Below are 82,132 nucleotides of genomic sequence, written 5' to 3' on the forward strand. Positions count from 1 at the left end.
GTGACCGCGGTGGTGATGGACACGGTGATGGCCCAGGTCGAGATGCAGTGCGGGCCTTTCCGCGTCGTCTCCCTGATGAGCAGTGAAGCCGTGCGCGACCTCGGGCTCGAGCCCGGCAAGGTCGCGGTAGCCGTCGTCAAGTCGACCACGGTGATCGTCGAAACACCTGGAGAAGTTTCATGAAGTCGTCCTGGCGGCGGGCCACGACGGGGGTTGCTGCGGCCGCACTCGGTCTCGGCCTTCTCACCGGCTGCGGTTCGAACGACGACGGCGGCGCCTCGGGTTCCGCCGAGGCGACGTCCGCGTCCGCAGCGGGTGGCGACATCACGGTGTTCGCCGCGGCGTCGCTGAAGAGTACGTTCACGGAACTCGGCCAGATGTACGAGACCGCGAACCCCGGATCCCACGTGGAGTTCAGCTTCGCGGGTTCCTCCGACCTCGCCGCTCAACTCGACCAGGGCGCCTCGGCCGACGTGTTCGCGTCCGCCGATACCACCAACATGACGAAGGTGGTCGACGCCGGGCTCGTCGAGGGCAGTCCCGTCGACTTCGCCACCAACACGCTGACCATCGTGACGGCACCCGGAAACCCCAAGGGCATCACGTCCTTCGCGGATCTGAACCGTGAGGGGACGCTGGTGGTCACGTGTGCCCCGCAGGTTCCGTGCGGTTCCGCGACGCAGAAGGTCGAGACCGCGTCGGGTGTCGACCTCAGCCCGGTCAGCGAGGAGTCGTCGGTGACCGACGTGCTGAACAAGGTGACAGCCGGTCAGGCCGACGCCGGCGTCGCGTATGTCACGGACGCGGCGAGCGCCGGCGACAAGGTGACGGCCGTGGCATTCCCCGAGGCCGCGCAGGCAGTGAACACCTATCCCATTGCGACGCTGTCCGCTTCGAAGGCACCGGACGCGGCGCAGGGCTTCGTCGACCTCGTCACGGGACCCGACGGTCAGGCAGTGCTCGCGAAGGCCGGATTCGCCCAGCCGTGATCCGGGGCGCGCGCGTCAGAGTCCCGTCCGGGCTTCCGGGCTGGATCTTCGTCCCGGCGGCACTGGGCGGACTGTTCGTCGTCCTGCCGCTGTTCGCGATGCTGGCGAGCGTCGACTGGTCGCGGTTCTTCCAGCTGGTCACGTCGGAATCCTCACTCGCGGCGCTGGAACTGAGCCTGCGGACCGCAGCCCTGAGCACCGTGCTGTGCGTCCTGCTGGGGGTTCCGATGGCGGCAGTGCTGTCGCGCAGCAGTTTTCGCGGACTGCACGTGCTGCGGTCACTGGTGCTCCTGCCGCTGGTGCTTCCACCGGTGGTCGGGGGTATCGCCCTGCTGTACACGTTCGGCCGCAAGGGCCTGATCGGGCAGCACCTCGAGGTTGCCGGCATCCACATCGCGTTCACCACCACGGCCGTGGTGCTCGCGCAGACGTTCGTCGCGCTGCCGTTCCTCGTGGTGAGCCTCGAGGGTTCACTCCGGACCGCAGGCAGCCGGTACGAGCACGCCGCCGCGACACTCGGTGCGAGCCCCACCACAGTCTTCCGGCGGGTGACACTGCCGCTGGTGCTGCCCGGGCTGGTGTCCGGGGCGGTGTTGTCGTTCGCGCGGGCGCTCGGCGAGTTCGGGGCCACGCTGACATTCGCGGGCAGCCTGCAGGGTGTCACGCGAACGCTGCCGCTCGAGATCTACCTGCAGCGGGAGACCGACGCCGATGCGGCCGTGGCGTTGTCGCTGGTGCTGGTCGTGGTCGCGGTGCTCATCGTGGTGGGTTCGCGGGGCTGGGCGTCGAGGGCCGCGCTGTGACCGGCCTGAGCGTCGAGGCGCGGGTGGATGCGCGTGGCGTCGACGTGGGGTTCGACCTCGGCGAGGGTGAGGTGCTGGCGGTGCTCGGACCGAACGGTGCCGGCAAATCGACGGCGCTCTCGGTGGTCGCCGGCCTGGTGCGCCCCGACGTCGGACGCGTCGAACTGAACGGTCGCGTGCTCACCGACACCACCCGGGGCGTCGCAGTGCCCCCGCACCGGCGCGGGGTCGCGCTGCTCGCACAGCAGGCGCTGTTGTTCCCGCATCTGACAGTGGCCGCCAACGTGGCGTTCGCCCCGCGCAGTGCCGGCCGGGGACGTCGGGAGGCGCGCGCGATCGCCGAGAAATGGCTGGACGCCGTGGATGCGACGCAGTTCGCCGACCGCCGCCCGCACGAGCTGTCCGGGGGGCAGGCTCAGCGGGTCGCGGTGGCCCGAGCGCTCGCGGCCGCGCCCCAGGCCCTCCTGCTCGACGAACCCATGGCGGCGCTCGACGTGGCCGCGGCGCCCGCCCTGCGCGTACTGCTCCGGCGGGTGCTGCGGGAAGGGAACCGGACCGCGGTCGTGGTCACCCACGACATCCTCGACGCGCTGGCGCTGGCCGACCGGGTGATCGTCGTCGAGGGCGGTCAGGTGGTCGAATTCGGCTCCGTGCGAGACGTGCTGACGCGGCCCCGCAGCGCGTTTGCCGCGCGAATCGCCGGGCTCAACCTGGTTCCGGTGTTCGGGGCGCAGGACGGCTTCGAGACCGAGACCGGTGTTCGGCTGCACGGTCTGCCCGACGCGGATTTCGTGCCGGGCGCGCCGGCGGTCGCGGTGTTCGCTCCCGCGTCGGTGGCCGTCCACCGACGCTCTCCGGAAGGCAGTCCGCGCAACGTCTTCCGGGTGTCCATCTCGGAGATCGAGGTGCGTGGGCCGACGGTCCGGGTGCGGGCCGCCGAAGCCGGAAGCCGGTTCGAACTCAGCGCCGACGTGACGGCGGCGTCCGTCGCGGAACTCGATCTGGTGCCGGGCCTGGACGTGTTCTTCGTCGTCAAGGCCACCGAGGTCGCCCTCCATGCCGTGCGTACTTGTTAACCGCGGGCGGTTAATAAGCGCGTGTCTCATGTGAATGAAGTGATATGTGCGACATAATGTGACGCGTGGTAGATGAGTTGTCACTGAGGTTGGTTCAGAGATCCCACCAACAGCTCGCTCGAAAATCAACCATGGCTCAATGCAGTTCGAGAGTGCCAGGATCGCAGAGGAACACTCTGTTCCGACGAGGCCGCCTTGCGCCGGCTTGCACGATCAGAGGATGTTCCGGCCTTCGGAACGCTCGCCGTACTCACTGAACTCGCGTCCTCAGGCGAAATCACCGAGTCCGACTACCGCGAGGCGCTCACCACGTTGGTCCGAAACTATGCGATTGGGATTCCATTTGACATGGAAGTGCTGCGTTCTGCTGCGACCTCCGATTCATGGGAGCCTCGAGGTGCCGCATTCACCCTGTCCGACCCGGCTCAATGGGCCGTAAACACAGCTGGATTCCTGACACTCCTCAGAGAGGCCGTACACCGCACAAACAGTAAACCGGATCTTTTCGCCGGGTGGGTTCAACTCGCAATACGCGGCATAGTCGGAGTTACACAGGGATCATCGACCTTCAGCGATATTCTCCCGGAGCTGATCGCTGACCTCACAACCAGATCAAACTTCGGTTCGGGTTGCACCAAGGCATTGCTAGACGGGGTGCGTTCGGCTCGCCAGGAACATGATTTTCCCGATCCATGGCCTGCCGGAGCGAGATTGATCCACCAGCAACTCCTCGACACCTGCGACGAAGACCGAGCGGCGCGAATCCTCCTCGATGCGATATCACAACTCGTCGATCAAGACAGATTGGCGGCAGTCCAGGTCCTCACCGATCCACGGCGATAGACCATCCACCCAGACCGTCGATGCCCTCCTCGGTGGACCTCACCCACACCATCGTGTCTATTAGGGCTCGTTGAATTTCGCAAGACCTCCGCCATGCGAGGTTGCGTGGCAACTATCCGTCGACGAAGTGGCCGTACTCCGCCCAGGCGGTGAATTGCCATTCCCAGGCGCGGCAGACCCGTTCCCGTGGAAGTGCGCGGTCTTTCGGGTCGAGGAGCATCAGCCGGGCGTATCTGCCGTCACCGATGACGATCGCGAGCAAATACTGGCCGGGCTCGGCCTCGATCGCGCCCATCTCGTTGTTGGTCATCGAGAACCTGGCATCGGGTCGGTCGACCTTCTTCACCTCGAGCATGACGGCGATTCCGGTGTTGTCGACGCCAACCAGGTCGTAGCCGAGGTTCTGTTTGCTGACATCCTTCAGGTCCCAGCCGCGGGCGTTGAGCCAGTCCATCACCGCGACCTCGGCGGTGCGCCACCTCTGCATGACATCGGCAAATCCTTCGCGCGGCGCGACCTGCCGAGATCGCGCCGATTCGGTTCTCTCGGTGGGGCGGTGCCCGAGTTCGGCTGGGGCAGAGTTCTGGATAGTGTCGAGCACCATCTGTTCGACCGGAGTTGCGGACCGTCCGAGTGCTCGAAGGTGCTCGGCGACGTACTGCGCAGCAGCAGACTGGGTGGCCGGGGACAGTGAAGTCACCACCTGCCCGAGGGTGGGTCCAACGTCGAGATTCGGTAACCTGAACGCGACACGCAGTGCGCGGGCGGTGCCGATGTTGGTGCGGTCGTACAGTGCGCGTGGCGCTCCGGCCGGAAAGATGATGGTCAGGTCTTGGTCCGAAACTGCGAAGGGTGCGACCGCGAACGGGATGGCAGCGTGGCGCAGTTGCTCGCGCAGTGCGATCAGGAAGCTCTGTTCTGCGGAGATGCCGTGACCAGACCCGCGCGGACCTCGAAACCCTCGGCGCCCAGGTAGGAATTACCGCCGACTTCTGATCACCAGGCACTGCACCCGACCTAAAGGGACACACGCATTACTCGTTTGTCTACCGTGCCGGGCGCGACGCAAACACAGGGTTGCCAGCACGACTGGACGATCACCTGACTGGGCCTCTGCCGAGTTCGCCAGGTTCGAGGGTGCCAGCCTCGTCGAGATCCTCGAAGCGTCAGGGATGACGAAGGGGCGCCTTGTACTTCCATCTCCGTTCCAAGGAGGTGTTGGCCCGGCACATCATCGCCGAGCAACACCGGATCTCCATCGCCGCGATCGAAGCCATCGCGGCGCAGGAGGCGTCGGCGCTCGAGCGGAAGGTCTTGCGCCGGTCCAGCCGGTCCATGTTACGAAGCGCGAGGATCCCGCCGATCGCGGCGACCACGTGTGGATGTGGGCTGGCGGAGATCTTCCCGCTGCACATGCGCGGCCTCGGGATCGGGATCTCGGTCTTCTTCGGCTGGACCACCAACGAAATCCTGGCGCTGTTCTTCCGTCACGCGTCAAGGAAATCGGCATCACCGGGTCGTTCTTCATGTCGCCGTCGGCGTGGCGGCGCTTGTGTTCGTGTGCAGGGCGCCCGAAACGCGGGGCGTTCCCTCGATGCGCTCGAAGAGGGCGTCACGACCGGCGAGATCTACATCGGGATGCGCTGAGAGCGCCCTCGCCCAACACCAACCAGTTGTGCGTGCTGTGGGGTGGCGGCCGCCCCGCCGACCGCATCCCGTTCCGGGCCAACAGTTTCACGCGCACGCCTGACGATTTTGGGCAGACAGTCGCGCCCCCGCAGACTCCGCCCCTCCAGACGGCGCGCGCCCGGAACTCCGACTCTCACCGGTGCGGAGGTGATCGCACTGCAGGCCGCCGACCACTTCGGCGTGTTGTTTTGACCTGCTCATTGGTGCCCGACTGTGTGTGTTTAGGCCCGTATCTGTTGACATGAGAGCCACGTCACAGCTATAACTATCCGCAGGCTCATCGATACAGCGACGCAGGATCAGGCAGGTCAGCCTCGATCGGTCGTCGCCTCGGCTGCGACAGCGAACCGCTAGGAAAGGCGCGTGACATGAAGTTCGTGGCCGCAACCTCGTGCCCTACGGGCATCGCACACACATACCTGGCGGCGGAATCGCTGGAGCAGGGTGCCGCCCGCAGCGGTCACGAGATCCAGGTCGAGACGCAGGGCGCTTCTGGCTCCGAGCCCTCGACCCCGCGGTGATCGCCGCGGCCGACGGGCGATGGCGTGGGTGCCCAACCCATCGCGCTGTGCGCGGAAATCCTTCTTTTCCATGATATTTCAACCGCAAGAGGAAGTAGACATCTCGTGAAACCCATAGTTGTCCGCAGCGCCATAGTCGCCGCGACCGGCGGGCTGCTCTTCGGATTCGACACCGCCGTCATCTCCGGTGCGGAGGAACAGATCCAGCAGGTGTTCGCGCTCAGCGATGCCAAGCTGGGCTTCACCGTCACCACCGCACTCATCGGGACGATCCTCGGCGCTCTGGTCGCCGGCCGGCCGGCAGACCGGTACGGCCGCAAGAAGGCGCTCTACGTGATCGGCGTCCTCTTCGTTCTTGGCGCCGTCGGGTCTGCCCTGGCCCCGAACGTCGAAATTCTGATGCTGTTCCGGTTCATCGGTGGCATCGGCGTGGGTGGTGCCAGCGTCTGTGCACCGATCTACACCGCCGAGATCGCCCCCGCGGCCAACCGAGGACGCCTGGTCGGGTTGGTGCAATTCAACATCGTGCTCGGCATCCTCATCGCCTATGCATCCAACGCCGTCATCCGCGCGGCGGTCCCCGGCGACAATGCTTGGCGCTGGATGCTCGGCGTCATGATCGTTCCGGCACTGGTGTTCGTCCTCATGCTGCCGACCGTTCCCGAAACGCCGCGCTGGCTGGCTGCCATCGGTCGATGGGACGACGCGACCGCAACGAGCAAGCGCCTGTGCGCCACCCAAGCCGCCGTCGACTTCCAGATGAGTGAGATCCGGGAGTCGCTGGCGGCCACCGCGAACATGACGAAGGTGCCGTTCTTCACGCGCGGGCACCGCAAGGTGATCCTGCTCGCCGTCGCGATCGCCGTCTTCAACCAGTTGTCGGGCATCAACGCGGTCCTGTACTACGCGCCACGGGTCATGCAGGAGGCCGGCGCCAGCACGAACGCCGCGTTCCTGATGAGCGTCGGGGTGGGCGCGATGAACTTGGTCGCCACCATGGTCGGGCTGAGCCTGATCGACCGGCTCGGCCGGCGCAAGCTGATGATCGTCGGCTCGATCGGCTACCTGATGTCCCTGGGATTCCTTGCCGCCGTGATGTTCTACTACGAAAATGCGCGCGATGGCGAGTTCACCTCTACGTCGTCGATACTGGTGCTGATCGGGCTGATGGGATTCATCGCCGCCCACGCCGTCGGCCAGGGCTCGGTGATATGGGTATTCCTTTCGGAGATCTTCCCGAATCGGATCCGTGGTCAGGGGCAGTCGCTGGGCAGCCTGACCCATTGGGTGTTCGCCGCGATCACCTCGTTCGCCTTCCCGCCGATCATCGGTGCCCTCGGTGCCGGCGCCGCGTTCAGCATCTTCTTCCTCGCCATGGTCGGTCAGCTGATCTGGGTGCTGAAGGTGATGCCCGAGACCAAGGGTGTGCCGCTCGAGGAGATGGAGGCCAAGCTCGGCGTCGCACTCGACCACGGCCCGGACCAGCCGACCGCGGTACGGGCTCACTGATGACCAGCCGCGTACTCAGCCTCGGTGAAGCACTGATCGACGTCGTCACCAGGACCGGGTCCACTCAGGAACACGTTGGCGGCAGCCTGCTCAACGTCGCGGTCGGACTCGGCGCACTCGGCCACCCGGCCAGCATCTGCTCGCACTGGGGCAAAGACCCCCGGGGAAATCTGCTCAGAGAGTGGGCGGAGTCCGCCGGCGTGCAGATCACGCCCGGAACCGACTCCGCACACAGGACGTCGGTCGCGTTCGCCCGGATCGACGCGGACGGACGCGCAAACTACGAGTTCGACGTGAACTGGGCGGTCCCGCAACTGCCGGACCTGGAACCGTTCGGGCATCTGCACACCGGCAGCATCGCCGCCGCCGTCGAACCAGGCGGCTCGACGGTGGTCGTTGCCGCCGAACGGATGCGGCTCCTCGGTACCGTGTCATACGACCCGAACATCCGTCCCGCACTGATGCATTCGCCCGACACCGTCGTCGACCGGGTCGAGCACCTGGTCTCACTGTCCGACGTGGTGAAGACCAGCGATGAGGACCTCGACTGGCTCTACCCGGGCGTGCCGGTCGAGAACATCATGCGGCGGTGGGTGAAGACAGGACCAGCGATGGTGGTCGTCACCCGCGGATCCTGGGGCGCCTACGCGCGACTGGCTCACAACCGGGACATGCTCCACATCGACCAGACACCGGTCACCGTGGGCGACACCGTCGGTGCCGGAGACTCCTTCATGGCCGGACTACTCTCCGGACTACTCGACGCGGGCCTGCTCGGCTCACCCCAAGCACGGGATCGACTCGCGGCTGTGGACTGGCCCGATGTCCAACCCGCACTGCTCCGCGCGATACACACGAGTGCGTTGACGGTCAGCCGATCCGGCGCGTACGCGCCCTCCCGGGCGGAAGTGCACGCCCTTCATGCGCTCGACCCGGCCCTCACCTGAACGATCGTCGCGGTCACCGAGGACGCCATGCGCGGTTACCGGCGTTGATGCACAACCCCATTCACGAGAGGAATCACCTGATGTGCAACGGTTGTTCATCCGGCACGGCCACACCCCCGCCACCGTCCGCGGTGAACTCGGCACCCGCGTTCCCGGCCTGTGGCCGCAGTCAAGGCGAAGCTCGGCTTCGACTCCGAGCTGACCTTCCAGGTCGAACCTGAGGTGATCGCCCACACCCGCAACGCGCACGAGCGCGGCGCCGCCGCACGGGCGTAGTGGCAACTCGCATTCGACTCGTGGGCAGCGGCCCAACCCGCAACGCAAGGCCCTCTACGACGGGTCACCGCCCGCGAACCGCCGCCCGGGTGGAGCGACGTCCTCCCATCCTGGAACACCGACGCCAAGGGCCCGGCGACCCGCGCGGCGCCGGGCAAGGTGCTCAACGCCCTCGCCCCGGTGCTGCCCGAACTGTGGTGTGGCTCGGCCGACCTGGCCGAGTCGAACAACACCACGATGGACGGCATGGCCACCGGGAGCGAGCTGCAACTGGTCGTCTCCGCACGAGACACCCTCCGTGAACAGGGAATCGACGCGCGCGTGGTTTCCGTGCCGTGCCTGGACTGGTTCGAACAACAAGATCCCGACTACCTCGAATCGGTCCTGCTCGAATTGGTGCGGGCCCGCGTCTCGATCGAGCCCGGCATCGAGCAACCATGGTGGCGGTGGCTCGGCCGACCCGTCCCCATCGAGCACTACAGCGCCTCGGCCGACCACCAGACCCTCTACCGGAGTTCGAATTCACCACCGACGCCGTGGTCGCAGCCGCGACCGCATCGGTCACCGCCGCGCGAGAAACCGCGCAGCCGCGTACGCCCCGTGGCCGTTCCTGCAGATGACCGGTGTCGTCCTGCTCATCAACGTTGGAACGATGCTGCTGCTGGTGGGCGCTTTCGGCTCGGGTGGAATGCTCGGCGTCGCCGGCGTGCTCTGGTTCGGCTGGCTCTACCGCGCCAGCGCACGCTGACCGGATAAGCGGACCCGCGCGGAATCCGATGCGGCAATACTTCTCGGGTTGCCCCCGCGGCCTGCCGTGCTGCCGCAGCGCGGCTCTACGCCAAAGCTGCCCGGTCGGCGCCCAACCTCCCCGAACGCGACCACCTCACACGACAGGCCGCGCGGCTCAACACCCAACTGCGCAGGGTCACCGTCGCGCTCGTGTAGGTACGCTGCGGCCGCGGAGTACCGGGGAAGGGTGGGGTCGAGCCCCTCGAGGGCGGCCAGGCCTGCTCTCGGGGCGGGCAACAGCGGCTCGACGATCGCCCACTCTGCGTCTGTCACCGACGACGGGTACACCGCACAACCATGTCCGTCCACCGCGTGGGGCGGGCACGACGGGCATGGCGAGATCGGCGATGATGGCATTGTGGGCTCCTGCTGTGGGCTAGGACATGGTTATCACCGACCAACCCGGAGCCCACTTCTTCGGTTCTCAGTCAGGCACCTGCGCGCCCATCGCGAGTTCTCAAACACGGAGTTCGGCCGAAATATCGGCGAGCGAAGCGAAGACTGTGATCGACCGCACCACAGGGCCGCTCATGTTCAGCTTGCCGCGGATAGTTCGTCAAGGGTCGGTGGCTGTGCGCCGGGAGACATCACGGCGAGGGACGCACAGGTATTCGCAATATGTAGGACGTGGCGAAGGTCATCCAGGCTGATTGCACGCAGCGCGTGGCCAGCATCTCCTGCGAGCAGTTTGCGGTCGCACAGTGCATGAAGTAGCCCGGCCATGAATGCATCCCCCGCGCCGATGGTGTCGACTACATTGACCCGGCGTCCGCCGACGAGCACCGAGCCGTCCCGGGCATACCCAATTACTCCTGCTGCCCCGTGCGTAACTGCAACAAGCGACGGCCCGTGCGACATCAGCCAACGGACCGCATCGGCGTGTCGCTCGCCTGGACGCAACCACGCCAGATCCTCCTCACTCAGCTTGACAATATCGCTCCTGGTCAACATCTCGTCGATTCGAACGATCGCCTCGGCTCGTGGACTCATCAAAGTAGGTCTGATGTTCACGTCGTAGCTGACTGTGGTGGAGCGGTCCCGATGTGACACCAGGCGTGCTACCTCGCTGGCACCAGGTTCCTGCACGACGGCTATGGACCCGACGTGGAGGTGGTCACATGATGGTGGTTCGGTGGTGTCGAGTTCCCAACTGATATCGAAGGTGTAACCGGCGCTGCCGTTTTGATCGAGACGAGCGGTGGCCGTCGACGTCTGCGTTTCCGGTCGGCCGGCCTGGATCACGTGAAGTCCGGCACCTCTCAGGTCGCGCTCGATGACGCGGCCGCGGGCGTCTTCTCCGAAGGTGGTCAGCAGGCTGACGTCGTTGCCGAGTCGACTGAGTCCCCGGGCGAGGTTTGCGGGACTTCCACCGACGTGTTCGCTGCGCATACCGGTAGCATCGACCACGATGTCGACGAGAGATTCTCCGACGACAAGGATTCGGCGCCGGCCAAGGTTGTTTTGCGAGGATGAAGTCATTTTCTGGGTGCGATCCATCTGTGGTCAGGGCCCACCAGGTGGGCCGGGGTATCGAGATGTTCTGCCGTGGCGCGTCACCGAGCTCAGATGCGTTCCCTAAATGAGTCGACCTTTGCAGGACTCCGCTTCCAGCAGCTCATCAGTACCCCATTTCAAGCGGACGCACACTAACCTCGCCGCTCGCGGAGCGAACCGAGTACCGCTCGCCCCGAGGTGATACTCCCAACCCGAGAATCCCGGATTGCGAGGAGATCTCGATGGCCGGCCCATCTAGAATCACTCGCACTCCATCGGCGATCGGCATGGTCCAGGCACCGCTTGCTGTGGTCGCGCGCACCTGGCTGTCGAAGACAGATAGCGTGACAACCGCTTCGCCTGCCGCCTCGATGATGAGCTCGTCGGTCTCGGCCGGTAACCAGGACACGTCGCCTGCCAGTGCGGGGAGATTGCCGTCCTCGATTGGCTCTCCGTGGAAGTTGTCGAGATCCGGATGTGGTGTTGCAACCAGCAATCCGTCGTGGACTGTCAGAACGTGGGGAATGCTGTGTGCGCCGGCCCATCCTGCGGCCTGGTCCTCTACGCCGCGCATCCAGAAGGTCAGACATGGTTCCCCGTTCGCATCGAGGAAGAACGATGGTGCGTAGTAGCTCGGTCCGTAGGTCAACCGCGCCCAGTTCGCGCCGTCGAATCGGCCGTCGGCATAGTGGCCGACGGCGTAGCCTGCGTAGTGAAGCACATCGTCGTCCCACACCGACGTGACCAACAGATGGTGCCCACCGTGTTCGATGATCTGGGGACATTCCCAGAGCGATCCCATCCACACGGGATCCTGCTCGTGCATGGAGCGTTGCGCGGCGATCCCCTCGTACGACCACGATTTGAGGTCGTTCGAGGAGTACGACAGAGCTGCGGCGCTACCATCCGCCAGCGCTGCGCCGACGAGCATCCGCCAGCACGCCCCGTCCTTCAGAACGAAAGGATCGCGGTACGCCGTGACCTCGAGGCTCGGGGGAGCTGATGCAACAATGTCGCCCTTGTGCCAGGCGATCCATCCTTCGTCGCTGGGCGTGGCGATGCGAATGCGGCCGATGGCGATGTTTGGGTCGGCTGTGGAGGTGAAGAAGGCGTGTGCGGAGCCGTCATCTGAGATGGCGAGGGATCCTGTCCAAATGCCCTTGTCGCCGTCACCTGGAGCGATGGCGACGGGGAGTTCCTCGAGTGTGAATAGGCTGCTACCACTGGCGTGGCCCCAGCGACAGTCGGGGGCCCAACTCGTCACACCGGGGATGTATTGGTAGAAGACGTGGTACTTGCCATCACGGAAGGTGATCCCGCATGGATCGTTGATCCAACCCGTAGAGGCAGTGAAGTGGAACTGTGGCCGCTGCACGGCCCCGGAGCTCGCCGGCATCACAGGAGACATTTCGTCAGGGCTTGTCTCGAACATGGCGCGCCTTTCTCATTTCTCGGGGCAACGAAGAGGATCGTCGGCTGTCAGATCGATGAGCGCACGACGGGAGGACAGTCGATGCGCTCGACTCCGGTGAGGCTGTCGCCTTGCTCCACTCGCTTGAGGAGGGCCTGAACTCCTCGCACACCCAGTTCGTAGTGGGGCAGGGCTATCGAGGTCAGACGCGGCCGTAGATGCGCAGCGATGACTTCCTGGTCATCGAAGCCGACGATGGCGATGTCGCCGGGGATGCTGAGCCCGTGCTCCTTGAGGGCGTCGTACATTCCCATCGCGACGCGGTCGTTGTAGCAGAAGACCGCGGTGGGCGCATTTCCGCGGGAAAGGAGTTCGTGTCCGGCCGCGTAGCCGGCCTCTTGGAAGCCGCCGGCAGCATCCGGGTCGATCGAGACCTGCAACGCCGGGTCGACGCCGACGCCGACCTCCGCGAGCGCCTCACGATAGCCCTCGAACCGCCCGGATGTCGATGGCGCGATCTCGGTGGAATTCACGAAGGCGATGCGCCGGTGACCTTGTGAGGTCAGCAACTGCGTGGCCGCGAAACCGCCTTGCACTTCGTTCGGCACCACGGCATACCCGGTCGGATCACTCGTAAAGCAGTTGACGAAGACGCTCGGCACTGACGCGAGGAGTGAGGGTGGCTGCACTTCCGTGTGGTACCAGGTGGAGTAGAGCACGCCGACGGCTTTGTGGTCGATCATCATCCGGAGAGCGTCGTCGGTCAGCTCGGCTACGTCATCGGTGTCGACCACCAGCAGCACATAACCGTTGCGCCATGCCTCCTCCTGCGCCCCTCGCAGGATCTGGCCGGCGTATGGGAGTGTGGCGATGGCGTCCGCGATCATGCCGATGAATCGCGATTGACCGGTGCCCAGGCTCTGGGCAAGGACGTTGGGGCGGTATCCCAGTTCGGCGACCGCCTTCTTTACCCGAGTTCGGGTTGCCTCGCCGATGCGGTCGCGTTTCTTGTTGTTGATGACGAGTGACACCGTCGCAACGGATACGCCCGCGTGTTCGGCGACATCCCGCATGGTCACCGCAGCCGCTCGCGCCGGTGTTGAGACACCGGAACCGTTGCCGGGCGGATCAATGTCTTTGGCCATGATGCTGATACTCATCTCGAATCGGTGTTCACATAGTGGTTTCTACATACTGGGCGTGCTCAACCCTTGTTCGCGCCGGCTTCGAGGCCATAGATCATCGCCTTGTTCAGCACCAGGAACACGAGGAGCAGAGGTGTGATGGTGACGCAGACGGCGGCGAATGTGGCGGTCCAGTCGACGTTTCCCATCGCACCGATGTAGTTCTGCAGGCCAAGCGGAATGGTCTTGAGTTCATCGCTGAGTAAGAAGGTGTTTCCGAAGATGAAGTCGTTCCAGATGAAGATGCTGTTCACCAGCACCACGGTGACGATCGTGTTCGTTGACAGAGGCAGCGTGATGCTCCAGAAGATTCGGTACGGTCCGGCGCCGTCGATTGTCGCGGCTTCGTAGGTTTCCCGCGGAATGTATTCGAAGAATGAGCTGAAGAGGTAGACGGATAAAGGGAAGGCAAATCCGGCAAGCGGGATGATCATCGACAGATGGGTGTCGAGCAGTCCCACCGACGCGTAGTCCATGAAGAGCGGAACCAGCGCGATCTGAACGGGCACGATGATGCCGAGCAGGAAGAGTCCGCGGACGAGGCCGCTTCCCCGGAATCCGAGGACCTGCAGCGCGTACGCGGCCATCATTCCGAAGATGACGATTGCGGCGCTGGCGCCGAACGTGACGATGAAGCTGTTGACGATGTTCAGTCCAAGGTTGCCGACGCCGAAGGCGCGCGCATAGTTGTCGAGCGTGACTGAACTGGGGAGCGCGAAGGGGTTGCCGTTGACGAAATCGCTCTCGGTGCGCAAGCTCGTCATAAAAAGCCAGGCGAGCGGGTAGACCTGGACGACGACGAGGGCAGCCACGATGACCGAGGTCGCGAGCCGGAAGGGTGGGATCTGTCGGCGACGGCGAGTGGGCTTGTGCGCCGCGGTGGGCTTGTGCGCCCCGGGGCGTGCCGAGGTAATGGTGGTCATGCGTCTGCCTTTCGTCTGGACAAGCCGTAGATGAGTGCCACAGCAACGAGGCATTCGACAACGATGAACATGGAGATCGTGCTCGCGTACCCGTAATCGGTGCCGGTGAACGCCGTCTTGTACATGTACGTCGTCACTAGCTCCGAGGCCTGGCCGGGGCCGCCGTTGGTGAGCAAGTACGGAATGTCGAATCCGCGGAGGGTGTAGGTCGCCGCCATGAGCGTCGTCGTGATCCAGACCGGACGGATGTGTGGAAAACGTATCTTGGTGAAGATCTTCCACCGTGAAGCGCCGTCGATCTTTGCGGCCTCTTCGAGTTCCTTCGGCACGGCGATGAGTGCCGCGTAGAGAATGACCATGTACAGGCCGGTGAAACGCCAGCCTTCAGGCACCGACACGGCGACGAGCGCGGTATTGATGTCGGACAGCCACGGGCGGGCAAGCCCATGCAGACCCAGGAAATCCAGGATCTGGTTGAGAAGTCCCTCAGGGTTTTCCGAGTAGATGCGCTGGAAGAGGAACGAGATCGCAACCGTGGAGATGACGGCAGGCAACAAGTAGAGGGTCTTCACCAGCTCGCGACCTTTGTTGAGTTCGGTCAGGAGGTTGGCAACGACGAGGCCGCCGCCGAGCTGCATGACCAGACAGACCACGAGGTATATGAGACTGTTGCGGAACGCCGTCCAGAACACGTCGTCGGTGAGCATGCGGGTGTAGTTGTCGATCCCGGCGAACTGCAGGTCCGAGATTCCATTCCATCTGAAGAAACTCAGCACGAGCGACTGCACGATCGGCAGGAGCACGGCGACGCCGTAGACGACGAGCGGCGGTAGCAGAAAGATCAGGACTGACAGTCGCGATCGAGTGGGAAGCATAGGAAGCACCTTCCGGGTGAGGACGCCACGCGTCGACCACCCTGATTGAGGGTCTCAGCCGAAGAACTTCGGCGCGTTCTCAGCGATCGTCGAGTCGACCCTGTCGATGAAGTTCTCGGCCGTGCTGTTCCCCTGCATGAGCAGCACAAGCTCCTGCTGCAGCCGGGTGTTCGACGTCGGGTCGAGTTGCGTATCCCACGGCACGGCGAGGTTGGTGCCGAGGTCATCAGCCGCGTCCAGCGCCTTCTGATACAGCGGAGTGGCGTTCCCAGGCACCGTAGTTTGCACGTTCGTGGTCGGTGACAGTGCGCCGGTAGCGGCGTACGCTGCCGGGTACTTGGAGAGCGCGAACTTCAGGAAGTCACGCACGAGCGGATCGTACTTCTGCGCGTTCACAGCCATACCGATCCCCGAACTCACGGAATACTCGTTCGCGGCCGTCTTCGCGCCGTCCACGGTGGGAAGTGTGAAGAAGTCCACGTCCTGCCGGACGCCCGCATCAAGCTCGTTCGTCGCCAGGTTCGCGAGTTCCCAGGTTCCGATGTTGTACACGGCCGCCTTGCCGGAGGTGAAGAGGGCCTGCGCATCGGAATACCCGGTCGACGAGAAGCCGTCGTCGAAGCACCTCGCGTTCGCCAGGCCGCTCAACCAATCGACGGACCTCTGCCCCGTCTCGTCAGAGATCTTGGACATACCGGTCCTGACGCCCTGGACATAGTCGGGTCCCGCCAAGCGGAACGGCTGGAACGCCATATACCGTTCGAGCGGCCACTGGTCCTGACCATCGACAGCGATGGGGGTCACCCCGGCGGCGCGAAGCCCGGCGCACAGTTGAGGGAAGTCATCGAGCGACGCGGGGACGGATACGCCAGCCTTGTCGAACAGCGCCGTGTTGTACCAGAAGAATTCGAGTTCGAATTGGAGCGGGATCATGTACAGCGAACCATCACCGAAGCGCTGATAGTCCAATGCATTCGCGCGGTAGTCGTCATATACACCGATATCCTTCAGCAAGGCCTCGGCGTCCATCATCTGACCCGTCTTGGCCAATTCTTGAGCGAACGGCGTTGCGTCGGTGTCGAACAACTCGGGCAGCTTGTTGGCCGCCGCAAGCGTTTGATACTTCTGAATGTACGAGGGCCGATCAGGTGTCGTAATCAGATTCAGCGAGAAGCCCGGGTGGTCGGCCGCATATTCGTCTGCCAGCTGCTTGAAGATGGCGATCGTTGCGCCATCGGCGGGGCGGGAAAGCAGCCACGAGATCTCGTGTGGCGTGATCTCGCCATCGGGATTGACATCTGTTGGTTTGACACCGCCGCCGCTGGCCGAGCAGCCAGCAAGAAGGGTCATAATGGCCACCACCGCGAGAGCGGTATGGACTCGCTTCATTGGTTTTCCATTTCTGTAATGCGGTGTTACCGAATCCTGGTGGCGATGCGTAGGTCGCGGAACGTGGCCGTTCCCTCACCTGCGAACAATCCGAAGCCGCCGGCGGTGCGGTCGTAGATTCTGGCGCTGACCGCCACCTGCTGGTCGATAACCGCGACCATGAGGGATCCGTCCATGACGATGTCGATGGTGTGCTCGCCCGGTTCGAGGGTGCACGGCCGTTCGAGTTCCACCTGGAACGGAACATCGCCGGAGATCTCCCACTGCATCTCGCCGGTCACGCGGCGCGGCCACCGGTCTACGACGGCGCGGGAGCGACGTGGCTCCAGGCGCAGAATGTAGCAATTGTCTCCGTCGGCGCTGCTGCGGAACACGATCCCGCATTCGGTCGTATTCGCCGCGATATCGACAGTGACGCTCGCGTACGCGGTCGCAGGGATCGGCGCCTCGGACACGACGCATGCGTAGCCGTCAGGAGCGGAGAGCGTCACCTCGGCATCGGTCGTATACCTTGTGCCCGTGGCAGTGTCGACGAGTGCACTTGCGTGCGGGATGTCGAAGCTCGCCCGTAGCTCGGAAGGGATGTCGAACGCGAGGCTGCCGTCCGGGCGTTGCGTTGACTCGAGAACTGACATGGTTCCAGCCCATTGGTAGGGCCCGTCGTCGCATGATCCTTCTTTCGACGCGATCCATCCGCAGAAGAACCGTCGATCGCCATGCCCGACGCTCTTGGACGCGTAGAAAGCTCGACCATCGATCGTGTCGTGTTCGGGTGTAATCCACGGACCGTCGACCGTTCTTGCCATCCTGTATCGGGTGGTAAACGACTCCGAGAATTCGGAGTACACCAGATACCACCAGTCCCCCCAAGGGAACACGTCCGGACACTCGTGCGTGACGTATCTCCGCGGATCCCAGAAGGCTTCGACCGGTCGCCACGTCATCAGGTCGTCGGACTGCATCTGCGCGATGACCCCGCGGCGACGCCGTGGGCCTGCCGCGTGGCGCGCCGCGAGGAGCATCCTCCAGGGCTGCCCTTCTGCCGCCTTGAAGACGAAAGGATCTCTCCAGTCGCCGGCCTCGTAACCCTCCGTCGCCCCGAACGACAATTCGGGATGCTTGACCCAGGAGGTCAAGCCATCGCGACTCGTCGCGTGCATGACGATCTGGAGAGGCGTCTCACCGTCTGGCCCGACAATCCGCGGGTTGTGGCCGGTGTAGAAAAGGTGGTCCGTTCCATCCGGACCGGTAACAACCGAGCCCGTGTATGCGTTGAAGTCGGGCGCATCCGGTTCTCCCGCAGGAATCGCGGTTCCCCGGTCGGTGAACGTGACGAAGTCTCTGGTGGTCACTACGTCCCATGCCGACCCCGCCTCGGGGTCATCCCGAACCTCGCGAAGGTAGAAGAGCCAGAACTCGCCATCGCGCTCGAAGGGAATGACATCGCCCACCCAGGCGTTGTCCGGCTGGAAGAACACAGGTTGTGAAGTCTCCACTGATTACCTTCCTGGTTAAACGGTTGAACAGTGACTCTAGTCACAGGCACCAGAATGTTCAAGCGGTTAATCAGCCGATCATGATCGCGCGCTGGCAGTCGGCCAAGTGCCACATGGGGGCGGAGCGTGTCCGCATCTCGGGCTCTTCAGACGAAGTTGCTGACCGCACGAGAATGACCGAGCTGTACCGCCACGGCCATGCCGCATCCGATCGATGCGCCGTCAACGGGGGATTGTCGACGGCGCACGAGTTGTCACTGAGGTTGGTTCCGGATGCGCTGTGGGAGATGGTCGAACCGTTGACTCCGCCTTTTGTCGCCCGGCCGCAGGGAGGTGGCAGTGCGCCGGCCGATGACCGGGCGGTGTTCACCGAGATCGTGTACGTGCTCACCAGCGGATGTGCGTGGCGGCACCTGCCGCCCTCCTTCGGGGTGACCGTGCCGACCGCGCATCGACGGTTCAGTGCCTGGGTGCGGGATGGGGGTTCGAGAAACTGCATCGCGAGGTGCTCGATCGGCTCGGTAGCGCGGGCGAACTCGACTGGACGGCAGCGATCCTGGATGCGGCAAGCATTCGGGCGAAAAAGGGGGATCACTGACCGGCCCCAGCCCGGTCGACCGCGGCAAGAAGGGATCGAAGATCCACGTCCTGTCCGAAACGAATGGAATCCCACTGGTCGTGGGTGTGACCGGGGCGAACACCCACGACAGCACGATGCTGCAACCGATGGTGGCAGCGATTCCGGCAACGAAGTCCAGGCGCGGACCACGGCGCCGCAAGCCGGGAAGGCTTCGCGCCGACAAGGGCTACGACTACGACATTCACCGACGGTGGCTGCGCGAACGAGGCCTGGCTCACCGGCTACCGGCGCATAACCATTCGCTACGAACGCCACGGCGAACACTTCGCCGGCTTCCTCCACCTCGCCGCGGCACTCACCTGCTTCAAGAAACTGCCCACATGAGACACGCTCTAAGTACTCACGGGTGCAGGGACGCGTGCATCAGGTAGACGTTGTAGCTGTCCCACTCGGAGATCGTGAAATACAGATCCTTGTCCGTCGACCACGGATGCATGAAGCCGCCGTAGGCCATCGGGTAGTCGGCCGTGTCGACGAGCGTCGCGCCGGCCGACCACGCACCCTGCGGGCTCGACGACCGCCGCAGGATGATCGAGCCGCCGACGGGCTCGAGGTAGCTCATCAGCCATTTTCCCGCGGCCGCGTCGTAGCGGACGGACAGTTCGCTGGCCACCCCACCGACGATGGGGGTCGCGAGGTGCTGGGACACCGGGGTCCACGTGCCGTCCGACCAGTACTGGTACGACGTGGTGTTGAGGACCTGATCGACCGGCACCCGGGCCAGGCCGATGGTGCCGATCCGCCCGTTGGGGGTGCCGAACATGTACACGTAGTCGCCCTGCGGCACCATCGCGGACACCTGGAATCGGGCGCCGAAGATGTTGTCCCACTTGGCGTGCTGGTCCTTCGTCCAGGTCTGCCCGTTGTCGTCGGAGTAGGCGATGCCGCCGTAGTTCGTGTACCACATGCCGGGGACCATGCTCCAGCGCTTCACCGACATGTAGCTGAGGTACTGACGGTCACCGATCGCGAACCCCGACGTGGGGATGGTGGTGGTCTCGAAGTTGTTGATGTGCCTGCTGTCGATGATCTCGGCGGCATGGCACCGGCTGTCCTGGACCATGCTGTCGATGGTCATGCCGTCCGACAGGTCGGTGTCGGTGCTGTGGCCGAGAACGTTGCTCCGCCAGTCCTCGCCGAACGCGCCGGGCGGAGCCCAGTCCTTGCCGAACGTGTCGCCGAACGCGACCGCGACCTCGCCCGGCTTCGTCTCCCAGGTGATGCCGAGGTCGGTGCCGTCGACCTGCCAGCGCTTGTCCGTGCGGTTTTCCGAACCGCGGCCCGTCAGTTGCGACACCAGCCGGACATCGCCGACCTCCGGCTTCGCCACGGGTGCGGTGAGGAAACCCCGTTCGGCCGGGTTGATCTGGACGGGCGGCGCCGGCTGCGGTTCGGGTCCGGGGCCGCCGGGAACGGGGATGGGAATGGTTTCGGGACGCGGATCGATGGAGATCTTGGGTATGGGCAGCGCACTCGAGCCGGACGAACCCGACGACCCCGCAGAGCCGGAAGAGCCTGCGGAACCGGAAGAGCCTGCGGAACCGGAAGAGCCGGGATCGGTCTCCGGTTCGTCGACCGGATCGGTGAGGTCGGGGCACGGGTCCGCGCACGGGTCGGCGGGAAGGTCCTGGGCGACACGCGTCTGGTCGGCGGTCGGTCCGGGGACCGGCACGGGCACGAAGTCGGGGTACGGGATCGGGATGCTCACGGCCGGGGGAATGGGCGGAAGCAGTGGGCCGCCGCCCGGACTCGGCGGTTCCTTCGCCGGGTTGAAACCGGTCTCGCCGCACGCGTTCACGGGCAGCCACGGAGTGGTTTCGGCCGCGGCGGGGGCAGCGGTGAAGCCGATCGTCGCGGCCACGACGGCGGCGACGCACAGCGGCACTCCGGCCACAGACCATGACTTCTCGACCACAGGACCCCTCCAGATCGGTGGTCGGAGTAATGGCGGACCGACCTGCACGTTCGGGTTGAAGATAACACCCGGCGGCGGCATCCTCAGCGCACGAGCCCGGCCCGTCCGGTCACAGTGCGGTCTCACTGTCGCGAGGGAAATTTCTTCGGGTGCGGGTGGAACCGGATCCGATTCCGCTGCGTCATACCTTCATATGGATCCTCTCGAGTATTCGTTCGGAACCGGTGCCGACGCCCCGACGGCGTGGACGTCACCCGCCGATCTCGACCTGGGGTCGTCCGGCGGTGTCGACGCCGTGCGCTTGGATTTCGACGGTGACGGCCTTCTCGACGACGCGATGTGGGATTCGGACGGCGACGGCGTGGCCGATCGGTCGGTGCTCGACTACGACGCCGACGACGAGGCCCGCTACTTCACCGACCCGTCCGGCAACGGGACGTGGAATGTCGAGATGACGATGGCCGAGCCACCGGTGATCGCGGCGGTACACACGTGGCGCCCCGATCCGATGATCGGCGCCGCCGGGACCATTGACGTCAGGGCCGACGCCGGGCAAGGTGGGTTGGGATTTCAAACTAACCGAGTGTCCGATGAGGGGAACACACCATGACCGATCTGACGCGGGAGGCGGCGAGCGCCTTCGTCGCCGCTGCCGGCCTGGAACTCGACGAGGTGTCCGGGACGAAGGTCGTCGGCCACATCGACCTGTCCACCGACCACCACACACCCTGGGGCGTGGTGCACGGCGGCGTCTACACGACGGCGGTCGAATCGGCCGCGAGCATCGGCGCGAGTACCGCGGTCGCCGACCGTGGTGAGTTCGCGGTGGGCGTGCACAACGGCACCGACTTCCTGCGGGCCCGCACCGAGGGGCGGGTCGACGTGGTCGCGGTGCCCATCCAGCAGGGCCGGGTGCAGCAGTTGTGGTCGGTGGTGATCACCGCGACCGACACCGGGAAGGAGGTGGCTCGCGGTCAGGTCCGATTGCAGAACGTGCCCATGCCGGGGTCGAAATAGCCCGGTTCTCAGGCAGGTTCGCGCCGGGAGTTGAGCAGGATGCCGAGCAGTCCGAGGCCGTAGGCCGCGCCACCCGCGAGTACCAGTCCGAGTGATCGGCCGTCGGGGGCGATCACGAGGGAGGCCGCGGCGATCGACGCGATGAAGGCCACGTTGAACACCGTGTCCTGCAGCGCGAACACCTGTCCCCGGCGGTCGTCCTCGATCTCGATCTGCATCGCCGCGTCTCCGGTGAGTTTGATGGACTGCCCGGCGAATCCGAGGAGGAGCGCGCCGCACAGCAGCGACGCCTGCGTGAGGATCGCGACGAGCGTGCACTGCACGAGGAGGGCGAGAATCAGGCCGCCGACGATGGTGCGGGACCGTCCGACGCGCGGGATCAGGAACGGTGTCGAGATCGCCGCCAGCAGCATGCCCGCGGCGGTGGCGCCGACCGCGACACCGAACCCGGCCAGACCGCCGGGCAGGGCGCTGACGGTGGCGGTGTCGCGGAGCACCAGAACCATGATCAGCGTGTTGACACCGAAAACGATCCGGTGCGTGCCTATTCCGATCATTGCGGTCGTCACGCCCGGTGACTGCCACACCGCGACCGCTCCGGTGCGTAGTCCGGCGGCGACGGCGCGGACCGCCCCATATGCGGGCTTCTCGTCGGCGTGCGGACCGAGGAGCCGATGGTGGAAGCGCGACGCCGCGAACGCGGCCACCGCGGAACCGCAGGCGGCTGCCGCGACGGCGATTCCCGAGCCGCGGTCGCCGGCGCCCACGAGGGAGATGATGGCGACCGATGTCGCGGCTCCGAGTGCGGCGAGGACAGAGCCCGTGGTGGCGAGCACCGAATTGGTGGCCACGAGCCAGGACCGGTGCACCACTCGCGGCAGCGCCGCCGAGACTCCCGCGAGAACGAACCGGCTCACACCGATGGCGGCGAGGGCGAGGAGGAGGAGCGCGGACTCACCGGTCCCGGTCTCCAGCAATACGGCCGTCACCAGAATCAGCAGTCCGCGCAGAACATTCGCCCACAGCAGCACGGCGCGGCGATCCCAGCGGTCGAGGAGCGCGCCCGCGTACGGTCCGATCACCGAGTACGGGAGCAGCAGTACCGCGAAACCGGCGGCGATCGTGACGGGATCCGTTGCGCGCTCCGGGTTGAACAGAATCGCGCCGCCGAGCGCGGTCTGGAACATGCCGTCGCCCAGCTGACTGGCGAATCGCACCGTCGCGAGACGGGCCAGCCCGGGCGACCGCCGGAGGGTGTACGCCGTTCTGCGCCACGCCTCGCGCCGGTCGCCGAGCTGTTTCGCCATTCACAGGAGCCTATCCGGCGGCCGCGACCGACCTGTCCTGCCACCACCGGACGGTCTCCTCGGCGGCCCGGTCCAGTGGCGTCGGGGTCAGTCCGAGCCGGGCCTCGCTCTCGGACGAGTCCATCACGAACGGCTCCTCGAACTGGTACAGCATCTCGGCCAGCTCGCGGCTGCCCTGGTGCACGAGCCCGCCGCCGCGGATCACCCAGCCGGGCAGGGTGCCCACCTTCGGGACGGGAACCCCGCCGGCCTTCGCGTAGGCCTCGACCATCTGCCGCTGGGTGACGGCCGGGACGGTCGGTGCGTGCAGCACCGAGTTCCACAGCGCACGGTCGTGGGCGGCGACGATCATCGCGGCCGCGAAGTCGGGAACGTACGTGAACGAGTGGGGCAGGTCGGCGGAACCGAGGACGCGCATCGTCTTGCCCGCGAGGACGACGGGCACCATGCGCTCGCCGGCGTGCGCGTTCAGCACCTGCGGTCCGAAGAAGTCGGACGCGACGACGCTCACGGTGGGGGTCGAGGACTCGGCGCGGGCCTTCAGCAGCCGGGTCCGGACGCCGCGCTTACCGGAGTCGGCCGACCGCGGGGTGTGCTCGGTCATCGGCTGCTGCGACGTGTCGTACGAGTAGAGGCTCTCGGGGAACACGACGACGGCGCCCACGTGGCCGGCGGCCTCGAGCACGGTCTGCTCGGCGGCGGGGAGTTCGCGCTCCCACGCGTCGGCGCTGTAGGCGGCGTGGATGCAGTGGTAGACGGCGACTGCTCCGTCGAATGCCTCACGCAGCGCGTGGGCGTCGGAGACGTCGACCTTCCGCCGCTCGATCAGGGGATGGTCCGGGCCGCTGCCCGAGCGGGTGAGGACCCGCACCTGCCGTCCCTGTTCGGCGAGCTGCAGGGCGACGGTCCAGCCGACGGGTCCCGCTCCGGTGACGATCTCGATGTTCGACATGTCCGCTCCTGCTGTGAGTCGATTTCGGCGATTCGAGAGCACTGCTCTCTGTCTGATTCGAGAATGCTCCCGTTCGACCGCATTGTCAAGAGCAGTGCTCTCGTTTGTTGACACCGCTCTCGGAAATTGCCACGCTGAACCCCATGCCAGGAACACCACGAGAACGCGCCCGCGAGCAGACGCTGCAGGACATCACGAGGATCGGACGCGAACAGCTGGCCGCGGTCGGCGCCGCTGCCCTGTCGCTGCGGGCCGTCGCACGGGACCTCGGCGTCGTGTCGTCCGCCGTCTACCGGTACGTCAAGAGCCGCGACGAACTGCTGACGCTGCTCGTCGTCGACGGATACAACGAACTCGGCGACGCCGCGGAGGCGGCCGTGGCCTCCGCAGCCGAACCGCGGGAACAGTTCCTGGCGCTCGGCCGTGCGGTGCGCGAGTGGGCGCTGCGCGAGCCCGCCCGCTACGGATTGCTGTTCGGCAGCCCGGTTCCCGGCTACCACGCGCCCGGCGAGCAGACCACGACTCCGGGGACGCGGGTGATCTACGCACTCGTCGGGATCTTCGACAACGCGTTCCGGGCGGGCAAGCTCGAGGCGGCCGCGGCGGCGCCCATCGACGACGAGCTCGCGGCAGACCTCGACCGCATCCGCGCCGAACTCGGACTCACCACCCCCGACCATCTGCTCGCCCGCGGCGTGCTGGTCTGGTCGGCGCTGTTCGGGGCGGTGAACTTCGAGGTGTTCGAGCAGTACGGCGCCGACACGTTCACCACACCGGGGGCACTGTTCGAGCACCACCTCGCGGTCCTGGCCGAGACGGCGGGGCTGCCGGCGGCGTAAAGCGGCGAACCGGACGCAGGTCGCGTCCTCCGTCACATCGCGTCCGCCGCGGTGGGATGATGTTCAGGTGGCGCACGCAGAAGAACCCGAAGATCGAACGGCGTCGACGGAACCGGTGGTCCGGCCCGGCAGCCTGTTGGTCTCGTCCACAGATCTCGTCGAACCCGCATTCCGTCGCACCGTGATCTACGTGATCGAGCACAACGACGCCGGCAGCCTCGGCGTGGTCATCAACCGTCCCAGCGAAACCGCGGTGCACGACGTGCTGCCACAGTGGGCGCCGCTCGCCGCGCGCCCGTCCGCGTTGTACGTCGGCGGTCCCGTCAAACGGGACGCCGCACTGTGCCTGGCGACACTGCGCACCGGCGCGCAGCCCGACGGTGTCGCGGGTCTGCGCCGGGTCCACGGCCGCGTGGTGATGGTGGATCTCGACTCCGACCCCGAGGTCATCGCCCCGCTGGTGGAGGGTGTCCGGATCTTCGCCGGTTACTCGGGATGGACGTACGGTCAGCTCGACTCGGAACTCCAGCGCGACGACTGGATCGTCATCTCGGCCCTCGCGTCGGACGTGGTCGCTCCCGCCCGGGTCGACGTGTGGGCGCAGGTGCTGCGCCGGCAGCCGCTCCCCCTCGCCCTGCTCGCCACCCACCCGATCGACGTCGAGCGCAACTAGACACACCCCGCGCACGTCCCTGGACTGTCGGGGACGGGTGGTATCAACAGAGGTGGGGAACGAAGTGAGGAGGACAGCACACGTGATCGACACCTGTCACGGAACATTGATCGTGCACACGCTCTACGGAGCAGAGTGCACGGACGAGTCGTGCGCCGAGTTGTCCGAGGCCCGGCACGCACTGATCATCGACTGCGACGAATTCGGCGACTGCGTGTGCTCGGCGGAGTTCGCCGAGCAGCTGCGTCACGCATCCTGAGAACCCACCTCGAGCGTCACCCCGACCTCCGACAGGCGTCGGCGCAGCTTCGGAAGATGGCTGCCCGGCCAGTACAGCTGCGCACAGTCCTGGCACCGGCTGAACTCGTGTTCGTTGCCCGCGACGCCCGGTGGTGCCTCGGCCAGCGCCTCGGCACGGGGAACCGGCGCGAGAAGCCCGTTGCAGCGCGCGCACCGGGTGAACGGCGAGATCCGCGACCGAAGGTCGAAGCGGTCCAGCACTTCCCGCAACTGCCGGCGTGGGTCCGTTTCGTGCAGGAACGCGCCGTGGGTGAGCGCCGACCTCTTGAGTAGGCCGGTGTCCCGGGTCAGGACGATGCGATGCTCGGACAGGGAGATGTCCACCAGTTCCGGGTCGGCGAAGTCGTTGCGGTAACGGGTGTCGAAGCCCAGCAGGCGGAGGTAGCGGGCGAGTCGGCCGAGATGCACGTCGAGCACGAACGTCGGGTCCCGCAGCGGTCGGGGACGCAGTTTCGTGACTCCGGTCAGATCGAGTCGCTCGAACATCGGGTACACCGCGACGCGTTCGCCGCCGCGCAGCAGGTGGGCGAAATCGACGGACACCTCGTCGACGAGGATCAGATCCACCTCGGTGTGCGGGACCCCCAGCGCCTCGATCCGGTCCTTCACCGACGGGGTGCCGTCGAACTCGTGCTCGAAAGTGTGCTTGCGCCGCACCGGCGGCAGAAAGTCGTTCAGCTCCTCGTAGAAGCGGAATTCGCAGTGACGAAGTGGCTCGGGCATCGGCATTTCACGTCCTCATGCCACAGTACTGGCCGACTCCTCGCGGCTGCGCTTCGAATACTGCTGCGCGAGCGCGGCGCAGACGATCAGCTGGATCTGGTGGAAGATCATCAGCGGCAGCACGATCAGCCCCACCGGCTGTCCCACGAACAGGACCGAGGCCATCGGCAGACCCGTCGCGAGACTCTTCTTCGATCCGCAGAAGACGATGACGATCCGGTCGGGAACGGAGAATCCCAGCTTCAGGCCGGCCAGGGCCGTGACGGCGAGCACGACCGCGAGGACGACGCAGCACACCAGCACGACACCGATCACCTGCCAGACCGTCACGGTGTGCCAGATTCCCTCGTTCATGCTCGCGCTGAACGCCGAGAAGACCACGAGGAAGATCGAGCCGCGATCCACGATCCGGGTGGGCTCGGAGTGCTTCTGCAACCAGTCGATGACGAGCGGCCGGATCAGCTGGCCGACGAAGAACGGCAGGAGAAGCTGCAGCACGATGTCGAGGATCGACGAGAAATCGACGTGGGCGTCGCCGGTGGTGTTCATCAGCAGGATCACCAGCGCCGGTGTCACGAACACACCGATGAGATTGGAGAACGACGCGCTCACGATCGCCCCGGCCACGTTGCCCTTGGCGATGGACGTGAACGCGATCGACGACTGGACCGTCGACGGAACCAGGCACAGGTACAGGATGCCGGTGTACAGGTCCTCGCTGAGCACCCCCGGCACGAGGATGCGCAGCGCGAGCCCGATCAGCGGGAAGAGCACGAACGTCGCGGCGAACACGACCGAATGCAGCCGCCAGTGTTTCAGCCCCTTCAGCGCCTCCTGCGGCGACAGCCGCGCGCCGTACAGCAGGAACAGGATGCCGATCGCGATCCGGGTGGCCCAGTCGAGCACCGTCTGACCGGTCCCCGACACCGGGAACACGCTCCCCAGGATCGCCACGGCGACGATGCCGAGGACGAACCCGTCGAGGTGGAACCGGCTGAGAAATTTCACTGCGTCGAGGGTAGAGCGGCGTCGTCACGACCCTTCGTGCGGACGCTCAGCACCGCGAGGACGCCGCACAGGGCGGCGCCGATGATCGCGAGTTCGATGATGGCCACGTGCATGCCCTGGACGGTGATGGCGATGCCCGCGCAGATGGACGGCACGGCGAGACCGACGTAGCCGACGGTGAAGAACGCGGCGAGCGTCCCGCCCTGGGCGTCGGGGGCGTGCTCCGCGGCGGCGGCACCCACGGCCCGCATCGCTCCGGCGAACGAGAGACCGTGTCCCACACCGACGATGACGGTCACGACGCACAGCAGGGCGAGGGACGGCACGAAGTCGACGACGAGCAACCCGATCATGCCTGCGCCGACGGCGCCGATGCCCAGGGTTCGGCAGAGTACGGTTCCGAGCCGATTGGCCACGAGCTGCGCTGTCACCGAGCAGATCATGACCAGTGCGGCGGCACCGCCGGCGACCACGAGGTTGCTCACGCCGAGCAGGCCGATGATCCACGTCGGGACCACCGACTGGAACAGGCCGACGGCGCCCCACGCCAGCGCGACGCCGAGGGAGGACAGCCAGAACACCTGACGGATGGGTGCGGGGACGTGCGGGACCTGGAACACCTGGGTGGGTCGTGACGGCCCGCCGGTGGGTGCGGGGAGCAGCAGCACCATGATCAGCGCGGGCAGGAGTGCCAGCGCGAACAGCACGTACGGCAGGACCAGGGCGTGCGGCAGGTACTGCGCGACGGCCCCGCCGAACAGCGGGCCCAGCGACGCACCGAGCGCGGTGGTGAGGGTGGCGGCGAGACCCGCCCGGCGCAGGTTCCGGGCCGGTTCGTGCTCGATGAGGGCGGCGGACCCGGCGGCCGAGCACGCGCCGACGGCGATGCCCTGGGCGATTCGGCCGAAGAACAGCCAGAGGGTCGAGTCGGCGAACGCGAGGACCACGGCGCCCAGCGCGCTGAAGGAGATGGCGGCCAGTAACACGAAGCGGCGTCCCAGTGCGTCGGACAGCGGGCCGAAGAACAGCAGCGAGGGAAGCAGTCCGGCGACGTAGACGGCGAAGATCAGCGTCTGGACCAGCGGGGTGAATCCGAACTCGTGGCGGTAGAGCGAGTACAGCGCCGTGGGGATGTTGGCGCCGAGGAGCAGCACGACGAGGAGGTAGTTCAGGCCGTGGAAGTGGCGGCTGGTGGTGCGGGCCGTGACGGTCGGGACGGTGTCGGCGTGAGCGGTTGACGTGGACGTGTGGGGTCGCCTCCTCAGGCTGTCCGAATACATGGGACGTCCTACGTAGTTTAGGCGGGCCGGTCGTCAGTCGCGAGCCGGCGAGGTGTGAGGATGAGTACATGGCAGTGGTTCGGCGCGAGTCCGCGTATCAGCAGTCCCTGGACTGGATGCGTGGCCGGATCGCCCAGGGCGACTGGACGGTGGGCGAGCGGATCCCGACGGAACCCGAGCTGATGACGCTGCTCGGGGTCGGGCGCAACACCGTGCGCGAGGCCATCAAGACCCTCACGTCGACGGGCATCCTCGAGATCCGGCGCGGGTCCGGGACGTTCGTGCGGGCCCGCACCGACATCGGCGGGCTGCTCGGGCGGCAGGTCGCGGTCGCCGAGATGCTGAACGTCTTCGAAGTCCGGCGAGCGCTCGAGACCGAGGCCGTCCGCCTGGCATGCGGTCGCCGCACGGACGACGATCTGCGGTCCCTGTCTGCGCTACTCGACGAGCGGCAGCGAACGACGGATCAGCCGTCCCGGTTCGCGGACGCCGACCTCGCGTTCCACCTCGGGGTCGTGGAGGCCGCGCACAATCCGGTGCTGTCCGACCTGTTCGCCGGCATCCTCGAACCCACCCGCGCCACGTACGACTTCACCGAGGGCGTCCACCCCCCGTCGCTGACCACCGACGACCACCGTGCCGTCGTCGACGCGATCGCCGCCCGCGACGAGGACGCCGCGGTCCGGGCCGCCCTCGGCTACCTCGACCGCGTGCTCGACGCGGTGCACCAGGCCTCCCGCCCGTGAGTGGTTGACGAGTCCCTGCACTCCCGGGCCACTCACGGGCGGCGGAGCCGCCTGTCGGCGAACGTGTTGAGCGCCCCGGCCATGTCCTCGGCCCGTGCGCTGGTGACGGTCAGCCGGTCGCCGCATGCGGTCGTGACGATCACGGCGGGACCGGTCCTCGTCACGACGCCGTAGTTCCGTCGGCCCTTCACCTTGAGTCCCCAGCCGCCGAAGTCGTCGAACGGCTTGATCACGTCGACGCGGGCGCCCTCGATCTCGTCGACGTCGTAGTGCAGGGCGGTCATGCCCATGTTCACCACCCGGATACCGGACGGATCGACGATCACCCGGAAGCGAAGCAAGCTCACGATCAGCAGCCCGACCGGCACGAACACCGCGAGGGGCCACCACCCGTCGACGAGCAGGCAGACGGCGACAGCGGGCGCGACACCCAGCAGCAGGAGCAACACCAGCGAGCCGACGGTGCCGAAACCGACCGTGTCCGCGACCGTCGCCGGGTCGTCGGCGCGCGGCAACCGGGGGTCGGGTGGACTCGTGGCGGACACCCGGGACCGGTAGTCGCGCAGCAGGGCGGCGCCGAGCAGGCCGACGACCGCGCCGATCACGACGCCGAGGCCGAGCGACCACAACGGAAGTTCGGTATTCGAGACGTCTGTGACGTCGAGTTGGACGTAGAGCAGCACCACCTGCACCGTCAGGATCAGACCGACCACGGACAATCCGACGACGAGCATCGTGCGACGCATCATCAGCATCGCCTGGGCCAGGGCGGCGATCGCGGCGCATCCGCCACCGAACAGCACCGTCACCAGGGCAAACGTCCAGGCGCTGGACATCGGGGTGGCGAAGCCGTCGGGCGAGGTGGTGGTCCAGTGGGTGGCGATCTCCGCCGGGAGCCGCGGTTCCCAGACCTTCGTGAGGATCACCCCGCACAGGGCGGCGACCACCGGCAGCAGGAGACCGAACACTGCGCCTGCGGGGTCGACGACGCGCGAGGACTTCACCGGACGGGCCGTCGCCAGCCGGTCAGGACGGCTGGCAGGCGCCCTTCAGCGAGCACGCGCCGCAGGAACTGCCGCACCCGCCGGTGTCGGCAGCGGGCACCGCCGCGGCGGCACGGGCACCGAGCGATCCGCCCGTCGCCGCGGTGAGAGCGGCAGCCACGACGCTGACGAGGACGGCGCCGATTCCGAAGACTCCGCCGATCAGGATTCCGGCGATTCCGCCGATGACGAGGAGCCCGGCAGCGGCAAGCAGGGTGGGCCCTGCGACCTTGTTGGCCAGCGCGAACGTCTGATCGTCGCGCATCGTCTCGGGGGTGCGGACACCCGCCCACCGGTTGCGCGGGAGGCGCTCGGCGAGGCCTGCAACGGCGACACCGGAGACAGCGACGGCGAGCACGAACAGCACGACGGAGGCAATCAACACGTGACCAGGATACGGCGGACCCGGACGCGCAGGTGAGCCCGGGTGGGGTGAGGCTCTACCCTGGTTGACGGTATCCCCCTAATTCAGAATGTCAGCCAAGTAGATAGCGACCACAGTGACCGAGCACGTGCAGCCCGCCAACCCGTCCGACGCGACCCCGCAGCACCGCTACACCGCGGAACTCGCCGGCCAGATCGAGCAGCGCTGGCAGGACCGGTGGAGCGAGGAGGGCACGTTCAACGCGCCCAACCCGGTCGGTCCCCTCGCCGGCGACGTTCCCGCGGACAAGTTGTTCGTGCAGGACATGTTCCCGTACCCGTCGGGGACGGGTCTGCACGTGGGCCACCCGCTCGGCTACATCGCCACCGACGTGTTCGCCCGCTATCACCGCATGCAGGGCCACAACGTGCTGCACACCCTCGGCTACGACGCGTTCGGTCTACCTGCCGAGCAGTACGCCGTGCAGACGGGCACGCACCCGCGGACCACCACCGAGGCCAACATCGGCAACATGAAGCGGCAGCTGCGCCGCCTCGGGCTCGGCCACGACGAACGCCGCACGTTCGCGACCACCGACACCGACTTCTACCACTGGACGCAGTGGATCTTCCTGCAGATCCACGACGCGTGGTTCGACAAGGAGGCGGGCAAGGCCCGGCGCATCTCGGAGCTCGAGGCCGAGTTCGTGTCGGGTGCGCGGTCGCTGGAGGACGGACGGGACTGGGCGTCGCTGTCCGTGTCCGAGAAGGAGGCGGTCCTCGACTCCTACCGCCTCGTCTACCACTCCGATTCGATGGTCAACTGGTGTCCCGGTCTGGGCACGGTGCTGGCGAACGAAGAGGTCACCGCGGACGGTCGCAGCGACCGCGGCAACTTTCCCGTGTTCCGTAAGCACCTGCAGCAGTGGATGATGCGCATCACCGCGTACTCGGACCGTCTGGTGGACGACCTGGAGTACCTGGACTGGCCCGAGAAGGTCAAGACCATGCAGCGCAACTGGATCGGGCGCTCGCACGGTGCGCAGGTGAAGTTCGCCGTGGCGGTCGAGCGGAGCGAGGGTGAATCCACGGTCCACGACGTCGAGGTGTTCACGACGCGTCCGGACACGCTGTTCGGCGCGACGTACGTGACGCTGGCGCCGGAGCACGAACTGGTGGACGACATCGTTGCGGCCGAGTGGCCCGAGGGTGTCGATTCGCGCTGGACCGGTGGTGCCGCGACTCCCGCTGAAGCGGTTGCGGCGTACCGGAAGTCGATCGCGTCGAAGTCGGATCTCGAGCGTCAGGAGTACAAGGAGAAGACGGGTGTCTTCCTCGGCACCTACGCCGTGAACCCGGTGAACGGGCACAACCTGCCGGTGTTCATCGCCGACTACGTCCTCACCGGCTACGGCACGGGCGCCATCATGGCCGTCCCGGGTCACGACCACCGCGACTACGAGTTCGCGACCGAGTTCGGCCTCGACATCGTCGAGGTGATCTCCGGCGGCGACCTCACCAAGGACGCGTACACCGGCGACGGCACCATCGTGAACTCCGATTTCCTGAACGGGATGAGCGTCGCCGACGCCAAGAAGGCGATCACCGACCGCCTGGAAGCGGACGGCACCGGCAAGGGCACCATCCAGTACAAGCTGCGCGACTGGCTGTTCGCGCGTCAGCGGTACTGGGGCGAGCCGTTCCCGATCGTGTACGACGCCGAGGGCAACGCGCACGCCCTGCCGGAATCGTCTCTGCCGGTGGAGCTCCCGGAGGTCGAGGACTACGCACCCGTGTCGTTCGATCCCGACGACGCGTCCTCGGAGCCCTCTCCCCCGCTGGCGAAGGCCGTCGACTGGGTCGACGTCGAACTCGACCTCGGTGACGGACTGCAGACGTACCGCCGCGACACCAACGTGATGCCGCAGTGGGCGGGCAGCTCGTGGTACCAGCTGCGGTACATCGACCCCACCAACCCGGACGTGTTCTGCGACAAGGAGAACGAACGGTACTGGACGGGTCCGCGGCCGGAGATCCACGGACCGAACGATCCCGGCGGCGTCGACCTGTACGTCGGCGGTGTCGAGCACGCGGTGCTGCACCTGCTGTACTCGCGGTTCTGGCACAAGGTGCTGTTCGACCTCGGCTATGTCAGCTCGAGCGAGCCGTACCGCCGGCTGTACAACCAGGGCTACATCCAGGCGTACGCGTACACCGACGCGCGTGGCGTGTACGTGCCCGCCGACGAGGTGGAGGAGAAGGACGGCAAGTTCTTCCACCAGGGCGTCGAGGTCAACCGCGAGTACGGGAAGATGGGCAAGAGCCTCAAGAATTCCGTGTCGCCGGACGAGATCTGCGAGGAGTACGGCGCCGACACGCTCCGCGTGTACGAGATGTCGATGGGCCCGCTGGACACGTCCCGTCCGTGGGCGACCAAGGACGTCGTCGGTGCGCAGCGCTTCCTGCAGCGCGCCTGGCGTGTGGTGGTCGACGAGGAGTCCGGTGCACTGCGCGTCACCGACGACGCCCCGACGGAGGACACGCTGCGCGCGCTGAACAAGGCGATCGCCGGTGTCGGCGAGGACTACACGGCCCTGCGGGACAACACGGCGGCGGCCAAGCTGATCGAGTACACCAACCACCTCACCAAGGCGTACCCCGGCGGTGCCCCCCGCTCGGTGGTGGAGCCGCTGGTGCTGATGCTGGCACCGCTGGCCCCGCACCTCGCGGAGGAACTGTGGTCGCGGCTCGGGCACGAGAAGTCCCTGGCCCACGGACCGTTCCCGGTGGCCGAGGAGAAGTGGCTGGTGGAAGACACCGTCGAGTACCCGATCCAGGTCAACGGCAAGGTCCGCAGCCGCGTGACCGTCGCCGCCGACGCCCCGCGCGAGGAGATCGAGAAGATCGCGCTGGCCGACGACAAGATCGTGGCGCTCCTCGACGGCCAGGATCCCCGCAAGGTGATCGTCGTCCCCGGCAAGATGGTCAACATAGTGCGCTGACGCGCCCGTGAGTACTTGTTAACCACGGGCGGTTGATAAGTACTCACGGGTGGTTTGATACATGGGTGCAACTCGTGATCGAGGCAACCGACCTTCCCGGATCGTCGTGCCCGCCGGGGGCCAATTTCCCCGGCTACGACAACATCCACGTGGCGGTGCAACGCCGCGGTGCCCACGCCGGCCTGCTCGGTCTGCATCCGGGAGACGCGACCACCGCCCGCTGGGTTCTCGACTGCACGGCGACCCCGACGCCGACGGGTCTCGACATCACCGGACCGTACGTGCAGGGCCGTCCGGGCGCGCGGTTCGTCTACCTGTCGTGGGGGGCGGTCGATGCCGACGGCGGATTCGACATGTTCCGCCGGGCGAAGTTGATGTGGGACGCGGTGGATCCGGCGACTGCGGAGGCCGCGTCGGCTGCCGGTCGCATCACGGCGCGGCTCGGGCTCACCGACGCCCGCGGAAATCCGCTGTGCGCTGCGGTGCGTCCGCCGTCGATCGAGTGGTCGGCGTAGCCGATCGCCGTATCCCCTGCGCGTAGGGTGAGGGTATCGGCGGCACTTCGCATGCGAACGCCCAAGATCGCGTCGCCGCCGACAGAGATATCGGCTGCCTCGCGGCCGAGGCGGGAGCGTCGTCATGACGCTACAACAGGATCGCAACTTTCCGGGTCGTCTTCACGGTGCCCATACTCGTGGCGGCCCGGCGCAGTCGCCGCGCCTGCGGTTGAAGCCCGAAGCGCCCGGTGCGGGCACCGTGGACGGCGCCTGGTGGCCCCGATCGCGCGACCTCACCGTGGAGATTCCGGATCTGGTTGCGCTGGTGGCAATTCGAGTGGGTGTCGTCGTTCGGGTCGTGTACGACATCAAGGCCTGGCTTCCTGCTCCGCGCCGCATCATGGTTGCGGGTCGATCGGTACATCTCGACGGCTACGAGTACCAGCCGATCAACACCCTGTACGTGAGCGGTGTGAAGCGGACGAGGCTGACGCTTCTGGTGGTGCCCCCCGAGGCCGATGCCCGCTATGCCGATTCGACGATGCACAGGGCGGCCAACCCCAACAGTGCCCTGACCGCCGACGAGCTGCTGATGTCGGGCATCAGGGGCATCAGGGATGGCTTCGACCGCACCTCGAGCGCGAAGGGACGTGAACGATGACGCACGACGAAAACATCACGTATTCCGGTCGTGGGCTGGGACTCTCTCGGCCGACGGCCGACGGTGGGCAGCCTTTCGACGCACCCACCCGGACCCCGAGACTGCTCCTGCGCGCTCGTGGCGAGGTCTCGGAGGGTGTCGACGGGGCGTGGTGGCCCCGGACCACCAACCTGACCACCGAATTGCACGACCTGATCAGCGCACTGACGGATCGAGTGGGAACGACCGAACGCGTCGCCTTCGACTGGAACTCGTTGAGCATCTCGCAACGCGGCATCGACCGGCAGGACGGAATCGAGGTGTCCGGCCCGGATCCGGACCAGCCGCCCGACATCATGTACGTCTTCGGCACCGACGGCCGTCGGCTCGACATCCTGATCGTCGGACCCAACACGGACGCCGACAATGCTTTCGAGGCGATGCAGAGGGCGGTGGGTCTCGCTCCGGACCGATAGACGCTATCGGCTCTCGGACCCGTGCAGGGCCGGCGGCCGTTCGAGGTGACGGGGACGCTTCTCCCGCATCCACGGCAGCGCTGCGGACGCGATCAGGACGACGGCCATTCCCGTCCACTGCGGCGGGGACAGTTGCTCGCCCAGCAGAATCTGCGCGGCCAGTCGTCGGCATCGCCGGCGGCAAAGGCGTCCAGTGCGGTTCTGGGTCTGATCGTGATCCTGGTGCGCCGCGGAATCCCGGAGTCGTCGCGCTGGCTCCTGAAGAACGGCCGCGTGGCCGACGCCGAGGCCGTGGTCGAGAAGATTTACGAGGAGAAACTCGACCTGAGCAAGGTCACGGTCGAGGACACGGCGGACAAAGCCGAAGGCCGACATCCGGATCTACTTCCGGGGCCAGTACCTTGCCCGGCTGATCATGTGCAGCGCTTTGTATCTGGCGGTCGTCACCCCGCTCTACGCACTGCTGACCTTTCTGCCCACGATCCTGTCGGGCTTCTCGATCTCCGGCGACGGTTCCGCGGGGCTCATCGTCGAAACCGTCATCATCGGGCTCATCGTCGCCGGATCCATTCCCGCGCTGTTCCTGGTCGAGAAGTGGGGCCGGCGTCCGATCGCCGTGGTCCCGCTGGCACTGATGGTGATTCCGCTGGCAGGACTGTGGTTGTGGGCGGACGGGCCCCTCTGGTTCATCGTCGCCGCCTTCTGCGCGTACGCGTTCATCTCCGGCGGTCCGAGCATCCTGGTGTGGATCTACCCCAACGAACTCTTCCCCACCGAGTTCAGGGCGACTGCGGTGGGAATCGCCACCGCGGTGAGCCGGTTCGGTCCCGCGACGGGCACGTACCTGCTGCCGCTGAGTATCTCGGCCCTGGGAACCGGCACCACGATGCTCTTCGGTGCAGTGCTGACGGCGGTCGCATTCGTGATCTGCTTCTTCATGTCTCCGGAGACGAAGGGGAAGTCACTGGAAGAAGTGTCCTCCGTAACCACTGCTCCGGCCATGGGGGCGAGCGCTCCACGGTTGGAGAAGTTGGAGGAGGCCTCCGCCCCGCGAACCTGACGAATCGTTCCCGTCCGCCCCTGCCGACTCCGCGACGTCGGCAGGGGCGGACCCCTGTGCGGACATGTCCCGCTGCCTGGGAGAAGGGTCTCCCCACCGCGCCGGTGCTGCGTTACTCTCACCACTAGAACACGTTCTATCCGACTGAGGAGTTCGCATCATGGCACCGTCCGCAGAAGACATCCGCAAGACCGTCGAGAGGTACATCGAGGCGGTGGCGACCGGGACCGCCGACGACGTCGTCTCGCTGTACGCCGAGGGCGCCACCGTGGAGGATCCGGTGGGTACCGAGCCCCGGACCACGGTGGAATCGCTGCGGGAGTTCTACGGGGTGATCGAACCGCTGAAGCAGACCGGCGAGCTCCTGACGCTGAAGATCGCCGGCAACTCGGCCGCGTTCCACTTCTCCCTCGTCACCGACCTTGGTGAGCAGAAGCTCGAGATCGCGCCGATCGACGTGATGACGTTCGACGACGACGGCAAGATCACGTCCATGCGCGCCTTCTGGTCGCAGGAGGACATGATCACGAGCTGACCGACTGCCGGGGCCCGGCAACCACACCGCAATTCGGCCCGGCTGATCAGCGTCTGTGCTTACCATGGCGTGGTGGCCACCGACGTCGCCGGGCAGGCCGCACGGCGTGCCCGACGCAGAGCAGTCGTTCGAGCCGGTACGCGCCCCGGGCGCGCACCGCGTAGCTGGCTGGCGGTCGCCGGGGCCCTGACCGTCACGGTGCTCGTGGCGTGTTCCTCGGGTTCCGGGTCCAACCCCGATCCGGTCGACCTGGACCGGGCCACCGACAACGGGCAGCTTCCGTGGACGGAAGTGCTGCTTCCGCCGCAGACGCCGACGACGGTTCCGTTCGGTCCGCCGGGCACCGACCTGCCGAGCGAGCCCCGCCCTGCCGGGATCCGGGTGATCGGCGACCGTGCCGGCCTTTACGGCGGAAGTCCCGACAGGGTGCTCTGCGATCGGCAGCGTCTCGTCGACGACCTCGAGCAGGATCCGGCGAGGCTGCAGGCCTGGTCGAGTGTGTTCCAGGTCGACGACGTGCGGAACTACGTCCGGACCCTGACTCCAGTGCTGCTCCGTGCGGACACCCGTGTCACCAATCACGGCTTCGACGACGGGCATGCGAGCGCGTTCCAGTCCGTCCTCGAGGCGGGAACCATCGTGCTGATCGACGACCACGGCGTTCCCCGCGTCCGATGTGTGCGCGGAAGCCCACTGCTGTCCCCGGTGGTGAACGAGAACGCGGACGTGCAGGGTGATCCGTGGCCGGGTTTCCAGCAGGACAGGTTGTACGTCGTGCAGCCCTCCAACCTGGCGATGACCGAAGTGACCGTGGTGGATCTGATGACCGGTGGACTGTCGTCGGTGCCGATCGGTTCCGGCCCGCAGCAGCCGGCGGAGCGCCCGAATCCGGTGGCACCCGTGGAAGCCCAGGCGCCGGTGGCGGATTCGCCGCCTGCGGTGGTGCAGCAAGCCGCTCCCCGTCCCGCGCCGGCTCCCTCCCCGGAACCTGCGCCTCCGCCCGCTCCGGCTCCGCCCCCGCCCCCGCCACCTCCCCCGCCGCCCGCACCCGAACCGCCGGTGAATTACCCGCCTCCCCCCGCGCCGGCGCCCGCACCGCCGCAGCAGATTCAGGTGCAGATACCGGGTCTGCCACCCATCGTCATCCCCATTCCCAACTGAGGGTCGGTCGCGGAGTACTCGGCTACAGGGTGACGAGGGCGGTGTTGATCACGATCGCCTGGGTGAAGAGCGTCCAGTCGTTGATGATGTGCGCGCCCGTCGAGACCCACAGATTCTTGGTGCGGATGTAGGCGAGTGTGAGGATCAGTCGGGCCCCGCCGATCACGATGAAGGCCTGAGCGAAGTTCCAGTCGTAGGTTGGTAGATGGGCGGCGCCGAACCACACCGCACTGAGCAGCCAGGCCAGGACGATCGCGGTCTTACGGGACAGCTTCGCCTTGGCGAACAGGAAGTACATCAACGCGAGGAACGGGACGATGGTGAAGACTTCTTCGCCAACCAACTGGATCCCGGTTCCGACGTAGAACGCGGCGGTGTCGAGTGCACCACCCTCGCCCGCACCGTCGACGGCCTTGTTGGACGCTACCCCGAACAGGGCCCGCACGATCAACGCCAGCACCGACGTGACAACGAGGTTGAGCACGGCGAAGCCGATCATCGTGAGGACGTCCCGGCCGTGCACCTTCCGGAACAACGCTGTCCAGTGCTCGCGCGTCACCATCGCCAGCACGACGAGCGGGATACCGACGAACAGGATGCGCGGAATGAGCGCAACGAAGTTGTCGGTCTGCGGGAGGAGGATCAAGGCCGCGAAGCCGACTGCGACCGAGGCCCATGCCAGGGCCCACTGCCGCACCGACAGCGCGGTCGGCGTCCCGTTGTAGAAGGGGAAGTCGGCGTCGTCACGGCGCTCGATCAGGGGACCGAAGCGGTCGTTCGACGACGCCGCTTCGTGGACGGGAACGGCACTCGGGCCGGAACCACTACTCACGATCAGCCCCTCTGCAGGTGGGTGGACTCAGGTGGCAATTTTCGCAGCAACCCCCGACCGCGACCACCCGACGCGCCCGCCGGGTCGCACAACGGACGGTTAACGGAAAGCGACTTATATATACCTGCGGCAAATTTCTTGTACTTGTATTGACATGTTGTCCTGGGTGGGTCCACAGTGAGTCGCATGACAACTCAACGACGCTACGACGTGGTGGTCGTCGGTGCCGGAATCGTCGGCCTCGCGCACGCGTATCACGCGCGCAACCGAGGCCTGTCCGTGGCGGTGATCGACCACGCCGACCGCGTTGCGGGGGCGTCCGTCCAGAACTTCGGCCACGCCTGCATCACCGCCCAGTCGGGCGTCGCCCGCGACTACGCCCAAGCGGGCCGGGAGCACTGGCTCGACCTGGCACGCAAGGCCGGGTTCTGGTCCGCCGAATCCGGAACGTACTGTGTGGCAAGACATGACGACGAGCTGGCAGTCATGACCGAGTTCGCGGCCGTACGCGGACCGGCCGAAGTGGAACTGCTGTCCCGAGACCGGATCCTCGGCGCGTTACCCATCGTCGGCGACCGCGTCGTCGGGGGCATGTACATGGCCGACGACCTCCAGGTGAACCCGCGGGAAGCGGCCCCCGCCATTGCGCAGTGGCTCGAAGTGTCGGGCGTCGACTTCTTCTGGCGGACCGCCGCAACCGGATTCGAGACCGGCGTCGTTCATACCTCGCGGGGCGATCTGCACGCGGCGACGGTGTTCGTCACCGTCAACTACGACATCGACCGCCTGTTCCCGGGGCCGGCCGAGCGCGGGGGGCTCCTGCGGTGCCGGCTCCACATGATGCGCGCGAGGATTCCGTTGTCCGCGCCGTTGCCCGCACCGCTGTTCACGGGCTGGTCGCTCGTGCGGTACAGCGGTTTCGAGAATCTTCCCGCGACCGCGGCGCTCGCGGCACGGCTCCGCGACGAGTACCCCGACTACGTCGACCTCGGCCTCCACCAGATGTACACACCACAGCCCGATGGATCGATCCTGCTGGGCGACACCCACATCCGCGAGATCTCGGCCGAGCCGTTCCAGTCGGAGAAGGGGTTCGAGGTGCTGATCCGTGAAGCCGCCGCCCTCTTCGGCGTCTGGGACGTCACCGTCACCGAACGCTGGCAGGGCGTGTACAGCTCGGCCCCCGATTCGGAATTCCTGATCGAGGAGCCGATCGACGGCGTGCACATCGTCACCGTGACGACCGGGATCGGCATGACCACCGGCATGGGCCTGGCGAAGGACCGCATCGACCACGTCTTCGGCCACGAAACCGCGTCCGCCTTGGCGTAACAGCAGTATCCCGCACGCACATTCACCGAACACCGAGAGGGACACGACAATGGGAACACATCACCGCGACATCAGCCTCGTCGTCTTCGACATGGCAGGCACCACCGTGGAGGACAGCGGGCTGGTCCAGCAGTCCTTCCTCGCCGCGGACGCGCATGCCGGACTGTCGAAGACGGAGGAGGACCGCCTGCGGATGCTCGACTACGTCTCCGACACCATGGGCCAGTCCAAGATCGTCGTCTTCCGCCATCTCAGCGGTGGAAACGAGGAGCAGGCGCAGGCCGCGAACAAGGAATTCGAACGCTGCTACTCGCAACTCGTCGACGACGGCCGGTGCAGCGCCGTCCCCGGCGCCGAGGAACTCTTCGGTTCGCTGCGTGAGCAGGGCATCAAGACGGCGCTCACCACCGGGTTCGCGCGCGAAACGCAGATGTCGATCATCCGCGCGCTCGGCTGGCAGGACGTCGCCGACGCCGTGTTGTGCCCCGGAGACGGCGTCCGCGGACGCCCCTTCCCGGACCTGGCGCTGACCGCGTTGATGCGCACCGGCGCCCCGTCCGTGCAGTCCATGGTGGTGCTCGGCGACACCACGTCCGACGTCACCACCGGCCTCCGCGCCGGAGCACTCGCCTCCGTGGGCGTGCTCACCGGCGCCCACGACGCCACCCAGCTGGCCGAGGCCGGGGCCACCCACGTGCTCGACAGTGTCGCGGACCTGCCCGGTCTGCTCGCCGAACTGCGCAACGCCTGATGCCGGCGGCCGGCTAACTTCCGTTGCCGTCGTCCGACGGAAGGCGGGGGTCGATGGTGCGGGCGTTCACGATGCTGAAGGCGACGAGGTCGGGACGGTACCGATCGTCCGCGTACTCGAACGTGTCGCCGTTCTGATCCCGCGACGTCCGACGTTCCCGAAGCAACGGGCTGCCGGGGTCGATCCCGAGATTCTCGGCGTCGACCCCGGTCGCGGCGACGGCGTCGAGCACGTGCTCCATCGATTCGAAGCGGACGCCGCGCGAGGTGAGGTAGTCGGTGATCGATCCGGTGTCGATGTCGAACTCGAACAGCAGGGAGCCGACGCGCTCGGTGAACGTGCTCCGCTCGATCATCGTCGGTTCGCCGTCCAGCAGCCGGACGCGGAGCACCTCGACGACGAAGTCGTCCGTGGTCAATCCCAATGCGCCGGCGGCAGGTTCGGACACCCGGCGACGTGAGATCTCGAGCGTGCGGCTCCCCGCGGCGCGGCCGGTGCGACGCGCCCATTGGGAGAACGGTGTGAACGTGTCCAGGGTCTGCGTGATGTCGTGGCTTCGCACCACGGCCGGCTTCCCCTGGGACAGCAGGATCAGCCCCTCGTTCTTCAATGTCGCCAGCGCTTGGCGCACGGGACCGCGGGACACCTCGAACTCCGCGCACAGCATGCTCTCGCTGGGCAGCGACTCACCCACCGCGTACTGCCGCTGCATGATGCGCTGCCGGAGCTGGAGTGCGACGAACTCATGGCGGGAGCGTGCCTCCACCATTGCACATCACTCCACTTCCTCGGTCGGTCGACGATCGCCACTGCGAGTCAGATGCATTCTAATGGCGTCGTCGCTACGCTACATTGCGAGAACACGTTCCAGCCGGTGGAGGGATGCGGAGAATGGCGTCGTCGACGGAGCGGATCGTCACGGTCGACGGATTCCGTTGGCAGATTACCGAACTGGGTGACGGCCCACCCGTCGTCCTGTGCCACGGATTCCCGGGCCTCGGCTACAGTTACCGACATCAGATGCGGGCCCTCGCGGCGTCCGGGTACCGCGCGATAGCCCCGGACATGCCCGGCTACGGCGGCACCGACGTGCCCCGCGACATCGACGACTACACGAACGAGCGGGTGTCGGACGCGCTGATCGGTCTGCTCGACAGTCTCGGTCACGAGCGTGCCGTGTTCGTCGGCCACGACTTCGGCGCGCCGGTCGCCTGGACCGTCGCACTGCGTCACCGCGCACGGGTGTCCGGGCTAGTACTACTGGCTGTCCCCTACGCACCCGACCGGTTCCCGCTGCGACCGTCGGAAATCTATGCGTCGATGGCGCGCAAGCACTTCCTGCACATCCACTACTTCCAGGAACCGGGTGTCGCCGACCGCGAACTCGACGCCGATCCCCGCGGATTCCTGCACCAGCTGTTCTACGCGTTGTCGGGCGCCTACCGCTATCTGGACATCTGGCAGCACCCCTCGGACGGCAACGGCTACCTGGACGTGTTACCCGAAGCCCCACCCCTGCCGTGGTCGTGGCTGACGGAGGACGAGTTCGACCATTATGTGGAGGTCTTCACCCGGACGGGATTCACCGGCGGACTGAACTGGTACCGGGCGTACGACGCCAATTGGGAACGCTCCAGGAATCTCGCCGGAGCCGACATCGAGGTGCCGACGCTGTTCGTGGCCGGTGCGCACGATCCCGTCCTCACGATGAGTGGTGCGCAGGCCCTCGACCGGATGCGCGACACCGTCCCCGACTTGCGCGGACTCCATCTCGTCGAGGGCGCCGGGCACTTCGTCCAGCAGGAAAGACCGGAAGAGGTGAACGAGTTGCTGCTCACGTTCGTCGCGGGCCGAACAGGCGACGACGACGGCGACTCGGCTCGGGCAGGTGACCGATCGACTCGAGGTGCGCGGTGAACGCCTCCGCGTCCGCGTGAGTGCTCCCCTTCGGCCTGCCCTCGGCCCAGTCGGCGAACAGCGCGAAGAATCGGTCGCCGAGGGCTGCGCGGACGTGGGGAAGGTGAGCGCCCACTTCCCCGGACCGCTTGCGGAGCAGGGCCTTCGATGCGGTGTCGATCGCGTCGCGGTCGAATCCCTCCGGCAGCTCTCCCCCTGCGACGAGAGCCCGGACCAATGCCGCCTGCCGCCCCGCCAGCCCGGTCACGGCGGACTCCACACAACGCCGCCGGTGACTCGGCCGAACCCGGCCGCATCCGCGATCGCATCCAACTCGGCGAACAACTCCCGGGCGGGCGGGTAGTTCCCGTCGCGCTCGAGCATCATCGCGGGAGCGCCCCCGGATGCCCACTGCCGGACCAGATCCAGCATCTCGCCGGGCACCGGGTCGGTGTGGGTGTCGTGATACGTGCCGCCTCGTTCGGATCCCCCGGCGACGTGGCAGTACGCCACGCGTTCGAGGGGAAGCCGCCGGAGTTCCTCACCTGCGTGGCGGCCGCGGTTGCGGGCGTTCGCGTAAACGTTGGCGATGTCCAGCAGCAGGTAGACGCCGGTGCGTTCGACGAGTTCGGCCAGGAACTCACCCTCGGAGTATTCGTCGTCCGGCCAGTCGAACAGGGCCGCGATGTTCTCCACGGCCAGCGGCACCGGCAGGCACTCCTGCGTGCGCCGGACGTTGCGCACCAGCACGTTCAGGGCTTCCGCCGAGCGCGGCACCGGCAGCAGGTGCCCGGCGTCGAGACCGCCCGCCCGCACGAACGCGACGTGCTCGCTGACGAGCGGCGCACCGAGCGCGTCGGCGCACCGAGCGAGATGGTCGATCCGGTGCTGCTCGACGCCGTCCGCGCCACCCAGCGACAGCGAGATGCCGTGCGGGACGACGGGAACCCCCAGCGACCGCAGTTCGTCCGGAACGCCGACTCCACGCCGCCGGACGGGCAGCGATTCGGCGATCACCTCGCAGAACCGCAGCCCGTCGAGCCGGTCGATGATCCCGCAGATCTCCGGCCGCCAGCCGATGCCGACGCCGGGCCCGATCAGGGCGGTCATCCCCCGCACCCCCCACCGCCGCCGCCGCAAGAGCTGTCGCCGCCGCTGCTGCCACCGTCACTGCTGCCGCTGTCGGAGATACCGGCCGCGCTCGCGAAACCGGGGGAGAACAGGCCGACGGTTCCCATCCCGAACAGTGCAGTCGATAGCGCGATCGGCGTCGGTCCATACGCGGTGAGCGACGGGCGCATCCGCGGCGCCAGGTACGAATGTGTGCGGCGCAGGCGCTTCAGTTCCGCAGTGCCCTGGGGCGTCCTGCGGCCGGTCCGGCGAACGAGCTCCCGCGAGGCCGAGAGCAGAACCACCGCGACCAGCAGGAAGCCGATCGGCTTTCCGCCGGAGAACCCGGCGACGAGGCGTGCGACGCCGATGGCCACGACGACGAGGATCGGGAGGGTCGCGCGGCGATTCCAGGCCTTCTGTTCGGGTCCGGTGAGCAGCCCCTGCGCGATCAGGGTGGCCCGCAGCTGGTCGAGCGGGGCCTGCAACCGGCCCGGGAGCCGAACGTTGACGAGGGCGCTGCGGCCCCGGAGGCGAGTTCGTCGTAGACGGCCCGCGTGAACGATCCGAGGCCGTTGTCCGCGACTCCCCACCCCCGCAGGATCGTCCCGTCGGTGGAGATGAGGTCAGCTCCGCGCAGCAGGGTCAGGGAGGCAGCGATGGCCCGATCGTCGCTGGTCAGCATCCCGGCCTGCACCGGATCGAGACGAATACCGGCGGTCGGGGCGGGCGCGGTGCCGTGGGACCGGAGGAACACCGCCAGCCCGACCGCGAGCACAGCGGCGGTGACGTAGATCACCAGAAAGGTCTCGCTCGGTATCCCCCATGTAGCGGATTCGTTGTACATTGCACACCACCTTTCAACCACGTTGTCCGACAGTCGATCTCAGTATCGGTACGAATGGCCCCTCTGCACCCGCCGGGTACCGATCGTCACCGTTCCGTTATCGGGATCCTGGGGATACGTCGTGGGGTGGGCTGTGGGTGGCATCGTCTGCATGACATCGCCGCGTGCCGCACTGTCGTATGCCGAACTGCTCGAGGCGGTTGCCGAATCGCACAGGACGGTGGAGGCGACGCTGGAGGGGTTGACCGACGAGCAGGCGCGGGAGCCGTCGCTGCTGCCGGAGTGGAGCCGGGGGCACGTCGTCACGCACCTCGCAAGGAACGCGGACGCGCTCAACCGGTTCGCCGTCGGGGTGATCACCGGCGAGGCCGCACCCGAGATGTACCCGGGAGGTCCGGCCGCGCGGGCCGCGGCGATCGAGGAGGGGGCCGGACGTCCGGCCGAACTGCTGGTGGCCGATTTCCGCTTCGCGGGACGGCGGGTGATCGAGTCGCTACGCCGGATCACCGAGGATCTGTACGAGACGCCGGTGAACTGGCGTCAGCGGGTGCCTGCGCGACAGGTGCCGGTGCTGCGGTGGCGCGAGCTCGAGATCCACCACGTCGACCTGGGGCTCGACTACTCGGCTGCCGACTGGCCGAGGGCCTTCGTGGAGCACACGCTGGAATCGGAGCTGCCCGCGCTGGCGGCCCGGTATCCGGACGTCGGGGTGCCGGAACTTCCGCGCACCGAACTGCTGGCGTGGGTTATCGGACGCCCCACGCGGGAGGGGCTGCCGCCCGTGCCCGCGTGGCCGTTCTGATCGTCAGGCGTACTCGACGTTCTCGAACGTGTCGGCGTCGTCGAGCGCGTCCCAGATGATCGCGTAGCGCTTGTGGGTCATCTCGTCGGCATCGACGAGCAGAGCGTCGAACAAGGTCTTCGGGTTGTCCTGCCACGTCTGAACCAGGCTTGCGACCGCCTGGGGCGTGAACAGACCCGACCGCGCTGCCGCCTCGATCCACTCGTCGAAGTCGCCGGCGTAAATCCGCTCGACTGCTTCGCGATCGACCTCGCCGTCACCGAGATCGAGAGTGAACATCGTCGCGAAGACGTCGCCGTCGACGGCGACGACGGTGTCGCTGTGCATACGCTGGTCGGTGTTCATCGTGGGGATACCTCCTGGGAGTCAGCTCGTTCATCCTGACTCACGTTTGCGGCCTCTGCTGATGAGAAGAACTGTAGGGCGACTAATTGTGAGCAGCTTAAAGCCTTTCTGTGAGATCAATCTGTGATCTATCTCACGCAGGTTTCTTCGCTGTCAGCGCACCCTCAACACGACTTCTGTGGGGTGCGCGTCACCCGGTGTCTCCACCGCGTTGCGCACGGCTTTTGCGACCGTCGACGGCTGCAGATACTTCTCCGGCCGGTATTCGTCGCCCTCGCCGGCCACGATGGCGCGCTGCATATCGGTGTCGATCCGCCCGGGGTGAATTGACGTGACGCGCAGTAACGGTTCCTCGAGCCGCAGTGCGTCACCGAACGCCCGCAGGGCGAATTTGCTCGCCGCATACGACGCCCAGCCGGCGTTCGCGCGGAGCCCGGCGCCCGAGTTGATCAGGACGACGTGCCCACCCGCGGCCCGGAGGGCGGGCAGCAGCAGCCGGGTCAGTTCGGCCACCGCGATGACGTTCGCCTCGAGCGTGTGCCGCCACTGTTCGACGGTCGACTCCCCCACGGTCGCGAGATCGGCGACGCCGGCGTTGTGGACGACCACGTCGAGCCGTTCGATCGGGGCGCACGCAGCCGCCAGCGCGTCGTAATCGGTCAGCTCGACCGGCCAGGGCGTGGCGCCCGGCAGTTCGTCGAGGATGCCGGTCAGCGACTCCGGCGACCGGGCGCCGAGCAGGAGGTCGTGGGTCGGTGCGAGTTCGCGGGCGATGGCGGCTCCGAGGCCACGGCTCGCGCCGGTGATCAGGGCTGTGGGCATGCTGTCGAGGCTAGCGCCCGTGAGTACTTATCAACCGCGGGCGGTTAATAAGTACTCACAGGGCGGACCAGTGGTGCCACGCCAGGTCGTGGATCGCGATCACCGGTCCGTCCGGGCGGCGGTCGACGTACTGTGGATACTTCGCGGCGAGGACGTCGATCGCGGCGCCGCCCTCCGGGGAGTCGGCTGTGAGGACTTCGGCCCGACCGTCTACCCGCACCCACCACAGGTGGTCCCAGTTCTCGTCGTAGTGGTCCACGAGCAGGGTGACGGCGGGGTTGGCCGCGATGTTCGTCAGGCGCCGTAATGCCGTGCTGCGCTTCGGTTTGTGGTCGACGCAGGAATAGATCGTGTCGGAGTCGAGCGCGAAGACGAGCGGGACGAGGTGCGGCACCCCGTCCGCCCCGACCGTGGCGAGCCGTGCGATGCGGGCGGCCGCGAATCGCGCGACGGCGTCCATCACGGTTCCATCAGGTAGTCGCCGCTCACCGGTTCCGGGAGGGCGGGAATGCCCAACGGGCGCTTGAAGTAGGCCCACGGGAACCACAGCGTCCCGACCTTCTGCCAGCCGTCGGCCTCGAGTTTCTGACGGCTCGCCGGCGCCGACACGCGGGTGTGCTCCCACTGCTCCTCGGACTTGCGGACGGTGTGGAACAGGGTGCCGAACCCGACGGAGTGCCAGCCGTACGAGCCGGCGTGGTTGAGGATGCGCATCTCGTTGAACGCGGTGAGCGGGGTGAGCCGGCGGGTCCGGCCGTCCGGGTCGGTGTCGGGGGCGTCGCCGATCCGCTTGCCGAAGCGTTGTTGCGCCGCCTGCCGCGACATGCCGAGTGCGGCGCCGACCGTGTCCCAGCTGTGCCCGGCGGAGCGCGCGGCGGCGATCGCGGAGACCAGCAGTTCGTCGACCGACTCCCGTGCCTGCGAGGTGAGCCGGACGAGCGCCAGGTAGGCGGCGGGGTCGTGGTCCAGCCCCGGGTCGATCTCGGGGTCCGCCTTGGCGATCGCGTCCGACAGCAGTTGAGTGAGCGCGGCATCCGGCATGTGTCAAGTATTGGTTGACAAGAGTCACCTTGTCAACCAAATATTGACTAGGTGGTGACGAGGGTGATGCCGAGGGTGAGCATCAGTGCGGCGATCCCGGCGTCGAGCACGCGCCACGCGCCGGGGCGGGCGAACACGCGGTGCAGGAACTGGGCACCGTACCCGAGCGCGAGGAACCAGACGACGCTCGAGGTGGCGGCACCGAGGCCGAACAGCCACCGGCCCGAATCGCCCTGGTTGTTGGCCACCGAGCCGAGCATCAGCACCGTGTCGAGGTACACGTGCGGGTTGAGCCACGTGAGTGCCAGGCAGGTGAGGATCGACGTCGCGAGGGTCGCCGATCCGATTTCCTGCGTGGCATCGAGCGTTCCGGGGCGCAGGGCGCGGCGAGCGGCGAGTACCGCGTAGCAGACGAGGAATGCCGCACCCGCCCACCGGATCACGGTGATGGCGGCCGGAGCGTGCGCGAGAACGGCGCCGATCCCGCTGATCCCGACGGCAATGAGCACGGCGTCCGATACGGCGCACAGCACGACCACCGGCAGGACGTGCTTGCGCGCGATCCCCTGTCGCAGGACGAACGCGTTCTGCGCGCCGATCGCGACGATCAGCGACAGGCCGGTACCGAAGCCGGCCGCCGCCGTGAGCAAGGCAGGGGTGAGATCCATGAGAACCACGCTACGAAGCCCGAGGCCATCAATCCAGCTAATTATCCTTCATTGCCATTAGCATCGCTTCATATGGACCTCGACCTGGCTTCGCTCCGCACGTTCGCCGCCGTGATCGACGAGGGCACCTTCGACGCCGCGGCGCGGGTACTGCACATCACGCCGTCCGCCGTGAGCCAGCGGATCAAGGCACTCGAGCAGCAGGTGGGACGCGTCCTGGTGCAGCGGGCCAAGCCGGTCCGGGCCACCGAGTCCGGTCACGTCGTGCTCACGCTCGCCCGCCGGATGGCCCACCTCGAGCGCGAGGCCATGTCGTCCCTCAATCCCGAGGAGGCGACGACGAGCACGCTGTCGCTGGTCGTCAACGCGGATTCGCTGTCCACGTGGATGATTCCGGCCCTGGCCCGCCTGGCGCCGGAGCATCGGGCACTGTTCGACCTGCATCGGGAAGACGAATTCCACTCGACCACCCTGCTGAAGGAGGGCACGGTGATGGCCGCGGTGACGTCCGTCCCGGAGGCGGTGCAGGGCTGCACCGTGGAGAAGCTGGGGTCGATGCGGTACCGGGCGCTCTGCAGCCGCGACTACGCCGAACGCTGGCTCCCGGACGGCCCGACACCGGATGCCCTCGCGGTGGCACCGATGCTCGACTTCGACCGCAAGGACGAACTGCAGGCCCGGTTCCTGCGCGGATTCACACGGCGCCGACTGCAGCCGCCGCGACATTTCGTTCCCGGGTCTTCGGCGTTCTCCGACGCCGTCCGCCACGGACTGGGCTGGGGACTGCTACCGGAATTACACACCGGCGACAACCACGGGCTCGTCGAACTCGACCCGTCCCGCCCGATCGACGTCCCGCTGTACTGGCAGCGGTGGAAACTGGATTCGCCGATCCTCGCGGCGCTCACCACCGCGGTCCGGGACGGGGCGCGCGAAGCGTTGCGGTGACGTCCGGGTGGGCGCAACACTGGAGACATGGACGCCGACAGCCCGATGGACCCGGTGCAGGCCTTGCGAGAGACAGCGTTCTGGCTCGAACGGTCGCGTGCGGAGACACACCGTGTGAAGGCGTACCGCCGCGCGGCCGACGTGGTGGCCGAACTGTCCGAGGAGCAGCGGGACGTCCGGCAGCGCACCGACAGCTGGAAGGACCTGCCGGGCATCGGACCCAAGACGGCCACAGTGATCCGGGAGGCGCTCGACGGCGTGCCCGTCTATCTCGCGGAATTACGGGAGAACGCGGAGCCGATCGGCGGCGGTGCGCTGCGGGAGGCGCTGAAAGGCGACCTGCACACGCACTCGGACTGGTCGGACGGCGGCAGCCCCATCGACGAGATGATGCGCAGCGCGGCCGCTCTGGGTCACGAATACTGTGCTCTGACAGACCATTCGCCACGCCTGACGGTCGCGAACGGGCTGTCGGCGGAGCGGTTGCGTTCTCAGCTGGAGGTGATCGCCGAACTGAACGAGGAACTGGCACCGTTCCGCATCCTCACCGGCATCGAGGTCGACATCCTCGACGACGGTTCACTCGACCAGGATCCGGACCTGCTCGACGAACTCGACATCGTCGTCGCCAGCGTGCACTCCAAGTTGCGGGCGGAGCGCGGGGCGATGACCCGCCGGATGGTCCGGGCGGTGGAGAATCCGCTGGTGGACGTGCTGGGACACTGCACCGGCCGACTCGTCGAAGGTGGGCGCGGGACCCGGCCTGAGTCGACGTTCGACGCGGAGCAGGTGTTCACCGCCTGCCGCGACAACGGCACCGCCGTCGAGATCAACAGCCGTCCCGAACGCCGCGACCCGCCGAGCCGTCTCATCGATCTGGCCATCGACGTGGGGTGCCTGTTCTCGATCGACACCGACGCGCACGCCCCCGGGCAACTCGCCTGGCAGGGGTACGGATGCGAGCGGGCGATGCGATGCGGTGTCGAGGCCGACCGCGTCGTGAACACGTGGTCCGCCGACGACCTGCTGGAATGGGCAAAGTAGCGCTCGTGAGTGTTTGACGAGTTCAGGGACTCGTCAACCACGCACGGGCCGAAGGCCTAGGAGCGTGGGTCGGTAACACGCCGGGCGGGGTGTTCGGGTGATGGTCGGGTATGCGACATGATGGGGCGTGCCTGATGATCTCGATGATGGTGGTTTGTTCGAGGTAGACCGACCCTGTGCAGCGGATCGAACCCGATTTCGGGGTGCCGAAGCGGCCGGTGGACAAGACGTTCCGGGCGTTCGACCCGGAACAGGGGTTGTTGCTGCCGCCGTCGCTCGACGACTGGCTGCCGGCCGAGCATCTGGCCCGGTTCATCGCCGAGCTGGTCGACGAGCATCTGGACCTGTCCCGGATCCGCGCCGCCTACACCGAGGGCCGCGGCGCCCCACCCTATGATCCGCGGCTGATGGTGCGGATCATGCTCTACGGATACACCACCGGGGTGCGCTCGTCTCGGGCGATCGAGGGCAAATGCGTCGATGACGTGCCGTTCCGGTGGCTCGCCGCGGGCGCGGCCCCGGACTATCGGGCGATCGCCCAGTTCCGCAAGCGGCACCTGTCCGCGCTCGGCCACCTGTTCGTGCAGGCATTGGCGTTGTGCCAGGCCGCGGGCATGGTCCGGCTGGGCCGGGTCGCCCTGGACGGGACGAAGGTGCGGGCAAACGCCTCCAAACGCAAGGCGATGAGCTACGCCCGCATGTCGGAGAAGGAGAAGGTCCTCGCCGACGAGGTCTCGGCCCTGCTGACCGAGGCCGAACGGATCGACAAGGCCGAAGACGCCCGCTTCGGCCGGAACAACCGCGGCGGCGACGACGACACCGCCGCGGGGGCGGGCACGGGCGCGGCGGGTAAGGCGACGCCGAAACCGAAGGCGCAACGCGGGTTTCTCCGATCCGGACTCGAAGATCATGCTGACCGGCGACGCGACCTTCAAGCAGTGTTACAACGCGCAGGCCGTGGTCGACGAGAAACATCAGGTGATCGTGGCCACCGACGTGAACACCAACGCCGCCGATGTCGGCAAATCTAATGCCGATGACCGAACAGACCGCGGCGAACACCGGGCAAGTCCCGGACCAGGTCCTCGCCGACGCCGGCTACTGCTCGGCCGACAACCTCGACCGCGCCGCCGAGTTCGCCGACGAACACGGCACCGAGTTCTTTGTCGCGACCGGACGCCGGCGCCGTGACGACCCGCCACCGATCGCGCCGCGCGGGCGAATCCCCAAGTTCGCGAACGGCAAGCAACGAATGGCACGCAAGCCGGGCCACCCGGAAGGGCCGCAACGCATACGCCCGCCGCAAGGCCATCGTCGAACCGGTCTTCGGGTCAGATGAGCACCCTGCAGAACGCCAAAACAATTGTTGCTCCGCGGACTCGACCAGGCCCGCGGCGAATGGCGCACGTTCCCTGGAGAGTTAGCGTGTTGTGCCTGCAGATGTTGCGTCGAAGTTGTCGGATGGGGATTCAGGTCGCCCGTTCCGGCCGGAACAGCACTCGGGGCCCGCCGTTCTCGGCTGAGTACACCGCATGGACCCGCATCCCGATGCGCAGCTCGTCGGTGTCGACGTTGGTGATCAGCTTGGAGCCTTCGTTGAGCTGCACCACCGCCACTGTGTAGGGCGGCTGGGGCGCGGGCGGGGGCAAGTATGCCTTGTGGAACAGGCAGAAGGACCAGACGGTGCCGCGGCCGCTCGCCGTGATCCACTCCCGGGTGCCGACAGCGGCGCACTGCGGGCAAACTCTCCGAGGCGGGAACTGCACCCTTCCGCACGCGGTGCAGCGGGTAGTGCGCAGCTCACCCGCTGCGAGTCCGTCGGTGTAGGGCTCGAGCATCAGGCGTCCATTCCGTAGATTACTGAGCTGACGACTGGGGATGCGCAGGCATACTGAATCGTGCGGGCCCCGTGGACCTGCCGGTCCCCGCATTCGCCACGTAGCTGCCGGATGGCCTCGACGCTGATTCCCCAACCCTGCATGTAGCTCTCGGACAGGTGTCCGCCGGAGGTGTTGGTGGGCAGCGGGCCACCGACCGCTAGGCGGTCGCCCTGAATGAACGTCCCGCCCTCGCCGATGCCGCAATAGCCGAGACCCTCGAGCGTGAACAGCACGTTGCAGCTGAAGTTGTCGTAGATCATGAGCGCGTCGATATCGTTGCGGATGCGGTCGGCTTGGGCGAGGGCGCGGTCGCCGACCTCGCGGATCGCGCCGGCCCAGAAATCCTCGGGCGGGAAGTCGGAATTGCCCAGCTGGGCGCGCTGGGCAATGCCGAGGACGTGGACCGGCGGCTTGGGATGGTCGTGGGCGCGGTCCCCGGCCGTGAGGATCATCGCGACACCGCCGTCGTTGATCAGGCAGTAGTCGAGCAGGCGCATCGGCTCGACGACGTAGCGGGAGGTCAGGTAGTCCGCCAGCGAGATCGGCTTGCGCATCACCGCGTTCGGGTTGAGGCGGGCGTGCCCTCGGAAAGTCATCGAGATGGTGGCGAGCTGTTCCTCGGAGGTCCCGTACAGGTGGCGGTGGCGCTGCAGCATTAGCGCGTAGAACGCGCCGGGCGAGGTCAGGCCGTAGGGAAGGGTGAGCGCGGTGGCCGTGCCGTACGCCTCACCGGCTCCGCCGTAGGTGGCCCTGGCAGTGGCGCCGTCGTTGCCATAGACCAACGCCACGGTATGTGCCTCACCTGTGGCTATCGCCGCGGCAGCTTGATGGACCGCCACTCCGCACATACGTCCTTCTGCGGGCAGGCTGCTCACCCAGCGCGGGCGCAGCCCCATGTCGGCGGCGATGGACTCATAGCCGACCCGGCTGGTGACCAGCCCGTCGACGTCGGTGGCGGAGATCCCGGCGTCGGCGAGGGCCTCAGTCAGCGCCCACGCGCCGAGATCGGCGGCCGTGTGTCCCGGTAGTTTGCCGAAGGTCGTGGTGCCGACTCCGACCACCGCCGGTTTGATGTCGCTCATGCGCTCTCCCCGCCGTGAGTGCAACCCCGCCCGGAACTGGGCTCGGGCGGCAGCATTTCGCAAGCAGTGCCGAAGTGGTCGTAAGATTCGGCATGACCTCGCTCTGGTTGGGATGCCGCTATGAGGGAGTAGGTCGCGGCATGACAGTCGCGATCAACGTCAGGGCCACGCTGGTCGCGAGAATGCGGTCGGGGCAGAGTTTTGATGATGTGCAATCCGCAGCCTTCCCCCTGGGTCGCCCGTGCGAATGGCAGGAGCCGCCGCGGGCTCCTGCCATTCGCTACTGCAGCGGTGATTGCGGCAACGGCCATGCCATCGTCGAATCTGCGTCAGCGATCACCTCGGGTGCTCCAGGCGGGGGCCAGGCCTTCTCTTCATACGCTTGCTTGCGTTTTGCCACACGCTCATTCGGAGAGTCGAAGGGCCAGATGTGGATGATCCGGTCGACGCCGTCGAGTGCGTACATCACGACCGCGATGGGGTCGATGGAGTGCCTACGTGGCAACGCTGTTCGCCATCCGGTGATGGTCGCCGGCAACCCACCCGGGACGAGACGATAGTCGCGGATCTCGTAGGCGGGACCGTGAGATCCGGCGGTCACGGTCGGTACGAATGGGAAGGCGGCGAATGTCTCGACGGAGAGCGACCGGACCGACGAAACCTGTGAAAGAGGGTGGCCGTGGAGGCGTTGCTGCTCGCGAGCGGCCAACAGCGTATCGATCCTGTCGAAACGCCGCAGAACCCAGATCTGTCCCAGTCTGCCGTTCTCTGCCGACCACCCCCCGAGATATTCTCCGCCGTCGGCCGCGTTCAAAGCCCAGGCGTCAGCCTGTTTCGCTACTTCGGTCTGATCCACCAGGGAGAATTGCAGAGTGGTCCACTCATAACGGATTGCTGTGACATCGGCTGGCTGGTCGTCGCCTGTTATCGCCTCGGGCTGTTGTGGATTCACTTCTGCTCTCCTTCTGGTTCTGTCCCGTGCTCAGCGGGAGGTGGGATCGCCGATGGATCTGCCGCCGCAGACCGTCAGAACCTGACCCGTCATGTACGAACCTTCGAGTGCGAGGTGCCGCACCGTAGCGGCAATGTCCTCCGGAACACCTCCCCGATGTACGGGGATCGAGCGCAGCGTCTTGTCGAGCACCTCGTGCGGAAGCGTGGCGGACAGAGGTGTCGCAATGTAACCCGGGGCAATGCAGTTCGCCGTGATACCGAGTTCTCCCACTTCGAGTGCCAATGACCGGGTTGCGCCGATCAAGCCACCCTTCGACGCCGAGTATGCACCGGAACCGAAGATGCCCAGCCACGCCCGAGATGCGATGTTGACGATCGCGCCGCCGCGAGCCGCTTTCATCAGGGGCAGTGCCCTACGAATCAGAGAAAAGGCGCCGAAGAGATTGATGTTCAAGGTGAACGCGAGATCCTCATCCTTGATGTTCGTCAGGCGAGCATCACGACCCACACCGGCGCAATTGACGAGAATGTCAAGCTTGCCGTGTCGTTCGGTGATGGTGTCGATCACCGCCCCACGCGAAGTGGCGTCCTGGACATCGAGAGCGTGCGTCTCCACTCCGGGCGGAAGTGCCGTCGTATCGAGACTGTCGATGACGTGGGGCAGGTCGGTGAGGAGAACCGTGGCGCCCTCGTCGGCCAGTCGGTCGACAATTGCTCGTCCGATGCCGCTCCCCGCACCGGTGACGAGGGCGACTCTGCTGTGCGCTGTGCTCACGGCTTGATCCTTCCGAGGTTCGGACCGGAGGAGGTGTAGGTTTCCTGCCCTGTCAGTGTGGTTGCAGTCCGATACGTCTCGAGCAGGGTGCTGATCGTGGCTGCCTCTGCGTCGTCGTCGAGGTTGCCGTACAAGACGGAATTGACAGTGATGGCATCCTTTTTCAGCTCGATGGCCATGGTGCGTGTGAAGGACAGGACGGCTCCCACGAGCATGCTCGGCAACACCGAGTCCCGAGTCCCCAGTGCTGCGCCTGAAGGGATCAGGATCGCGATGCTGTGGTGGGACTCGCTTTCTCGATTTTCCCGGACAGCGATTGTTGCGCACTGGAGTGCGTGGATGAAGGCGAAGAACGTAGCCTCGACGGACTCGAGGTCGTGGTCGGTTGTCGAGGAGAAGGGTTGCGGTGCCGGAGGCCGAACGAGAATGACGGTTTGGTGACGCGCATCGATGTCGGCGACGTTGGCGAGTGAACCGGCTTCCAACCCCAAGCGGCTTGCCAGGGCAGCTGGGTGTTCGCCTTCGAGCCCGACGAGGGCGGTGGTGGGACGCGTCGAACGGGTGGCGTTGGTCATGCCTGCATCACCAGCGTCGTCACAGAGGCACCGTCGGTGCCGGCGACTGTTCCCCCCTTGCAATAGGCAAGGGCAGTACGCGCGCCCTCGACTTGTCTGGCTCCGGCCTGACCGCGAAGCTGCCATGTGAGCTCGCAGGCTTGGGCCACTCCGGTCGCACCGACAGGGTGTCCTCGCGACAGCAGGCCACCGGACGGGTTCACGGGGAGTTTGCCGCCCAGGGCGGTGTGGCCCTGTTCTGCCCATCGCCCTCCCTCTCCACGGGGAATGAGACCGAGACCTTCCATTCGGACGATCTCGGCGATGGTGAAGCAGTCGTGCATCTCCACGAAGTCGATGTCGTCCGGACCGATCCCGGTCAGCTCCCATGCGGCTTGTCCGCCACGGCGGGAGATGTCCTCTTCGTTGATCGAGCGTTCGCCGTCGCGCACTGTGCCGCTGACGAGGCCACACCCGAGAATCTTCGGGTTGTCTCCCGCGCGGAGTCCAAGCCGTGTCAGGCCGGCTTGGTTCGCGATGACGATCGCGGCGGCGCCGTCGCTGATCGGGCTGCAGTCCAGTAGTCCGAGTGGATCAGCGATGGTCCGTGCTTCGAGGACCTGCCCCAGGGACACCGCGTGCTGGTACTGGGCGTAGGGATTGTGTACCGAGTGTGCGTGGTTCTTGACGGCGATGCTCGCGATCTGCGCGCGGGTTGCTCCGTGATCGTGCATGTATCGTCGGGCGCTCATGGCGTGGTTGGCTGCCATCACCATGCCCATCGCCGCATCCAGGTCGGTGCGGTCGGCAAGGATTCCGCCCTTGATTCGGTCGGTCATCTTCTCGGCGCCGATGACGAGGACGAGGTCGTGCTGGCCAGCGGCAACAGCCATCGACGCGACGCGTAGCGCGGTGGCTCCGCTCGAGCATGCGTTCTCGAGATTGGTGACGGGCTGACCGGCGAGCCCGAGCTGAGCCGCTACGCGTTGTCCGGCAACCGAACCTCCGAGAACGGTTCCCAGGTAGAGCGCATCGATGTCGTGTGGGAGGGACTCGGCCTCGGACAGAGCCGTACGTGCGGCCTCGACAGCCATTTTCTCGAGGGTCACCTCGGCCGGGTACTTGCCGAATCGAACCATCCCGACGCCGACTGCGTGTACGGCGTTCGCATTCATGACTGCTCCTTGGGGACGAAGGCGAAGCTCAGATGGGGCTGCCCGTCGATCGTTGTCTCGTCGGCCGCCAGCTGGACCTGTTGCCCGATTTGTGGACTGAGTCCAGGCGGGAATTTCAGGCGCGAGAGGAGTACCACCGGCCCGTCCAACCGCACGAACCCCAGCTGATAGGGCACGGCGAAGGCGGGGGGCGCCTGGTGGACGGTGGTAAAGCTCTCGAGGGTGCCTTCCTGCGGTAGCTCCACGGTGTGAACATCATCGGTGTAGCAGCGGGGGCAGAAGTCCCGAGCAGGAAACGAGACGTGTCCTTGCGTACATGCTGAACCGATCAGTGCGAATGGTTCGGTGGTGAACAGGTCGTCCCTCAGTGGGGGCAGGTCGAACGTGTCGGTGCTCATGTGACCTCCTTCAGTGTGTCGCGGTGGGAATGGCCGGCGTGCACCAGTTGTGTGCAGCGGTGGCGAGATCGATGCGTCGTGCTCCGGTGTCGCTGAGTTCGGGACCGGTCCTGCTCATGCGCGGCGCGGCAGCCGGGAACACGGCGCCGTCGCGCTCGACCAACATCGATCGGGCGCGAACGTGCGGATCGGAGGCGACTTCGTCGACAGCATTGACCGGTGCCACACAGGCTTCGGCTCCGGCGAACAGTTCGGTCCATTCGGCCCGGGTTCTCGTGGCAAAGGCTTGCGCGATCTTCTGTTTCGCGGCGGGCCACTTCGTCCGGTCTTCACGGGCGCCGTCGAGCGCGTCCTCGAGACCCAGTAGCCGAGTCATGTTGGCGTAGAACTTCGGTTCAGCTCCAGCGACGGCCATGTAGTGTCCGTCGCTGGTTCGGTAGCTGTTGTAGTGCGGAGCACCGGAATCCATGTCGTTGGTGCCCGGTACGTCGGACCATTGCCCGTCAGCCTTGCGCTGCCAGAGCCCGGACATCAACAGAAGCGCTGCATCCGTCATCGCAGCATCGATGACCTGGCCGGTCCCGGAACGGGTCCGCTCGAACAATGCGAGGCCGATACCGTAGGCGAGCATCAGTCCTCCGCCGTAGTCGGCGACCATGTTCAGTGGCGGGACGGGGTCGTGTCCCTCGCGCGCGATCGAACGGGCCGCCCCGACCATGGCCAGATAGCTCAGGTCGTGGCCGGGCTCGTGTGCGGCTGGACCGGTCTGACCCCATCCGGTCATGCGGGCATAGACGAGTGCCGTGTTGGCGGCCGTCAGCTTGTCCGGTCCGAAACCCAGCCGCTCCATCACGCCGGGACGAAATCCTTCGACCAGAACATCGGCGGACACCGCGAGCTCGTGGACGAGTGCTCGGTCCCTGTCGCTTTTGAGGTCGGCTTCGACCGTGGTGCGACCGCGCAGCGTGAACGAGGGCCGTGTGGCGGCGCTGCCCGGCCGCTCGATGCGGAATACTTCGGCACCGGCGTCGGCGAGGAGACTGCACGCGAACGGTGCGGCCCCCAGTCCTCCGAACTCGAGGACGCGGATTCCCTCGTAGGGACGAACGCTCACTGCCTGCCTCCTACGATTACGTCCGACCGGGCCGGAAGAAGCGGTAGCCCGGGATGGACGGCAGGCATCGCAACGACCGACCCGCCCTTGGCAACCGTGACGACTAGGGTTGCGAGGTCCGCTCCCGCGAAGCAGACACTTGTGACGAGAACACCTGTACCGAAATTTAATTCACGGACGACTCGGCCATCGGAATCGAGCGCGACGACATTGTCTCCGGATCCACCTGCCACCCACAGCCATCCCTGGCTGTCGAGGGCGATTCCGTCCGGGGTCCCGCCGGGGACGGCGACTTCCCAGCCGTCCCACTCGCATCGCGCTCCGTCGACGTGGTAGCGGCGCACGACGCCGCGCAGCGTTTCGGCGACATAGATCTGCGCGGGGTCGGTTCCGAAGCAGAGACCGTTCGGGAATCGGAGCCTGTCGAGTGCGGTCGTCACCGTGTTGGTGCTGGGGTCGAGAATGCGTAGGGCTCCTCGGCCATCACCTCCGTCGTCGGAGTGCCCGCAGGGGTCGGTGAACCAGATCCGCCCTGCATTGTCGATGATGCAGTCGCTCGGCGAGGATACGTCGCCTTCGTGGACGGTTGTCACCGTGCCGTCGACGATCTGCTGAATCGAGGGTGCGGCAGAGATTTCGGACTTCGACGGCATCGCCGTCCCGCCGTTCTGGGTTACCCAGATCTTGCCCTGGATGCCCACCGCCAAGCAGTTCGGTCCGCCACCGGTTTCTGCGATCGTTCGTGTGGCGTTCTCGGCGGTGAGATCGACGGCGTAGACGATTCCGCGGTTGATGCTGACAACGCCCACCTCACCGGAAGGCAGCAGCGCGGGTCCCTCGGTGAAGCCGAGACCGGAGGCCACGAGACGGGCGCCATCGGGTAGGACCAGTTTTCGCTCGGTCTGTGCTTGATTCGTCACTGGTGTTCCTTGTCGTGGTTGATGATGTCAGTCGAGGATCTCGATCCGGCTGGTCACACGGTCTGTCGAATCGGTGACCAGAGCTGTTCTGGCCGTGCACGACAGGACCATGCCTTGGTCGATAGTCAGAGGTGAGGTGTACCGGAACGACACATGCCGGATGGGTTTTTGCCGAAGCGTCCGGATCCGGTGGGTTGCGGCGATCAGTTGGAAGGGGCCGGGCACCACCAGACCCGAGTAGCCTTCCACGTCTCGTGCGTAGTTCTCGTCCCAGTGAATCCGGTGGGATGCGCGCACGAGTGCGGAGAACCGGAACAGCGTCGTCGTGTCAATGGGCAGCGCAACGCCGGACGCCGCAGGGGCAGCTGGTTGAGGCGTCGCCGTGGTGTGTGGCCCGTAGTGGTCGATGACGTCTTGCTGCTCGCGGATACAGACTCGCCCCTTCTGGGAGATCAGGTGCTCGAGCGTGGTGATGGTGAACGTGCCGCTGCGTCCCCGAACGTGTTTCGTTCCAGTTACTTGCGAAGTCCGTACAGCCGGCACACCAAGAAGCAAGTCATGGTGGAATTCGATCGAGCCGCCCCCGAGAAGGCGCCTGGTTCCCTGCTCCGGCCGTGGAAGGATGTCCGATTGAGTCGGAAGTCCAGCAGCGTCCAGCTGGGTCGGGGACGGGTGCTCGTGAAGGTACATCCAATGTCCCATCAGCGGCACCGGAGTTCCGTCCGCGGGGTAGTCCACATCCAGTCCGAAAAGCGCGACGAACTCCCGGGCCGGGGCCGCACCGAGTGTTTCGGTCCGGTCCGTGCGTGGGAGGGAGGTGACTGTGGTCATGGAACCAGCACCGCGCGTCCGACAACCGAGGACTTCTCGACGGCACGGTGAGCACCAACGACGTCGTCGAGGGTGTAGTCGGTTGTGACTGCCCGCACCTGGCCGGAGTCGAGCAGTTCCAGTGACCGTAGGAACGAGTCCGTCGATGTCGATGCGGATCCGGTGATCACCGCTTCCTTGAAGAACACGAAGGCGGGATAGACGCTGATCTTTTGGCGTTCGAGTTGGCCTGTCAACACGTAGCGACCGCGCTGTGCGAGGCCTTTGAAGCCGGTGTCGAACACCGTCGGCAGGCCGACGTTGTCGAGCACGACGTCGACGCCGCGTCCGTGGGTGAGGTCCGCGATGTGGGTGTTGGGGTTCTCGGTGGTGATGACGACATCGTGTGCTCCGTGCGCACGGAGGGCGTCGGACTTCGACGCCGAGGATGTCAGCGCGATGACGTGGGCGCCCATCGACGCTGCGACCTGCAGGGCATGGATGCCCAGTCCTCCCCCTGCGCCGGTGACGAGGACCGTTTCGCCGCTGCGAAGGTGTGCTGCACCGCGCAGGGCTTGGACGCAGCTGCCGACAGCGCACGCGGCGATGGCTGCTGCCTGTGCCGGTATGTTGTCGGGGACCTGAGCGAGGGCGTCCTGTTCGAGCACAATGAAGTCTGCGTAGCCACCGTAGACGAATGTCTTTTTCGTGCAGTCGAGTTCGCGTCCGGTTCGGCACGGACCGCACCATCCACATGTGTGGTGTTGTTTGCACGCGACCCGATCGCCTGGCTCGACGTGTGTGACCGATTCCCCGATTTCGACGACGCGGCCCGCCACCTCATGGCCCAGCACGTGAGGTAGTGAAATCTTGGTCAAACCTGCGCGGTCGGCGATGTCGTGTCCGCAAACACCGACGGCTTCGACCGCGACGAGAACCTGGGTGCCGCGGGGTGACGGGCGGTCGGTCTCGCCGAGCGCGAGTACCTCGGGTCCGCCGTACTCCGGTGTGGCTACTTGGCGCATGACTTGGCCTCCTGGATCTGAGGATCGATGAACTGCTCACCGATCAAGCGCTTGCTGACTTTGCCGGTGGAGGTGGTCGGCACTTTGTCTGCGTCGAGGAACACGAACCGCGACGGGACCTTGTACGAGGAGATGCGCTGTCGGAGCCACTGCCTCAGCTCCTCCGACAACTGCTCCGCATCTGCGTCGTGTCGCGCCGCTAGTACGATCGCGCAACACAATTGTTCGTCACCGGACACACTCGTCCAGCCGAACGCAAACGCGTCCTCCACGTCCGGATGACGAGCGACGAAATCCTCGACCTCAGCGGGCGATATCGTGATCCCGTTGACCTTGACCACTTCCTTGAGGCGTCCGGCGAAGTGCAGATGCCTATCGCTGTCAAGCCAACCGAGATCGCCGGTACGAAACCATCCGTCATCGGTGAACGATGCGGCATTGGCGTCCTCGTTGTTCAGATAGCCGGGGGTCACGATCCCCCGCAGTTCGATTTCCCCGAGCTGCTCCGGATGGCCGACCTCGATGGGTTCGCCTGTCTCGAGGTCGGTGCACCGGATCTGTTGGGTGTCGAGCACGGTTCCTTGAGTCTGGACGAGCGTGTCCACATCGTCGCCGGGCTCGGTCATCGTTGCGAGTCCATAGCATTCGGTGAGGCCATACGTACTACGCGCTCCGCGCAGGCCGAGGGTATCGATCGCGATTCGCTTGTCTTCCGCAGTCACACCGATCACGCCCTTGGTCAAGCTGGACAGATCGAAGGGTTGTGTCTGCTGCTGCTTGGCAAGGCCGCGAATGAGTGGGCCCAGTCCGTAGAACACAGTGCACTTCACCCGTTCGATGAACTGTGCCGACGAAGCCGGCTCGAATCTACGCTGGAGGCAGAGGGTGGCACGGTGGGTGAGCGCCACATGGATCACATTTGCGCAGCCGAGGCCGAAGAACAGCGGTGCAGCGAACCAGATTCTGTCTTCCTCGGTCACCCCGATCCGCGCGCCCATCGCCTGGCCGTTGCGGACGAGGCCGCCGTGTTCGAGTATGACAACCTTCGGTTCGGCACTGCTGCCACTGGTGAAGGCGTACATCGCCGTGTCGGACTCCGTGATGTGTGCCGGAGGCACCGGGTGCCCGATTGTGCGATCGAGCCCTGTGGGGAGATCAGGGCCGGCCCAGAAGAAGGTCCCGAGATAACGCCGGGACCAGTCCGGATCGACCAGGTCGGCCTCGGCGAGGATTGCCGTGTAGTCGTGGCCGTGCAGGTCGGGTTCCGAAATGAGGGCTCGCAGATGCGCTTTCGCGCTGGCGGAACGGAGTTCGGCGGCCTTGTACCAGGTGTTGAGTGGGACTGCGATCATTCCCCCGCGGGTGACAGCAAGGACTGCAGCAACCCATTTCCAGCTGTTTCCCATCAGGATTCCGACGGTGTCACCCTTGGAAAGACCCAGATGTTCCAGGTTTGCCTGTAGCCGAGTGCAGTAGTCGTACATCTCGCGTGCCGTGACCGCACGGACGTCGTCGATCACGATCGGGTGGTCTGGGGACTGAGTCGCGTAGGCCTCGAACGCCGATGGCACTGTCGATACAGCGACCGTCGTAGAGGCCGGTACAGGTTCGTTCATCACACTGCCTCACATACTATTTTCTATAGATAATAGCCGTCGGTGGATTGTTTTCCAACCACCTCATCGCTTGGCGCCCAGGGTGTCGCCCGAGACCGTTTTCTCGGCGATGCCGCGCTGAGCCACCTTTGCCTGCCTCCGAGCCACGGAGTCCTGCGCCGTCAAGAGGTAGGCCGCCCCTGCGCCCAACGACGCCATGATGAAGATGTAGATCGAAAGCGCCAGGTTGGAGCCGGTGGCGGTCAACAAAGCCTGAGCGACCACTGGCGCGGTTCCGCCCACGACCGCGGTGGGAAGCGCGTGACTCAGAGCGGTGCCGGTGTAGCGAGCCAACGGCGGGAACTGACGTCCATAGACGACCGCCTGCGGTGCCTGAATGAGGGCATGAGACAAAGCGAGGTACATGGCGAGGCCGACGAAGACTCCGATGACGCCGAGGCCGAGGAGCCAGAAGAACGGGAACGACAGCAGCACGCCGAACACGAAGCCGGTGACGAGTACGATCCGAGGACTCCATCGGTCCGCGCACCACCCCGCGACTGGAATCGCGACGGAGTAGACGACGGCGGCGAGCGTCAACGCATCGAGAACCGATGTGCGGTTATACCCCAGAGACGTGGTCGCGTAGGCGATTCCGTACGTGGTGATCGTGAAGTACACGACCACGCCGCCGCCGGTGACGAAGAACCCGAGCACGATCGGCTTCCAGTAGGAGGTCAACGTCTTCGCCAGCGACAGTTGCGCCTCCGGTGCCGTCTGCGCCTTGGCTTCGGTGTACTCGGCGCTGTCCTCGATGTTGCGGCGAATCCAGAAGGTGAACAGGAACATCACGAAGCCCAGCAGGAATGGCAGTCGCCACCCCCAGGTGATGAAGTGTTCGCCGGTGAACTTCGATGCCAATGTGGTGGCCAGGGAGGAGAGCACCAGGCCCAGCGAGCCGATCTGAACCATGCTGGCCATGAAGTTCTCGCGACCGGGTTTCGAATTCTCGATCAACACCAGCGAGGCGCCCGCCCACTCGCCGCCCAAGGACAGACCCTGGAGAAACCGCATCGCCACCAACAGCAACGGTGCTGCGATTCCGATCATCTCGTAGGTGGGCATCAGGCCAATGGCCAGTGTGGAGAACCCCATCAAGGTCAGGGAGATCATCAGGGTCCGCTTACGCCCGAGGCGGTCCCCCATCCGCCCGAAGACCAGGCTGCCGATCGGCCTGGCGATGAACCCGAACGCGAAGGTTGCGAACGCGGCCAATGTTCCTGCAGCCGAACTGAAGGACGGGAAGAACACCTTGTTGAACACCAGCGCGGCCATCGTCCCGTACAGCAGGAAGTCGTAGTACTCGATGGTGGAGGTGGATATCCCCGCGATGATCAGTCGACGTTGACTTGGGGGTCGGGAAACTGTATTGCTCGCCATTTCACACTCTCTTCCGAATTTTCTATAGAAAAGAGTTTATATGTGGTGATCGGCGTCACGTCAAGAGCTCGTGGTCGCTGCTACCGCCACAACTACTGCTGTGGCCTAGCGGCCTCGCATCGCGACCGGCCCCAGCATCGATCAGTCAAACGGGTTGCGTCATTGGTCCCGCAACTGGAGTGACCAGCGACTATGCCTATTCGGTCGACTCCAGCGCTGCGACTCCCAGTTCGACAGCAGTGTTCGCAAACACCGCCGTCAGAGCCAGTGCGGCCGCCGCCTGACGGCGCGTGGCGCCGTACTGCAGTGCGTTCTCCACGTGAAGTGCAGCACCTTGTGAGAACAGGTGAGTCGTGGACATGTCGGCCACCGCAAGCGCCAACTCGCGCCATTTCGGTTCGAGTTCGCTGTGCTCCCACACCGCACGCCCGAGCCGGCGGTAGGCGTCGAAGAACCCGGGCAACTCCTCGGCGAGCATGCCGTGCACGCCCGGAAATTTGTTTTCGAACGGGCGCCAATACACGCCCTTGGTGGCTGCAGGGACCTCGTACGAGTTGACGTCATACACGAGAGGGAGCCCCTCTGTCACGCCGTGGAGCGCCACGAACGGTAGAAGCAGTAGCACGTCGAGGACTTCACGGCGGGAGGCGCCGGCATCCAACGCTCGCCTCACTCGAAGTTCGACGCCACGCTGGTCGCGGACGGTGACCGAGGCATCATGTGCCAAGAGCAGCAATTCGCGGATGTGCGGGGGCAACTCGTCCGAGTCGTAAGCGGCCTCGAGAAATCTCGAGAAGGCGTCCGCGAACGTAGGATCCAGCGCCATCAATTGTTCCCACTGCGCCGTAACGGACCCGAATACCTTCGATACCCGCGAGGAAACCCTGGTCTCGCGGCCCTCGTCGGCGGTCTCGGCTCTTGTCATCGTGTGGTCCTCTCGGTTCGAATGCAGTGCCTGCCTCAGGTCAGCCGCGCTCGCGGAGGGGCGGTGGATGGCTTTCTGCGGGTGTGGCGCAGTGTTGGCCTGGCAGGCAGGAGTAGTCGGACTTGGCTAGATCAGGCCCCTACCGCTACTCTATTATCTATAGAAAGTGATAGCCAAGGCGTAGGTATGGTTCTAAATGGATCTGTCTGCGCCCAGGGAGCGCGGACAGTCGCCGCCCTCCGACAATGGAGAGGACATGAAATGCCCAAGGCCTTTGTCGGACGTGCGCAGCTATCAACCGAAGTCGAATCCTATGTGCGAGAACAGATTCTTACGGGCGAGTTCCCCGCGGGATCTCGAGTACGTGCCGAGAACCTCGCCGAGGATCTCGGTGTCAGCCCGACTCCAGTCAGAGAGGCCCTGCAGGCGCTACGTGGCCAGGGATTCTTGAGTCTCGAGCCCCGGAAAGGTTTCCGCGTTCTGGCGCTCAGCGATCAAGACATCGAAGACGTCTTCCTCGCCCAAGCGTTCCTGGCAGGACAACTGGCGCGTCGCGCCGCCACGAACCTCTCCGACGACCAGCTCGACAATCTGACACAGATGCACGACGAGATCGATCAGGCAGCTGCGCGGAGAGACAGTGAGACCGTCCAAGATCTCAACGACAGCTTTCATCGAATCATCAACAAGAGCGCGGGTTCCCCGAAGCTGAGACTGCTGCTGAGCAATACACTGTTCTACGTACCGAGCCGGTTCTTTGCCACGAATCATCAGTACCCGTCATCGGACCATCGCCGGGAAGTCCTGAGCGCGCTACGTCGCCGCGATCCGGACGCAGCGGAGCAATCGATGTCCCACCTAATCTCCCATTCCGGCCACCAGCTACGTGAATTTCTCGGTAACCGAGGAATCGAAGATGCCAGTTAGTCGTCCATTCTTTCGTCCGGTGATGATTTGCGTTCGGGGCGTCAATCGGGACACTCTGGACAATCGGGATCACCTGTCGGCTAACTCCCGCTCCGACCTGGCCACCGCGATGTCCCCGGATCAGTATGGGGGACGAGCCAAGTCTGGCCCGGCCAGAACAACCGTCAACGACCTCCGGGGCTACTCCTTACCTGGTTGCGACGTTCCAGGCTCGAGGTGATCGACCAGGCGCGAATGGTCGGAGCGGTTTGATAGGTGCGGCGGTCGGTTGCGTGCGTCGCGGCGGAAGTTGTCATTCTCGATGGTCAGTACGTGCAACGCGCGAGCGAACGTTTCGCTGGTCAGGCGGTAGCGGTCTCGTTCGCGTCTCGCAGCGACTGGTTGGTCTTCAGGGCGGCGATCTGCTCACGAAGCTTGACCTCGTTGTCGGGGACGCCGGCGCGGGTTCGTCGCTGCGCGTAGAAGAGATCCTTGAGGTCGGTATGCTTGTGGGTCAGCTTGTTTCGCTTCACTCCAGCTTCTTGCGCGAGGCTGACGATGTCGAGCTTGCCCGACGAGCGCAGCGGTGTCCCGCGAACAATCGCTGCATGGCCGCGGTGATGGCACGCCGGTCGTCCTCATCGGTCAACGTCGGTCTCCTCGCGGCTGGTGATGCGGGTTCGCTCATGCTGCTCGACGAGCGTGTCCAGGTGGGCTACGCGTTGACCGAGGCGTTCACGCAGCGGCATCGGGGTGGCCGGCTCGACGACTTCTTTGCGGAGCCGGGCGATCTCGCTGCGCAGTGCAGCGATGTGGGTGTCGGTGCGCGCGATGTTCGCGCAGGCCGGATCGCACCGGTCGACCGCGGGGGATTTCGACCGGCCGGGTGGGTGGGTGCGGTCGGGGCGGCAGAGCGCTTTGGCTGGATCGTAGTTGCAGGTGAGGAACGCTTTCCGGGTTGTCGTAGACGTGGAATTGGGGGACGGCGAGCAGTGCGGTCGCCTGATTGGGTGTCAGGTACATGCCCTCGAATCGGAGCTGTGCTCCGGTGGCGGCGCTGATCAGGCGGCGGGCGGCGGGTCCGGAGACGTGTTCGCCGCGGTGGAGGCGATCGGCGACGGTGTCGAGGTAGTCGGCCATGGCTCGTGCGGTTTCGATGTCGAGGATCCGGCGTGGTCCGTCGCGGGCTTGTCCGGCGTAGCCGTCGGTGACCGAGGAGGCGCGCAGGTGCCCGTACTGCAGCGCGAGCCGCGACGCGGCCGCCGGGCAGGCGGGCGATGTGCCAGGCGAGGGTTCGCCGGAAGCGGTTGTCCTGAACCCGGCCGGCCGGATCGTCGGGGATGGTTTCGTCGGGCCGCGTAGTCGTTCAGCCATGCGGTGAAGGCCGCGATCCGACCGTTGGCGCCCTGACAGGTCAGGGCCTCTCCACGCCGCTTACGGGAGCCCGATGTGGTCGAGGCCCAGGCAGTTTTCACGGGGAACAACAACGGCCCGTCCGCCATTCGCTCGAGCACGCGTACCGCGCGGACCACCGGCGCGATTGCGGTCCAGGGCGTGTCCCGGGGAAGCCCACCGACCACATGCTTGCCGTCGCCGTCGCGGGCGTCCTTGAAGTAGTTGCCGTGGATTTGGTAGCCGTGGGGGTGCGGGTCGTCGGTCCCGGGTTCTGGGCAACACCCGACCCGCAGCTCGAGCGCTTCGTCGGGTCTCATCCCGGTCAGGTACAAGATGACGATCAGGCAGGCCGTCGACAGTCGGTGCATGAGCTGCGGGGCCTCATGGAAGGTGATGTGCTCGAGCCACGCTCGCCCGCCCAGGCGCCCCCGGATGGGGCTGCCGAGCGGTGACTCGGCCGCCACGGGCAGGTGCGGTCCGTAGGCCCGGACGGCGTGGCTGGCCTGCTCCTTGCTGGCGTTCGCGCGGCCCGCGAGGTAGGAGATCGCGAGCATCGGGCGTCCGTTGTGGATGCGACCGGGCAGTGGCCGGTTCTCGGCGGCGAACTGTTCGACCAGCTTCCGCATGGCCGCGGACGCCGCGGGGTTGGCGTGCGGCCGGATCCGGGCGGTCAGCGTGTGGTGTTCCTGCCAGGCGGTGAGGGTGTCGTCGGCGAAGTCGTCGACGAACCGCATCGCCCAGATCAGCAGCGGCGACATCACCGCCGCCGGGTGTATCGGGGAGGTGCCGTTCTCGTTGGCGGACTCGGTCCGCGGCAGGTAGTCCCGCATGCATTCGGCCTGCCAGGGCGGCATCGGAATGCGGTCGCCGGGCGGCAGGTGCGGCGCGAATCCCCACAGCAGGCTGACGGCGGCGAGGCGATTGACCGCCGTCGTCGTGGAGATCCCGCGACGGCCGACCTCGACGGCGTAGTCGGCGAGGTCGTCGACGGTCAGTGCATCGAGTTGGGTGATATTGCGGGTGAGCAGCCACTGCGCGAGTTGGCACCAATTGGCCGACGACGTTGCGCATCGAGGCCGGGTGCGGCCACTTGCGTCTGCGGGCGGTGCGACTGCCCAGTAGCGCGTCGGGGGTCGGTAGGTTGACCAACGCCCACCCGGCGCGTCGGAACGCCGGCCGCAGCGGCAGCGGAAACAGCTGCCAGTTCAGGCAATCGTGCACCTGGTGGTCGTTGGTGTTCAGCGGGGACAGATCCCACCGCAGGTGCTGGCCACCGCTGGGGTTGGAGGCGGGCGCGGTGCTCATGCGTCGAATGTCCTGCGGAGCAGCCGGTCGATGGTCGTGCGGTCCGCATCGGTGATCCGGGTGCGAGCGTCGGATCGTTCGCCCGCGGTGGTGTGGGTGTCCAACAGCGCAGAAACCCGCTGAAAGTGCTGCTGCCACTGCCGCTCCCACACGGTGGTGTCCAGGACGGCGTGCAGTTCGGTCAACCCGTCGTGCAGGTGGACCAGCCGCGGCAGGTGTCGTCGGGGTGGCGACCGCGTTCGGGCAGGCCAAGCACAGCAGGAACGACGCGGTGCACGGCAGGCCCGGGTCGTTGTGCGGGCTGTGGGTGAAATCGGCGCAGGCCGCGGGGGCCGTGTCGAGGTCCCCGCGTGCGATGGCCGCGGCGAGTTCGGGATCGTCGGACAACTCGACCAAGGTTTCGGCGTCGCCGCCGAGGACCAGCCGCATCGCACCGACGAGGTGGGCGTGCTCGGCGGCGTCGGTGAGTCCTCGCGCGATCGTCTCCCTCGCTGCCTCTCGGCCGGACGGATCCCGCAGCATGTAGACCGTGTCGTGGACCTCGTGGGTGTTTTGGGCCGGTTCCTTGCGGATCAGCACCTGCAGGTGCGCCGCAGCCGGCGCAGGCTCACCGATTCGTTCCCGACCGTCAGACTCTTGGCGATGCCGAACCCGAATTCCTGCCCGCAGCGAGACGGACACGCGGTGCGGTAGACCAACAGCCGATCAGTCGGTCGGCCCCGTACCGCCAGGGTCTCCCTGGCCGGTTCGGTGGCCTCGATGACCTGGCGCAGCAGCCGTCCCGCACTGCCCGGGTCGTTGTCGACGAGGTTCGTGCTGGTGTGCCGCAGCCGCACCGGTCGGCGCGGCTTGTCGAGGTGCACGGTGAAGACGTCAACGTTGTCGGCGACGGCCGGTCGTGCTCCGGGATCCGCATCCGATGCAACACGGACTTGTTCCACGACTCGCTGGCCACCAGCAGGACCGCCGCCGCGAACACTTCACCGCGGCTCAGGAACAGCCGGCCCCAGGTCTTCTCCGGTGCCAGCCCGCCGAGGGCGGACAGATGCCGGCGCGACGGCCGTCGCCCGCAGTCTGGCCGGGCCGCGAGCAATGGCACCTCACCCGTGCGGGCCACACAGTCCAGCACCTCACCGAGCAACCATTCGCTGCTCGCCGCCCGGAACTCGCCGGCCCGCCAGCGACGGAGATGTTCGCGGTTGTCCCGGATCCTGATCAGGGCGCTGTTGAACACGGCCCCCGCGGCTGAGCGGATGCGCAGAAACTCTTGGTAGGTGTAGGCGCTCTCCGTCGACGCCGGCGCGGGGACGACGCGCCGATCGACGATCTCGAGGGTCTCGGATGGAAGCTCGCGCACCTGGGCCAGAAGCGCTCGGAGCGCGACCAGGTGGTGGCGAGTTCCGGCGGTCGGGGGAAGCGACATCCGCCAGGAAATCCACACGGCGGGCGTGATCTGCGCCATCGAATCCGGCGGCCGCTCCAAGGTGGCCAACCCGCGCAGCAACAACCGAGCACTCTGATAGCCGCAGTAGCAGGTGACCCACGCACGCCACCCGCCTGCCGGCCCGATCTGGCGGTCGAGCGCCGCCGCGAACTGTTGCCGCAGCTGCATGCCGCCGGGCAGCGGTGTGAAGTCGAAAGCGCCTTCGGCAACTCCATTTTCGGACCAAAGGTCACCACCAGGCCGGTGCTGTCCAACGAGGCCGGACGTCGATACTCCGCGGCGGGCAGGCGCACCGTGTGTGTCGCCACCGGGCTACGCTCCACCGCGCCGGTGACCACCGCCCAGTCGAACAGCAATTTGAACGCGGCCAACTCCCGAGCCCACTTGGCTCCACAGACCCGCCGCGGGTTGTCCGTCGACCGGCGTCGCCACGCCTCGTAGTCACCGATGTCGTCGTAATTAGCTTGATCCCAGTACCTTCCGCGCCGCCACAGGAAGCTGAAGAACAGGCGGTAATCCTTCACATACGACTGCCGGGTTCCCTCGGCGAGAAACGCGAACCTCGACCGACGGAAGAACCTCGCCAGTCGCGGATCGATCCGACCGACCGGGTCGATCAGGATAGGCGTGGCCTCGTCGATGCCCAGCGCCCGCTCGCGGGCATCGATGTCCACCCACCGGTCCAGCGCATCGTCGAACCCTACGGGCACCTCGACATCACGAGTAGTCCAGTACAACATCCACTCACCGCCGTCGAACCAGTCCGAAGTACATCCGGAAACCGCGTCCACAGTGGGCACCCTGCGAACGTAACTCCGTCACGGCCGATACTGCCTGCAACTCGCCCAGACCGTCGAGGGAACTGCTGCTCGCCGCCTGTCACAACCTCCGCAAGCTCCACGGCGTAGTCGGTGTCCACGGCCTCGCGGCCCTCGCCGCGAGCTGACCTCCCGGTCAGCCGCCACCCGCTCGGTACGGACACCCGCGCAACCTGCGCTCATCCCGAACCAATCTGCCCACCCACTGCCGGCCCAATCGACTCCGGCGCACCCTGGCAACGATCCCGATTGGCAATACAGACCCACGCTCCTAGCCCGCTCCTAGCCCGCTCTCCGGCCAGATCCTCGAACAGTGTCGGGTCGTGGGCGGAGAAGACGCGCACCCGCGGCGCCACCTGATTGTTCAGTTCTCGTAGCCGGCGATGATTGCCGCGGATCTTCGAACGGTCCACCGCGATCAGCTCTTCCATCACCCGCAGGGCGCGACCCTCGGTTCCCGGCGACACCTGTCCGGGGGCGGCGACGGTGCTGCGGTGGTAGAAGGCGTCGCCCGCGTGCAGCAGCCAGCCCTTCTCGCCGGTGTCGACGGCCACCGCCGCGTGACCGCGGGTGTGGCCGGGCATCGGGACGAGCACGATGCGGTCGCCGACACCGGCGATCGGGTAGGTGTCGGAGAACCCGAGCACGGATTCGCCCGGCCCCGAATAGGTGTGCAGCGTGGGTTCGGGGGTGAGCTGGGCGGGACGGTACCGGACCTTCTCCCGGAACGACGAACGTCCCTCCGACGCCGTTCGTTCCGCGGCGGTGGTGTGCAGGGTGGCGTTCGGGAAGTCGGCGACGCCGCCGATGTGGTCGAAGTCGAGATGGGTCGCGACGATGTGGGTCACGTCCGCAGGATTCAGGCCCAGCTTCTCGAGCCGGCGGACCGCCGTCTCCGACTCCCGGAACCGGGCGCCCATCAGGTTCGCGTACCGGCCGACGCGTCCGGTGGGATCGGCCACGTCCGCCAGCCCGAAGCCGGAGTCGACCAGCACGATGCCCGCGTCGGTTTCACACGCCAGCACATGGCACACCAACCGCCCGATGAGCGCCGAGGAGAACGAGCCGCAATTGAGGTGGTGTACCCGCATGGGGGCTCACGCTAGCCGAGTCGGTGTTCGCGGGGCGCCGATTACACCGCGACCGGTGACGACGCCTGTGCCCAGAACCGTTTCGGTATTCGTCCGGCATTGCGGGCGCGGCGCCCGGCCGTGACTGCTCCGGCCATCGCCGCGGCCATCAGCGGAGGGTCCGCGGCTCTCGTCACCGCCGTGGCGAGCAGTACGGCGTCGCAGCCGAGTTCCATCGCCAGTGCTGCGTCGCTCGCGGTGCCGATCCCGGCGTCGAGAATGACCGGGACGTCGGTGCGCGCGACGATCATCTCGATGTTGCGGGGGTTCGAGATGCCGAGCCCGGTGCCGATCGGCGACCCGAGTGGCATCACGGCGGCGCACCCGGCATCGACCAGGCGCTGCGCGAGAACGGGGTCGTCGTTGGTGTACGGCAGCACGACGAAGCCGTCGTCCACGAGTTGTTCGGCCGCCGCGACGAGTTCGATCCCGTCGGGCAGGAGCGTGCGCTCGTCGGCGATCACTTCGAGCTTGACCCAGTTGGTACCCAGGGCCTCGCGGGCCAGGCGCGCGGTCAGCACGGCCTCCGTGGCGCCCCGGCAGCCGGCTGTGTTCGGCAACAACGCGATACCCAGTCGATCCAGCAGTTCGAGCAGCCCGGTCCTCCCTGCGGCGTCCACTCGGCGCATCGCCACCGTCGTCAGTTCGGTGCCGGAGGCGACGAGTGCGTCTTCCAGCACCGAGAGGTTGGCCGCGCCGCCTGTGCCCATGACGAGGCGGGACGAGAAGTCCCGGCCCGCGATCGTGAGTGCGTCGGTGTCAATGCTCATGGGTACCTCTCCGGTCGAGATTTCAGCGAGCACTCGAACCCTACGATCGAATCGTCTCCGACGTCAGAACCACTTGTGCGCTACGTCATAGGTCCAGATTGGACCCCTGTCCCACCGTCTTTCTGGACCTTCTGGACCCGTACCAGATGCCCCAGAGTTGTCAGTGCGATGAGCCCCGTGGACAACGCCACGGCGTCACGATCGGAGTAGAGATGAACACCATGGTCGCGAGCAGGAACCGCACCGCGAGGTCGAGGGAGGAGGAGCGCCTGGCAACGGAACTGGAGGACGCTCGGCGCCGCATCATCGAACTCATGGGCCAGTTGGCCGAAACGGTCCGCAGCCGTGACGCTTTGAGCGACCGCATGCAGGTGATGGCATGGAACGCCCGGTGGGGGCGCGAGCACAACGGATTCGGGGTGCTGTGACCCGAGTTCGGGTGTCACAGCCACGTGGTCGGGCGGATCAGATTGGCGAGATCCACCAGCGTGTACCGGTGCCGGCGCTCGGGTGCCTTGCGGGCGAGGGCCCGGAGCGCCGACTCCGCCCCGGCGCGCAGACCGCGTTCGGTGAACGGCACGCTGAGGATCCTCGTCGTCTCGGGGATGCCGCCGGCGTGCAGCCAGTCCACGGCCACGCCGAGGACGAGCACCCGGGTCTGGAGTGCCCGACGCTCGTCGTGGGCAAGCAGTTCGACTCGCCGGGCGGCCTCCTGCAGATCCCGTTCACTCACCTCGGCGAGGGGCCGATCGTGGACGAGCATCAGCACACTCGTCAACCGGGCCTCGGCATAGTGCCGTGATGTCGGCGGCACCTCGTCGAGCGCCTCCACCGCGGCTGCCCGGTCGTCGCGGTGCTCGAGTTGCCGCGACAGTCCGAACGCCGCACTGACCGCGCCGTGATCCGTGCGCCACACTGTGCAGTAATACTTTTCGGCGGTCCGGCGCCACCGCTCGATGTCCTCGCCGGAGCGGTATTCGCACCACATCTCGGCCGTCGCGGCGAGGGCGAGCTTCGGAGCCTCCTCGCCCGGTAGCGCGGTCAGGACGGAATCGAATCGGGTGAACGCCGCCTCGAAGTCGCCGCCCACCAGCGCGCACAGTCCCGTGTGCCAGTCGACGCGCCACGTGTCCTCGCGTTGGTGGTCGAGGGATTCGAGAATGGTGGCGGCATCACGGGGCTGCCCGAGATCGAGGTGTGCGCGCACTTCGGCGAGCGGGATCTCGATGCTCGTGGACGCCACGCCGTCGTCCGCCGCCTCCTTCGCCCGGTGCAGTGAATCGAGGAGTTCCCTCGGCCGGCTGTGGACGACGGAAAGCAGCGGGGCCGCCGGATCGTCCGGGTCCACCAACGGAATCGGCAGCGCCCGAACGATACTCATCACGCTGATCCGCTCGTCCCGGCGATGCCCGTCGACGTAGACGTCGGTGCGGCTGATCGTGAGGTCGGTCCCGAACGTCGTGCGCTGCGGGCTGAACCGGTGGGACAGCCCCGGATGCGGGTGGCCGGTCTGCTGGGCCCGCACCTCGCGCAGAACACCCTCGAGTTGCGTCGACATCTCCTCGGCCGACGCGAAGCGCCGGGCCGGATCGGGGTGGATGGCCCGGAGCAGCAGCCGGTGGTAGAACTCGTACTCCGCCAGCAGCGGCGCCTCCTCGGGTGTCGGCAGGCCGTCGACGTAACAGCCCCCGGCGGTCGGCATGTCGAGGGTCAGCACGGCCAGCGTGCGCCCGACGGTGTAGATGTCGGAGGCGACGGTGGGACCGGTGGTGGCGATCTCGGGAGCTTGGTAACCCTGTGTGCCGTAGATGTATCCGTGATCGCCGATCCTGGCGACCGCGCCCATGTCGATGAGCTTGAGCTGGTCGTAGTCGTCGCCGATCATGATGTTCTCGGGTTTGAGGTCGTTGTACACCAACCCGATCGAGTGCAGGTATCCGAGCGCGGGCGTGACCTCGAGGAGGTAACGGATGGCGTGCTCCACCGGCAGCATCGGCTTCGGGTCGTCGGGTCCGGCGTCCTCCTTCAGCTCGGTGAGCACGTCGCGCAGGGTTCTGCCCCGGACGTACTCCATCACGATGTAGCCGATGGGATTGCCGTCCATCCCGGGGTGTTCGACGAAGTTGTAGATCTTGACGATGCTCGGATGCGTCACCTCGGCGAGGAACCGGCGCTCGGCGAGTGCCACCTCCTGGGCCACGGGGTCGCCCGAGTGCAGCAGGCCCTTGAGGACCACCCAGCGGTCGCTGACGTTGTGGTCGAGCGCGAGGTAGATCCAGCCGACTCCCCCGTGGGCGAGGCATCCCAGGACCTCGTACTGACCCGCGACCAGTTCGCCCGCCTCGAGTTGCGGCGCGAACGAGAAGACGGTGCCGCAGTGGGTGCACACCCCCTCCGTGTCGCCCGGCCGCGCGGCGGTGGAACGTCCGACGGGGCGCTTGCATCGGTCGCAGTAGCGTTTGTGCTCCGCCAGAACGGGATTGGTCAGGAGCATCGACAGGTCGGAGGTGTGGACGGCGTCCGGCACCGTGCGTGACGAGGGGACGTCCTCATCCTCGTCGTCCGCGAACGGATCGAACCGCACACCCCGGGTGGATTCCGGCTCGTCCATCGGTGTTCGCCTGGTTTCGTCGCTCACGTCGGTGTCACCTCAGTCCCGGTACGTGGGGGCAGGGGGTCCGGCGGCGGGCCCGAGAACCGTCAGCCAGTTGTCGTAGAGCCTCGTCCAGGTTCCGTCCGCACGCATCCGATCCAGTGTGCCGTTCACGAAGCGCACCAGATCGTCGTTGCTCTTGTTGACCCCGATGCCGTACGGCTCCGACTCGAGCGGCGAGCCGACGATCTCCAGATTCGGATCCTGGGCGGCGAGCCCGGCGAGGATGGAGTCGTCGGTGCTCGCGGCGTCGGCCTGCCGCTGCTGGAGGACCACGAGGCAGTCGTCCCAGTCGGGTACCGCCACGATCGTGGCCTCGGGCTGCACTCGGCGAACCGTGTCCAGCGAGGTGGTGTCGCCGACGGAACAGACACGTTTCCCCGCCAGGTCCTCCGGACCGGAGATGCCGGAGCCCTTCGGCACCAGCAGACGCTGATAGGCCTGGAAGTACACGGTGGAGAAGGCGACCCGCTCGGACCGTTCACACGTGATCGACGTGCTCTTGACCACGAGATCCACGTCCTCGTTCTCGAGTGCCTCGAAACGGTCCCCGGACGTGAGCAGGCGGAATTCGACCCGGGAGGGGTCGCCGAACAGGTCTCGCGCGACCTCTCCCGCGACGTCGACGTCGAATCCCATCAGCATGCCGGTGGTCGGATCCCGGAAACTGAAGAGGTTGGTGTTCTGATCGATTCCGACGACCAGTCGGCCACGGGCGGTGATCTCGGCCAGCGAGCTTCCCGGCGCCCGGACGTCCGGTGTGACGGCGGGGCGGAGACTCGCGAGCGCGCCGCAGGAGTCGGGTGCGGGTGGCTCCTCGGGCACGTCGCCGGTCGGCAGAAGGATCTGCGACCCACTCGTCAGCGGCACGTCCGAGTAGTCGCCCTGGACAGTGGGAGTGAGGGGCTGCGGGGTTGCGCATCCGGCCGCGAGGACGGCGACCACGGCAGCGGAGAGTAGGAGGGCGCGCGGCCGCGTCCGCCGTCTCGGTCGACTCACCCGCGTCATCAGTGGTACTCGTTCAGTCTGGGCCAGATCCCCCCACCGACGGCGAACCCGCAGAGCACGCCGATCACCATGCTACCCACCGCGAGCAGCGACAACGAGCGATATGCGTCGGCCATCCCGTGGAGTTCCTCGCTGCGGAATCGGTCGATGCCGTCCTGCAACGACTCGTCGAGCGCCGCGAAGGTGGCGGGGGACGCCGAGTCCGCGGGGCCGATCGCGATGGCCTTCGCCCCCGGGTAGTCCCCCATGTCGAGCTTCTCCTGCAGCATGGTGTGTGCGCGCCGCCAGTCGGCGAGTGCGGTCACGGCGGCGTCGATCGGCGGTGTCGTCGCCGGACCGTGATCGCCGTCCTGCAGCCCTTCGAGGATGTCGGCGAGTTCGGCCGACCGCCGAGCGTAGTCGATCTCGGACTGTTCGTCGGAGCCGCGCTGCAGCAGCGCGAGGGTCTCGTCCGCCCGGGCCTGCTGGGCGAGGATCCGCGCCTGGGTGATGGTGCCGAGTGGTTGCGCCCCTTCGGTTCTGGCCCGGTCCGTGGCTGCGGTGGAGACCAGGGTGGCGGCGGCCAGCCAGATCAGGAGGGAGGCGGCGAGGAAGGACGCGAGGACGAGTCCGGGATTGACGCGGCGTTTGCTCTTGCGCGCCAGATACACCTGAGCGACGACGAGCGCGACGAGCAGGGCGACGGCGACGGCGAACGCGGCTCTCGGGAGCCGCCCGGTGAGGACCTGGGTGTCGGCGACGGACCTCGACTGTTCCGAGTAGAGACTCTCGGCTGCGGGCAGGATTGTGTCCTGCATCATCGTGGAGGCGTCGCTGAGATAGGCGACGCCGACCGGGTTGCCCGACCGATTGTTGGCGCGGGCGGTGGCGATCAGGCTGGTGTAGTCGGCGAGGTTCCGCGACACCTCGGACAGCAGCGCGAGGGCCGCGGCGTCTGTCGAGGCAACGCCGTTCGACGCGGTGACCAGCGCGTTCGACGCGTCCCCGATCGCCTGGTTGTACCGATTGCGGACGGCGATCGGCTCGACACCGCCCGAGATGAAGGACGTGGCGGCCGCGGCGTCGGCGATGGACAGGGAACTGTAGAGCCGTTCGGCCGCGTAGGTGAGGGGTTCGGTGTGCGTCCGCAGGGTCTCGATGCGCTGTTGCCGGGCACCGATCGCCGCCGACGTGATCGCCCCGGTCATGAGCGCGGCGGTCACGAGGGCGATCCCCAGCACGGACAGTCGTCCCGGGGTCGAGACGAGGAATTCCCGCCACGGCCGGCGCCGGGATTCGGGCTCGACGAGCAGGGACTCGTCCAGCGAGTGTTCTTCGGTGACGGCGTCGTCTCCGCGGTGGAACACGGTGTCCTCCTCCGCCGAGGTCTTCTGCAAGTGTGCCCCGATTGCCGGCGGGTCGTGCCGGAAAAGCCGATGTCGCATCGGACCCACAGAGAAGGACAGGGACCGCTGGTGCGGTCCCTGTCCTTCGGTACGGCGGGTGCGTCAGGGTTGCTCGTGGGTGACGACTCCGACGAGTTGCTCCGCGTCGGCACCGTCGGCAGGCGATTCCGCCGGCGGCGTGACGGTGTCGAGGCGTTCGGCGCTGGTGCGACTGCGCCGGCGGAACTCGTACCCGATCAGGATGAAGGCGAGAGTCACCACACTCAGCCAGAACTGCGAACGGGTGGTGGGGAGCACGGCCATGGCGGCGATCACGGCCCCCATCAGGGCGATGGTCGCGTAGCTGAGCCAGGGGAACAGCCACATCTTCAGGCTGAGGGCCTCGGGATCTCGAGCCTCCAGTTTCCTGCGGAGCGCGACCTGGGAGATCGCGATCATGAGGTAGACGAAGAGCGCCACGGCGCCGTACGAGTTGACCAGGAACGAGAACACGAGGTCCGGGGAGACGAACGCCGCGATCACCGACGCGTAGCCGATCACCGTTCCGGCGAGGATCGCGCGCCTCGGCACGCCACCGCCGGACAGGCGGGTGAACATGTGCGGGGCATCGCCGTTGCGGGTGAGTGCGAAGAGCATCCGCGAGGAGGTGTACAGCGCCGAGTTCAGGCAGGACAGCACCGCGGTGAGGATGACGACGTTCATGATCGTGGCGACACCGGGAATGTGCAGGGCGGAGAGCGCTGCCGCGTAGGGGCTGACTCCGACGGCCTCCGTGCTCCACGGCACCACCGCGACGACCACGAAGATGGAACCGACGTAGAAGGTGATGATCCGGACCACGATGGAGCGCATCGCCCGGGCGACCGCCTTCTTGGGTTCTGCGGACTCGGCGGCCGCGATGGTCACGATCTCGGCACCGGTGAAAAAGGCCACGCAGGGGACGACCGCGGCGAGCACCGCGCCCCAGCCGAGCGGAGCGAATCCGCCGTGGCTGACGAGGTTCGCCACGCCGGGGGTCGAATCCGGCCACAGTCCGGTGATCCACAGTGCGCCCAACCCGAGGAAGAGGACGATCGCGATCACCTTGATCGACGAGAACCAGTACTCGAATTCTCCGAACGAACGCGCTGATACGAGATTGGTGCAGGTCAGGATCACGAGAAGGCCGAGGCTGAGAATCCACAGGGGCGCGGACGGGAGGTAGAGCTGGAGTATTCGGCCGCCGGCGATGGCTTCGACCGCGACGACGATGACGAAGAAGTACCAGTACATCCAGCCGACCGAGAAGCCGGCGCGATTGCCGAGCGCTTCCCTGGCGTACACGTAGAACGATCCGACCACCGGCCGGGCCACCGCCATCTCCGCCAGCATCCGCATGATCAGGAGTGTGATGACCCCCGCGATGAGAAACGACACGATCGCCGCCGGGCCTGCGCTCTCGATGACGACGCCGCTGCCGACGAACAATCCGGCACCGATCACGCCGCCCAGGGCGATGAGGTTCATGTGCCGTTTCTTCAGGCCCTTTCCGAGGCCGGAGTCCTGGGATTGGACCGGGGGTGGTGTTGAAGTCACGTTTTCCTCCACTGTGCGCTGACCGGAATCGTCAGGTCGCCATCGCGATCCGGGGTCGGATCGTCGGCGGTTGGAACGGAGAACAGTGCCGGCGGAGATACGGGAGACGATCCACCGCGAACTGAACTGTTGATGTGATGCACAACACTGTATGGAGGGTCCGGTGGGCAGCACAGGGCCAGTTCCACGGCACGTCTGAGGACCAGTTCGTTGCCACTGGTCACAGGGTAGGGGTGTTCGCACGGCCTCGAGGGTGCGTACCGGCGCCGGGGGATCCAGATGTGCCGGGAAACCGTGCGGCCAGGCCATGCGAACGCGCTCCTTCTGGTGATGATCGCTGTCCTCCCAGTTCAGAGGCTTTCCCGGTCGTCGGTTCCGCGGTCGAACTGGTCCCATCGCTTGCGCGGCAACTGGCTCTGGGCGAGATCTGGCACCAGTCGTAGTGTGAGGTGAACACCAAAATAAGTGATGTGGATCACACATACGATTGGGTCGCTGAACCGGTGGGTGCCCGCATCGACGTACGACCGACGAGGTCGGGTCAGGTGAGGGCCACGGCAGCGCCTTCTGGAGGAAAATGTGGACAGTACCGTTCCCGGACACACCGACAGTTCAGGTCTCGGCAAGGGCCTGAAGCGCAGGCACATGAACCTCATCGCCCTGGGCGGGGTGATCGGCGCCGGTCTCTTCGTGGGCAGTGGTGTCGTCATCGGCGGTGCCGGTCCCGGCGCCATCATCTCCTTCCTCATCGCAGGCATCATCACGTTGCTGATCATGCGGATGCTGGCGGAGATGGCGGTGGCCCGGCCGGTGGTCGGATCGTTCTACGTCTACGCTCGCCAGGCCCTGGGGCGTCGCGCCGGGTTCGCGACGGGGTGGATGTACTGGTACTTCTTCGTCATCGTGGTCGCGGTCGAGGCCATCGCCGGCGGCCGGATCCTGCAGCTCTGGCTGCCGATGATTCCGCTGTGGCTCCTGAGCCTGGGGCTGATGCTCCTGCTGACGGCCACCAACATGGTGTCCGCCCGCTCCTACGGCGAGTTCGAATACTGGTTCTCGTCGATCAAGGTGGTGGCGATCGTTCTGTTTCTCGGGATGGGCGCCCTCTGGATCACCGGACTGTGGCCCGATTCGACGCCCGGGCTCGGCAACCTCGTGAACCACGGCGGCTTCACCCCGCTCGGCTGGGGTGCGGTGCTCGCCGCGGTCGTCCCCTGCGTCGCCTTCTACACGGGAGCCGAGATCGTGACGATCGCCGCTGCCGAGTCGGAGGAGCCGAAGCGTGCTGTCGCCCATGCCATGCGGTCGATCGTGGTGCGGATCGTGACGTTCTACGTCGGTTCGATTCTCGTGGTCGTCACGATCCAGCCGTGGAACACCGAGAGTGTCGGTGTGAGCCCGTACGCCGCGGTGCTCGAGGTCCTGGGAATTCCCGGTGTCGCGACGATCATGAACTTCATCGTCCTCACCGCGGTCCTCTCCTGCCTGAACTCGGCGCTGTACACCACGTCCCGCATGCTGTTCGCGCTCACCCGCAACGGCGACGCCCCGAAGTTCTTCACGACGCTGTCCCGCAACGGCGTGCCGCGTCGTGCGATCCTGCTCGGCACCACCGTCGGATACGTGTCCGTCGCCTGCACCTACGTGTGGGGCGACGTCGTCTTCGGCTTCCTCGTCAACTCGTACGGCGCCGTCGCGCTGTTCGTGTACCTCCTGATCGCCATCTCCCAGGTGGTGCTCCGACGTCGACTCGAGCGCGAAGACCCTGAGGCACTGCAACTCCGGATGTGGCTGTTCCCGTGGCTGAGCTACGCCACCATCGCCCTGATGGCCACCGTCATCCTCGCGATGGCGTTCCTCCCGTCCACCCGCTCCCAGTTCCTCATGAGCGGTCTGACGTTGATCGTCATCCTGATCAGCTACCAGGTACGGAAGTTGCTCGGCAAGGGCGGTCACGACGACGAATCACTGTCCGGTGCTCCCCCGATCGGTTCCGCGGACGAGTCGGTCGCGGAGGCCGAGAAGCGCATCGAGTCCGTGGAGACGCTCGGCGGCTCGGACATCGAACTGCTGGCGGCTGCACAACAGAAGCCGCACACCCATCGTCACCAGAGGAGACAGTCGTGAACAGTTCCGCCGTCGGTACGGCGCGCGTCAAGCGTGGCATGGCCGAGATGTTGAAGGGCGGGGTCATCATGGACGTCGTCACCCCCGATCAGGCGAAGATCGCCGAGGACGCCGGTGCGGTGGCGGTCATGGCGCTCGAG

At 66.5% G+C, this 82,132-nt stretch carries 81 protein-coding genes and 7 pseudogenes (1 of these 88 running past the window's edge); 36 read left to right on the plus strand and 52 right to left on the minus strand.

The genetic code is table 11. The features are described from left to right. The 4 genes in view from HGB39_RS18095 to HGB39_RS18110 are tightly spaced (each overlapping or abutting the next) and all read left to right on the plus strand, a layout consistent with a single transcriptional unit that may run on beyond the window. Positions 1-183, plus strand: partial view of a TOBE domain-containing protein gene (locus tag HGB39_RS18095; protein ID WP_005263518.1) — the 3' portion only. The gene continues 222 nt to the left of window position 1, outside the view; the window shows 183 of its 405 coding nt (coding positions 223-405); its start codon lies off the left edge, out of view; the stop codon is at positions 181-183. Next, positions 180-989 (plus strand): molybdate ABC transporter substrate-binding protein, encoded by an 810-nt coding sequence (gene modA, locus HGB39_RS18100; protein ID WP_005572813.1) that lies wholly within the window; start codon positions 180-182, stop codon positions 987-989. The genes HGB39_RS18095 and modA overlap by 4 nt, the downstream gene beginning before the upstream one ends. Next, entirely contained in the window at positions 986-1,792 is an 807-nt protein-coding gene (locus HGB39_RS18105; protein ID WP_005572812.1) for an ABC transporter permease, read from the plus strand. The genes modA and HGB39_RS18105 overlap by 4 nt, the downstream gene beginning before the upstream one ends. Next, positions 1,789-2,868 (plus strand): sulfate/molybdate ABC transporter ATP-binding protein, encoded by a 1,080-nt coding sequence (locus HGB39_RS18110; protein WP_064080625.1) that lies wholly within the window; start codon positions 1,789-1,791, stop codon positions 2,866-2,868. Before HGB39_RS18105 ends, HGB39_RS18110 begins: the two co-directional genes overlap by 4 nt. A gap of 955 nt (positions 2,869-3,823) precedes the next feature. Here HGB39_RS18110 and HGB39_RS39885 read toward each other — a convergent pair. Further along, positions 3,824-4,414 carry a protein NO VEIN domain-containing protein gene (locus HGB39_RS39885; RefSeq protein ID WP_005565895.1) on the minus strand — a complete coding sequence of 197 codons (591 nt, stop codon included), beginning with the start codon at positions 4,412-4,414 and terminating at the stop codon, positions 3,824-3,826. Between the two features lie 427 nt (positions 4,415-4,841). Between HGB39_RS39885 and HGB39_RS18120 the strand changes: the two are divergent. The 6 genes and pseudogenes from HGB39_RS18120 to HGB39_RS39605 form a co-directional block, all read left to right on the plus strand. Continuing rightward, positions 4,842-5,028, plus strand: a pseudogene (locus HGB39_RS18120) (TetR family transcriptional regulator); the annotation flags it as partial. 740 nt (positions 5,029-5,768) lie between these two features. Beyond that, complete coding sequence (locus HGB39_RS18125) at positions 5,769-5,921, plus strand: PTS fructose transporter subunit IIB (protein WP_005264708.1); 153 nt, start codon at positions 5,769-5,771, stop codon at positions 5,919-5,921. 105 nt (positions 5,922-6,026) lie between these two features. Then, a complete protein-coding gene (locus tag HGB39_RS18130) occupies positions 6,027-7,430 on the plus strand; it encodes a sugar porter family MFS transporter (RefSeq protein ID WP_005565899.1) in 1,404 nt (467 codons plus the stop codon). Then, positions 7,430-8,377, plus strand: a complete 948-nt coding sequence (locus HGB39_RS18135; protein WP_005565900.1) for a carbohydrate kinase family protein — start codon at positions 7,430-7,432, stop codon at positions 8,375-8,377. Before HGB39_RS18130 ends, HGB39_RS18135 begins: the two co-directional genes overlap by 1 nt. A 522-nt stretch (positions 8,378-8,899) precedes the next feature. Next, a pseudogene (locus HGB39_RS40230) lies at positions 8,900-9,109 on the plus strand (transketolase-like TK C-terminal-containing protein); the annotation flags it as partial. Between the two features lie 160 nt (positions 9,110-9,269). Then, a complete protein-coding gene (locus HGB39_RS39605; protein ID WP_267204272.1) occupies positions 9,270-9,401 on the plus strand; it encodes a hypothetical protein in 132 nt (43 codons plus the stop codon). 575 nt (positions 9,402-9,976) lie between these two features. Here HGB39_RS39605 and HGB39_RS18145 read toward each other — a convergent pair. The 7 genes from HGB39_RS18145 to HGB39_RS39890 form a co-directional block, all read right to left on the minus strand. Continuing rightward, a complete protein-coding gene (locus tag HGB39_RS18145; protein ID WP_081276586.1) occupies positions 9,977-10,939 on the minus strand; it encodes a carbohydrate kinase family protein in 963 nt (320 codons plus the stop codon). Between the two features lie 121 nt (positions 10,940-11,060). Further along, positions 11,061-12,368 carry a glycoside hydrolase family 32 protein gene (locus HGB39_RS18150; RefSeq protein ID WP_210752815.1) on the minus strand — a complete coding sequence of 436 codons (1,308 nt, stop codon included), beginning with the start codon at positions 12,366-12,368 and terminating at the stop codon, positions 11,061-11,063. Positions 12,369-12,415: 47 nt separating this feature from the next. After that, positions 12,416-13,492, minus strand: a complete 1,077-nt coding sequence (locus HGB39_RS18155; RefSeq protein ID WP_005565909.1) for a LacI family DNA-binding transcriptional regulator — start codon at positions 13,490-13,492, stop codon at positions 12,416-12,418. A 59-nt stretch (positions 13,493-13,551) separates the two neighbouring features. Next, complete coding sequence (locus HGB39_RS18160; RefSeq protein ID WP_205627381.1) at positions 13,552-14,343, minus strand: carbohydrate ABC transporter permease; 792 nt, start codon at positions 14,341-14,343, stop codon at positions 13,552-13,554. Positions 14,344-14,450: 107 nt separating this feature from the next. Then, on the minus strand, positions 14,451-15,257 hold the full coding sequence (locus tag HGB39_RS18165; protein WP_205627380.1) for a carbohydrate ABC transporter permease: 807 nt from the start codon (positions 15,255-15,257) through the stop codon (positions 14,451-14,453). 126 nt (positions 15,258-15,383) lie between these two features. Then, entirely contained in the window at positions 15,384-16,718 is a 1,335-nt protein-coding gene (locus HGB39_RS18170; protein ID WP_005565914.1) for an ABC transporter substrate-binding protein, read from the minus strand. A 26-nt stretch (positions 16,719-16,744) separates the two neighbouring features. Beyond that, on the minus strand, positions 16,745-18,196 hold the full coding sequence (locus HGB39_RS39890; RefSeq protein WP_210752816.1) for a glycoside hydrolase family protein: 1,452 nt from the start codon (positions 18,194-18,196) through the stop codon (positions 16,745-16,747). A gap of 305 nt (positions 18,197-18,501) precedes the next feature. Between HGB39_RS39890 and HGB39_RS18180 the strand changes: the two are divergent. After that, positions 18,502-19,178: pseudogene (locus tag HGB39_RS18180) on the plus strand (IS5 family transposase). A 16-nt stretch (positions 19,179-19,194) separates the two neighbouring features. Here HGB39_RS18180 and HGB39_RS18185 read toward each other — a convergent pair. Further along, entirely contained in the window at positions 19,195-20,748 is a 1,554-nt protein-coding gene (locus tag HGB39_RS18185; protein WP_005574076.1) for a glycoside hydrolase family 183 protein, read from the minus strand. Positions 20,749-20,962: 214 nt separating this feature from the next. Here HGB39_RS18185 and HGB39_RS40235 point away from each other — a divergent pair, with 214 nt between their 5' ends. Both HGB39_RS40235 and HGB39_RS18195 read left to right on the plus strand, forming a co-directional pair. Continuing rightward, complete coding sequence (locus HGB39_RS40235; protein ID WP_005574074.1) at positions 20,963-21,379, plus strand: hypothetical protein; 417 nt, start codon at positions 20,963-20,965, stop codon at positions 21,377-21,379. Further along, entirely contained in the window at positions 21,376-21,786 is a 411-nt protein-coding gene (locus HGB39_RS18195) for a PaaI family thioesterase (RefSeq protein WP_005263525.1), read from the plus strand. The genes HGB39_RS40235 and HGB39_RS18195 overlap by 4 nt, the downstream gene beginning before the upstream one ends. A gap of 8 nt (positions 21,787-21,794) precedes the next feature. Here HGB39_RS18195 and HGB39_RS18200 read toward each other — a convergent pair whose 3' ends face one another. Together HGB39_RS18200 and HGB39_RS18205 are read right to left on the minus strand one after the other, a co-directional pair. Beyond that, the gene (locus HGB39_RS18200) at positions 21,795-23,093 is read right to left on the minus strand and encodes an MFS transporter (RefSeq protein ID WP_005574072.1); all 1,299 of its coding nucleotides are present in this window, start codon (positions 23,091-23,093) and stop codon (positions 21,795-21,797) included. 10 nt (positions 23,094-23,103) lie between these two features. Beyond that, on the minus strand, positions 23,104-24,045 hold the full coding sequence (locus tag HGB39_RS18205) for an NAD-dependent epimerase/dehydratase family protein (RefSeq protein WP_005263527.1): 942 nt from the start codon (positions 24,043-24,045) through the stop codon (positions 23,104-23,106). 143 nt (positions 24,046-24,188) lie between these two features. Here HGB39_RS18205 and HGB39_RS18210 point away from each other — a divergent pair, with 143 nt between their 5' ends. The 3 genes from HGB39_RS18210 (at position 24,189) to HGB39_RS18220 (ending at position 25,816) form a co-directional block, all read left to right on the plus strand. Continuing rightward, entirely contained in the window at positions 24,189-24,884 is a 696-nt protein-coding gene (locus tag HGB39_RS18210; protein WP_005574070.1) for a TetR/AcrR family transcriptional regulator, read from the plus strand. Between the two features lie 67 nt (positions 24,885-24,951). After that, entirely contained in the window at positions 24,952-25,557 is a 606-nt protein-coding gene (locus HGB39_RS18215; RefSeq protein WP_005249144.1) for a YqgE/AlgH family protein, read from the plus strand. A gap of 64 nt (positions 25,558-25,621) precedes the next feature. Beyond that, entirely contained in the window at positions 25,622-25,816 is a 195-nt protein-coding gene (locus HGB39_RS18220) for a hypothetical protein (RefSeq protein WP_043793657.1), read from the plus strand. On the opposite strand, the gene HGB39_RS18225 is transcribed toward HGB39_RS18220, so the two are convergent. From HGB39_RS18225 to HGB39_RS18235, 3 genes are read right to left on the minus strand one after another with little or no spacing between them, the layout of a single operon-like run. Beyond that, a complete protein-coding gene (locus tag HGB39_RS18225) occupies positions 25,804-26,586 on the minus strand; it encodes a Mut7-C RNAse domain-containing protein (RefSeq protein ID WP_005574067.1) in 783 nt (260 codons plus the stop codon). The two genes, HGB39_RS18220 and HGB39_RS18225, sit on opposite strands and share 13 nt — an antisense overlap. Before the next feature lie 9 nt (positions 26,587-26,595). Beyond that, complete coding sequence (locus HGB39_RS18230) at positions 26,596-27,588, minus strand: bile acid:sodium symporter family protein (protein WP_005574065.1); 993 nt, start codon at positions 27,586-27,588, stop codon at positions 26,596-26,598. Then, the gene (locus tag HGB39_RS18235; protein ID WP_005574064.1) at positions 27,585-28,868 is read right to left on the minus strand and encodes an MFS transporter; all 1,284 of its coding nucleotides are present in this window, start codon (positions 28,866-28,868) and stop codon (positions 27,585-27,587) included. Before HGB39_RS18235 ends, HGB39_RS18230 begins: the two co-directional genes overlap by 4 nt. A gap of 68 nt (positions 28,869-28,936) precedes the next feature. Between HGB39_RS18235 and HGB39_RS18240 the strand changes: the two genes are divergently transcribed. After that, positions 28,937-29,614 carry a FadR/GntR family transcriptional regulator gene (locus HGB39_RS18240; RefSeq protein WP_005574062.1) on the plus strand — a complete coding sequence of 226 codons (678 nt, stop codon included), beginning with the start codon at positions 28,937-28,939 and terminating at the stop codon, positions 29,612-29,614. A 32-nt stretch (positions 29,615-29,646) separates the two neighbouring features. Here the strand turns inward: HGB39_RS18240 and HGB39_RS18245 are convergent, their stop codons facing one another. Beyond that, the gene (locus HGB39_RS18245; protein ID WP_064080742.1) at positions 29,647-30,618 is read right to left on the minus strand and encodes a DUF1648 domain-containing protein; all 972 of its coding nucleotides are present in this window, start codon (positions 30,616-30,618) and stop codon (positions 29,647-29,649) included. 22 nt (positions 30,619-30,640) lie between these two features. Continuing rightward, entirely contained in the window at positions 30,641-31,042 is a 402-nt protein-coding gene (locus HGB39_RS18250; RefSeq protein WP_005249154.1) for an SdpI family protein, read from the minus strand. A 115-nt stretch (positions 31,043-31,157) separates the two neighbouring features. Between HGB39_RS18250 and leuS the strand changes: the two genes are divergently transcribed. The 7 genes and pseudogenes from leuS to HGB39_RS18290 all read left to right on the plus strand — a co-directional run bounded on the left by leuS (position 31,158) and on the right by HGB39_RS18290 (position 38,391). After that, on the plus strand, positions 31,158-34,022 hold the full coding sequence (gene leuS / locus HGB39_RS18255; RefSeq protein ID WP_005572261.1) for a leucine--tRNA ligase: 2,865 nt from the start codon (positions 31,158-31,160) through the stop codon (positions 34,020-34,022). Positions 34,023-34,087: 65 nt separating this feature from the next. Further along, positions 34,088-34,537, plus strand: a complete 450-nt coding sequence (locus HGB39_RS18260; RefSeq protein ID WP_005572259.1) for a DUF5990 family protein — start codon at positions 34,088-34,090, stop codon at positions 34,535-34,537. Between the two features lie 124 nt (positions 34,538-34,661). Beyond that, positions 34,662-35,180: a DUF5994 family protein gene (locus tag HGB39_RS18265; protein ID WP_164709667.1), complete on the plus strand. Its 519-nt coding sequence runs from the start codon at positions 34,662-34,664 to the stop codon at positions 35,178-35,180. After that, positions 35,177-35,635, plus strand: a complete 459-nt coding sequence (locus HGB39_RS18270) for a DUF5994 family protein (protein ID WP_005572257.1) — start codon at positions 35,177-35,179, stop codon at positions 35,633-35,635. The genes HGB39_RS18265 and HGB39_RS18270 overlap by 4 nt, the downstream gene beginning before the upstream one ends. Positions 35,636-35,821: 186 nt before the next feature. Next, a pseudogene (locus tag HGB39_RS18280) lies at positions 35,822-36,695 on the plus strand (MFS transporter); the annotation flags it as partial. Positions 36,696-36,855: 160 nt separating this feature from the next. Then, entirely contained in the window at positions 36,856-37,230 is a 375-nt protein-coding gene (locus tag HGB39_RS18285) for a nuclear transport factor 2 family protein (protein WP_005572254.1), read from the plus strand. A gap of 69 nt (positions 37,231-37,299) precedes the next feature. Further along, on the plus strand, positions 37,300-38,391 hold the full coding sequence (locus HGB39_RS18290) for a DUF6777 domain-containing protein (RefSeq protein ID WP_005262399.1): 1,092 nt from the start codon (positions 37,300-37,302) through the stop codon (positions 38,389-38,391). Between the two features lie 22 nt (positions 38,392-38,413). Here the strand turns inward: HGB39_RS18290 and HGB39_RS39900 are convergent, their stop codons facing one another. Next, entirely contained in the window at positions 38,414-39,223 is an 810-nt protein-coding gene (locus tag HGB39_RS39900) for a CPBP family intramembrane glutamic endopeptidase (RefSeq protein ID WP_005262397.1), read from the minus strand. Between the two features lie 186 nt (positions 39,224-39,409). Between HGB39_RS39900 and HGB39_RS18300 the strand changes: the two genes are divergently transcribed. Beyond that, on the plus strand, positions 39,410-40,555 hold the full coding sequence (locus tag HGB39_RS18300) for a TIGR03364 family FAD-dependent oxidoreductase (RefSeq protein WP_043793404.1): 1,146 nt from the start codon (positions 39,410-39,412) through the stop codon (positions 40,553-40,555). A 49-nt stretch (positions 40,556-40,604) separates the two neighbouring features. Further along, the gene (locus HGB39_RS18305; RefSeq protein WP_054247959.1) at positions 40,605-41,306 is read left to right on the plus strand and encodes a phosphonatase-like hydrolase; all 702 of its coding nucleotides are present in this window, start codon (positions 40,605-40,607) and stop codon (positions 41,304-41,306) included. Positions 41,307-41,319: 13 nt separating this feature from the next. Here the strand turns inward: HGB39_RS18305 and HGB39_RS18310 are convergent, their stop codons facing one another. Beyond that, positions 41,320-42,075 (minus strand): GntR family transcriptional regulator, encoded by a 756-nt coding sequence (locus HGB39_RS18310; protein WP_054247958.1) that lies wholly within the window; start codon positions 42,073-42,075, stop codon positions 41,320-41,322. A 122-nt stretch (positions 42,076-42,197) separates the two neighbouring features. On the opposite strand from HGB39_RS18310, the gene HGB39_RS18315 reads away from it, so the two are divergent. Further along, the gene (locus tag HGB39_RS18315) at positions 42,198-43,223 is read left to right on the plus strand and encodes an alpha/beta fold hydrolase (protein ID WP_005561674.1); all 1,026 of its coding nucleotides are present in this window, start codon (positions 42,198-42,200) and stop codon (positions 43,221-43,223) included. Here HGB39_RS18315 and HGB39_RS18320 read toward each other — a convergent pair. From HGB39_RS18320 to HGB39_RS38840, 4 genes are read right to left on the minus strand one after another with little or no spacing between them, the layout of a single operon-like run. After that, positions 43,141-43,470 carry an SCO6045 C-terminal-like domain-containing protein gene (locus HGB39_RS18320; RefSeq protein WP_240482960.1) on the minus strand — a complete coding sequence of 110 codons (330 nt, stop codon included), beginning with the start codon at positions 43,468-43,470 and terminating at the stop codon, positions 43,141-43,143. The two genes, HGB39_RS18315 and HGB39_RS18320, sit on opposite strands and share 83 nt — an antisense overlap. After that, positions 43,467-44,312, minus strand: a complete 846-nt coding sequence (locus HGB39_RS18325; protein WP_005561671.1) for an MbnB/TglH/ChrH family RiPP precursor modification enzyme — start codon at positions 44,310-44,312, stop codon at positions 43,467-43,469. The genes HGB39_RS18320 and HGB39_RS18325 overlap by 4 nt, the downstream gene beginning before the upstream one ends. After that, entirely contained in the window at positions 44,309-44,800 is a 492-nt protein-coding gene (locus HGB39_RS38835; RefSeq protein WP_247607439.1) for a TIGR04222 domain-containing membrane protein, read from the minus strand. The genes HGB39_RS18325 and HGB39_RS38835 overlap by 4 nt, the downstream gene beginning before the upstream one ends. Then, positions 44,764-45,159, minus strand: coding sequence for a hypothetical protein (locus tag HGB39_RS38840; protein ID WP_247607440.1), 396 nt, complete (start codon positions 45,157-45,159; stop codon positions 44,764-44,766). Before HGB39_RS38840 ends, HGB39_RS38835 begins: the two co-directional genes overlap by 37 nt. Positions 45,160-45,310: 151 nt before the next feature. On the opposite strand from HGB39_RS38840, the gene HGB39_RS18335 reads away from it, so the two are divergent. Then, positions 45,311-45,961, plus strand: a complete 651-nt coding sequence (locus HGB39_RS18335; protein WP_043787346.1) for a maleylpyruvate isomerase family mycothiol-dependent enzyme — start codon at positions 45,311-45,313, stop codon at positions 45,959-45,961. Positions 45,962-45,964: 3 nt separating this feature from the next. On the opposite strand, the gene HGB39_RS18340 is transcribed toward HGB39_RS18335, so the two are convergent. The 5 genes from HGB39_RS18340 to HGB39_RS18360 form a co-directional block, all read right to left on the minus strand. Next, positions 45,965-46,306 carry a hypothetical protein gene (locus HGB39_RS18340; protein WP_005249180.1) on the minus strand — a complete coding sequence of 114 codons (342 nt, stop codon included), beginning with the start codon at positions 46,304-46,306 and terminating at the stop codon, positions 45,965-45,967. A gap of 153 nt (positions 46,307-46,459) precedes the next feature. Beyond that, a complete protein-coding gene (locus HGB39_RS18345; protein WP_005561667.1) occupies positions 46,460-47,128 on the minus strand; it encodes an SDR family oxidoreductase in 669 nt (222 codons plus the stop codon). 55 nt (positions 47,129-47,183) lie between these two features. Further along, positions 47,184-47,588, minus strand: a complete 405-nt coding sequence (locus HGB39_RS18350; RefSeq protein ID WP_005561665.1) for a TIGR03668 family PPOX class F420-dependent oxidoreductase — start codon at positions 47,586-47,588, stop codon at positions 47,184-47,186. Next, a complete protein-coding gene (locus HGB39_RS18355; protein ID WP_064080315.1) occupies positions 47,588-48,169 on the minus strand; it encodes a hypothetical protein in 582 nt (193 codons plus the stop codon). Before HGB39_RS18355 ends, HGB39_RS18350 begins: the two co-directional genes overlap by 1 nt. Positions 48,170-48,216: 47 nt before the next feature. After that, positions 48,217-48,837 (minus strand): LysE/ArgO family amino acid transporter, encoded by a 621-nt coding sequence (locus tag HGB39_RS18360; protein ID WP_005561660.1) that lies wholly within the window; start codon positions 48,835-48,837, stop codon positions 48,217-48,219. 72 nt (positions 48,838-48,909) lie between these two features. Between HGB39_RS18360 and HGB39_RS18365 the strand changes: the two genes are divergently transcribed. The 3 genes and pseudogenes from HGB39_RS18365 to HGB39_RS18375 form a co-directional block, all read left to right on the plus strand. Beyond that, positions 48,910-49,785: a LysR family transcriptional regulator ArgP gene (locus HGB39_RS18365; RefSeq protein ID WP_005561659.1), complete on the plus strand. Its 876-nt coding sequence runs from the start codon at positions 48,910-48,912 to the stop codon at positions 49,783-49,785. 45 nt (positions 49,786-49,830) lie between these two features. Beyond that, positions 49,831-50,829 carry a PHP domain-containing protein gene (locus tag HGB39_RS18370; protein WP_005262376.1) on the plus strand — a complete coding sequence of 333 codons (999 nt, stop codon included), beginning with the start codon at positions 49,831-49,833 and terminating at the stop codon, positions 50,827-50,829. A 218-nt stretch (positions 50,830-51,047) separates the two neighbouring features. After that, positions 51,048-52,261 (plus strand): annotated as a pseudogene (locus HGB39_RS18375) (transposase); the annotation flags it as partial. A 37-nt stretch (positions 52,262-52,298) separates the two neighbouring features. On the opposite strand, the gene HGB39_RS18380 reads toward HGB39_RS18375, so the two are convergent. The 14 genes from HGB39_RS18380 to HGB39_RS18445 all read right to left on the minus strand — a co-directional run bounded on the left by HGB39_RS18380 (position 52,299) and on the right by HGB39_RS18445 (position 65,476). After that, the gene (locus HGB39_RS18380; RefSeq protein WP_005573515.1) at positions 52,299-52,667 is read right to left on the minus strand and encodes a Zn-ribbon domain-containing OB-fold protein; all 369 of its coding nucleotides are present in this window, start codon (positions 52,665-52,667) and stop codon (positions 52,299-52,301) included. Then, positions 52,667-53,791 carry a thiolase family protein gene (locus tag HGB39_RS18385; RefSeq protein ID WP_005573514.1) on the minus strand — a complete coding sequence of 375 codons (1,125 nt, stop codon included), beginning with the start codon at positions 53,789-53,791 and terminating at the stop codon, positions 52,667-52,669. The genes HGB39_RS18380 and HGB39_RS18385 overlap by 1 nt, the downstream gene beginning before the upstream one ends. A 280-nt stretch (positions 53,792-54,071) precedes the next feature. Beyond that, the gene (locus HGB39_RS18390) at positions 54,072-54,743 is read right to left on the minus strand and encodes an NIPSNAP family protein (RefSeq protein ID WP_043793486.1); all 672 of its coding nucleotides are present in this window, start codon (positions 54,741-54,743) and stop codon (positions 54,072-54,074) included. 30 nt (positions 54,744-54,773) lie between these two features. After that, a complete protein-coding gene (locus HGB39_RS18395; protein WP_005573512.1) occupies positions 54,774-55,520 on the minus strand; it encodes an SDR family NAD(P)-dependent oxidoreductase in 747 nt (248 codons plus the stop codon). Then, complete coding sequence (locus tag HGB39_RS18400; protein WP_005573511.1) at positions 55,517-56,095, minus strand: Rossmann-fold NAD(P)-binding domain-containing protein; 579 nt, start codon at positions 56,093-56,095, stop codon at positions 55,517-55,519. Before HGB39_RS18400 ends, HGB39_RS18395 begins: the two co-directional genes overlap by 4 nt. After that, positions 56,092-57,249 carry a thiolase family protein gene (locus HGB39_RS18405; protein WP_064080317.1) on the minus strand — a complete coding sequence of 386 codons (1,158 nt, stop codon included), beginning with the start codon at positions 57,247-57,249 and terminating at the stop codon, positions 56,092-56,094. Before HGB39_RS18405 ends, HGB39_RS18400 begins: the two co-directional genes overlap by 4 nt. Then, the gene (locus HGB39_RS18410) at positions 57,246-57,647 is read right to left on the minus strand and encodes a Zn-ribbon domain-containing OB-fold protein (protein WP_005573509.1); all 402 of its coding nucleotides are present in this window, start codon (positions 57,645-57,647) and stop codon (positions 57,246-57,248) included. The genes HGB39_RS18405 and HGB39_RS18410 overlap by 4 nt, the downstream gene beginning before the upstream one ends. A 10-nt stretch (positions 57,648-57,657) precedes the next feature. Further along, complete coding sequence (locus HGB39_RS18415) at positions 57,658-58,761, minus strand: CaiB/BaiF CoA transferase family protein (protein WP_005573508.1); 1,104 nt, start codon at positions 58,759-58,761, stop codon at positions 57,658-57,660. Beyond that, a complete protein-coding gene (locus HGB39_RS18420; protein ID WP_005573506.1) occupies positions 58,758-59,681 on the minus strand; it encodes an SMP-30/gluconolactonase/LRE family protein in 924 nt (307 codons plus the stop codon). The genes HGB39_RS18415 and HGB39_RS18420 overlap by 4 nt, the downstream gene beginning before the upstream one ends. Before the next feature lie 27 nt (positions 59,682-59,708). Next, a complete protein-coding gene (locus HGB39_RS18425) occupies positions 59,709-60,383 on the minus strand; it encodes an HTD2 family dehydratase (RefSeq protein ID WP_247607454.1) in 675 nt (224 codons plus the stop codon). Positions 60,384-60,508: 125 nt separating this feature from the next. Beyond that, positions 60,509-61,516, minus strand: a complete 1,008-nt coding sequence (locus HGB39_RS18430) for an alcohol dehydrogenase catalytic domain-containing protein (protein WP_005573504.1) — start codon at positions 61,514-61,516, stop codon at positions 60,509-60,511. After that, positions 61,504-63,132 (minus strand): class I adenylate-forming enzyme family protein, encoded by a 1,629-nt coding sequence (locus tag HGB39_RS18435; protein WP_063885225.1) that lies wholly within the window; start codon positions 63,130-63,132, stop codon positions 61,504-61,506. The genes HGB39_RS18430 and HGB39_RS18435 overlap by 13 nt, the downstream gene beginning before the upstream one ends. 63 nt (positions 63,133-63,195) lie before the next feature. After that, a complete protein-coding gene (locus HGB39_RS18440) occupies positions 63,196-64,551 on the minus strand; it encodes an MFS transporter (RefSeq protein WP_005573502.1) in 1,356 nt (451 codons plus the stop codon). 196 nt (positions 64,552-64,747) lie between these two features. Beyond that, complete coding sequence (locus tag HGB39_RS18445) at positions 64,748-65,476, minus strand: carboxymuconolactone decarboxylase family protein (RefSeq protein WP_005573501.1); 729 nt, start codon at positions 65,474-65,476, stop codon at positions 64,748-64,750. 261 nt (positions 65,477-65,737) lie between these two features. On the opposite strand from HGB39_RS18445, the gene HGB39_RS18450 reads away from it, so the two are divergent. Further along, positions 65,738-66,403 (plus strand): GntR family transcriptional regulator, encoded by a 666-nt coding sequence (locus HGB39_RS18450; protein WP_043793485.1) that lies wholly within the window; start codon positions 65,738-65,740, stop codon positions 66,401-66,403. A gap of 341 nt (positions 66,404-66,744) precedes the next feature. Here HGB39_RS18450 and HGB39_RS18455 read toward each other — a convergent pair whose 3' ends face one another. From HGB39_RS18455 to HGB39_RS18465, 3 genes are all read right to left on the minus strand, one after another. Next, positions 66,745-66,915 (minus strand): hypothetical protein, encoded by a 171-nt coding sequence (locus tag HGB39_RS18455; protein WP_005573499.1) that lies wholly within the window; start codon positions 66,913-66,915, stop codon positions 66,745-66,747. Between the two features lie 528 nt (positions 66,916-67,443). Next, positions 67,444-68,631 (minus strand): site-specific integrase, encoded by a 1,188-nt coding sequence (locus HGB39_RS18460; protein ID WP_155756004.1) that lies wholly within the window; start codon positions 68,629-68,631, stop codon positions 67,444-67,446. 447 nt (positions 68,632-69,078) lie between these two features. After that, positions 69,079-69,267, minus strand: a complete 189-nt coding sequence (locus HGB39_RS18465) for a hypothetical protein (RefSeq protein WP_043793484.1) — start codon at positions 69,265-69,267, stop codon at positions 69,079-69,081. Positions 69,268-69,308: 41 nt separating this feature from the next. On the opposite strand from HGB39_RS18465, the gene HGB39_RS18470 reads away from it, so the two are divergent. Beyond that, positions 69,309-69,608, plus strand: a complete 300-nt coding sequence (locus HGB39_RS18470; RefSeq protein ID WP_005573497.1) for a hypothetical protein — start codon at positions 69,309-69,311, stop codon at positions 69,606-69,608. 102 nt (positions 69,609-69,710) lie between these two features. Here HGB39_RS18470 and HGB39_RS38845 read toward each other — a convergent pair whose 3' ends face one another. The 4 genes and pseudogenes from HGB39_RS38845 to HGB39_RS18490 form a co-directional block, all read right to left on the minus strand. Beyond that, positions 69,711-70,694 carry a hypothetical protein gene (locus tag HGB39_RS38845; protein WP_247607441.1) on the minus strand — a complete coding sequence of 328 codons (984 nt, stop codon included), beginning with the start codon at positions 70,692-70,694 and terminating at the stop codon, positions 69,711-69,713. A gap of 179 nt (positions 70,695-70,873) precedes the next feature. Further along, positions 70,874-71,266: pseudogene (locus tag HGB39_RS40240) on the minus strand (site-specific integrase); the annotation flags it as partial. Between the two features lie 257 nt (positions 71,267-71,523). Then, complete coding sequence (locus HGB39_RS18485; RefSeq protein WP_247607442.1) at positions 71,524-72,435, minus strand: MBL fold metallo-hydrolase; 912 nt, start codon at positions 72,433-72,435, stop codon at positions 71,524-71,526. A gap of 41 nt (positions 72,436-72,476) precedes the next feature. Next, on the minus strand, positions 72,477-73,244 hold the full coding sequence (locus HGB39_RS18490; protein ID WP_005262373.1) for a thiazole synthase: 768 nt from the start codon (positions 73,242-73,244) through the stop codon (positions 72,477-72,479). A gap of 212 nt (positions 73,245-73,456) precedes the next feature. On the opposite strand from HGB39_RS18490, the gene HGB39_RS18495 reads away from it, so the two are divergent. Beyond that, positions 73,457-73,672 carry a hypothetical protein gene (locus HGB39_RS18495; protein ID WP_005564647.1) on the plus strand — a complete coding sequence of 72 codons (216 nt, stop codon included), beginning with the start codon at positions 73,457-73,459 and terminating at the stop codon, positions 73,670-73,672. A gap of 14 nt (positions 73,673-73,686) precedes the next feature. Here the strand turns inward: HGB39_RS18495 and HGB39_RS18500 are convergent, their stop codons facing one another. The 4 genes from HGB39_RS18500 to HGB39_RS18515 form a co-directional block, all read right to left on the minus strand. Further along, a complete protein-coding gene (locus HGB39_RS18500; RefSeq protein ID WP_005564648.1) occupies positions 73,687-75,855 on the minus strand; it encodes a serine/threonine-protein kinase in 2,169 nt (722 codons plus the stop codon). Positions 75,856-75,894: 39 nt separating this feature from the next. Further along, complete coding sequence (locus HGB39_RS18505; RefSeq protein WP_043788757.1) at positions 75,895-76,905, minus strand: glutamate ABC transporter substrate-binding protein; 1,011 nt, start codon at positions 76,903-76,905, stop codon at positions 75,895-75,897. Next, positions 76,905-78,251, minus strand: coding sequence for a GlnX family signal transduction membrane protein (locus HGB39_RS18510; RefSeq protein ID WP_054247962.1), 1,347 nt, complete (start codon positions 78,249-78,251; stop codon positions 76,905-76,907). Before HGB39_RS18510 ends, HGB39_RS18505 begins: the two co-directional genes overlap by 1 nt. A gap of 141 nt (positions 78,252-78,392) precedes the next feature. Beyond that, the gene (locus HGB39_RS18515; protein WP_005262364.1) at positions 78,393-79,796 is read right to left on the minus strand and encodes an amino acid permease; all 1,404 of its coding nucleotides are present in this window, start codon (positions 79,794-79,796) and stop codon (positions 78,393-78,395) included. Positions 79,797-80,444: 648 nt separating this feature from the next. Between HGB39_RS18515 and HGB39_RS18520 the strand changes: the two genes are divergently transcribed. Then, positions 80,445-81,992 carry an amino acid permease gene (locus HGB39_RS18520; RefSeq protein ID WP_005564656.1) on the plus strand — a complete coding sequence of 516 codons (1,548 nt, stop codon included), beginning with the start codon at positions 80,445-80,447 and terminating at the stop codon, positions 81,990-81,992. Then, positions 81,989-82,132 (plus strand): annotated as a pseudogene (locus tag HGB39_RS18525) (pyridoxal 5'-phosphate synthase lyase subunit PdxS); the annotation flags it as partial. The gene HGB39_RS18520 and the pseudogene HGB39_RS18525, both read left to right, overlap by 4 nt.

Source organism: Rhodococcus opacus (genome assembly GCF_012396235.1).
In the GTDB taxonomy this organism is placed as follows: Bacteria; Actinomycetota; Actinomycetes; order Mycobacteriales; family Mycobacteriaceae; genus Rhodococcus_F; species Rhodococcus_F opacus.

Coding starts and splice junctions, on each gene's coding strand:
- modA (WP_005572813.1), top strand. CDS start 180: ATGAAGTCGTCCTGGCGGCGGGCCACGACGGGGGTTGCTGCGGCCGCA.
- HGB39_RS18125 (WP_005264708.1), top strand. CDS start 5,769: ATGAAGTTCGTGGCCGCAACCTCGTGCCCTACGGGCATCGCACACACA.
- HGB39_RS18135 (WP_005565900.1), top strand. CDS start 7,430: ATGACCAGCCGCGTACTCAGCCTCGGTGAAGCACTGATCGACGTCGTC.
- HGB39_RS39605 (WP_267204272.1), top strand. CDS start 9,270: ATGACCGGTGTCGTCCTGCTCATCAACGTTGGAACGATGCTGCTGCTG.
- HGB39_RS18145 (WP_081276586.1), bottom strand. CDS start 10,939: ATGGATCGCACCCAGAAAATGACTTCATCCTCGCAAAACAACCTTGGC.
- HGB39_RS18150 (WP_210752815.1), bottom strand. CDS start 12,368: ATGTTCGAGACAAGCCCTGACGAAATGTCTCCTGTGATGCCGGCGAGC.
- HGB39_RS18155 (WP_005565909.1), bottom strand. CDS start 13,492: ATGGCCAAAGACATTGATCCGCCCGGCAACGGTTCCGGTGTCTCAACA.
- HGB39_RS18170 (WP_005565914.1), bottom strand. CDS start 16,718: ATGAAGCGAGTCCATACCGCTCTCGCGGTGGTGGCCATTATGACCCTT.
- HGB39_RS40235 (WP_005574074.1), top strand. CDS start 20,963: ATGGATCCTCTCGAGTATTCGTTCGGAACCGGTGCCGACGCCCCGACG.
- HGB39_RS18195 (WP_005263525.1), top strand. CDS start 21,376: ATGACCGATCTGACGCGGGAGGCGGCGAGCGCCTTCGTCGCCGCTGCC.
- HGB39_RS18200 (WP_005574072.1), bottom strand. CDS start 23,093: ATGGCGAAACAGCTCGGCGACCGGCGCGAGGCGTGGCGCAGAACGGCG.
- HGB39_RS18205 (WP_005263527.1), bottom strand. CDS start 24,045: ATGTCGAACATCGAGATCGTCACCGGAGCGGGACCCGTCGGCTGGACC.
- HGB39_RS18210 (WP_005574070.1), top strand. CDS start 24,189: ATGCCAGGAACACCACGAGAACGCGCCCGCGAGCAGACGCTGCAGGAC.
- HGB39_RS18225 (WP_005574067.1), bottom strand. CDS start 26,586: ATGCCGATGCCCGAGCCACTTCGTCACTGCGAATTCCGCTTCTACGAG.
- HGB39_RS18235 (WP_005574064.1), bottom strand. CDS start 28,868: ATGTATTCGGACAGCCTGAGGAGGCGACCCCACACGTCCACGTCAACC.
- HGB39_RS18240 (WP_005574062.1), top strand. CDS start 28,937: ATGGCAGTGGTTCGGCGCGAGTCCGCGTATCAGCAGTCCCTGGACTGG.
- HGB39_RS18265 (WP_164709667.1), top strand. CDS start 34,662: ATGACGCTACAACAGGATCGCAACTTTCCGGGTCGTCTTCACGGTGCC.
- HGB39_RS18270 (WP_005572257.1), top strand. CDS start 35,177: ATGACGCACGACGAAAACATCACGTATTCCGGTCGTGGGCTGGGACTC.
- HGB39_RS18285 (WP_005572254.1), top strand. CDS start 36,856: ATGGCACCGTCCGCAGAAGACATCCGCAAGACCGTCGAGAGGTACATC.
- HGB39_RS18300 (WP_043793404.1), top strand. CDS start 39,410: ATGACAACTCAACGACGCTACGACGTGGTGGTCGTCGGTGCCGGAATC.
- HGB39_RS18305 (WP_054247959.1), top strand. CDS start 40,605: ATGGGAACACATCACCGCGACATCAGCCTCGTCGTCTTCGACATGGCA.
- HGB39_RS18310 (WP_054247958.1), bottom strand. CDS start 42,075: ATGGTGGAGGCACGCTCCCGCCATGAGTTCGTCGCACTCCAGCTCCGG.
- HGB39_RS18315 (WP_005561674.1), top strand. CDS start 42,198: ATGGCGTCGTCGACGGAGCGGATCGTCACGGTCGACGGATTCCGTTGG.
- HGB39_RS18325 (WP_005561671.1), bottom strand. CDS start 44,312: ATGACCGCCCTGATCGGGCCCGGCGTCGGCATCGGCTGGCGGCCGGAG.
- HGB39_RS38840 (WP_247607440.1), bottom strand. CDS start 45,159: ATGTACAACGAATCCGCTACATGGGGGATACCGAGCGAGACCTTTCTG.
- HGB39_RS18335 (WP_043787346.1), top strand. CDS start 45,311: ATGACATCGCCGCGTGCCGCACTGTCGTATGCCGAACTGCTCGAGGCG.
- HGB39_RS18340 (WP_005249180.1), bottom strand. CDS start 46,306: ATGAACACCGACCAGCGTATGCACAGCGACACCGTCGTCGCCGTCGAC.
- HGB39_RS18345 (WP_005561667.1), bottom strand. CDS start 47,128: ATGCCCACAGCCCTGATCACCGGCGCGAGCCGTGGCCTCGGAGCCGCC.
- HGB39_RS18350 (WP_005561665.1), bottom strand. CDS start 47,588: ATGGACGCCGTCGCGCGATTCGCGGCCGCCCGCATCGCACGGCTCGCC.
- HGB39_RS18355 (WP_064080315.1), bottom strand. CDS start 48,169: ATGCCGGATGCCGCGCTCACTCAACTGCTGTCGGACGCGATCGCCAAG.
- HGB39_RS18360 (WP_005561660.1), bottom strand. CDS start 48,837: ATGGATCTCACCCCTGCCTTGCTCACGGCGGCGGCCGGCTTCGGTACC.
- HGB39_RS18365 (WP_005561659.1), top strand. CDS start 48,910: ATGGACCTCGACCTGGCTTCGCTCCGCACGTTCGCCGCCGTGATCGAC.
- HGB39_RS18370 (WP_005262376.1), top strand. CDS start 49,831: ATGGACCCGGTGCAGGCCTTGCGAGAGACAGCGTTCTGGCTCGAACGG.
- HGB39_RS18380 (WP_005573515.1), bottom strand. CDS start 52,667: ATGCTCGAGCCCTACACCGACGGACTCGCAGCGGGTGAGCTGCGCACT.
- HGB39_RS18385 (WP_005573514.1), bottom strand. CDS start 53,791: ATGAGCGACATCAAACCGGCGGTGGTCGGAGTCGGCACCACGACCTTC.
- HGB39_RS18400 (WP_005573511.1), bottom strand. CDS start 56,095: ATGACCAACGCCACCCGTTCGACGCGTCCCACCACCGCCCTCGTCGGG.
- HGB39_RS18405 (WP_064080317.1), bottom strand. CDS start 57,249: ATGAATGCGAACGCCGTACACGCAGTCGGCGTCGGGATGGTTCGATTC.
- HGB39_RS18410 (WP_005573509.1), bottom strand. CDS start 57,647: ATGAGCACCGACACGTTCGACCTGCCCCCACTGAGGGACGACCTGTTC.
- HGB39_RS18425 (WP_247607454.1), bottom strand. CDS start 60,383: ATGGGACATTGGATGTACCTTCACGAGCACCCGTCCCCGACCCAGCTG.
- HGB39_RS18430 (WP_005573504.1), bottom strand. CDS start 61,516: ATGCGCCAAGTAGCCACACCGGAGTACGGCGGACCCGAGGTACTCGCG.
- HGB39_RS18435 (WP_063885225.1), bottom strand. CDS start 63,132: ATGAACGAACCTGTACCGGCCTCTACGACGGTCGCTGTATCGACAGTG.
- HGB39_RS18440 (WP_005573502.1), bottom strand. CDS start 64,551: ATGGCGAGCAATACAGTTTCCCGACCCCCAAGTCAACGTCGACTGATC.
- HGB39_RS18445 (WP_005573501.1), bottom strand. CDS start 65,476: ATGACAAGAGCCGAGACCGCCGACGAGGGCCGCGAGACCAGGGTTTCC.
- HGB39_RS18450 (WP_043793485.1), top strand. CDS start 65,738: ATGCCCAAGGCCTTTGTCGGACGTGCGCAGCTATCAACCGAAGTCGAA.
- HGB39_RS18460 (WP_155756004.1), bottom strand. CDS start 68,631: ATGCCGCCCTGGCAGGCCGAATGCATGCGGGACTACCTGCCGCGGACC.
- HGB39_RS38845 (WP_247607441.1), bottom strand. CDS start 70,694: ATGCAGCTGCGGCAACAGTTCGCGGCGGCGCTCGACCGCCAGATCGGG.
- HGB39_RS18485 (WP_247607442.1), bottom strand. CDS start 72,435: ATGCGGGTACACCACCTCAATTGCGGCTCGTTCTCCTCGGCGCTCATC.
- HGB39_RS18490 (WP_005262373.1), bottom strand. CDS start 73,244: ATGAGCATTGACACCGACGCACTCACGATCGCGGGCCGGGACTTCTCG.
- HGB39_RS18495 (WP_005564647.1), top strand. CDS start 73,457: ATGAACACCATGGTCGCGAGCAGGAACCGCACCGCGAGGTCGAGGGAG.
- HGB39_RS18500 (WP_005564648.1), bottom strand. CDS start 75,855: ATGGACGAGCCGGAATCCACCCGGGGTGTGCGGTTCGATCCGTTCGCG.
- HGB39_RS18505 (WP_043788757.1), bottom strand. CDS start 76,905: ATGACGCGGGTGAGTCGACCGAGACGGCGGACGCGGCCGCGCGCCCTC.
- HGB39_RS18515 (WP_005262364.1), bottom strand. CDS start 79,796: ATGAACCTCATCGCCCTGGGCGGCGTGATCGGTGCCGGATTGTTCGTC.